Source organism: Arthrobacter sp. DNA4 (assembly GCF_024362385.1).
Classification (GTDB): Bacteria; Actinomycetota; Actinomycetes; order Actinomycetales; family Micrococcaceae; genus Arthrobacter.
In genome coordinates, this window is sequence record NZ_CP101466.1 from 4,041,491 (window position 1) to 4,153,117 (window position 111,627).

The 111,627-nt window shown below is 67.3% G+C and carries 102 protein-coding genes, 4 pseudogenes and 1 riboswitch (1 of these 107 running past the window's edge); of the genes and pseudogenes, 55 read left to right on the forward strand and 51 right to left on the reverse strand.

Annotated features, from left to right (window positions below; translation table 11 throughout):
• Nucleotides 1-41 precede the first annotated feature (41 nt).
• Both NMQ03_RS18725 and NMQ03_RS18730 read left to right on the forward strand, forming a co-directional pair.
• Entirely contained in the window at nt 42-533 is a 492-nt protein-coding gene (locus NMQ03_RS18725; protein ID WP_255173443.1) for a hypothetical protein, read from the forward strand.
• A gap of 245 nt (nt 534-778) precedes the next feature.
• Nucleotides 779-2,314 carry an HNH endonuclease signature motif containing protein gene (locus NMQ03_RS18730; protein WP_255173444.1) on the forward strand — a complete coding sequence of 512 codons (1,536 nt, stop codon included), beginning with the start codon at nt 779-781 and terminating at the stop codon, nt 2,312-2,314.
• Between the two features lie 378 nt (nt 2,315-2,692).
• Here NMQ03_RS18730 and NMQ03_RS18735 read toward each other — a convergent pair whose 3' ends face one another.
• The 3 genes from NMQ03_RS18735 to NMQ03_RS18745 form a co-directional block, all read right to left on the reverse strand.
• Nucleotides 2,693-5,047 (reverse strand): FdhF/YdeP family oxidoreductase, encoded by a 2,355-nt coding sequence (locus NMQ03_RS18735; RefSeq protein ID WP_255173445.1) that lies wholly within the window; start codon nt 5,045-5,047, stop codon nt 2,693-2,695.
• Nucleotides 5,048-5,162: 115 nt separating this feature from the next.
• Complete coding sequence (locus NMQ03_RS18740; protein ID WP_255173446.1) at nt 5,163-5,783, reverse strand: MBL fold metallo-hydrolase; 621 nt, start codon at nt 5,781-5,783, stop codon at nt 5,163-5,165.
• Complete coding sequence (locus tag NMQ03_RS18745) at nt 5,783-6,883, reverse strand: S-(hydroxymethyl)mycothiol dehydrogenase (protein ID WP_255173447.1); 1,101 nt, start codon at nt 6,881-6,883, stop codon at nt 5,783-5,785. Before NMQ03_RS18745 ends, NMQ03_RS18740 begins: the two co-directional genes overlap by 1 nt.
• A 313-nt stretch (nt 6,884-7,196) precedes the next feature.
• Here NMQ03_RS18745 and NMQ03_RS18750 point away from each other — a divergent pair, with 313 nt between their 5' ends.
• Genes NMQ03_RS18750 through purM form a run of 3 tightly spaced genes read left to right on the forward strand, consistent with a single transcriptional unit; the run spans nt 7,197 to nt 10,382 of the window.
• Entirely contained in the window at nt 7,197-7,511 is a 315-nt protein-coding gene (locus NMQ03_RS18750; protein ID WP_255173448.1) for a hypothetical protein, read from the forward strand.
• A 58-nt stretch (nt 7,512-7,569) separates the two neighbouring features.
• Nucleotides 7,570-9,240, forward strand: coding sequence for an amidophosphoribosyltransferase (gene purF, locus NMQ03_RS18755; protein WP_255173449.1), 1,671 nt, complete (start codon nt 7,570-7,572; stop codon nt 9,238-9,240).
• Nucleotides 9,237-10,382, forward strand: coding sequence for a phosphoribosylformylglycinamidine cyclo-ligase (gene purM / locus NMQ03_RS18760; protein ID WP_255173450.1), 1,146 nt, complete (start codon nt 9,237-9,239; stop codon nt 10,380-10,382). The genes purF and purM overlap by 4 nt, the downstream gene beginning before the upstream one ends.
• Before the next feature lie 46 nt (nt 10,383-10,428).
• Here purM and NMQ03_RS18765 read toward each other — a convergent pair whose 3' ends face one another.
• On the reverse strand, nt 10,429-11,205 hold the full coding sequence (locus NMQ03_RS18765; protein WP_255173451.1) for a VOC family protein: 777 nt from the start codon (nt 11,203-11,205) through the stop codon (nt 10,429-10,431).
• Between the two features lie 123 nt (nt 11,206-11,328).
• Between NMQ03_RS18765 and NMQ03_RS18770 the strand changes: the two genes are divergently transcribed.
• Nucleotides 11,329-12,102: an alpha/beta fold hydrolase gene (locus NMQ03_RS18770; RefSeq protein WP_255173452.1), complete on the forward strand. Its 774-nt coding sequence runs from the start codon at nt 11,329-11,331 to the stop codon at nt 12,100-12,102.
• A gap of 167 nt (nt 12,103-12,269) precedes the next feature.
• On the opposite strand, the gene NMQ03_RS18775 is transcribed toward NMQ03_RS18770, so the two are convergent.
• Nucleotides 12,270-12,503, reverse strand: coding sequence for a DUF3073 domain-containing protein (locus NMQ03_RS18775; RefSeq protein ID WP_159635036.1), 234 nt, complete (start codon nt 12,501-12,503; stop codon nt 12,270-12,272).
• 271 nt (nt 12,504-12,774) lie between these two features.
• On the opposite strand from NMQ03_RS18775, the gene NMQ03_RS18780 reads away from it, so the two are divergent.
• The gene (locus NMQ03_RS18780; RefSeq protein WP_255173453.1) at nt 12,775-13,455 is read left to right on the forward strand and encodes a septum formation family protein; all 681 of its coding nucleotides are present in this window, start codon (nt 12,775-12,777) and stop codon (nt 13,453-13,455) included.
• A gap of 43 nt (nt 13,456-13,498) precedes the next feature.
• Here NMQ03_RS18780 and clpB read toward each other — a convergent pair.
• From clpB to NMQ03_RS18805, 5 genes and pseudogenes are all read right to left on the reverse strand, one after another.
• A pseudogene (gene clpB / locus NMQ03_RS18785) lies at nt 13,499-16,141 on the reverse strand (ATP-dependent chaperone ClpB).
• A 158-nt stretch (nt 16,142-16,299) separates the two neighbouring features.
• Complete coding sequence (locus NMQ03_RS18790) at nt 16,300-17,376, reverse strand: sulfate/molybdate ABC transporter ATP-binding protein (RefSeq protein WP_255173454.1); 1,077 nt, start codon at nt 17,374-17,376, stop codon at nt 16,300-16,302.
• Nucleotides 17,373-18,260: an ABC transporter permease gene (locus tag NMQ03_RS18795; protein ID WP_255173455.1), complete on the reverse strand. Its 888-nt coding sequence runs from the start codon at nt 18,258-18,260 to the stop codon at nt 17,373-17,375. The genes NMQ03_RS18790 and NMQ03_RS18795 overlap by 4 nt, the downstream gene beginning before the upstream one ends.
• Nucleotides 18,257-19,156: a molybdate ABC transporter substrate-binding protein gene (gene modA / locus NMQ03_RS18800; protein ID WP_255173456.1), complete on the reverse strand. Its 900-nt coding sequence runs from the start codon at nt 19,154-19,156 to the stop codon at nt 18,257-18,259. Before modA ends, NMQ03_RS18795 begins: the two co-directional genes overlap by 4 nt.
• Nucleotides 19,153-19,563, reverse strand: coding sequence for a molybdopterin-binding protein (locus NMQ03_RS18805; RefSeq protein WP_255173457.1), 411 nt, complete (start codon nt 19,561-19,563; stop codon nt 19,153-19,155). The genes modA and NMQ03_RS18805 overlap by 4 nt, the downstream gene beginning before the upstream one ends.
• Nucleotides 19,564-19,680: 117 nt before the next feature.
• Here NMQ03_RS18805 and NMQ03_RS18810 point away from each other — a divergent pair, with 117 nt between their 5' ends.
• Nucleotides 19,681-20,550, forward strand: coding sequence for a DUF4031 domain-containing protein (locus tag NMQ03_RS18810; protein ID WP_255173458.1), 870 nt, complete (start codon nt 19,681-19,683; stop codon nt 20,548-20,550).
• Entirely contained in the window at nt 20,547-21,356 is an 810-nt protein-coding gene (locus NMQ03_RS18815) for a 2-phosphosulfolactate phosphatase (protein ID WP_255173459.1), read from the forward strand. The genes NMQ03_RS18810 and NMQ03_RS18815 overlap by 4 nt, the downstream gene beginning before the upstream one ends.
• A gap of 106 nt (nt 21,357-21,462) precedes the next feature.
• Here the strand turns inward: NMQ03_RS18815 and NMQ03_RS18820 are convergent, their stop codons facing one another.
• Nucleotides 21,463-21,879 (reverse strand): YccF domain-containing protein, encoded by a 417-nt coding sequence (locus NMQ03_RS18820; protein ID WP_255173460.1) that lies wholly within the window; start codon nt 21,877-21,879, stop codon nt 21,463-21,465.
• 113 nt (nt 21,880-21,992) lie between these two features.
• Nucleotides 21,993-22,604, reverse strand: coding sequence for a phosphoribosylanthranilate isomerase (locus tag NMQ03_RS18825; protein ID WP_255173461.1), 612 nt, complete (start codon nt 22,602-22,604; stop codon nt 21,993-21,995).
• A 105-nt stretch (nt 22,605-22,709) separates the two neighbouring features.
• On the opposite strand from NMQ03_RS18825, the gene NMQ03_RS18830 reads away from it, so the two are divergent.
• The 7 genes from NMQ03_RS18830 (at nt 22,710) to NMQ03_RS18860 (ending at nt 26,839) form a co-directional block, all read left to right on the forward strand.
• On the forward strand, nt 22,710-23,279 hold the full coding sequence (locus tag NMQ03_RS18830) for a HutD family protein (protein WP_255173462.1): 570 nt from the start codon (nt 22,710-22,712) through the stop codon (nt 23,277-23,279).
• A gap of 69 nt (nt 23,280-23,348) precedes the next feature.
• A riboswitch (guanidine-III (ykkC-III) riboswitch) is annotated at nt 23,349-23,414 on the forward strand.
• 9 nt (nt 23,415-23,423) lie between these two features.
• Nucleotides 23,424-23,747, forward strand: coding sequence for a multidrug efflux SMR transporter (locus NMQ03_RS18835; protein WP_255173463.1), 324 nt, complete (start codon nt 23,424-23,426; stop codon nt 23,745-23,747).
• Nucleotides 23,747-24,112 carry a multidrug efflux SMR transporter gene (locus tag NMQ03_RS18840; protein ID WP_255175670.1) on the forward strand — a complete coding sequence of 122 codons (366 nt, stop codon included), beginning with the start codon at nt 23,747-23,749 and terminating at the stop codon, nt 24,110-24,112. The genes NMQ03_RS18835 and NMQ03_RS18840 overlap by 1 nt, the downstream gene beginning before the upstream one ends.
• 9 nt (nt 24,113-24,121) lie before the next feature.
• The gene (locus NMQ03_RS18845) at nt 24,122-24,748 is read left to right on the forward strand and encodes a nucleoside/nucleotide kinase family protein (RefSeq protein ID WP_255173464.1); all 627 of its coding nucleotides are present in this window, start codon (nt 24,122-24,124) and stop codon (nt 24,746-24,748) included.
• Nucleotides 24,749-24,779: 31 nt separating this feature from the next.
• Nucleotides 24,780-25,808: an aldo/keto reductase gene (locus NMQ03_RS18850; RefSeq protein WP_255173465.1), complete on the forward strand. Its 1,029-nt coding sequence runs from the start codon at nt 24,780-24,782 to the stop codon at nt 25,806-25,808.
• Nucleotides 25,809-25,865: 57 nt separating this feature from the next.
• Nucleotides 25,866-26,183 (forward strand): putative quinol monooxygenase, encoded by a 318-nt coding sequence (locus NMQ03_RS18855; protein ID WP_255173466.1) that lies wholly within the window; start codon nt 25,866-25,868, stop codon nt 26,181-26,183.
• A 5-nt stretch (nt 26,184-26,188) separates the two neighbouring features.
• Entirely contained in the window at nt 26,189-26,839 is a 651-nt protein-coding gene (locus tag NMQ03_RS18860) for an MBL fold metallo-hydrolase (protein ID WP_255173467.1), read from the forward strand.
• 58 nt (nt 26,840-26,897) lie between these two features.
• On the opposite strand, the gene NMQ03_RS18865 is transcribed toward NMQ03_RS18860, so the two are convergent.
• Nucleotides 26,898-28,796, reverse strand: a complete 1,899-nt coding sequence (locus NMQ03_RS18865) for a DEAD/DEAH box helicase (RefSeq protein WP_255173468.1) — start codon at nt 28,794-28,796, stop codon at nt 26,898-26,900.
• A 318-nt stretch (nt 28,797-29,114) separates the two neighbouring features.
• Here NMQ03_RS18865 and NMQ03_RS18870 point away from each other — a divergent pair, with 318 nt between their 5' ends.
• Nucleotides 29,115-29,846, forward strand: coding sequence for a cyclopropane-fatty-acyl-phospholipid synthase family protein (locus tag NMQ03_RS18870; protein WP_255173469.1), 732 nt, complete (start codon nt 29,115-29,117; stop codon nt 29,844-29,846).
• Here the strand turns inward: NMQ03_RS18870 and NMQ03_RS18875 are convergent.
• Nucleotides 29,843-31,267 carry an MFS transporter gene (locus NMQ03_RS18875; protein WP_255173470.1) on the reverse strand — a complete coding sequence of 475 codons (1,425 nt, stop codon included), beginning with the start codon at nt 31,265-31,267 and terminating at the stop codon, nt 29,843-29,845. The genes NMQ03_RS18870 and NMQ03_RS18875 overlap by 4 nt on opposite strands.
• 8 nt (nt 31,268-31,275) lie before the next feature.
• Nucleotides 31,276-32,622 carry an MFS transporter gene (locus NMQ03_RS18880; RefSeq protein WP_255173471.1) on the reverse strand — a complete coding sequence of 449 codons (1,347 nt, stop codon included), beginning with the start codon at nt 32,620-32,622 and terminating at the stop codon, nt 31,276-31,278.
• A 137-nt stretch (nt 32,623-32,759) separates the two neighbouring features.
• Here NMQ03_RS18880 and NMQ03_RS18885 point away from each other — a divergent pair, with 137 nt between their 5' ends.
• Both NMQ03_RS18885 and trmB read left to right on the forward strand, forming a co-directional pair.
• Nucleotides 32,760-33,344: a hypothetical protein gene (locus tag NMQ03_RS18885; RefSeq protein WP_255173472.1), complete on the forward strand. Its 585-nt coding sequence runs from the start codon at nt 32,760-32,762 to the stop codon at nt 33,342-33,344.
• 78 nt (nt 33,345-33,422) lie between these two features.
• Nucleotides 33,423-34,346, forward strand: coding sequence for a tRNA (guanosine(46)-N7)-methyltransferase TrmB (gene trmB, locus NMQ03_RS18890; protein ID WP_255173473.1), 924 nt, complete (start codon nt 33,423-33,425; stop codon nt 34,344-34,346).
• 15 nt (nt 34,347-34,361) lie between these two features.
• On the opposite strand, the gene NMQ03_RS18895 is transcribed toward trmB, so the two are convergent.
• Both NMQ03_RS18895 and NMQ03_RS18900 read right to left on the reverse strand, forming a co-directional pair.
• Nucleotides 34,362-34,808, reverse strand: a complete 447-nt coding sequence (locus NMQ03_RS18895) for a hypothetical protein (protein WP_255173474.1) — start codon at nt 34,806-34,808, stop codon at nt 34,362-34,364.
• 5 nt (nt 34,809-34,813) lie between these two features.
• Nucleotides 34,814-36,394, reverse strand: a complete 1,581-nt coding sequence (locus NMQ03_RS18900) for a hypothetical protein (RefSeq protein ID WP_255173475.1) — start codon at nt 36,392-36,394, stop codon at nt 34,814-34,816.
• 215 nt (nt 36,395-36,609) lie between these two features.
• On the opposite strand from NMQ03_RS18900, the gene NMQ03_RS18905 reads away from it, so the two are divergent.
• Both NMQ03_RS18905 and NMQ03_RS18910 read left to right on the forward strand, forming a co-directional pair.
• Nucleotides 36,610-37,428 (forward strand): DUF1206 domain-containing protein, encoded by an 819-nt coding sequence (locus tag NMQ03_RS18905; RefSeq protein ID WP_255175671.1) that lies wholly within the window; start codon nt 36,610-36,612, stop codon nt 37,426-37,428.
• Between the two features lie 27 nt (nt 37,429-37,455).
• Nucleotides 37,456-37,983, forward strand: a complete 528-nt coding sequence (locus NMQ03_RS18910; protein WP_255173476.1) for an SRPBCC family protein — start codon at nt 37,456-37,458, stop codon at nt 37,981-37,983.
• On the opposite strand, the gene NMQ03_RS18915 is transcribed toward NMQ03_RS18910, so the two are convergent.
• Nucleotides 37,970-38,644, reverse strand: coding sequence for an anti-sigma factor (locus NMQ03_RS18915; protein ID WP_255173477.1), 675 nt, complete (start codon nt 38,642-38,644; stop codon nt 37,970-37,972). The genes NMQ03_RS18910 and NMQ03_RS18915 overlap by 14 nt on opposite strands.
• Complete coding sequence (locus NMQ03_RS18920; RefSeq protein WP_255173478.1) at nt 38,641-39,141, reverse strand: sigma-70 family RNA polymerase sigma factor; 501 nt, start codon at nt 39,139-39,141, stop codon at nt 38,641-38,643. Before NMQ03_RS18920 ends, NMQ03_RS18915 begins: the two co-directional genes overlap by 4 nt.
• 305 nt (nt 39,142-39,446) lie before the next feature.
• Between NMQ03_RS18920 and NMQ03_RS18925 the strand changes: the two genes are divergently transcribed.
• Nucleotides 39,447-39,998: a hypothetical protein gene (locus NMQ03_RS18925; protein WP_255173479.1), complete on the forward strand. Its 552-nt coding sequence runs from the start codon at nt 39,447-39,449 to the stop codon at nt 39,996-39,998.
• A gap of 48 nt (nt 39,999-40,046) precedes the next feature.
• Here NMQ03_RS18925 and NMQ03_RS18930 read toward each other — a convergent pair whose 3' ends face one another.
• The 4 genes from NMQ03_RS18930 to NMQ03_RS18945 form a co-directional block, all read right to left on the reverse strand.
• Nucleotides 40,047-40,856 (reverse strand): hypothetical protein, encoded by an 810-nt coding sequence (locus NMQ03_RS18930; protein ID WP_255173480.1) that lies wholly within the window; start codon nt 40,854-40,856, stop codon nt 40,047-40,049.
• Complete coding sequence (locus NMQ03_RS18935) at nt 40,849-41,427, reverse strand: RNA polymerase sigma factor (protein WP_255173481.1); 579 nt, start codon at nt 41,425-41,427, stop codon at nt 40,849-40,851. The genes NMQ03_RS18930 and NMQ03_RS18935 overlap by 8 nt, the downstream gene beginning before the upstream one ends.
• A 171-nt stretch (nt 41,428-41,598) precedes the next feature.
• Entirely contained in the window at nt 41,599-42,309 is a 711-nt protein-coding gene (locus NMQ03_RS18940) for a protein tyrosine phosphatase (protein ID WP_255173482.1), read from the reverse strand.
• A 165-nt stretch (nt 42,310-42,474) separates the two neighbouring features.
• Nucleotides 42,475-43,086 carry a hypothetical protein gene (locus NMQ03_RS18945; RefSeq protein WP_255173483.1) on the reverse strand — a complete coding sequence of 204 codons (612 nt, stop codon included), beginning with the start codon at nt 43,084-43,086 and terminating at the stop codon, nt 42,475-42,477.
• 219 nt (nt 43,087-43,305) lie between these two features.
• On the opposite strand from NMQ03_RS18945, the pseudogene NMQ03_RS18950 reads away from it, so the two are divergent.
• Together NMQ03_RS18950 and NMQ03_RS18955 are read left to right on the forward strand one after the other, a co-directional pair.
• Nucleotides 43,306-46,792, forward strand: a pseudogene (locus tag NMQ03_RS18950) (SNF2-related protein).
• Between the two features lie 65 nt (nt 46,793-46,857).
• Complete coding sequence (locus NMQ03_RS18955) at nt 46,858-47,889, forward strand: family 43 glycosylhydrolase (RefSeq protein ID WP_255173484.1); 1,032 nt, start codon at nt 46,858-46,860, stop codon at nt 47,887-47,889.
• Nucleotides 47,890-48,042: 153 nt separating this feature from the next.
• Here NMQ03_RS18955 and NMQ03_RS18960 read toward each other — a convergent pair whose 3' ends face one another.
• Complete coding sequence (locus NMQ03_RS18960) at nt 48,043-49,335, reverse strand: ammonium transporter (protein WP_255173485.1); 1,293 nt, start codon at nt 49,333-49,335, stop codon at nt 48,043-48,045.
• Between the two features lie 412 nt (nt 49,336-49,747).
• On the opposite strand from NMQ03_RS18960, the gene NMQ03_RS18965 reads away from it, so the two are divergent.
• The 4 genes from NMQ03_RS18965 to NMQ03_RS18980 all read left to right on the forward strand — a co-directional run bounded on the left by NMQ03_RS18965 (nt 49,748) and on the right by NMQ03_RS18980 (nt 53,229).
• Complete coding sequence (locus NMQ03_RS18965) at nt 49,748-50,857, forward strand: Gfo/Idh/MocA family protein (protein WP_255173486.1); 1,110 nt, start codon at nt 49,748-49,750, stop codon at nt 50,855-50,857.
• Entirely contained in the window at nt 50,857-51,615 is a 759-nt protein-coding gene (locus NMQ03_RS18970; RefSeq protein ID WP_255173487.1) for a ThuA domain-containing protein, read from the forward strand. Before NMQ03_RS18965 ends, NMQ03_RS18970 begins: the two co-directional genes overlap by 1 nt.
• A 149-nt stretch (nt 51,616-51,764) precedes the next feature.
• Nucleotides 51,765-52,139: a cupin domain-containing protein gene (locus tag NMQ03_RS18975; protein ID WP_255173488.1), complete on the forward strand. Its 375-nt coding sequence runs from the start codon at nt 51,765-51,767 to the stop codon at nt 52,137-52,139.
• Nucleotides 52,140-52,242: 103 nt separating this feature from the next.
• The gene (locus NMQ03_RS18980; protein ID WP_255173489.1) at nt 52,243-53,229 is read left to right on the forward strand and encodes an NAD(P)-dependent oxidoreductase; all 987 of its coding nucleotides are present in this window, start codon (nt 52,243-52,245) and stop codon (nt 53,227-53,229) included.
• Between the two features lie 11 nt (nt 53,230-53,240).
• Here the strand turns inward: NMQ03_RS18980 and NMQ03_RS18985 are convergent, their stop codons facing one another.
• Together NMQ03_RS18985 and NMQ03_RS18990 are read right to left on the reverse strand one after the other, a co-directional pair.
• Complete coding sequence (locus NMQ03_RS18985; RefSeq protein ID WP_255173490.1) at nt 53,241-53,705, reverse strand: hypothetical protein; 465 nt, start codon at nt 53,703-53,705, stop codon at nt 53,241-53,243.
• Nucleotides 53,692-55,632 (reverse strand): primary-amine oxidase, encoded by a 1,941-nt coding sequence (locus tag NMQ03_RS18990; protein WP_255173491.1) that lies wholly within the window; start codon nt 55,630-55,632, stop codon nt 53,692-53,694. The genes NMQ03_RS18985 and NMQ03_RS18990 overlap by 14 nt, the downstream gene beginning before the upstream one ends.
• 121 nt (nt 55,633-55,753) lie before the next feature.
• Here NMQ03_RS18990 and NMQ03_RS18995 point away from each other — a divergent pair, with 121 nt between their 5' ends.
• Together NMQ03_RS18995 and NMQ03_RS19000 are read left to right on the forward strand one after the other, a co-directional pair.
• Entirely contained in the window at nt 55,754-56,359 is a 606-nt protein-coding gene (locus NMQ03_RS18995; protein WP_255173492.1) for a TetR/AcrR family transcriptional regulator, read from the forward strand.
• Nucleotides 56,360-56,444: 85 nt separating this feature from the next.
• Nucleotides 56,445-56,621 (forward strand): CsbD family protein, encoded by a 177-nt coding sequence (locus NMQ03_RS19000; RefSeq protein ID WP_255173493.1) that lies wholly within the window; start codon nt 56,445-56,447, stop codon nt 56,619-56,621.
• A 54-nt stretch (nt 56,622-56,675) separates the two neighbouring features.
• Here NMQ03_RS19000 and NMQ03_RS19005 read toward each other — a convergent pair whose 3' ends face one another.
• Nucleotides 56,676-57,083: a DUF1003 domain-containing protein gene (locus NMQ03_RS19005; protein WP_255173494.1), complete on the reverse strand. Its 408-nt coding sequence runs from the start codon at nt 57,081-57,083 to the stop codon at nt 56,676-56,678.
• A gap of 19 nt (nt 57,084-57,102) precedes the next feature.
• Nucleotides 57,103-57,777, reverse strand: coding sequence for a DUF1345 domain-containing protein (locus NMQ03_RS19010; protein ID WP_255173495.1), 675 nt, complete (start codon nt 57,775-57,777; stop codon nt 57,103-57,105).
• 163 nt (nt 57,778-57,940) lie between these two features.
• Between NMQ03_RS19010 and NMQ03_RS19015 the strand changes: the two genes are divergently transcribed.
• Nucleotides 57,941-58,909: a helix-turn-helix domain-containing protein gene (locus NMQ03_RS19015; RefSeq protein WP_255173496.1), complete on the forward strand. Its 969-nt coding sequence runs from the start codon at nt 57,941-57,943 to the stop codon at nt 58,907-58,909.
• 53 nt (nt 58,910-58,962) lie between these two features.
• On the opposite strand, the gene gdhA is transcribed toward NMQ03_RS19015, so the two are convergent.
• Nucleotides 58,963-60,300 (reverse strand): NADP-specific glutamate dehydrogenase, encoded by a 1,338-nt coding sequence (gene gdhA / locus NMQ03_RS19020; protein ID WP_255173497.1) that lies wholly within the window; start codon nt 60,298-60,300, stop codon nt 58,963-58,965.
• Nucleotides 60,301-60,501: 201 nt separating this feature from the next.
• On the opposite strand from gdhA, the gene NMQ03_RS19025 reads away from it, so the two are divergent.
• Entirely contained in the window at nt 60,502-61,131 is a 630-nt protein-coding gene (locus NMQ03_RS19025) for an AmiS/UreI family transporter (protein ID WP_255173498.1), read from the forward strand.
• Here the strand turns inward: NMQ03_RS19025 and NMQ03_RS19030 are convergent.
• From NMQ03_RS19030 to NMQ03_RS19040, 3 genes are all read right to left on the reverse strand, one after another.
• Nucleotides 61,124-62,599: an APC family permease gene (locus NMQ03_RS19030; RefSeq protein WP_255173499.1), complete on the reverse strand. Its 1,476-nt coding sequence runs from the start codon at nt 62,597-62,599 to the stop codon at nt 61,124-61,126. The two genes, NMQ03_RS19025 and NMQ03_RS19030, sit on opposite strands and share 8 nt — an antisense overlap.
• A 103-nt stretch (nt 62,600-62,702) precedes the next feature.
• Nucleotides 62,703-64,073 (reverse strand): NAD(P)/FAD-dependent oxidoreductase, encoded by a 1,371-nt coding sequence (locus NMQ03_RS19035; RefSeq protein ID WP_255173500.1) that lies wholly within the window; start codon nt 64,071-64,073, stop codon nt 62,703-62,705.
• A 9-nt stretch (nt 64,074-64,082) separates the two neighbouring features.
• A complete protein-coding gene (locus NMQ03_RS19040) occupies nt 64,083-64,427 on the reverse strand; it encodes a cupin domain-containing protein (protein ID WP_255173501.1) in 345 nt (114 codons plus the stop codon).
• Nucleotides 64,428-64,597: 170 nt separating this feature from the next.
• Here NMQ03_RS19040 and NMQ03_RS19045 point away from each other — a divergent pair, with 170 nt between their 5' ends.
• Nucleotides 64,598-65,188, forward strand: coding sequence for a TetR/AcrR family transcriptional regulator (locus NMQ03_RS19045; RefSeq protein WP_255173502.1), 591 nt, complete (start codon nt 64,598-64,600; stop codon nt 65,186-65,188).
• Nucleotides 65,189-65,265: 77 nt separating this feature from the next.
• On the opposite strand, the gene purU is transcribed toward NMQ03_RS19045, so the two are convergent.
• The 7 genes from purU to glyA are packed head-to-tail and all read right to left on the reverse strand — an operon-like array spanning nt 65,266 to nt 74,154.
• On the reverse strand, nt 65,266-66,162 hold the full coding sequence (purU, locus tag NMQ03_RS19050) for a formyltetrahydrofolate deformylase (protein ID WP_255173503.1): 897 nt from the start codon (nt 66,160-66,162) through the stop codon (nt 65,266-65,268).
• Nucleotides 66,163-66,165: 3 nt separating this feature from the next.
• Nucleotides 66,166-67,581, reverse strand: a complete 1,416-nt coding sequence (locus NMQ03_RS19055; RefSeq protein WP_255173504.1) for an L-serine ammonia-lyase — start codon at nt 67,579-67,581, stop codon at nt 66,166-66,168.
• Nucleotides 67,581-68,231, reverse strand: a complete 651-nt coding sequence (locus NMQ03_RS19060; protein ID WP_255173505.1) for a sarcosine oxidase subunit gamma — start codon at nt 68,229-68,231, stop codon at nt 67,581-67,583. The genes NMQ03_RS19055 and NMQ03_RS19060 overlap by 1 nt, the downstream gene beginning before the upstream one ends.
• The gene (locus tag NMQ03_RS19065; protein WP_255173506.1) at nt 68,224-71,166 is read right to left on the reverse strand and encodes a 2Fe-2S iron-sulfur cluster-binding protein; all 2,943 of its coding nucleotides are present in this window, start codon (nt 71,164-71,166) and stop codon (nt 68,224-68,226) included. Before NMQ03_RS19065 ends, NMQ03_RS19060 begins: the two co-directional genes overlap by 8 nt.
• Complete coding sequence (locus NMQ03_RS19070) at nt 71,163-71,567, reverse strand: sarcosine oxidase subunit delta (RefSeq protein WP_142070553.1); 405 nt, start codon at nt 71,565-71,567, stop codon at nt 71,163-71,165. Before NMQ03_RS19070 ends, NMQ03_RS19065 begins: the two co-directional genes overlap by 4 nt.
• 29 nt (nt 71,568-71,596) lie before the next feature.
• A complete protein-coding gene (locus NMQ03_RS19075) occupies nt 71,597-72,817 on the reverse strand; it encodes a sarcosine oxidase subunit beta family protein (RefSeq protein ID WP_255173507.1) in 1,221 nt (406 codons plus the stop codon).
• Complete coding sequence (gene glyA, locus NMQ03_RS19080) at nt 72,814-74,154, reverse strand: serine hydroxymethyltransferase (protein ID WP_255173508.1); 1,341 nt, start codon at nt 74,152-74,154, stop codon at nt 72,814-72,816. Before glyA ends, NMQ03_RS19075 begins: the two co-directional genes overlap by 4 nt.
• Before the next feature lie 125 nt (nt 74,155-74,279).
• Between glyA and NMQ03_RS19085 the strand changes: the two genes are divergently transcribed.
• Nucleotides 74,280-74,948, forward strand: a complete 669-nt coding sequence (locus NMQ03_RS19085) for a GntR family transcriptional regulator (RefSeq protein WP_159630237.1) — start codon at nt 74,280-74,282, stop codon at nt 74,946-74,948.
• A 19-nt stretch (nt 74,949-74,967) separates the two neighbouring features.
• Here NMQ03_RS19085 and NMQ03_RS19090 read toward each other — a convergent pair whose 3' ends face one another.
• Entirely contained in the window at nt 74,968-76,020 is a 1,053-nt protein-coding gene (locus tag NMQ03_RS19090) for a tartrate dehydrogenase (protein ID WP_255173509.1), read from the reverse strand.
• 209 nt (nt 76,021-76,229) lie between these two features.
• Between NMQ03_RS19090 and NMQ03_RS19095 the strand changes: the two genes are divergently transcribed.
• Both NMQ03_RS19095 and NMQ03_RS19100 read left to right on the forward strand, forming a co-directional pair.
• Complete coding sequence (locus NMQ03_RS19095) at nt 76,230-78,143, forward strand: amylosucrase (RefSeq protein WP_255173510.1); 1,914 nt, start codon at nt 76,230-76,232, stop codon at nt 78,141-78,143.
• Between the two features lie 51 nt (nt 78,144-78,194).
• Nucleotides 78,195-79,049 carry a prephenate dehydratase gene (locus NMQ03_RS19100; RefSeq protein ID WP_255173511.1) on the forward strand — a complete coding sequence of 285 codons (855 nt, stop codon included), beginning with the start codon at nt 78,195-78,197 and terminating at the stop codon, nt 79,047-79,049.
• Here NMQ03_RS19100 and NMQ03_RS19105 read toward each other — a convergent pair.
• Nucleotides 79,022-80,968, reverse strand: a complete 1,947-nt coding sequence (locus NMQ03_RS19105; RefSeq protein WP_255173512.1) for an FAD-binding monooxygenase — start codon at nt 80,966-80,968, stop codon at nt 79,022-79,024. The genes NMQ03_RS19100 and NMQ03_RS19105 overlap by 28 nt on opposite strands.
• Before the next feature lie 234 nt (nt 80,969-81,202).
• Here NMQ03_RS19105 and NMQ03_RS19110 point away from each other — a divergent pair, with 234 nt between their 5' ends.
• The 8 genes from NMQ03_RS19110 to NMQ03_RS19145 all read left to right on the forward strand — a co-directional run bounded on the left by NMQ03_RS19110 (nt 81,203) and on the right by NMQ03_RS19145 (nt 90,710).
• Nucleotides 81,203-82,663, forward strand: coding sequence for a fumarylacetoacetate hydrolase family protein (locus NMQ03_RS19110; protein ID WP_255175672.1), 1,461 nt, complete (start codon nt 81,203-81,205; stop codon nt 82,661-82,663).
• Complete coding sequence (locus NMQ03_RS19115; protein ID WP_255173513.1) at nt 82,656-83,321, forward strand: GntR family transcriptional regulator; 666 nt, start codon at nt 82,656-82,658, stop codon at nt 83,319-83,321. The genes NMQ03_RS19110 and NMQ03_RS19115 overlap by 8 nt, the downstream gene beginning before the upstream one ends.
• 11 nt (nt 83,322-83,332) lie before the next feature.
• Nucleotides 83,333-84,844, forward strand: a complete 1,512-nt coding sequence (hpaE, locus tag NMQ03_RS19120; RefSeq protein ID WP_255173514.1) for a 5-carboxymethyl-2-hydroxymuconate semialdehyde dehydrogenase — start codon at nt 83,333-83,335, stop codon at nt 84,842-84,844.
• 37 nt (nt 84,845-84,881) lie between these two features.
• Complete coding sequence (gene hpaD / locus NMQ03_RS19125; RefSeq protein WP_255173515.1) at nt 84,882-85,961, forward strand: 3,4-dihydroxyphenylacetate 2,3-dioxygenase; 1,080 nt, start codon at nt 84,882-84,884, stop codon at nt 85,959-85,961.
• A gap of 2 nt (nt 85,962-85,963) precedes the next feature.
• Nucleotides 85,964-86,749, forward strand: a complete 786-nt coding sequence (hpaH, locus tag NMQ03_RS19130) for a 2-oxo-hept-4-ene-1,7-dioate hydratase (protein ID WP_255173516.1) — start codon at nt 85,964-85,966, stop codon at nt 86,747-86,749.
• Nucleotides 86,734-87,540, forward strand: a complete 807-nt coding sequence (locus tag NMQ03_RS19135) for an HpcH/HpaI aldolase/citrate lyase family protein (RefSeq protein ID WP_255173517.1) — start codon at nt 86,734-86,736, stop codon at nt 87,538-87,540. The genes hpaH and NMQ03_RS19135 overlap by 16 nt, the downstream gene beginning before the upstream one ends.
• Before the next feature lie 23 nt (nt 87,541-87,563).
• Nucleotides 87,564-89,072, forward strand: coding sequence for an NAD-dependent succinate-semialdehyde dehydrogenase (locus NMQ03_RS19140; RefSeq protein ID WP_255173518.1), 1,509 nt, complete (start codon nt 87,564-87,566; stop codon nt 89,070-89,072).
• Nucleotides 89,073-89,300: 228 nt separating this feature from the next.
• Entirely contained in the window at nt 89,301-90,710 is a 1,410-nt protein-coding gene (locus NMQ03_RS19145) for an aldehyde dehydrogenase family protein (RefSeq protein WP_255173519.1), read from the forward strand.
• A gap of 73 nt (nt 90,711-90,783) precedes the next feature.
• Here the strand turns inward: NMQ03_RS19145 and NMQ03_RS19150 are convergent, their stop codons facing one another.
• The 6 genes from NMQ03_RS19150 to NMQ03_RS19175 all read right to left on the reverse strand — a co-directional run bounded on the left by NMQ03_RS19150 (nt 90,784) and on the right by NMQ03_RS19175 (nt 95,941).
• Entirely contained in the window at nt 90,784-91,170 is a 387-nt protein-coding gene (locus NMQ03_RS19150) for a hypothetical protein (protein WP_255175673.1), read from the reverse strand.
• A gap of 210 nt (nt 91,171-91,380) precedes the next feature.
• Entirely contained in the window at nt 91,381-91,806 is a 426-nt protein-coding gene (locus tag NMQ03_RS19155) for a heat shock protein transcriptional repressor HspR (RefSeq protein WP_141159097.1), read from the reverse strand.
• Between the two features lie 15 nt (nt 91,807-91,821).
• Nucleotides 91,822-92,793: a DnaJ C-terminal domain-containing protein gene (locus NMQ03_RS19160; protein WP_255173520.1), complete on the reverse strand. Its 972-nt coding sequence runs from the start codon at nt 92,791-92,793 to the stop codon at nt 91,822-91,824.
• Between the two features lie 76 nt (nt 92,794-92,869).
• Nucleotides 92,870-93,571 carry a nucleotide exchange factor GrpE gene (locus tag NMQ03_RS19165; RefSeq protein ID WP_255173521.1) on the reverse strand — a complete coding sequence of 234 codons (702 nt, stop codon included), beginning with the start codon at nt 93,569-93,571 and terminating at the stop codon, nt 92,870-92,872.
• A 3-nt stretch (nt 93,572-93,574) separates the two neighbouring features.
• A complete protein-coding gene (gene dnaK, locus NMQ03_RS19170) occupies nt 93,575-95,443 on the reverse strand; it encodes a molecular chaperone DnaK (protein ID WP_142029318.1) in 1,869 nt (622 codons plus the stop codon).
• A gap of 174 nt (nt 95,444-95,617) precedes the next feature.
• Nucleotides 95,618-95,941 (reverse strand): helix-turn-helix transcriptional regulator, encoded by a 324-nt coding sequence (locus tag NMQ03_RS19175; RefSeq protein WP_255173522.1) that lies wholly within the window; start codon nt 95,939-95,941, stop codon nt 95,618-95,620.
• 97 nt (nt 95,942-96,038) lie between these two features.
• Here NMQ03_RS19175 and NMQ03_RS19180 point away from each other — a divergent pair, with 97 nt between their 5' ends.
• Entirely contained in the window at nt 96,039-97,286 is a 1,248-nt protein-coding gene (locus NMQ03_RS19180) for an MFS transporter (RefSeq protein WP_255173523.1), read from the forward strand.
• Nucleotides 97,287-97,304: 18 nt separating this feature from the next.
• Here the strand turns inward: NMQ03_RS19180 and NMQ03_RS19185 are convergent, their stop codons facing one another.
• Nucleotides 97,305-97,601 carry a hypothetical protein gene (locus NMQ03_RS19185; RefSeq protein WP_255173524.1) on the reverse strand — a complete coding sequence of 99 codons (297 nt, stop codon included), beginning with the start codon at nt 97,599-97,601 and terminating at the stop codon, nt 97,305-97,307.
• Between the two features lie 94 nt (nt 97,602-97,695).
• Complete coding sequence (locus NMQ03_RS19190) at nt 97,696-98,442, reverse strand: TetR/AcrR family transcriptional regulator (protein ID WP_255173525.1); 747 nt, start codon at nt 98,440-98,442, stop codon at nt 97,696-97,698.
• Between the two features lie 125 nt (nt 98,443-98,567).
• Between NMQ03_RS19190 and NMQ03_RS19195 the strand changes: the two are divergent.
• Nucleotides 98,568-99,495 (forward strand): annotated as a pseudogene (locus tag NMQ03_RS19195) (NAD-dependent epimerase/dehydratase family protein).
• 19 nt (nt 99,496-99,514) lie between these two features.
• On the opposite strand, the gene NMQ03_RS19200 reads toward NMQ03_RS19195, so the two are convergent.
• On the reverse strand, nt 99,515-101,716 hold the full coding sequence (locus NMQ03_RS19200; protein WP_255173526.1) for an efflux RND transporter permease subunit: 2,202 nt from the start codon (nt 101,714-101,716) through the stop codon (nt 99,515-99,517).
• Between the two features lie 202 nt (nt 101,717-101,918).
• On the opposite strand from NMQ03_RS19200, the gene NMQ03_RS19205 reads away from it, so the two are divergent.
• From NMQ03_RS19205 to NMQ03_RS19235, 7 genes are all read left to right on the forward strand, one after another.
• A complete protein-coding gene (locus NMQ03_RS19205; RefSeq protein ID WP_255173527.1) occupies nt 101,919-102,419 on the forward strand; it encodes a MarR family winged helix-turn-helix transcriptional regulator in 501 nt (166 codons plus the stop codon).
• Nucleotides 102,420-102,448: 29 nt separating this feature from the next.
• A complete protein-coding gene (locus tag NMQ03_RS19210) occupies nt 102,449-103,267 on the forward strand; it encodes a methyltransferase domain-containing protein (RefSeq protein ID WP_255173528.1) in 819 nt (272 codons plus the stop codon).
• Between the two features lie 78 nt (nt 103,268-103,345).
• Nucleotides 103,346-103,969: a LysE family transporter gene (locus NMQ03_RS19215; RefSeq protein WP_255173529.1), complete on the forward strand. Its 624-nt coding sequence runs from the start codon at nt 103,346-103,348 to the stop codon at nt 103,967-103,969.
• A gap of 138 nt (nt 103,970-104,107) precedes the next feature.
• The gene (locus NMQ03_RS19220) at nt 104,108-104,641 is read left to right on the forward strand and encodes a low molecular weight protein-tyrosine-phosphatase (RefSeq protein WP_255173530.1); all 534 of its coding nucleotides are present in this window, start codon (nt 104,108-104,110) and stop codon (nt 104,639-104,641) included.
• Between the two features lie 72 nt (nt 104,642-104,713).
• On the forward strand, nt 104,714-105,265 hold the full coding sequence (locus NMQ03_RS19225) for a DUF2231 domain-containing protein (protein ID WP_255173531.1): 552 nt from the start codon (nt 104,714-104,716) through the stop codon (nt 105,263-105,265).
• A 33-nt stretch (nt 105,266-105,298) separates the two neighbouring features.
• The gene (gene pabB, locus NMQ03_RS19230) at nt 105,299-107,419 is read left to right on the forward strand and encodes an aminodeoxychorismate synthase component I (RefSeq protein ID WP_255173532.1); all 2,121 of its coding nucleotides are present in this window, start codon (nt 105,299-105,301) and stop codon (nt 107,417-107,419) included.
• A gap of 145 nt (nt 107,420-107,564) precedes the next feature.
• On the forward strand, nt 107,565-108,830 hold the full coding sequence (locus tag NMQ03_RS19235; RefSeq protein WP_255173533.1) for a multidrug effflux MFS transporter: 1,266 nt from the start codon (nt 107,565-107,567) through the stop codon (nt 108,828-108,830).
• 48 nt (nt 108,831-108,878) lie between these two features.
• Here the strand turns inward: NMQ03_RS19235 and cls are convergent, their stop codons facing one another.
• Complete coding sequence (gene cls, locus NMQ03_RS19240; protein WP_255175674.1) at nt 108,879-110,351, reverse strand: cardiolipin synthase; 1,473 nt, start codon at nt 110,349-110,351, stop codon at nt 108,879-108,881.
• Between the two features lie 97 nt (nt 110,352-110,448).
• Here cls and NMQ03_RS19245 point away from each other — a divergent pair, with 97 nt between their 5' ends.
• Nucleotides 110,449-111,375 (forward strand): aminodeoxychorismate lyase, encoded by a 927-nt coding sequence (locus NMQ03_RS19245; protein WP_255173534.1) that lies wholly within the window; start codon nt 110,449-110,451, stop codon nt 111,373-111,375.
• Nucleotides 111,376-111,434: 59 nt separating this feature from the next.
• Nucleotides 111,435-111,627, forward strand: a pseudogene (locus NMQ03_RS19250) (pyridoxamine 5'-phosphate oxidase family protein) (it continues 272 nt past the right edge of the window).

The following is a 111,627-nucleotide window of genomic DNA, read 5'->3' on the forward strand; positions in this document are numbered from 1 at the left end:
CCCACGACAGGGAGTGCCCACGACATTCTCGCCTCCCTGCCGTGAATCAGCGGCCTGCCCGCCGCGCCTGGACGTTCGCCGCCGTCTGCGTCATGGTGGCCTCACTGACGCTCCTGATATTCGGCCCGGCCCGCGGGCCGATGATCCAGCTGCTGCCCTGGTATGTGGCGGCGTACCTGCTGATCGGGGCGTGCATCTTCGGCCCGCCCCGGAACGTGGTGGACCTCCGGCAGATTGCGGCGTTCCTGCTGCCCGGGGCCCTGCTGGTGCCCCTGGCACTGCTGAACGCCGGCGTCTGGGCAGGCGGCTGGCTGCTCGGGCTCCCCGCGTGGGGACTGCTGCTGAGCCGGTGGACGCCGGCCAACGCGCTCCGGGCCCTCGATGTGCTGATGTTCCTCGGCCTGCTGGTGCTGGGCATGCTGATCTTCACCTTCAACGTCATCTACCCGGTCTTCAGCCTCGGCTTGTTCCTCCTCCCGGTCATCCCCCTGGTCCGGCTGGCCTACCCTGAGTACCGGGCAAGGCCGCTGTAGGCGGCCATTGAGGTCCTTTTGGCCGTGGCCGCCGTCGTCATCGCTTTTGTCCTTCCCACCCCCGAAGGATCCTGGGCCTCACCGTGGACGTATGCGGGCGGGGCGGCGACGGCAGGACTCATGATCGCGTATTCGGCCCGGGGCCACCCCGCCGTTCACGGCCGGTGCGGCTCAATGACGGAGCCATCGTTTAGCGACCGCACCAGGCTCCTATGAATGTCGTACCCCCTTGTCATGATGGGTTTATGGGGAAGGCAGCGGTGGTGAGGGCTTTTGGGGAGATCCGTGCTGCCCTTGCCGTGCTGACTGCAGAGGTTGGTGCCGTGGTTGATGGGGCCGGTGCAGTGCCTTTTTCTGCGGCTGACCCTCTTGCTGGTTTGGCGGAGGGTTGCCTGGACATTCTGGCCGGGTCCCGGGAGGTGGAGGCCGGGATTGCTGCGGTGAAGGCCAGGGCCGCTGTGAAGTACGCGGAGAGCGCCGCGGCTGTTGCGGGCCCGGATGTTCCGGTGCAGGCACAGGAGATGGCGGTCGCGGCGGAGATCGGGTGTGTGCTGGCTCTGGGTCCGCGGGCGGCGGGTTCGTTCCTGGCCACCTCGCACGCTGTCACGGCGACGTTGCCGCGGACGTTGGAGGCTTTGCAGGCCGGGGTGATCTCCTGGCAGCACGCGGTGGTGATGGCGGACGAGACAGCGTGTCTGGATGCTGTTGGGGCGGCGGCGTTGGAAGCCCATTTCCTGGACCCGGACGCACCGGACCCGGCACGGGGGTGCCCGGTGGGGCAGCTCCCGGCGCACCGGTTCAAAGCCAAGGCCCGCACCTGGCAGGAACGCCACCAGGCCGGGTCCATCGAACAACGCCACGCCAAAGGGGTCGCGGACCGGCGGGTGGAGTTCCGGCCGGACCAGGACGGGATGGCCTGGCTCTCCGCGTACCTGCCCGCGGACCAGGCCCTGGCCGGGTGGAACCGGCTCACGGCGACCGCCCGTGGCATGCAGGGACCGGATGAAGGCCGCACCATGACCCAGCTGCGTGCGGACACCTTCGCCGACGCGATCCTTACCAACGGCACACCAAACGACAGCGACACCCCCGGCAGTGACAGCACCAGCGGCAGCTTTACCGAGGGTGTGAGTGCCGTGGGGGACCGGGTGCAGGCGCCGATCCGGGCGCAGGTGCTGGTCACGGTCCCGGTGTTCTCCCTGCTGGGCCTGACCGACGAGCCGGCGATGCTGGACGGGTACGGTCCCATCCCCCCGTCAATGGCCCGGGCACTCGTCGCCTCCGGTGCGGCGTCGTTCTACCGGGTGCTGGTGGACCCGAGGGACGGGGCACCGCTGGAAATCGGCCGGACAAGCTACCGAGTCACCGGCGCCATGCGGGCCTGGTTGAGGATGCGCGATGGGAAGTGTCCGTTCCCGGGGTGCAGCAACAACTCCCTGGACAACGACGCCGACCACATCCTCGCCTGGCACAAGGGCGGCACCACCGGAATCAGCAACCTGGGACAGCCCTGCCCCAAACACCACAAACTCCGCCACACCACCGGCTGGAAACCCACACCCGCCACGAAAATCGAACCACCCGGCTGGACCTCACCCACCGGCCGCCACTACCAAAGCGAACACCAGGACTGGGAACCACCACGCTGGCCGAATCTCCACAACCGCGTCCAGGCGCAGGAGGAAGGCAGTCCGCTTGGCGCTGTTCCGGATCTCGTGCACTTCCAGCTATCCCCGGCAGAAGATTGGCTGGACCGGGTCCTGCACCCCCCATCCGCCTGAGACGGCGAGGTCAGTGCGGCCCTGTCCAGGCCTTGCATGGTGTCTGGTGCCGGTGCTTGGCTGATGAAGAGGTATCCAAAGACATTCCAGACGACGAGCACCTGCTGGGAGGATGTGGCGCCGGGGTCTGAGGCGACACCGCAGGACACCCAGGATGACCAGTTCACGCCAGGCCAGACGAATGCCGGGCAGCAGGTAGCCGGGCTTGCCTCAGCGAGCGGCTATCGCAAGGACCTGGACCAGGAAGCGGGTCCCCGATGGAAACCACCCGGTGTAAAAGCCTGGTTGGGGGCAACAACGACGGCGACACCCGGCACCTGCCGGACTTGCCGCCGTCGTTATTTCGAGCTCTGGCGCAGCCAACCCACCGCGGTGGGGCTAAGCGTGTGTTCCGGCCAGCGCCCCCGCGGACTCTTCAGCCACGCCCACCCCGCCCTTGTGGGGTTCGAAGCGGACGAACATGGCCTTGAAGCCCGGGGTGTTGGATACGCGGGCGACGTTTTCCTTGTGGACCAGGGCGTTGGCCTCGGGGAAGTAGGCGGCGGCGCAGCCCCTGGCCGTGGGGTAGGCCACCAGGCGGAACTTGTCCGCGCGGCGGTCGACGCCCTGGAAGGTGCTGACCACGTCCACGAGGTCCCAGTCCTGGAAACCGGCTTCGGCGAGGTCATCCGGGTGGATCAGGATCACGCGGCGGCCGCCGGAGATGCCGCGGTAGCGGTCGTCCAGGCCGTAGAACGTGGTGTTGTACTGGTCGTGGCTGCGGATGGTCTGGAGAACCAGGTGCCCCGGCGGCGGGGTGAGGTATTCCAGCGGGCTGACGGTGAACCGGCCCCGGCCGATGTCGGTGGCGAAGGAGCGCGTGTCGCGCGGCGGGTTGGGCAGCACGAACCCGTTCTTCGTCCGCACCCGGGCGTTGAAGTCCTCGAACCCCGGCAGGACGCGGGCGATGTGGTCGCGGATCACGTCGTAATCCTCGGCCATGCCCCGCCAGTCCACCGAGTGGTCCGGGCCGAACGTCGCCTCCGCCATCCGGGCCACGATCACGGGCTCGGCGAGCAGGTGCTCGGAGACCGGGGTCAGCCGCCCCTGGGTGGAGTGGACCACGGACATGGAGTCTTCCACGGACAAGAACTGGGCGCCCTTGGGATGCTTGTCGTCCTTGTCCGTGCGGCCCAGCGTGGGCAGGATCAGCGAGGTGCGGCCGTGCACGATGTGCGAGCGGTTGGGCTTGGTGGAAATGTGCACGGTCAGCCCGATCCGCTGCATCCCCGCCTCCAACGCTTCCGTGTCCGAGCACGCCAGCGAGAAATTGCCGCCCATGGACACGAACACGTCCACCTCGTCGCGTTCGAAGGCCTCCATTGATTCCACGGCGTCGTAGCCATGGTGCCGCGGGGACGTGATCCCGAACTCGGCGTCGATGGCAGAGAGAAGTTTTTCGCTGGGCTTTTCCCAGATTCCCATGGTCCGGTCGCCCTGGACGTTGGAGTGCCCGCGGACGGGGCAGGCGCCGGCACCGGGTTTGCCGAAGTTGCCTTGGAGCAGCAGGACGTTGACCATCTCTTTGATGGTGTCCACCGAGTGCGGCTGCTGCGTCACGCCCAGCGCCCAGCAGAAGATCGAGGCCTTGGACGCCACCAGCATCCCTGCCACCTTCTCGATCTGTGCGCGGGACAGGCCCGTTGCCTTCTCGGTCTCCTCCCAGTCGAGGGTGCGGCGGGCGTCGCGGTAGGCGTCGAACCCGTCCGTCTGCGCGGCAATGAAGGAATGGTCGACGACGGTTCCCGGGTTTTGTTCCTCAGCCGCCAGGAGCAGGTGGCCCAGCGCCTGGAACAGCGCCAGGTCGCCGCCCACCTTGATCTGCAGGTATTCGTCGGCGAGCGGGGTGCCGCCGCCCACCACGCCCGAGATGGTCTGCGGGTCGCGGAAGTTGAACAGTCCGGCCTCGGGCAGCGGGTTCACGGCCACCACCTTCCCGCCCTTGTCCTTGCACTCCTTCAGTGCAGAGAGCATGCGCGGGTGGTTGGTGCCAGGGTTTTGACCGACGACAAAGATCAGTTCGGAGTCGTGGATGTCGTCGAGGGACACGGTGCCCTTGCCGATGCCGATGGTCGGGTTCAGCGCCGATCCGGAGGACTCGTGGCACATGTTGGAGCAGTCCGGCAGGTTGTTGGTGCCCAGTGACCGTGCGAACAGCTGGTACAGGAACGCGGTCTCGTTCGCGGTGCGCCCGGAGGTGTAGAAGACGCTGCGGTCCGGGGTGGTCGCCCGGAGGTGCTCCCCGATCAGCTCGAACGCATCGGCCCAGGAGATCGGTGAATAGTGCGTGTCACCCTGGCGGATTACCATCGGTTCACTGAGCCGTCCCTGGTTCCCCAGCCAGTACTCGGTCTTCCCTGAGAGTTCGGCAATGGAGTGCTTGGCCCAGAACTCCGCGCCCACGGTCCGCACGGTGTTCTCCTCGGCCACGGCCTTGGCACCGTTTTCGCAGAACTCGGCAGTCTTGCGCTTCTTGTCCGACTCCGGCCACGCGCAGCCCGGGCAGTCGAACCCGCCGCGCTGGTTCAGCCGGAGCAGGGAATGTGCCGTCCGGGTCACGCCTGCCTGCGCCACCGCCCGCTCCAGGGCCACTATGACGGCCTTGACGCCGGCGGCCTCGGTCTTGGGCTTGTGGACTTCGAGGTTGTCCTCATTGATGTCCGCGACGGGGGCAGGCTGCTTGCCGAACTTCATTGTCCCAACTTCCTCGCCGGCACCGGGGAACTCCCGGGTCGGCTCTCTTGTTCATTTGCAGTGGAGGCGCGCCGGAATCCCGGCGCGCCTCCAGGGCACTCGTTGCTGATTTCCGCTACTGGGAAACCTTCGCCAGCGTTTCCTGCTCCGCGGCGATGGTGGTGTTGTCGCCGTGGCCGGTGCGGACCACGGTCTGAGCCGGGAGCGTCAGCAGGCGTTCGCGGATGGACTTCAGGATGGTGGGGTAGTCGCTGTAGGACCGGCCAGTGGCACCCGGACCGCCGTTGAACAGCGTGTCCCCGGTGAACACGGTCCCTTCGCTTTCGAGGTAGAAGCAGGTGGACCCCGGGGAATGGCCGGGCGTGTGGATCGCCTTCAACGTTGCCCCGCCCACCTCGAACACGTCCCCGTCGGAGTGGTAGCGGTCCGGCTTAGCGTCAGGGTAGACCTGCTCCCACAGCACCAGGTCCTCCTGGTTCAGGAGGATCGGTGCTCCCAACGCGTCTGCAACCTCCCGGGCGGCACCGATGTGGTCGTTGTGCGCGTGGGTCAGCAGGATGGCCTTGACCTTGCGGCTGCGGACCTGGTTGATGATCGCGGCGGCGTCGTGGGGAGCGTCGATGATGACGCATTCCTCGTCGTTGCCCACGATCCAGACGTTGTTGTCCACATCCCAGGTGCCGCCGTCGAGCGAGAACGTGCCCGAGGTGACCAGGTTCTCAATGGTGACGGCCATCAGATCTGCACCGGGCTGACTTCAACTACGGAACGCAGGACCTTGCCTTCGTGCATTTTGCCGAAGGCTTCCTCCACCTGGTCGATGGTGATGCGTTCGGAGACGAACGCGTCCAGGTCCAGGTTGCCCTGCTTGTAGTGCGAGACGAGCATGGGGAAGTCCCGGGAGGGCAGGCAGTCGCCGTACCAGGAGGACTTCAGCGATCCGCCGCGGCCAAACACGTCCAGCAGCGGCAGTTCCAGCGTCATCTCCGGCGTCGGCACACCCACCAGAACCACGCGGTAAGCAAGATCGCGCGCGTAGAACGCCTGCTTGTACGTTTCCGGACGGCCGACGGCGTCAATCACCACATCCGCCCCGTGGCCCCCGGTCAGGGCACGGATGGCCTCCACCGCGTCCTCCTGCTTGGAGTTCACGCCATGGGTGGCGCCGAGGGACTTGGCCATCCCAATTTTGTTGTCGTCGATGTCAACGGCGATGATCGTCGTCGCACCCGCCAACTTCGCGCCGGCGACCGCGGCGATGCCCACGCCGCCGCAGCCGATCACTGCCACGGACTCGCCGCGCTTGACCTCGCCGGTGTTGATCGCGGCACCGATGCCGGCCATGATGCCGCATCCCAGCAGGCCCACCGCGGCCGCGTCGACGTCGGGGTCCACTTTGGTGCACTGCCCCGCGGCGACCAGCGTCTTTTCAGCGAAGGCACCGATGCCCAGGGCGGGAGAGAGGACCGTGCCGTCCTCAAGGGTCATTTTCTGGGTGGCGTTGTGGGTGTTGAAGCAGTACTGCGGCTGGCCCTTGGCGCACGCCCGGCACTCGCCGCACACGGCGCGCCAGTTCAGGATGACGCGGTCCCCGGGGGCCACGGACGTCACGTCCGGACCAACTGCAGAGACAACGCCGGTGGCCTCATGGCCCAGCAGGTACGGGAAATCATCGCCGATGCCGCCCTGCTTGTAGTGCAGGTCCGTGTGGCAGACACCGCAGGTCAGGATGTCCACCAGGGCCTCCCCCGGGCCCGGATCCGGCACCAGGATGGTCTCCAGCGACACCGGGGCGTTCTTCTCCCGGACAACGACGGCTTGAACTTTATGGACCATGGTTCTTGTGTTCCTTTCCTGGATCCGGCCGGATCCGGTGAGTCGGGGCACCAAGTGCCAATCTAGCCGACATGCCACCTCCGGGGACCATGTCATTGCCGCAAAGCTGTGCATCGGATTGCGCATTACACAACACGGCGCACATCGTGCCCACAGCAAAATATGACAGTGGCCACACTTTGTGTCAATAGATATATCAGTTACAGCCTGGTTGGCTATCAGCTGCCACCCCTTGGTAAGTCGCGCGTCTCCGCTCCGGGACGGCGGCGGACCCGTTACACCCACTGTTTAGTCCGGCAGTAGGCTGGATGCCATGGCTTTTCACGAAACCCCTGCCGAGCGGCGCGAAGTAACCGTCCGCCGCGCACCCAAGTACGTTCCCTTTTTGATTGTGGGTGCACTGGCAGGCATTATCGCCGCCGCAGTGGTGGCTTACGCGCTGCCTGGCGACGCCACCTTCGACCCCGGCGCCGTCTTCGGATTCTTCATGGTGATGTTCGCGGCCGTCGGCGCTCTCCTTGGCGCCCTGCTGGCGCTTGTCCTGGACCGCCGCAGCGTGAAGCGGCAGGAACGGGCCGTCGTGGAGGCCGTCCCGGACTCGGAACCTGACACCGATCCCCAAGGCTAGCCGGGTCACAAACTGAAGCGGGGGAAAGTCATACCCCATAACGTGCGATAATCGATCAGTGGCACGCGGCGATGGCAAACTTTCCCATGATCTTCTTCCCGGCGAAAAAGGACCCCAGGATGCCTGTGGCGTCTTTGGTGTTTGGGCGCCCGGTGAAGAAGTAGCAAAACTTACCTATTACGGGCTGTATGCACTGCAGCACCGCGGTCAGGAGTCGGCTGGTATAGCCACCAGCGACGGCAAGCGGATCAACGTCTACAAGGACATGGGCCTCGTATCCCAGGTCTTCGACGAGACCACGCTGAACACCCTGACCGGGCATCTGGCCGTGGGCCATTGCCGCTACTCCACCACCGGCGCCAGCCACTGGGCCAACGCGCAGCCCACCCTGGGCGCTACCTCCACCGGCACGGTTGCCCTGGCGCACAACGGCAACCTGACGAACACCGCCGAACTCAACGCCATGATCACGGAGCGCAACGGCGGGCAGCTCACCGGCGAGATGAAGCAGGGCAACACCTCGGACACCGCGCTGGTCACCGCCCTGCTGGAAGGCGAGCCGGGCAAAAGCCTGGAAGAGACCGCCACCGAGCTTCTGCCCAAGATCAAGGGCGGCTTCTGCTTCGTCTTCATGGACGAAGGAACCCTCTACGCAGCCCGCGACACCTTCGGCATCCGCCCGCTGGTCCTGGGCCGCCTGGAACGCGGCTGGGTTGTCGCCTCCGAACAGTCCGCACTGGCCACCGTGGGTGCCAGCTTCATCCGCGAGATCGAGCCCGGCGAGTTCATCGCCATTGACGAAGAAGGCGTGCGGTCCAAGAAGTTCGCAGAGCCGACGCCGGCCGGTTGCGTTTTCGAGTACGTCTACCTCGCCCGTCCGGACGCCGCGATCGCCGGCCGTTCCGTCTACGAGTCCCGCGTTGAAATGGGCCGCCAGCTGGCCCGCGAAAACACCCACGAAGCGGACATCGTCATCCCCGTCCCGGAGTCGGGCACCCCTGCAGCCGTGGGTTACGCCGAGGAATCCGGAATTCCGTTCGCGCACGGCTTCGTCAAGAACTCCTACGTGGGCCGTACCTTCATCCAGCCCTCGCAGACCCTCCGCCAGCTGGGCATCCGGCTCAAGCTGAACGCCCTTGAGTCCGTGATCCGCGGCAAGCGCGTCGTGGTGGTGGACGACTCGATCGTCCGCGGCAACACCCAGCGGGCCATCGTCCGGATGCTCCGGGAGGCCGGCGCCGCCGCCGTGCACGTCAAGATCTCCTCCCCGCCCGTGCAGTGGCCCTGCTTCTACGGCATCGACTTCGCCTCCCGCGCCGAGCTGATCGCCAACGGCGCCACCATCGAAGAGATCTCCCAGGCCATCGGCGCCGATTCGCTGGCCTACATCTCCGAGGACGGCATGATCGGCGCCACCCGGCAGCCGCGCGAACGCCTCTGCACCGCCTGCTTCACTGGCAAGTACCCCATCAAGCTTCCGGACGCGGACAAACTGGGCAAGAACCTCCTGGAGCGCACCGACCTGGGCGGCCTCAAGCCCTCCCCCGCGGCCCTTCCCGGCGAAACGGCCGCCCTGGCCGTCGACGCCACCGAGGACCCGGCGGAAAAGGCCGGCGCCACGGGCTGCGATCCCGGCCCCGACTCCGAATTCGAGAACCTGCTGACCGAAGCCGACCTCGTGCCCGACGTACACGCCGCCACCAGCGCCGACAAGAAGGACTCCGTATGACCTCCGCCAGCCCCGCCGCAGACAACGCCGGCATCACCTACGCGTCCGCGGGCGTGGACGTCGAAGCCGGGGACCGCGCCGTCGAGCTCATGAAGGATGCCGTGAAGGCAACCCACAACTCCTCGGTGATCGGCGGGGTGGGCGGCTTCGCCGGCCTCTACGATGTCTCCAAACTGCTGACCTACAAGAAGCCGCTGCTGGCCACCTCCACGGACGGCGTCGGCACCAAGGTAGCCATCGCCCAGGCCATGGACATCCACGACACCATCGGGTTCGACCTGGTGGGCATGGTGGTGGACGACATCGTGGTGGTGGGTGCCGAACCCCTGTACATGACCGATTACATCGCCTGCGGCAAAGTGGTCCCCGAGCGCATCGCCGGCATCGTCCGTGGCATCGCGGCAGCCTGCTCCGTGGCCGGCACCGCCCTGGTGGGCGGCGAGACCGCCGAACACCCCGGCCTGCTGGGTGAACACGAATACGACGTCGCCGGTGCAGCCACCGGCGTCGTGGAAGCCGATGCACTGCTGGGGCCGGACCGCGTCCGCGCCGGCGACGTCGTGATCGGCATGGCCTCCTCCGGCCTCCACTCCAACGGCTACTCCCTGGTCCGCCGCGTCATCAACCACGCCGGCTGGGCCCTGGACCGCCAGGTCTCCGAACTGGGCCGCACCCTGGGCGAGGAACTCCTGGAACCCACGCGCGTCTACGCCGCCGACTGCCTGGACCTGGCCCGCGCCTTCCCGGTCAGCGCCGGCGCGGCCGTCCACGGTTTCAGCCACGTCACCGGCGGTGGCCTTGCTGCCAACCTGGCCCGCGTCCTGCCGCAGGGCCTGGTGGCCACGGTTGACCGTGCCACGTGGGAACTGCCCGCCATCTTCAAACTGGTGTCCGAACTGGGCAACGTTCCGCTGGCCGACCTGGAACGCACGCTGAACCTTGGCGTGGGCATGGTGGCCATCGTGTCCCCCGAAGCCGCGGATGCCGCCGTCGCACGCCTGAACGAACGGGGCCTGCCGTCCTGGATCATGGGCACGGTCACCGAGGACTCAGACTCCATCCTCAAGTCCGGACCTGACTACGTCCAGGGCGCCAAGGGCGTGGACGGCGGCGCTGTCCGCCTGGTGAACGCCTACGCCTAAAGCCTTTTTTGAGTGCTCCCCACCACCGGCGGGGAGCACTCGGCGTTTAAGCGGGGGTTTGGATCAGGTTGAGGACGCCGCCCTGCGGGTCCCTGATGGTGGCCAGTGATCCGTCGGCGGGACGCTCGTCCGGCTCTACGAGGACCTGGCCCCCTGCTGCCTGGGCGGCTGCTGCCGCCACGGCAACGTCTGCCGTGCCGTAGTAGATCTGCCAGCCCGCTTCGCCGCCCTCATCGGCAGGAATGACCCCGGCCACCTCGTTGCCGTCGATGAGCAGCGTGCTGTAACTGCCGCCGTCGTCCTGGGGGTATTCGGTGACCTCATGCCCGAAAAGCTGCTGGAAGAAACCGACGGCGGCCTGGGGCTCGGGCGTGAAGAGTTCGGCCCAGGCCAGCGCGCCCGGCTCGTTGAAAAGTTGGCTGCCGTAGTGGCTTCCTGCCTGCCAGATTCCTGTGGTTCCGCCACCGGGAGGAGCGAGGAAGCCCAGAACACCGGTATCGCCTACCGCCTCCGGCCCGAATTCGGCCGCCCCTCCTGCGTGGGCCGCCTCCTCCAGTACGTCCGCAGCGTCTGCGGCGGCGAAGTAGACGTTCCACTTTGCGGAGGTGCCGGCCTTCAGCTGCAGGGGGCTTTGCGGTGCAAGGGTGGCCACCAACCGCCCACGGACAAAGGCCTGCGCGTAGCTGCGGCCGTCCGGGGTGGGAAAGTCCTGGAAAGTCCAGCCAAAGAGCCTGCCGTAGAAGTCCTTGGCGGCCGCAACATCGGGGGTCTGCAGATCTGCCCAGCAGGGCTCGCCGTGACGGTATCCCTCAACTAATGCCATGCAGGCAAGGCTACACGGACCCCTTGAGCGGCAAAGGGGCAAGAGGCACAATAACATCCACACGACTGGGCTCAGGGATCAGCGGCATCATCGGCAGAACGTCAATCCGGAACGGGAGAACACATGGCCGGCATCGTAGACATTGATGGACACCCGACCTGGTTGGAGGACCGCGGCGGCAATGGCGCTCCACTGCTCCTGCTGCACGGCGGCCTCAGCAACAGTGATGCCCTTCTTGGCACTATTGGCACCGGACTCGCGGAACACTACCGTCTCATCGCATTCGACCGCCGCGGCCATGGATACACCGCCGACACCGATGCCGACTTCCATTACAGCGATATGGCGCGGGAGGCAGTCAGCGTCCTCGAGAGGGTGGCCGCCGGCCCCGCCCACCTCGTCGGCTGGAGCGACGGCGGCATCATCGCCCTCCTCGTGGCACTGGCGCGGCCGGACCTGGTGGCAAAAATGGTCATCATCGGCACCAACTACCACGTGGACGGCATCCATCGAGTGGACATGGACCCGGACTCGCCAGTGTTACAGGAGCTCGCCGGGGCCTACGCCGAGCGTTCTCCTGACGGACCCGGGCATTTTGAGGCGGTGGCCCGGAAAGGGATGCAACTGATCAGCACCGAGCCTTCGCTCACTACGTCCCAGGTCTCGCGGATACAGCAGCAAGTACTGGTGGCAGTGGGGGACGACGACATTGTGACCCTGCCTCATACCGTCTCCTTGTATGAGGCATTGCCCAATGGGCAGCTGGCGGTGATTCCCGGGGCGTCCCACGGCCTGCCGTTTGAGCAGCCCGCAATACTCACCAGCCTTATGCTTCCGTTCCTGGCGGCCGATGGGCCTCCCATGACCCTCATGCCCGTCAGGCGCCGCGCACGTTAGCCGGGAACGGCAAAAGGTCCGTTGGGGGCACACCGGAAACAGGTGTGGTCCCAACGGACCTTTTTGACTGCGGTCAGCACCGATAGCGCTGCAGAAAAAGCAGCGAGGCGAAGATTATTGAGACTGGCGTGCAAACTGCCTAAAGGGGCAGTGGCTGCTTACGACAACTAGCCGATGCGACGGTTGTCTACCTCGTCGTCATCGTCATCCAAATCATCCGCGTACTTATCCACATAAGCCGAATAGTCCGGTTCAACCGGCTCATTCGAGTAACGGCTCGTCGAACGACTGCCCGGACCCGTCAGCTCACGCTGAAGTGCCGAGTAGTCAGTGTTCGGGGAGTAGTACTTAATGTCCCGAGCCTGCTTGGTAGCTTTTGCCTTTTGACGGCCGCGCCCCATGGCGTGACCCCCTTTTGTACTTGGACCGGAGGTGGTCACCTTGGCGATCGGTGAGGCCCCGGAATGTTTGGTCAATTTGTCGTACACCTAGATTACATGCTTTCGGCGGGCCCTGCTTGCCGCCTCATGGCCCGGGCGCCCGCGTGGGGTACCATCACGCACCTGCGCCCGCGGGATTCCGGGATTTTTCTTCGGTAGAGTCACTTAAGAACTGCCGATTTTGTGTGGCCTTTGGCGAGCCGCGGTACCAAACCCAGGAGGATGCGCACCCGTGAACCACCAGGACATCCCGCCGAAACCAGCCTTGCCACCCCGGACCGGGAGCCTGCCAACAGTCCAGGGCGGGGACGCCGGTTCAGCACCCGCTCCGGAGTCTGTGACCTGGTCCCAGCCGCGGCAGGATCCCGGGCCCGAAAAGCGGGCCAACAGGAGGCCGGCGTTCTGGAAAGCGTTCCTCATCGTCGTCATCCTCGCCGTTGCCGGCTCGCTGGTGTGGCTCGCCGTGTGGCTGAACTCTGCTCCCGGCACCGACACAGCGAAAAGTGCAGCGCCGGGCGTGCTGCAGACCGCTGTGACCCCGCTTACCACTCCCCAGCCGCTGCCCCGGGACGGCGTTGCGCCGGCAGACTACGCGGTAGGTGACTGCTTCAAGGACTTCGATCCCCAGGCCTTGGCGTCCACGGTGGTGCCATGCGACACGGGCCATTCCGCACAGCTGGTGGCCACCCTCCACTACCCGGACAGCGCCAAGTATCCGGGGGCAGACCCGCTCAAGGCCAAGGCCCTGGAAGTGTGCCAGGCAGCAAAACTCGGCCCGGCGGCCAAGCAGTTCCAGCTGAACTACCAGCGCAGCTATCCCAGCAACACCAGCTGGGAGTCCGGGGACCGCAGGGTGGACTGCTACGTCACTGCCGACGGCGGCAACGTGATCAACGCGAGCGTGCTGCCCTGACGGCTAAACCGCCAGGGCAGCACTCCCATATCCAATCGGCCGGCTAGTCCTTCCGCCGCACTGAGAGGCCGGAGCTCGGGGCACCCGTCAGCGCGTCGACGTTGCCCTCGGTGAGTTCGCCCAGGTCAGCGGCGGTATCAACCACCACGGTGTCGCCGTCGCTGATCCCACCGGCAAGGATGGCCTTGGCCAGCCGGTCGCCGATCTCACGCTGCACCAGGCGCCGCAGCGGCCGGGCGCCGTAGGCGGGGTCGTAGCCGGACAATGCCAGCCATGCCTTGGCGCCGTCGGTGACTTCCAGGGTGAGGCGCCGTTCGCGCAGCCGCCGCCCCAGCTCCTCCACGTGCAGCTCCACGATGTGGGCCAGCTCGTCCACCGTGAGGGCGTCGAACAGCACCACTTCGTCGAGCCGGTTGAGGAATTCCGGCTTGAAGGACGCGTTCACCGTGGCCATGACCGCGTTGCGCTTGGCCGTGGCGTCCAGGGACTGGTCCACCAGGAACTGGCTGCCCAGGTTGGAGGTCAGCACCAGGATCACGTTGCGGAAGTCCACGGTGCGGCCCTGCCCGTCGGTGAGGCGGCCGTCGTCGAGCACCTGCAGGAGGATGTCGAACACCTCCGGGTGCGCCTTCTCCACCTCGTCCAGCAGCACCACGGAGTACGGACGGCGGCGGACGGCCTCGGTCAGCTGGCCGCCTTCCTCGTAGCCCACGTATCCCGGAGGGGCCCCCACCAGGCGGGCGACGCTGTGCTTCTCGCCGTACTCGGACATGTCGATACGCACCATGGCGCGTTCGTCGTCGAACAGGAAGTCCGCCAGCGCCTTGGCCAGCTCGGTCTTGCCGACGCCCGTGGGGCCCAGGAACAAGAAGGAGCCGGTGGGGCGGTTGGGGTCGCTGATGCCGGCCCGCGCGCGTCGGACGGCGTCGGACACTGCGGTCACGGCCTTGGACTGGCCGATCAGGCGCCGGCCCAGCTCCTCTTCCATGTGGAGGAGCTTCTGGCTTTCACCCTGCAGCATGCGGCCGTCCGGGATACCAGTCCAGGCGGAGATGACCTCGGCGATATCCTCCGCGGTGACTTCCTCCGCCACCATCTGCGCGGACTTGTCCGTCACGGCGGCCTCGGCTTCGGCAGCGGCGTTCACCTCGCGCTCAAGGGCCGGGATTTCCCCGTAGAGGATCCGGGACGCAGCCTCCAGGTCGCCCTCGCGCTGGGCCTTGTCAGCGGCGGAGCGCAGTTCGTCCAGCTTGGCCTTCAGGTCACCCACCCGGTTAAGGCCGGCCTTCTCCGCTTCCCAGCGGGCGTTCAGGGCCGAGAGCTCCTCTTCCTTGTCCGCCTTGTCGGCGCGAAGTGCCGCGAGCCGCTCCACGGATGCGGGATCCGATTCTCCGGACAGTGCCAGTTCCTCCATGGTGAGGCGGTCCACCTGGCGCCGCAGCTGGTCGATCTCCTCCGGAGCGGAGTCGATTTCCATGCGGAGGCGTGACGCGGCCTCGTCCACGAGGTCGATGGCCTTGTCCGGCAGTTGACGGCCCGAGATGTAGCGGTTGGACAGGGTGGCGGCGGCCACCAGGGCGGAGTCGGCGATGGATACCTTGTGGTGTGCTTCGTACCGTTCCTTCAGGCCGCGAAGGATGCCGATGGTGTCCTCCACGCTGGGCTCGCCCACGTACACCTGCTGGAAGCGGCGTTCCAGGGCCGCGTCCTTCTCGATGTTTTCGCGGTACTCATCCAGGGTGGTGGCACCGATCAGGCGGAGCTCACCGCGGGCCAGCATGGGCTTGAGCATGTTGCCGGCGTCCATGGAGGAATCACCGGTGGCCCCGGCACCCACCACGGTGTGGATCTCGTCGATAAACGTGACCACCTGCCCCTCGGAGCCCTTGATCTCCTCAAGGACCGCCTTCAGCCGCTCCTCGAACTCGCCGCGGTACTTGGCGCCGGTCACCATCGACCCAAGGTCCAGGGAGATGAGCGTCTTGCCGCGCAGGCTTTCGGGGACGTCGCCGGCCACCATCCGCTGGGCCAGGCCCTCGACGACGGCGGTCTTGCCCACGCCCGGTTCGCCGATCAGCACCGGATTGTTCTTGGTGCGCCGGGACAGCACCTGCACCACGCGGCGGATCTCGGAGTCGCGCCCGATCACAGGGTCCAGTTTGCCGGCGCGGGCCATGGCAGTAAGGTCCGTGCCGTACTTCTCCAGGGCCTGGAAGGTGTTTTCGGGGTCGGGGCTGTCCACCTTGCGGTCGCCGCGAACGCCGGGGAGGGCCGCGAGCAGCGCCTCCCGTGAGGCACCGGCTTCACGCAGCAGGCGTGCAGCAGCATCATTGCCGGCGGAGAGGCCCACCAGGAGCACCTCGGTGGAAACGAAGGAATCGCCCAGCCGGTCCGCTTCCTCCTTGGCGTGCTGGATAGCCTGCAGGGCCGGGCGGGACAGCTGCGCCTGCTGGCTGGAGCCGCCGGAGGTGGCGGGCAGGGCCTTGATGGCGCTGCTGGCCTGGACGCTGACGGCGTCCGGGTCCGTGCCGGTGGCGCGGAGGAGCGCAACGGCGACGCCCTCACGCTGGTCCATCAGCGCTTTGAGGAGGTGGGCTTACTCAACCTGCGGGTTGCTTACCGTCGAGGCGTTCATTGCCGCCGCGGAAAGAGCCTCCTGGCTCTTGGTGGTGAATTTGACGTCCAAAGAGAGCTCCTTTCGGGGGCTTGTTGACTAAGTTGAGTGTACTACGCTCAACTTTGCACGGCGAGGTTCCCCTGCCATGTTTGCCCACGGCGAAACGGCTGTCCAGAGCCGGAAGTCCTTCCGGCCCACCGGCCGGTCCGCACCGGCCGGTCCTGGCGCTATGTGCCGTACACCGACACGGCGGCGGCCTTGACTACGAAGTGCACCGTCATCCCGGGAGCAAGGCCCAGGTCCGCAGAGGCAGCCGGCGTGATGTCGGCGGCCAGGCTGCCGGCGCGGACGCGGATCTGGTCTCCATGGGGCTCGAGGTCGGTGATGGTCACGGCAAAAGAGTTCCGCGGGCTTCCGTGGGCGTCGTCGAGGAACACGGACACGGCCGACGGCGGGAACACGGCCACGCCCGGACCGCCCGGCCCGGGCAGCCGGCCGGGTTCCCCGGAGTCGTCCAGTTCTTCGTCGCGCCCCGCGATCCGCAGGCCCTGGCTGGTGCGCACGCCAGCGCCGTCGAGGGCGCCGGGGATGAAGTTCAGTCCGGCAAGTCCGGCAGCAAAGGAGCTGCGCGGTCGTTCCAGCACGGCACGCGTGGGCCCCTCCTCTGCAACCTTCCCGTCTTCCAGGATGACCACGCGGTCCGCGAGCACCAGCGCATCCAGGACATCGTGCGTGACGATGATGGCTTGCCGCCCCGCAAGGACCCGTTTGAAGAGGCGACGCAGCAGCGGTGCGGAATGGATATCCAGGGCGGCCAGCGGTTCATCCAGCAGCAGGAGTGCGGGGTCGGCGGCGAGCGCGCGGGCCACGGCAACACGCTGGGCCTGGCCGCCGGAGAGTTCGGCGGGACGGCGCCCGGCGAGATGCTCCGCTTCCACATCCGCCAGCCAGCGCAGGGCACGCGCCTTCGCATCCCGCTGGGGGACGCCGGCGCTGCGCGGCCCGAACGAGACGTTGTCCACCGCGCTCAGGTGGGGAAAGAGCAGGGGTTCCTGGGCGAGCAGGGCGGTGCCGCGGTGATGGGGAGGCAGCCAGACGGGCTTTCCGCCGTCGAGGTCAAAGAGCGTCCTGCCGTTGAGTTCGGCCCGGCCGCTGTCCGGCCGCAGCAGGCCCGCGATGCTGGCCAGCAGGGTCGATTTGCCTGCGCCGTTGGGGCCCATGACGGCCACCGTTTCGCCCGGCCGGACGGCAAGGTCCACGTCGAAACCCCGCCCGGCCACGGCTGCGTGGAAGGACAGCGTCACCGGACGCCCCCTCCGGCCGGTGCGGCCGCCGTCGTCCGTTGTCCTGCTCCGGCACGTGCCGCTGCCGGCTGCCGGTACGCGAGCGCCACCACCGCGACGGCGACGGCCACCAGCACCAGGGACAGCGCGACGGCGGCGTCCGGGTCCGTTTCCCGCTGCAGGTAGATCTCCAGCGGCAGGGTCCGGGTGACCCCCTGGAGGCTGCCCGCGAAGGTCAGCGTGGCGCCGAACTCGCCCAGGCTGCGGGCGAAGGACAGGACCGCGCCGGAGGCCAGTCCTGGCAGGACCAGCGGGAGCGTGACGCGCCGGAAGACGGTGCCCGGGCGCGCGCCCAGCGTTGCGGCCACGGCCTCGTAGCGGGAGCCGGAGGTGCGAAGCGCCCCTTCCAGGCTGACTACCAGGAAAGGGAGCGCCACGAAGGTCTGTGCCAGGACCACCGCCGTCGTGGAGAAGGCGATGCGCAGCCCGAGCACCTCCAGGGTATGCCCCAGCAGCCCTTGGCGGCCGAACGTGTAGAGCAGGGCGATCCCGCCCACCACCGGGGGAAGCACCAGGGGCAGGAGCACCAGGGAGCGCAGCAGCCCCTGCAGCCGGAAGGAGTCCCTGGCGAGGACCAGGGCCAGGGGGACCCCCAGCAGGATGCACAGGAGGGTGCTCGCCGCCGAGGTCCGCAGGCTCAGCCCCAGCGCCGTCAGGGACGGCTCCGACGTCACCAGCGGGATGAACTGCGCCCAGTCAATGCGCAGCACCATCGCCAGCAGGGGAAGCACGACGACGACGGCCGCCAGGACTGCGAGCGCACGGACCCACGCGGGGATGCCGGAGTAGGCGGCGGCCTGGGTGCGCGGCCGCGCCCGGGGCGGCCTCCCTGGCGGCTGTATCACTTGCTGCCCGGGCTGGGATTGGCCGGGCCGGAACTGCCCGGGTCGGAATTGCCCGGGCCCGAGCCGCCCGGACCGAACCCCGCCGCGGCGAGGACCTTCTGGCCCTCGGGACCGGTGACCAGGTCCACGAACGCCTGGGCGGTGGCCCTGTTCCGGCCGTTGGCGACGCCCGCAATCGGGTAGGTGTTGACTGCACTCCCCGCCTCCGGGAACTGGACGCCCGCCACTTTGGTCCCGGCAGCCTTGATGTCCGTGCCGTAGACCAGCCCCGCATCCGCCTCCCCGGAGGTGACCTTGCCCAGGACGTCAGTGACAGCGTTTTCCTCGCTAACCGGGCTCAGCGCGACCCGCGCCGCTTCCGCCACTTTGGCTGTGGCAGCACCGCACGGGACCTGGCGGGCGCAGGTCACCAGCTTGATGCCCGGCCGGGCCAGGTCCTGCAGGGATGCGACTTTCGCCGGGTTGCCCGGCGGCACGGCGATGGCCAGGGTGTTGGTGGCGAAGTCCTCCGGCGTGCCGTCGGTGAGGCCGGCGCCCTGCACCTTTTGCATGTTGGCCGTGTCCGCGGAGGCGAAGACGTCAACGGGCGCGCCCTGGTTGATCTGGCTGGCAAGGTCCGAGGACCCGGCGAAGCTCAAGGTGACCGTGGTGCCCGGATGTTCCGCTTCGAAAGTGTGCGCCAGTTCGGTGAAGGTCTGTTTGAGTGAGGCGGCCGCGAAAATCGTGATGGCGCCTGCCGGTTTAGTGCCGGAACCGGTGGCGGTGCCGGAACGTGTTCCCGCGTCCGGGCTGCCCGCCGGGGCGCAGCCGGACAGGACGACCGGCAGCAGCACAGCCAGTGCGGGGACGGCGGCCCGGAGGGTGGAAGCCGCGGACCGGACGGGTCGCCGACTCATGCGGTGGCCCGGCCCTTCGGCGACTCGATGATGACGGTCGTTGCCTTGACCACGGCGGTGGCCACGGCACCAGGCTCCAGCCCCAGCTCACGCACGGCTTCGCTGCTCATCAGCGAGACCACCCGGAAGGGCCCGCATTGCAGTTCCACCTGCGCCATGACCTTGTCCGTGATGACATTGGTAACCAGGCCCACGAACCGGTTCCGCGCCGAACTGCTGCCGCTCTTCGGGTCATCGGGGAGCTGGGCGAGCTTCTGCGCGTGCGTTGCCAGTTCCAGCCCGTCCACCGCCAGGCGGCCGGAGGGGTCCCGGAGCGCGGTGAGGGTTCCCTGCTCCGTCCACCGGCGGACGGTATCGTCGCTTACCCCCAGGAAACGGGCGGCCTCTGAAACGCGGATAAGTGCCATTCGGCGATTCTAGTCCGCACATGAGGGGTGCGGGCACGTTTTAAGACGCAGCAGCGGTCATGAACGTGCCACGCGGCTGAACGGCGTCCGCCGGAAGGGCAGCACTAGACTCCTTCCATGGCCATCTACATCGACCCGCCGCTGTGGCCTGCACACGGAACACACTTTTCGCACCTGGTCTCGGACGCGTCCCTGGACGAGCTGCACGCCTTCGCTGCCGCCGCGGGGATTCCGGAGCGGGCGTTCGACGGCGACCACTACGACGTGCCGGAACGCCGCTTTGATGACCTGGTGGCGGCTGGCGCGGTGTCGGTAGAGGGCCGGGTGCTGGTCCGCAGGCTCATTGCCAGCGGACTGCGGATCCCGGCACGCCGGCGGAACAAGTCATTGAAGGTCCCCCTCCTGAACCGCTGGGAAGCCATCATGCCGGGCCACGACGCCCTGTTCCTGGACCTGCTGGACCGGTGGAGCGAACCGCACCGCCACTACCACGGCTGCACCCACCTGCTGTCCGTGCTGGAGGCGCTGGACCTGCTCACCGAACCGGCTGAAGCACCGCGGACCGTGCTGCTGGCTGCCTGGTTCCACGACGCCGTGTACCGCGGCGCAGCGGGCATGGATGAGGAGGAGTCGGCACGGCTGGCAGAGGAACGGCTTGCCGACGCCTGCCTTCCGGAGGCAGAGGTGGCTGAAGTGGCACGCCTGGTCCGGCTGACCTCGGACCACCGGCCGGAACCGGGTGACGACGACGGCGCCCTCCTTTGCGACGCCGACCTCTCAATTCTCGGCGGCGAACCGGAGGAGTACGCCCGCTATGTTGCTGCCGTGCGGAAAGACTACGCGCACATCGGCGACGCCGACTTCGCAGCCGGCAGGGCCGCCGTCGTCCGCCACCTGCTGGAACTGGACCCGCTCTTCCGCCACCAGCGGGCCAAAGAACTGTGGCAGGACGCCGCGCACCGCAACCTGAACGGCGAATTGAAGTGAACGCGCCCGGCAGCAGCGAACGGCACACGTACTCCGCCAACGCGGCGCACCGGCAGCTGCCCTTCACGGTCCGGCTGGACTGGGGTCTGGATGGGGCCAGGACGGTGGTCTCCGGGGCCGACATAGCCGTGGTGGTGGACGTCCTGTCCTTCGGCACCTGCGTCAGCGTGGCATTGGACCGGGGCGCCGACGTCTTCCCCTACCGCTGGCGGGACACCACTGCAGAGGACTTCGCCGCCCACCACCAGGCCCAGCTGGCAGGCCCCCGGAACGGCGGCGGACTGAGCCTGTCCCCCGCCAGCCTCCGCGCGGCCGCCTCGCTGGAGCGGGTGGTCCTGCCCTCCCCCAACGGTTCTGAACTCTGCCATGCCCTGGCGGCGGAGGTGCCACTGGTGGCCGCAGTATGCCTCCGGAACGCCGCGGCCACGGCAGACTGGGTGGCCGCCAACCTTCCCGGCGATGCAGTGGTGGCGGTGATCGCCGCGGGCGAACGCTGGCCGGACGGCACCCTCCGCCCTGCCGTGGAGGACCAGATCGGAGCCGGAGCTTTCATCGCAGGGCTGGTGGCCTCCGGCAAGGGCGGCTATGAGGCCGGGGACGGCAGGCACGGCTATGCTCCGGAGGCAGTGGCGGCCATGGCTGTCTTCGAAGCGGCCGAGCCGCGCCTGCGCGAAACGCTCCAGCAGTGCGCCAGCGGCCGGGAACTGTCCGGAGCTGGCTACGCGGAGGACGTGGACATCGCCGCTGAGTTGGACGACAGCGACTCGGCAGCCATCCTGCGGGACGGGACATTCCGCCCGCTGTGACGGGACGGCACCTTTGACGGGAAGCCACCGCCCGGCAGTAAGCGGCGGTCCTGCGGGATGGGAGTCCTGCCTGGCGGTACTTCCTACCTGACGCGGTACGTCCCGCCTAGCGGTAGGTCCTGAGGGGATAGGTGCTCGCAAAAGGCGTGGTGCTGGGCACGATCTGCTTCCCCAGCGGCATCAGGGACACCGGAATGAGCTTGAGGTTGGCGATGGCCAGCGGGATGCCAACGATGGTCACAGCCATGGCGAACGCGGTCACCACATGTCCAATGGCAATCCAGATCCCGGCCACCAGCAGCCAGATCACGTTGCCCAGCAGCGGGAAGACACCTGTGCCGCCGGGCTTGTCCACCACCATCCGGCCAAACGGCCACAGCGTGTAGGCAGCGATCCGGAATGAGGCAATGCCCCACGGGATGGTGACGATCAGCAGGCAGCAGACCACACCCGCCAGGAAGTAGCCCAGGGCCAGCCAGAAGCCGCCAAAAACCAGCCAGATGATGTTCAAAAGTGTCTTCATGCCCCCATTGTGCCCTTGACCCCCTGACAAAAAGGCCTTCGGCCCAAAAGATCGGGGACATCCCTGATCCTCCCCTGACCCTGATCCGCCCGGGCCACCAGAGGCTTGGGCGGCTAAACCGTGGCAGCCGCTTTCGCAGCCTGGACGAACGCCCGGACCTTGGCCAGGTCCTTCACGCCGCGGGTCGCTTCAACGCCGGAGGAAACGTCCACGCCCCAGGCGTGCGCGGCGGCTGCTGCCTGGCCGACGTTCGCCGCCTCAAGGCCGCCGGCGAGCAGCCAGTTCCGTCCCTGAAGCACGGGCAGGGCCGCCACGGAGGCGTAGTCCCAGGACTCACCGGAGCCCGGTACGGCGGCATCGATCAGGAGCAGGTCCTCACCCCAGTCTTCGAACTCGTCCTGGCCCGCACCCATGGTGATGGCCCTGACCAGCTTCATGCCGGCGTCGTGCACTGTTGCCACGTCTGCGCGTGACCGGCCGCCATGCAACTGGATCCATTCCAGGCCCGCGGCCCGGGCGATGGCAATGGCATCGGCGGTGGGCTCGTCGCGGAAGACTCCGATCGGGGTGACGCTCTCCGGAACCCCGGCCAGCAGGGAGGCTGCCTGCGACGGTGAGACAACGCGGGGGCTGGCGGTGAGGACAAACCCCACGGCGTCTGCGCCGGCGTCCACTGCTTCGCGGACAGATTCGGGCGTGCTGAGACCACACACTTTGACGAACATTCCCGGGCTCCTTCAGGCTGTTTTCGTGTTGACCCCCCGGAGGAGATTAGCAGGGACCGGACACAACTGCGATGAGCGGTCCTGGCGGGGAACTAGGCTGGGCTGATGCAGATCATCCGCTTCGCTGACCTCAAGGCCGAACCATGGCGCAACGGCGGCGGGGTGACCAGGGAAATTGCCCGCCAGGCTTCACCCGACGGCGGGTGGGACTGGAGGTTGAGTATCGCGGACGTGGCCAAGGCAGGCGACTTTTCGCCTTTTCCGGGCATGGAGCGCGTCCTGACGGTCATCGAGGGCGAACTGCTGCTCCTCACCGTGGACGGCGCGGAACAGCCCCTGGAGAAGTACCGTCCGTTCCGGTTCGACGGCGGCGCCGCCACCGGGGCCAAGCTGCCCACGGGTGACATCCGCGACCTCAACGTCATCACCCGGACCGGGGCGTTCAAGGGCTTTACCTCCATCATTGAGCTGTCCAAAAAGCGCGCCCACCCCGTGTTCGAGGGGCAGTTGGGGGTTCTGCTGCAGGGACAGGCGAAGGTCAGCGAAAGCGCTGGGGAACCACTGGAGCTTGGTCGATACGACACAGTCGTGGGGTCGGACAGCGATTCCCCGGAAATCCTGGGCCGCGGCTTCCTGGCCGTGGTGTCCATCGACCCGAACGGCCCCACGGTCTGACTCCCGGCGCAGCTGGTGGGATTGGGCACCAACGGTGGAACCCGCCGTCGTGCCTTGCTACCTTGGAATTCAAGGCTCCGCACCGGAGCCTCCGGACGACGGTTCAGTACCCGGCACGCGACAAGACTGGCCAAAGGAACTGTCATGTCGTGGATAATCCTCATCATTTCCGGGGCGCTGGAGGCCGTCTGGGCCGCCGCCCTGCACCGCGCTTCCCAGGTTTCCGGAACCCGGCGGGTTGCCCCCACCGCCCTGTTCCTGGTGGCCGTGGCCGCCAGCACCGGCGGGCTTGCCGTGGCCATGCAATCCATCCCCACAGGAACGGCCTACGCCGTGTGGGTGGGCGTGGGCGTGGTCCTGACATCCGCCTACGCGATGGCCAGCAAGGTTGAACGGCCGACGGCGGCGCGCCTGCTGCTGCTCTCCGGAATCGCCGCGTGCGTGGTCGGCCTCAAGGTGGTGGCGTGATGTTGAAACGCAGCCTTCCGTGGCTGGTGCTGCTGGCCTCCGCCGTCCTGGAGGCGGTCTGGGCCACCGCGCTCGGCCTGTCCGACGGGTTCACCCGGCCCGTGCCCACCATCGTCTTCGCCGTCACCGCAACGCTCAGCATGCTGGGCCTCGGCATGGCCATCCGGAACATCCCGCTGGGCACCGCCTACGCCATCTGGGTGGGCATCGGCGCCGCGCTGACGGTGGGCTGGGCGATGGCCACGGGCGTTGAGCCCTTCAGCGTGGTGAAGCTGCTGTTCATTGCGGGGATCGTGGGCTGCGCCGCTGGCCTGAAAGTGTTGCCGGCCCAAAAAGATGCGCCGCGGGTGCGCAGCGGTGACTAGGCTTTTGCCATGCACTCCCCCGAGATCGCCATGGCCGTGGATGCGCTGCGGCGCCGGCTGCTGCCCGGAACGCGCACCATCCTGGGCATCGCCGGGGCGCCGGGGTCCGGCAAGTCCACCTTTGCCGCCTGGCTGCAGGAGCAGTTCAGCCCCGGAACCTCGGAAGTGGTGCCGATGGACGGCTTCCACCTAGGCAACGCGATCATCGAAGGGACCCCGCTCCGGCAGCGCAAGGGAGCCATTGATACATTCGACGCCGCCGGCTACCTTTCGCTGCTGCGCCGCCTGGCGCAGCGGGACGAGGCAGTGGTGTACGCACCAGAGTTCCGCCGCACCCTGGACGAGCCGGTGGCCGCCTCCATCGCCGTCCCGGCCGAAGTCCCGCTGGTGATCACGGAGGGCAACTACCTGCTGGCGGACCAGGAGCCGTGGAAGGAGGTGCGGGCGCAGCTGGACGAAGTGTGGTTCCTCGAAACGCCGCCCCCGCTCCGGCTGCAGCGGCTGGTGGACCGGCACATCTCGTTCGGCATGGAACGGGACGCAGCGGTTGCCTGGGCCACCGGGCCCGATGAAGCCAATGCCCGGCTGATCCAGGCCACCCGCCCGGCGGCTGACCGTGTCCTCCCTTGGCTGTAATTTTCAAAAGCAGGAAACGAACAGGAGAACCATGGCAAACGCACCCACTGAACCCGGCACCCCTGAAGCCGCGGGAACTGTCCAGCTCGGCGACGGACTGACCGTCAGCCGCCTGGGCTTCGGCGGCATGGCCCTCACGCCGGTCTACGGCGAGGTGGACCCTGCTGAGGCACTGCAGACCCTGCACCACGCCGTCGACGCCGGGGTCAGCTTCATCGACACCGCTGACATCTACGGCGGCGGCACCAACGAGGAGCTCATTTCACAGCTGCTCAAGGACCGCCGGCACGAAGTGCAGCTGGCCACCAAGTTTGCGCTGGTGGGAACCCCCACTGACGGCTACACGGATATCCGCGGCGACGCCCGGTATGTGCGCGAGGCCGTGGACCGGAGCCTGCAGCGGCTGGGAACCGACGTCATCGACCTCTATTACATGCACCGCCGCGATGTCCGCGTCCCCATCGAGGAAACCGTTGGAGCCATGGCCGAGCTGGTCAACCAGGGAAAGGTCAAGCACCTGGGCCTCTCCGAAGTGACGGCACAGGAACTGCAGGACGCATCGGCGGTCCACCCGATCTCGGCGGTCCAAAGCGAATGGTCCATCTGGAGCCGGGACGTGGAACGCAACGTGGTTCCAGCCGCCGCCGCCCTGGGCGTCGGCTTCGTCCCGTACTCCCCGCTGGGCCGCGGCTTCCTCACCGGAACCGTGGACACGTCAAGCCTGGGCGCCAAGGACTTCCGGCGGAACATCCCCCGTTTCGCTCCGGACGCCGCAGGCGCCAACCAGGCCGTGGTGGACGCCGTCCGGTCCGTGGCCGACCAGCTGCAGGCCACCCCGGCACAGGTGGCCCTGGCCTGGCTGTTGGCCCAGGGCAAGCGGCTCGGCCTGCCGGTCGTTCCCATCCCCGGTACCCGCAAGGCCGCCCGGATCGACGAAAACCTCGGCGCACTTGCCCTGGAGCTCACCCCGGCGCACCTGGAGGCGCTGGACGCAGCGTCTGACGCCGTCGTCGGCTCCCGTTCCGCGGACCCGACGTGGGTGTCCGAAGGGCGGGAATAGGGCGCGTTTCCCAAAGCCATCACACTGTACCTTTTGACCGATACCCCAAGGAGACCCATGACTGCCATCGTCCACTTTGAAGTCCAAATCGATCCCGCCCGCCGGGAGGACGCCGCCAAGTACCTCTCCGAAACCCTGGCCGCCACCCGGGAGTGGCCCGGCAACCAGGGGATCGAGGCTCTCGTTGACGACGCGGACCCGTGCCACATCCTGGTGGTGGAAACCTGGGCCACCACGCAGGACCACGACGACTACGCCGCCTGGCGGAACACGCCGGAAGGCAAGAGCGAGCTGCACGAGATCCTGGCCGTCCCGCCGTCCAAGCAGGTCTACTCCACCACTATGCATCTTGACCTGCAGCCGTCCGCGGGCTGACGAGCATGGACTCACTTCGATATGACCTGCCGGCCCTGACCATCCGCAGCATCTCCGTCAGCGGGATGGACAACAACGTGTACCTGCTGACCGCCAAGGAGAGCGGCGCGCAGGTGCTGATTGATGCCGCTGACGACCTCCCGGCCATCCGGCAACTGCTGGCGGACGGGGCTGCGGACACCTCTGCAGCTCCGCGGCTTGCCCTGGTGGCCACCACGCACCAGCATTGGGACCATGTGCGGGCCCTGAAGGAACTGGTGAAAGCCACGGGGGCGCGTACGGCAGCAGGGGCGGACGACGCCGATGCGCTGCCAATTGCCGCCGACCGGCGGCTCGGGCACGGGGACACGGTGGCCGTGGATGGCTTCGAGCTCACGGCGGTGCACCTGCGCGGCCATACGCCCGGCTCCATCGCGTTTGTCTATGAGGACCCGGAAGGACCTGCGCATATCTTCTCCGGCGACTCGCTGTTCCCGGGCGGTGTGGGCAACACGGAGAAGGACCCAGAACGGTTCAACCAGCTCCTGTCCGACGTCACGGAACGGCTGTTCGGCGCCTACCCGGACACCGCCGTCGTCCATCCCGGGCACGGCAAGCCAACCACGCTGGGTGCCGAGCGGCCGCACCTCGATGAGTGGCGCGCCCGCGGCTGGTAAATCCCCTTAAATGGCTGAGCGGGCCCACCTAAAAGGCGGGCCCGCTCAAAAGGCACTTCTAGCGGCCGCGGCGCTCGTTCGACGCAGGGGCGGACGCGCGGCGGGGGCCGCTGCGGGCGGGACGGCCCGAGCCGCCGTTGCCTGAACTGCCGCTGCCGGAACCGTAGGAGCCTCCCGAGGTTCCGCCGGTGTTGGAGGACCAGACTGCCTTGCTTCCGCCGGTTGCGCCGGAGCGCTGGCCGGAGGCACCCGCTGCGGCGCGCTGGCCGGTTGCGGGGCGTCCGCTGCGCTGGCCACCGCCCGAGGCAGGGCGTCCGCCGGTGGGGCGTCCGGTGCCGCCACGGGGAGCGTCACTGCGGGTGATTCGCGAATCGCTGCGGCCCTCGGCTGCACGCCCGTCCGATCCGCGGCCGGCCGATGAGCGGCCACCTGCTGCGGGAACGTCGTTGCGGTGGGTCGAAGCGGTGCCGCGGCCGCGGGCGTTGCGGCGGGCAGCGGCTGCTGCCACTGCGCGGTCCTCGTTCTGCTCGGCATTGCGGTCGAACGCGGCACGGGCTTCCGTGCGGCCCTCGAAGGCGACAGCCCGGCGCTCGGCGCGGGTGGCGTCGCTGCGGGCGGGTTCGGCCGAAACCTTGCCGCGTCCACCACGTCCGCCACGCCCACCGGTGGTGGGAGCAGCCTGGCGGCGTGCACGCTTGCGCTCCGCGTTGGCGCCGGTGGAGGTGCCGCCGCCCTGCTTGGGTGCCTTGGCTGCCAGCAGCGCGGCACGGGTGCGGGGGTCGACCTTCTCCGCAAGATCGCCAACCAGTTCAGCCACGATGGGTGAGCTGGCCGTGACGCGCTCAAAGCTGACGTCCACGCCGGCGGCCTTCATCAGCTTCTTCACGTCGGCCTGCTGCTCGGGCAGGGTCAGCGTGACCACGGTGCCGTCGGAACCGGCACGCGCGGTGCGGCCTGAACGGTGCAGGTATGCCTTGTGCTCGGTGGGCGGGTCCACGTGGATGACCAGTTCGACGTCGTCGACGTGCACACCGCGGGCGGCGACGTCGGTGGCCACCAGGACGCGGACGTCACCGTTGGAGAACTCGGCCAGGTTGCGGTCACGCGCATTCTGGGAGAGGTTGCCGTGCAGGTCCACGGCGGGGATCCCGGCGTCGGTCAGGGTCTTGGCCAGCTTGCGGGCGTGGTGCTTGGTCCGCATGAACAGGACGCGGCGGCCGGCGCCGGAGGCGAGCTCCACGATCAGCTGCTTCTTGACGGTCTGGTCGTTGACCACCAGCACGTGGTGCTCCATGGTGGTCACCGCTGCCTGCGGATCGTCCACGGAGTGGGTGAGCGGGTTGGACAGGTAGCGCTGGACGATCTTGTCCACGCCGTTGTCCAGGGTGGCGGAGAAGAGCAGGCGCTGGCCCTGGCTGGGGGTCATGTCCATGAGCTTCTTGACCACCGGCAGGAAGCCGAGGTCGGCCATGTGGTCGGCCTCGTCCAGGACGGTGATCTCCACCGCTTCAAGGGTCAGGATGCGCTGGCGGATCAGGTCCTCCAGGCGGCCGGGGCAGGCGATGACGATGTCGACGCCGGCGCGCAGCGCCTTTTCCTGCCGGGCCTGGGAGATGCCGCCGTAGATCACGGTGGTGTTTAGGCCGGCGGCCTTGGCCAGCGGCTCGATGGTGGCGTTGATCTGGGTTGCCAGTTCACGGGTGGGTGCCAGGACCAGGCCCATGGGGCGTCCGGGCTTGCGGAAGTACTTGGCTTCCCGCTCAGCGAGTCTTGCTACAAGCGGGATAGCGAAAGCAATGGTTTTACCGGATCCGGTCCGGCCCCGGCCCAGGACGTCACGGCCGGACAGCGTGTCCGGAAGCGTCTTCACCTGAATGGGGAACGGTTCAACGATTCCCTGGGCGGTAAGGGTGTCTGCAAGGGCCTTGGGAGTACCGAGGGCAGCAAAAGTAGTCATGTAGTTTTTTACGGTCTTTCTGGCGGTATCCAGGCGGATATCGGCCCCCGATGCCGGTTGGACCAGGGGTTTCGCCGAAGAAAAGTCAGGTGATCAACCGGGCGCTGTAAATAAGGACAGCCGGTCGGGACCAAATGGAACGCGTTCATCGACGCAGGATGTGCCTCTCACATGAAGAAAGCCCACTCCCTGGAAAGGAACCTCCAGATCCGGAGCAGGCGGCATCACTGCACATCAAGTTCCCCCAGTCTATCATCCCCGCGCCGGGAACCCGTCGTCGGCGTTGCCTTCGGGGGCACGGCGGGGCAGTGTTGAGGCATGAGCGAGCACCAGGACACCCAGCACGAAGGGCACGCGCACGACGGCGGCACGTCGCCGGAAGGGGGCGGCGGCGGCAGTGACGCGGCTTCCGCCTGGGACGAGAGGTATCGCAGCAAAGCAAGGCTGTGGAGCGGGAAGCCGAACCCGCAGCTGGTCCGGGAGGCCGGTGGCCTGCGGCCCGGGAAGGCACTGGAACTGGGATGCGGCGAGGGCGCCGACGCCATCTGGCTGGCTCAGCAAGGCTGGTCCGTGACCGCGGTCGACGTCTCCGCCGTTGCCCTGGAACGGGCCCGCTCCCACGAACTGGCCGAACTGGCGCGGGAAAGCGTGCACGCCTCGAACGGCAATATGGAAAGCCGGATCACGTGGCAGCTGGCGGACCTGACGCAGTGGCAGGCGGAAGATTCCTATGACCTGGTGACGTCGCAGTTCCTGCATTCCCAGGAGCTGGACTGGCGGATCCCGCTGCGCACCGCGGCCTCGGCCGTCAAACCGGGCGGAACGCTGCTGGTGGTGGGCCACCACCCGGACCGGCTGCCGCCGTGGGGTCCGGGGCACCACCATGAAGGCATGTTCTACACCGGGAACCAGCTGGTGCGGGAACTGGGACTGGATCAGCCCGGATGGCAGCTGGAGGTCCTCACCAGCCGGGAGCGCCCAGTGACCGGGCCGGAAGGGCAGGAGGCCACCATCGCCGACGTCATCGTGCGCGCCACCCGCCTTTCCTAGCCGCCCACGCGCCCCCCGGCGGTGACGCGCGGTGCCACCAGGACCGCGGCGACCCCGATGGCGGCGGTGAAGGCGAAGACCCCTGCGAAGGACTGGACCGGCGTCGTGAATGCCGCGAACACAATCCCGGTGGTGGCCAGGGACAGCGCGCCGCCCAGCGAGTCTGAGATGGACATGGCGGAGCTGTTGAAGCCTTCGTTCTCCTTAGTGGACAGGGCCAGGGTCATCACGCTCAGGCGGGGGTAGAGCAGGCCCATGCCGCCCCCTGCCAGCACCCAGCCTGCGATGGCGGTGGCGGGCGGCCAGTGCAGCGCGGTGGTGGCCAGGGCCAGGGTTATTGCGGCCAGGACCATGAGCGAACCGGACTGGACGGCGCGGCGGTGCGGCAGCCGTGTGCCCATCCGGCCCTGCACAGCGGCGGCCCCCGCCCATGCCAGCGCGCCGCCGGTGAGGGTCAGGCCGGCCAGTGTGGGCGGGAACGAATACTGGTCGATCAGGAGATACGGAAGGTAGACCTCGGCGCCGAAGAACGAGGCCGATGCAAGCCCCCGGGCAAGGATGACGCTGGGCAGGCCGCGGCGGGCGGCGAGGGTGCCGGAGGGCACCAAAGGGCGCACAGCCACCAGGGCAAGGACGACGGCGGCGAGCGCCAGGAGTGCCGTGGCTGCCGGGAAGCCGGGGATGCTGGCGTCCGCGGAGAGATTGAGCCCCAGCACGGCGAGCGCGGCCAGTGCCGCCCATCCCAGCCGGCCCAGGGCCCACGGCTGTGCGGTTTCGTCGGGTTGGCCCGTCCCGGCCGGCCGCCCCTCCGCGTCGGGTCCGTCCAGTCCGCGCAGCACGGGCACGATCATCGCGAGCGCCGGAATGACCAGGCCCACCACCCCCAGGAACACCCAGTGCCAGCTGAAGACCTGCGCCACCACACCTGCGGCGAAGGGTCCCACCAGGGACGGGACCACCCAGGCGGCCGAAAACGCAGCGAAGATCCGAGGGTGGAGGGGGCCCGGGAAGAACCGCGCCACCAGCACGTACAGCGCGACCGTGAGGGCGCCGCCGCCCAGCCCCTGCACCAGGCGCCCCGCCACGAGCATGGGCATGGACGCCGAGCTGCCCGCGATGAGCAGGCCCAGCACGAACAGCGCCACCGAGGCATACAGCGGCGCGGCCGGCCCTCGGCGGTCTGACCAGTTTCCGGCTCCCACCATGCCGATCACGCCCGTGGCCATGGGCCCCGCAAAGGCCAGCGCGTAGAGGCTTCCGCCGTTCAACTCCCGGCTGACCAGGGGCATGATGGTGGTCACGGCAAGGGATTCGAAGGCGGCCAGGAACACCAGGGCGCAGGTTCCCACGGTCACCCAAAGGTATGGTGGCCGGAAGATCCCGGCGGCGTCGCGGGTTCCCGGGAGCGTGGAGTCCTGCACACCGGTTCCTACTCCACGAACCGGTTCCGGCCGGACCGGTAGCCAAAGACCGCCGCGAGCAGGCCCACCACCATGAACAGGACCCCGGCGGGAACGAAGGACCCCGTTGCCTGGTGGAGCTGGCCCACCATGAGGGTGCCCGTGGAGCCAACTCCGTAGCCCACACCCTGCATCATGCCGGAGAGGTGGGCGGCGGTGTGCCCGTCACGGGTGCGGAGCATGATCAGGGTCAATGCGGCGGCGGTGAGGCTTCCCTGCCCCAGTCCCAGCAGGCCGGCCCACACCCAGATGAGGTTGAGCGGGCCGAGGATGCTCAGCACGAATCCCCCGCCGGTCATCAGTGCCACCACCGTGTTGATGGCGCGCTGGTCGCGGAACCTCGCAGCAAGGGCCGGCGCGAACAGGGAGCCCAGCATCTGCAGCACGATACACACGGCAACGATCAGCCCTGCGGTGGCCCCGTCCACGCCCCTTTCGCGGAGGATCGGCGCCAGCCAGGCGAAGCCACTGAAGGACATCATGGCCTGCAGCACCATGAAAATAGTGACCTGCCAGGCGACCGGTGAGCGCCACACATTCACGCCGTCCTTGACGGCCTGGTGCCGGACACTTCCCTGCCGCACGGCAACGGGAAGGAACAACAAGAGGACGACGGCGGCGGGCAGCGCCCAGACCCACAGCGCCTTGGTCCACTCCCCCGTCGCCGTGTAGACCGGGTAGGTGAAGCCGGCCCCGAGGGCGGCTGATGCGCAGATCGCGGTGGTGTAGAGGCCGCCCATGAGCCCCAGCCGGTGCGGGAAGTCGCGCTTCACCAGCCCGGGGAGGAGCACGTTGCACAGGGCGATTGCCGCCCCGCAGGCTGCCGTTCCAACGAGGAGGGCCGGCAGGTGGCCCGAACCGCCGGCGGCTGCCCCGGTGTCCACCGGCCGCAGCAGCAGTCCAGCGGTCAGCAGTGCCATGGCGCCCAGCAGCACACGCTCCGCGCCGAACCGCCGGGCCAGGACCGGGGCGACGGGTGCGAACACGCCCAGCAGTGTCACGGGAACCGTGGTCAGCACCACCACGGACCAGCCGGGCAGCCCGGCCTGCGATGTCACTTCCGGCAGGACGGCGGAGAGGCTGGAAAAGACGCTGCGCAGGTTCAGGCCGATCAGGACCAGGCACACACCCAGATATGCCAGGGCGCGCCGGCTGCCCACGCGGGTGGGTTCAGCAGGCGGCAGCTCATCAATTTCTGCATCCACCAGGGTGCTGAGGTCCACCAGGCTGCTGCCCGTCCTGGTCCGGTCATGGGCTTCCCCGGAGTCAGCCCTTCGCTGCTGCATCCCCGGTTCGGCATTCGTTGCGTCGGTCATCCGCCCATTCTTGCAGGCGGGCACCGGCGTGGAGTTTTCCACATACGGACGTGCGCACCTTCCGGCGCTCCAGGCAGATTCGTAGGTTGTTACCAGCCGCGGCCACGTACCTGGCCGCACCTAGCAACGGGAGCACCATGGAAACGACACCGCAGCCGGGATCACGCCCCGCCCCGCCCGAGAGCCGGACGCTGAAGGGTGGACCACTGGAGGGCACGGAGTTGGAGGGCACGGAGTTGGAGGGCACAGCGTCGGAAAGCGCAAGGCTGGAGGGCACGGAGTTGGAGGGCACAGCGTCGGAAAGTGCAGGGCTGGAGGGCGCATCGCCGGAGAACGCACCGGCGGACGGGACGGGGCCGCCTCCCTTCCACGGCGGCCCTGGTCAGCCGCCGGGAGCGCCCGGTCATAAAGCGACGAACAGCCTGGTCCTGGCGATCCTTGCCCCGGTCAGCATGCTCCTGACGGGACCGTTCGCCGGGCTGGCCATGCTCCTGACCTATTCGGACAACGGCTACTCCCGCACTCCCTGGGTAGCTCCCTTCGTGCTGCTCAGCCTGCCTCTCCTCTTCGCCTTCCTCGGTCTCCGGCTGGCACTCCCGGCACTGAAACAGTTGCCACGGGGATCAGGAAGCCGGTCCGTGGCGGCAGTTGCCCTCTGCATCTGCGGCGTGGTCTTCGCCCTGGCACTCGGTCCCGCACTCGACCTCATAGGCGTGTTCTGAGCATCGGAGTGCTCCGGGCACAGGCGTATCCAGGGCGTTCCGATCGTCCATCGTCGCCGCGGCGCTATTCTGGAAGGGATGAGCGAATCCCCTGAAAACCCCCAGCAGCCGCATGTCCCCAGGCCCGTGACGCCCGGCACCCAGGCCTCCTTCGGCACGTACGGCGGCCGCCCCGTCAGTTTCGTGCGCCGCGGCACCAGGCTTCAGGGGCGCCGGCAGGCCGCCTGGGCCGAGCACGCCGAGCGGTGGGCAGTCAACGTGCCACGGCATGTAGCCAACACTTCCGTCCACCCCGACTACACCTTTGACGCAGCCACAGAATTCGGCCGTGAAGCCCCGCTCATCGTCGAGATCGGATCCGGACTCGGCGACGCCATCTGCCATGCGGCGGAACAGAACCCGGACACCAATTTCCTGGCCGTGGAGGTCTACACGCCGGGGCTGGCCAACACGATTATCAAGATCAACAGCAGGGGCTTGAACAACGTCCGCGTGGTGGAAGCAAACGCACCCGAGGTCCTGGCCACCATGCTGCCCGAAGGCTCGGTCAGCGAACTGTGGGTCTTCTTCCCGGACCCCTGGCACAAGTCGCGGCACCATAAGCGCCGCCTCATCCAGCCCGAGTTCGCCGGGCTTGCGGCACGGGCGCTGAAGCCGGGAGGCCTGTTCCGGATCGCCACCGACTGGTCAAACTACGCTGTCCACGTCCGGGACGTCATGGCGGGTTCGGGAGACTTCGAAAACCTGCACACCGGCGAGCGCCGCGGCCCCGAAAGCCCCCTGACGCAGGTGTGGCAGTCCGGCGTCGAATCGGTAGTCGGCGGGGCGCCGGTACGTGAGGGGCGCGCCCCGGTCAGCACGGAACACACCGGGCCCAACGAGGGCGTGGACGAAACAGGCGGCTGGGCTCCCCGCTTCGAGGGCAGGATCCGGACCAGCTTCGAGGCAAAGGCCCACGAGGCCGGGCGGCTGATCTTCGATCTCTGCTACCGGCGCCGCTGACGCCCGGGGACGCCCCTAGCCGACGTTGATGGCGGCCACGATCTCCTTGAGCATGGCCAGGCGCGGTTCCGCTTCCGGGTTCAGGTAGGGCCAGACGACCACGACACCGATGAACCGGCCGCTTTCCCACACGCCCACTGTGGCCGCCACCTTGGCGGGGCCGCCGTCGTCGTCATATCCCACCACCACGGCGTAGGCCGCCTTGCCGGGCAGGTTCAACTCGCCCTCCGCCAGGAGGGTGCCGCCGCGGTCCTCAAGGTAGAAGTCAGCCATCAGGTGCGCCCAGCCGTTGGCCTGCGGCGCATCCTGCACGGAGGTGTCATCCTTGATGACGGTGACCAGGACGCCGCCCAGCAGGCCGTACTGTTCGCTGTTGGGCCCGGCCGTGGAATCCTCCAGGACCTGGGTGTGCTCGGGAAAATCTGCGGTGAAGCCCAGCGGGGATTCGATGTGCACTGACATTGGTTTCAGAGCCTCTCGAGCTTGGTGTCGTTGGGGACTTTATAGTACGTGGACACATTGGTGGTGGCCTGGTTCTCGGTCTTGACGTCCACTTCACCCACCTTGACGTCGAACCCGGCCTCGTTGGTGGCCGTCACGACGGAGTTCACCTGCACGGTGGCGGAGCCGGCCTCGTACAGCCGGGCGGCATCTCGGGCGGCACCCGCATCATTCCCCAGGGCCACGTTGCGCAGGTAGCTGTCGATGACCGGGCGGTTCTCGGGCGAGTAATCGACATCGATCCTGACGCTGCCCTGGGTACCGGCCGTCACGGTGGAATCGAACTTCGCAGCCTCGGTCTTCACACCGGACGTGACGCCCTGGGCCACGGTCCCGTCCATGGAGACGGACACGGAATCGATGTTGTTGTCCTTGTCCATGTTGACCTGCAGGCCGCCCTTGCCGGAGGCCTCGAAGACCCGGCCGTCCAGCTTGAGCTGGCCCTGGGCGGAAACCTCCCCGCTGGCTGTGGAAGTACCGTCCGTCAGGTTCCGCTCATACGCAAGATCGAGCTTCGCCCCGCCGGACGCCGTGCCGGACTCGCCGCTGGCATCGAGCGAGAACGTGCCCTTGGCCTTGTCCGTCTGTCCGGTGGAGCCGTTGTCCTTCGCCGCATCATTGATGGTGTCCAGAATGTATCCGGGCGGGTTGCCGGTCACATCCTTGATTTCACCGATGCTGTCCGGCGGAAGGTCGCGGTACATCTGCCCGCGGGCAGCCATGGCTTCCTCCACGCTGCCGAACGTGTACTCGCGGGACACCTCGCCGGTGAGCGTCGCCCCCGCCGTGCCGCTGGCGTCGTTGACGCCCAGGCCCATGTTTCCGTACACCTTCATGGTGGCGGAGCCGTCGGCGTTCTCCACCACTTCGGTCCCCACCTCGGCGCCGCCGTGGACCCAGGCAACCCGGGCTTCGATGGAGGCCTTGCCCGTTTCCGTGTAGACCGGGATGTCTGCTTTGGCCAGGTCCTGCAGGTGCTGTTTTGCCAGCTCCTGCGCGGACGCCGGAATGCCGCCATCCATGCGCATGAGGTCCTCGGCGAACGGGCCATCGCTGCCCTCGCCCTGGATCAGGTACGCCCGGTCGGCATCGGACAGGCCGGCCCACCACTTCGCCTGCTCTTCCGGGCTGGCGTTGAGCATCCGGTCCAGTCCCGTTTCGAGCTCCCGGCGGTGTTCGGCAGCCGCCCTGGCTTCTTCGGCCCTTTCCTTGAACCACTCCTTCGCCTGGGCGGCCATCGAGGTGAGCCGGTCCCAGGTGCTGCTGCCGGAGCCGCCGGTTCCGGCCGTTGACGCTTTTTCCTGCTCGTCGGCATGCTTCATCAGGATTTTCGAGTTTTCCCGCAGGCTTGCCACCACTTTGTCCAGGCTGGGACGGTGGCTGGCACTCCACTCCTGGCGGAACCGTTCACCGTCCCGGCCCTTCCACGGCGCGGACTGGATCTGGCTGTGCAGGGACCCTGTGCGGCTGCTCAACAGTGAGGCTGCCTGGTCCGCGGCCTTGGCCAGCGCCCGCAACTGGCTGATGTCTGCGCCGTAAAAAGTCATGGTTTCCCCCGGAAAAGAGTGCGGTACTTGTCGATCGCTGGTCCTTATGGTTGCACAGGTGCCGGAACCGGGCGATGGGGATCCCTCCCCATCGCCCGGGCGTGCCCGCCCGACTGTTCCGCGCCCCGGCGGCGTGGGACGATTGGCCTTGTAAGAAGGGCACGCACACCGGCGCACTACCGCGCCTGTCCAAAGGAAAGACGATCAAAGAAGAACTGAAGCAGGTCGTTGACAAGGCCGAGGACGTCACCAATTCGCGGGTCCTCGAGTTCCTGGCCCGGACCGGGTTCGCGGCCAGCGGCATCCTGCACCTGCTGGTGGGTGCCATCGCCATCCGCCTGTCCATGGGCGGCACCGGGCACGCCGATTTCAGCGGCGCCGTGGCTGAGCTCGCCACCATGCCTGTGGGGCCGTTCCTGCTGTGGGGAAGCTTTGCCGCCTGCGCAGCCTTGTCACTCTGGCAGGCCGGTGACGCGATCTTCGACTTCAACCACCAGGCCACCAAGAAAAAGGTCAAGAACAAAGCCAAGGCCGCGCTGCAGGCAATCGTGTATGCGGTGCTGGCGCTGACTCTCTGGCATTTCGCCACGGGTACGGGCACCGGCGATGACAACCGCAAGGCCACCAGCGACTTCACCATTTCCATGATGGCTGCCCCCGGCGGCGTGGCACTGCTGGTGGTGATCGGCGTGGCAGTCGCTGTTACGGGGGTGGCCTACGGTATGCGGGGCCCCAAGAGAAGCTTCGAGAAGCAGCTGCGGATGCCTGCCGCCGGCGCGGCCCGGACCGCTGTGCTGTCCCTGGGCATTGCTTACTACCTGGCCAAGGGTCTGGTACTGCTGCTGACGGGGCTGCTCATCGTCATCGCCACCATCAAGGAACACCCGGAGGACTCCACCGGCCTGGACGGCGGCCTGCGTGCACTCCGGGACCAGCCCATGGGCCCCTATCTCCTGGCCGCGGTGGGAGCCGGGCTGGTCTGCTACGGCGCGTATATGATCATGCGCGCCCGGCTGGCGAAAATGACCAAGTAACACCCTGCGGCGTGGTTAGGTGGGGCCATGCCCCAGGTACGCGCTGAACGCCTTATCCGTATCGATCCGGAGACTGCGTTCGCCCTCTCCCAGACCACGGGAGACTTCCGGCTCAAGTGGGACCCCTTTATTTCCGCCCAGGGCTTCCTTGACGGGGCGCGTGCGGCGGGAAAGGGCGTCCGCACCCGGACCAGGTCCCGGCTGGGCCTGGTGATGGTGAGCCAGTACGTCTCCTACGCACCGCCACGGAACGTCGGAATGACCATGGTGGCCGGGCCGTGGTTCTTCACGAACTTTGGCGGTGGCTGGCGGTTCACGGCGGACGACGTCGGCACCCGGGCGGTCTGGAAATACACCTTCTCATGCCGTCCGGCTTTGCTCCGGCCCCTCTTGGAAGGGATCGGCAGCCGGCTGCTGGGCTACGAGATCGAACGCCGGATCGAGGCCTTCGCCCGCGCCTGCGAGGACCCCGCCCTGGTGGCGGAATTCCGGGCACTGGGAATGCCGGTGAAGCAGCCAACCAGGCCAGGAACCCGCAGCCCTAGGGAACGGTGATGACCGCCACGGCCCGCTGGGCGCCGTCGCGCAGTTCAACGCTCGAGATGCTGCCCAGCTGGATGGGCGTCGCCCCGGTGACCTTGACCTTTCCGCTGGGGGTTGCAGTCCAGGCGCAGGCCCGGTCCTCCGTGCCTGCCCGGTCCCGCACCCACAGCGAGAGGGTCCCTTCCGCCGGCAGGCTGCTGCCGCTGACCGCAAGTTCGGTCCCCCAAGTCTTCCGGGCCATGTCGATGTTCACCTGGAGCCCTCCGCCGGACGCCACGGAATAGGTGGCATCCGGCTGCGGCGGCCTGACGAGCAGGGGCCCCACGGCCAGGCCCACAGCCAGGCACGCGGCGGCAACAGCCCCGGCCAAAGCCGCCCACCGCCGTCGTAAGGTCCGACGGCGGTGCGCCAGTTCGTTGAACAGGCGCGCCGGGGTGTTGGCATCAGTTCCCTCGCTGCCGCCGGGCACGGCGCTGCTGCCTGGAATGCCGCTGAGCGCCACTGCGTCAGGAACGGGAAGGGAATCAAGGAGCATGCGCACTTTCTCCAGTACCGCCAGTTCCTTGCGGCAGGCGGCGCAGTCCTGGAGATGCGCCTCGAACAGGGTGAGGTCGGCGGGGTCAAGGCCGCCCAGAACGTAGGCGCCCAGCAGGTGGTGCGGGTTGGTGTTCACCGTTCCACCCCCATTTCGTCCAGGATGGTGCGCAGGGCCCGGAGGGCGTAATAGGCGCGGGACTTGACGGTACCGCTGGGGATGTTGAGCTGGACCGCGGCCTCGTTGACGGTGAACCTGCGGTAATGAAGGGCCACCAGGACGTCCCGGTGTTCCTTGCTCAGCCGCAGCAGCGCTTCCTCCATCAGGACCCGGTTGAGCAGCTCGTCAACGCGGCCCATCACCTCGGCGGGGTCGGTAAGGCTGCTTTCCAGCGCCTCGTGCGGACGGCGCTGGCTCCGGCGGTAGTTGTCGATCATGATGTTCCTGGCTGTGCGGTACAAGTAACTGCGGAAGCTGCCGTTGATTTCCGGGGCATGCTGCCAGACGCGGAGCACGGTTTCCTGGACCACGTCCTCCGCGAGCTGCGGATCCCGGGTGGCGCTGAGCACGAACCGGCGCAGGGCGCTGCCGTGTTCACGGTAGATGGCCTCCACCACGTTGTCGTCGAGCGGCATCCCGCTCCTCCCGTCACTGCCCGTTCCCGCCACTGTCCCGTCCAGACACTGCCCCGCCCAGATCACTGCCCTGCGCACATCGATGCCCTGGGCACATCAATGCCCGCGGGGAACGCCACGGCATCTGCGCTCCCGGCTGTTACCACGACAGGGAACAGGAATCGGTTCAATCGGACAGCGCCACAGCGTACCTGTGAACCATTCTTTACCCGGAGGCGTCGTAGGGGTTAGCGCCCCATGATCCAGAACCGGGCGCCCGGCCGAAGAGGCACCAGCCAAGAAAGTACACAGCCAAGGAGCACACCATGAAACAGCATCTCGGGGCAGGCCTTGCCATCCTGGCCCTGGCGGCAGCCCTCACCGGTTGCGGCAGCAACGCCGACACCACCCCGGCGGCCACGGCCCCGGCCACCACCGGCGCGTCCTCCTCCAGTGCCTCCTCCACGGCACCGTCGGGCTCTGCACACTCATCGAAGGCAAGTGCCGCCGTCGAGCTTAAGACAGCTTCCTCTCCGGACGGCAGCATCGTCGTGGACGCGAAGGGCATGAGCCTCTACTTCTTCACCAAGGACACCAAGGACTCCGGCAGCAGCGCCTGCACCGGTTCCTGCCTGGTCCAGTGGCCGCCGCTGACCACCACGTCGGGATCCCCCACCGCAGAGGGCGTGACCGGGAAGCTGGGCACCATCACCACGCCTGACGGCAAGAAACAGGTGACCTTGAACGGCATGCCTCTTTACTACTTCGCAAAGGACACCAAGCCGGGCGACGTCCTGGGCCAGGGCGTGGGCGGAGTCTGGTACCTGTCCGACCCGTCGGGCGCCACGGTCAAGGCAGCGCCGGCCCAGGGCTACTAGGCAAAGCTCCGCGATCCGGGAGAGCTGCAGGACCTGCCAGGGCCTGCCCTACTTCAGGGGAACGTCCGGGGTTTTGCCCGGGAGCGGGATCTCGGTAGGCAACGGAACGGGCAGCTTGGGGCCCTGTTCCAGGCCCTTCCTGACGTCCCCCGACACGTCGGTGGGCAGTGCAGGCTCCGCGGGAACTTCGGCAGGCTTCTGCGTAGCCGTCCCGTGAGTGGGGGTGTTTCCCTGCCGTGCCGGAACGCCCGACGGCGCCGCGGCGGCAGGTGCAGAGGCGGGCGCGGGTGCCGGTGGGACGGCATCCGCGCTGCTGGTTGCCGACGGCCGGGGTCCCGCCGGACCGGGTACCGGAGCCGGTTTGGTGTCGTTGCCGGAAGGTGCCGCCGCGGATCCAGTTACGAACGAGGTGACGGCATGGTTCAGCTGGGAGATGGAGTCGCGGAAGCCCTGGTCGGAGGCGGCAGCCACTGCGCCGCGGGCAGCGAGCGAGGCAGCCACCGAGAGTGTAGTGAGCGTGATGCGGCGCTTGGCCCTGCGGCGGGCTGCGAGTTCATCAGCCGGTTTCAGTGGGTTGGGTTGAGCTGGGCTCGGTTGAGCTGCCCCGGCGTCCGCGGCGGCCCCGGCGGTGGGAAGCACGGTGGTGGCGGTAAGCACACCAACGGGCAGCACGGTGGTGGCGGCAGTTGACGTGCCTGCCATCAGCGCTGCGATGTCGGCGGAGGGTGCCGGGGCCTCTGCCGCCAGTGCACGCAGGTTGAGCAGGGCGTCACGGAGCTGGCCGTCGTCGTCCATGCCTGCCTCCAGCAAAAGCTGGTCGACAGCCCCCTGGTTGCGGGATCCTGCGGTGTCACTCATGATGTGCCTGGTTTCTCTTGAGCGTTTGTGCCTTGAGGTTTTGCAGTGCCCGGCGCTGGAGCTGCTTGATGGCTCCGGCGCTCTTGCCCATGATGGCGGCCACTTGGTCGATGGACAGGTCCGCCACGACGCGAAGGGCCAGGACCTCCTGGTGTTCTTCGCTGAGCCCTTCCAGCATGGCTTCGGCGCCGGCCGTCAGTTCCACGGCGTGGTCCTCCGCGGACGGCGTGGTCCGGCCGTCATGCTGGGGGTCGTACGGTGTGAGCTGCGGCCTGCGCTCCACCCGTCGGTAGTGGTCCACCATGCGCGCGTGGGCAATTGAGAAGATCAGCGATTTGGCGCCCTGCAGGCCGCCCGTGAGCGTGCCGATCCTGGAGTGGAAGGCCAGAAAGACGTCCTGGGTAACGGCCTCGGGGTCATCGAGTCCGCGCGCCTTGAGGTACCCGTGGACCGGGCCCGCGAAGGTTCGATAGGCAGCAGCGAACAACACGGCCGGATCAGTTCCGGCTGCGTTGTCGAATATGTCGATCTCTTCTTGGGCCAAAGTGTCCAGCACCAGCGGCTCCTCCATCCCGGGGCCCGGGCTTGCGCCTGGTCCCGGTTTCCGGTTCGGACTGCCAGTTCCCGTGGTATTCCGGCTGCCTTTTTGCGGGTTTGCCAGGGGCGCTCTTCCAAAGGTGCGCGCCCCCGCCCGGCTGCCCGGACTGCGGCCGCAACCGCAGTCCAGACTAGCCAATGAGCCTTAGCGGGCCGAAACCGACGGCGTGTGGATGGTGTTGCCACCCACGGCGGGAACGGCAGGAACAGCAGGAACGGTGTTGGCGCCGTCGACGCCCGGGACGGCCGGAACGGCGGGCACTGCAGGAGCGGACGGAACGGCGGGGATCTCCGGCTTTGCGGCGTCAACGGACACGGAACCCTTGGTTCCGGCACTGGCCTTGGCTGCGGCGTCGGCCTTGGCCACGACGTCGGTGCAGTAGCTCTTGATGTTCGCCTCACCCTGTGCCGCGATGGACAGCGAGGAGAACGCCTTGGAGGAAGCGTCCAGGCCGCCGTGGGTGAAGGCGGTGCACAGGCCCAGGGCGGCGGGACCGGCTGCATCAACGGCGGTGTTGGCCGTGGCGGACCCGGTTGCGTCGGCGCCGGCCTTTTCGTCAGATGCCTCAGCGGACGCGGAAGCCTTGGCTGTGGCCTCTGCGGTGGCGTCGGCGCTCTTCACGGCGTCGATGACTGCAGCGGTGGCGGAGGGGGCAGGGGTGGCCTGCGCGTCAGCCGCTGCTTCGGCGGCGAGCTTGGGGGCGGGTGCACCGAAAAGTTCGTGGGCGGTCTGCTGGGCCTGGGCGGGAAGGACACCGGAGACGGCGGCGGCACCGGTTCCTCCTACTGCCAGGGTTCCGGCGGCCAGGACTCCGGCGGCGACTTTGCTGGTGGCGAGAACGGTGAACACAGACATTTACTTCTCCAAAACCTAGACAACACATCGGACTGGGCCCGCCGGGCGGACCCATCACTGACTACATCGCCTGCGGTTGCGGAAAGGTTACGGGTGTTTGGAAATTTCTTTTTCTGCCTTCAAATCGCTGGAAGCGTTCCGGATCGCCGGTCCGCTCCGGCTGTTTCACGGCGCTCCGGCGATCCGCAGAGCTGAGGCACCGGCTGCTTTACGTTCGGCCAAGTCAGGAACCATGGCAGCGAGCCGCTGGATGTAGGGGCCCACTTCCTCGTCGTCCAGCACCAGCAGGTCCGGCTGGCCACGCAGCCACCGGGCATTGAGGGCTGTGATGTTCTCGTGCTCCAGCAGTTCCTCGAACTCGCCGTCAAGCTCCCCGACCCGGAGGAGGGCGCCGGCACTGGACCCGCTGTCACCGGCACCGCCGGCCAGGTAGGACGCTTCGGTTCCGGCGGTCAGCACGCCGTAGGCCTCCGCGGCCCGGTTAAACAGGTCCAGGTGCGCGGTGGCCCCCATCCCTGCCATGCCTTCGCGGACCAGCGGGTCGGTGGCGATCCGGCCGCCCGCCATGACGGCGTACTGCGCGAAGCCGCCCTCCAGCGCCTGCGACAGGTAGAAGTCCACCAGGCAGCTTCGGACGGCCACCGGAGACATGTCTTCCAGCCGCAGCGTGGCCCTGCGCATCGCATCGATGATGGCCGCGTTGGCCTCCACCACCTCCTCGTCCCTGCCTCCGATACTGCTGCTGGTCAGGACGACGGGCTGGGGCGTGATGGTCATGGCAATCCTTGCTCGGCGGGGGCGGTGCTCCGGACGCTTTCACGCTACGACGGCCGGTTCACGCCAGCATCGGGAAGGAAATGAACGTCGAGCGAAGTTTTCGGGACCACCAGGGCAGGCAGCCGGCGGCATGGGGGTGCCGCCCGTCGAACTAAGATGGATCAGATAACCACCCACCGGACCCGGCTCCGCCGTGGCCTGCCGAAAGTAGCGCTCACCATGCCATCCCAACCGGACGAAAGTGCGGACCTGGCAATACAGACACCCGCCATCAACGACCGCTCGCTGGCGGCCGGGCTGGCGTATGCCATGGCAAGCAGGGTCTCCGGCATATCGTTCGACGGCGGCACGGGGCTCATGCTGGGAAAGGTCCGGGGCGGCGCGGAAGTTCCCTACTCCACCACGGCCAAGCTGGTCCGGAAGGCCGGCGGCTGGAGCTGCACCGTGGGCGTCTGCAGCTGCCCCGTCCGCAAGGACTGCAAGCACGTCGCGGCCCTGCTGTTCGCGGCCGAGGACAACCCCTCCATCCGGATGCAGCTGCTGGCACCGTCCACCTCCACGCAGGTATCCCGTGCACCGTCCGCGGCCCTCCCGGACTGGGAGCAGGCCCTCAGTCCGCTGATCTCCCAGCCCGGTTCCGCCCCCTCCACCAGCGGGGTTCCCCTGGCCCTGCAGTTCGAGGTGGAGGAACCACCGCCGCACTTTTCCTACACAGGCCGCCGGGACCCGGTTCGCGGCGTCCGGCAGCTCAAGGTCCGCCCCGTCATCATGGGCGCCAAGGGCAAGTGGATCCGCGGTGACGTTTCCTGGAACACCCTGAGTTACCTGAACTTCCGGCGCGAATCGAACCAGGCGCACGTGGAATGGCTGCAGGAGTTCCTGGTAAGCCATTCCTCCTCCGCCAGCCGGATGCACAACTCCGCCGGCCTGTGGCTGGGCCTGAACTCCTACGCCGGCAAGAACCTGTGGAGCCTGCTGTCCGATGCCCGGAAGATCGGGCTCGCCCTGGTCCACTCGCGCGGCACCGAGCCGGTACGGGTGGCCGAGTCCCCTGCCGCCGTCGGACTTTCCCTCAGCCGGTACGGCACCCCCGTGGCTGAGCCGTCCAGCGTGAAAGGCGGCGCCGCCCGGCGCCAATGCAGAGGCGTCCGACGGCGGCCTGGAGCTTTCGCCCACCATCACCGTTGACGGGGCCGAGGTTGATCCGGCGGCGGTGGGCACCATCGGCAGGCCCGCGCACGGCCTCTTCTTCACGGCCGGGGAAGCCGCCCTGCCCGGCGTCCCCGACCCAGACGGCATCATTACGCTGGCGCCGCTGGAAAACGGGCTGAGCGAGGAGCTGCTGGCGTTCGTCACCGCGGGAAGCATGCTGCACATCCCGGCCCGGGACGAGTCGCGGTTCCTGACGGGCTTCTACCCCAAGCTCAAGCAGACCGCCCGGGTGACAACCCGCGATGAGTCCGTGGAACTGCCCGAACTGGCCGTCCCCACCCTCTCTCTGCTGGCCAACTACGGCGCGGACCATCGGGTGCGGCTGCACTGGGAGTGGCACTACAAAACCGGCAAGCTGGTCACCGCGCAGCCACTGTGGCGCCACCCCGGCGACCACGGCTACCGCGACGACACCGCCGAGGCCCGCATCCTGGAAGGGATCGGCCACCCCTGGGATGTGGTGGCCGCCCTGGGCGAATCGGCGACGGGCGGCTGGGGCACTCCCCGGCTGGCGGCGTCCGCCGAGCTGACCGGCCTGGACACGCTGGCCTTCACCGAGGACGTGCTGCCGCGGCTGCGGGAAGCCCTGGACGTGGACGTGGAGACAGTGGGCGACATCGCCGACTACCGCGAGGCCGAGGAAGCGCCGGTGGTGTCGATCTCCACCAAGGCCACCGAACAGCGTGACTGGTTCGACCTGGGCATCCAGATATCACTGGAGGGCCAGCCCGTGTCCTTCGCCGCTGTCTTCTCGGCCCTCGCCGCCGGTCAGACCAAGATGCTGCTGCCCAGCGGCGCCTACTTCTCCCTGGACCTGCCGGAGCTGCACCAGCTGCGGGCTTTGATCGAGGAAGCCAGGTCGCTGCAGGACAACAAGGACGCGCCGCTGCAGATCAGCAGGTTCCAGGCCGGGCTGTGGGATGAACTGGCGCAGCTGGGGATCGTTGACGAACAGGCCGCCGCCTGGCGGTCCGCGGTGGGCGGACTCCTGGAGGGCGGCACGGACGGGCTGCCGCTGCCGTCGTCCCTGAACGCCGAGCTGCGACCGTACCAGCTGGAGGGCTATAACTGGCTCAGCTTCCTGTACAAGCACGGACTGGGCGGCATCCTGGCCGACGACATGGGCCTGGGCAAGACCGTGCAGGCGCTGGCCCTGATGTGCGCGGCGAAGGAGCTGGCCGTCGCGGCTGCTGCGTCCCTGGAGACGCCCGACGCCGGTGCCGCCGCGGACCCTGGAAACCGGCCCGCCGCCGTCGCACCCTTCCTGGTGGTGGCCCCCACCAGCGTGGTGGGCAACTGGGCCCTCGAAGCCGCCCGCTTTGCCCCCGGGCTGACCGTGCGGACGGTCGGCGAGACCTTCGCCAAGAGCGGCCAGGGCGTGGCGGAGGCCCTGGGCGGGGCAGATATCGTGATCACGTCCTACGCCCTGTTCCGGATTGACTATGACGCCTACGCCTCGCGTACCTGGAACGGGCTGGTGCTGGACGAGGCGCAGTTCGTGAAGAACCACCAGTCCAAGGCCTACCAGTGCGCGCGCAAGCTGCCGGCCGCGTTCAAGCTTGCCATCACGGGCACGCCGCTGGAGAACAACCTGATGGAGTTCTGGGCGCTGACGTCCATCGTGGCGCCGGGCCTGTTCTCCAGCCCCAAGCGCTTCGCCGAGTACTACCAGAAGCCGGTGGAGAAGAACGGCGACAAGGGGCAACTGGAGAAGCTCCGGCGCCGGGTCCGGCCGCTGATGATGCGCCGCACCAAGGACCAGGTGATCAAGGACCTGCCGCCCAAACAGGAACAGATCCTGGAAGTGGTGCTGAATCCGCGGCACCAGAAGGTTTACCAGACGCACCTGCAGCGCGAACGGCAGAAGATCCTCGGGCTGATCGAGGACGTCAACAAGAACCGGTTCACCATTTTCCAGTCGCTGACCCTGCTGCGGCAGCTCAGCCTGGACGTGTCGCTGGTGGACCCTTCCCTGTCCGCGGTGCGGTCCTCCAAGCTGGATGTGCTGTTCGAGCAGCTCGAAGACCTGGTGGCCGAGGGGCACCGGGCACTGATCTTCAGCCAGTTCACCGGCTTCCTGGGCAAGGTGCGGGAGCGGCTGGACGAGGAAGAGATCGAGTACTGCTACCTCGACGGCGGCACCAGGAACCGCGCCGACGTGGTCAGCGAGTTCAAGAACGGCAGCGCGCCCGTGTTCCTGATTTCGCTCAAGGCCGGCGGGTTCGGCCTGAACCTCACCGAGGCCGACTACGTCTTCCTGCTCGATCCATGGTGGAACCCGGCGTCCGAAGCCCAGGCCGTGGACCGGACCCACCGCATTGGGCAGGCCCGGAACGTGATGGTGTACCGGCTCGTGGCCAAGGACACCATCGAGGAGAAGGTCATGGCGCTGAAGACCCGGAAGTCGCAGCTGTTCGCTGACGTCATGGAAGGCGACGCCCTGGCCGGCGGAGCCATCACGGCGGAAGACCTGGCGGGGCTGTTCAAGGAGTAGGGCCCTCCGCCGGGGCTCAACGTCTAAGCTGGTGCCCAACGCAAAACTACAACGTTGGAGAAACATTGCCGCACCAGCTGCCCGTCACGGAAAATCCTGCAGCACCGCCCCTGGTGCCGCTGCGCCCGGACGCATTCGCCACCCCGTACCGGGACCCCGTGTGGGACGGCCCCACCGACCCCGTCCTGGTGGCTGACCACCTCACAGGCGGCTGGGTGCTCTTCTACACCCAGCGCCGCGCCACCCTTCCGGGGCTGACGGGGGTGGAATGGGTGCACGGGACCGGCATCGGCGTCGCCAAATCGTCCGACGGCGGCACCACCTGGCGCTACCACGGCACCGCGAACGGACTCGTCCCGCCCGGAACGGAACTTCCGGCAACCCTCTGGGCGCCCGACGTCGTCCGTATTGGCGACCGATGGATCATGTACGTGACCGTCCTGGGCGGCAGGCGCACGGACTGGACCGGGACGGCGGAAATCGTCCAGTTCGCCAGCACGGATTTGGAGAAGTGGGAGTACCTGGGCCGGATCGACCTGGACTCCCCCCGGGTCATCGACGCCGCAGTAGCCCGGTGCGGTGACGGCCGGTACCGCCTCTGGTACAAGGACGAGGCCCGCGGCTCCAACACCTGCAGCGCGGTCAGCGACACTCCGGAGGACCCGTCGTCGTGGAAGCCCGAAGGTGTGGCAATCCCCGGGCGCCCGCACGAGGGACCCAAGGTCTTCCGGCTGGGCGGCAGCTACTGGATGATCGTGGACGAGTGGCGGGGCCAGGCGGTCTACCGTTCCGAAGACGCAACGGGCCGTTGGGTCCGGCAGGAGCACCGTGGCGGCCTGATCCTCACGGCACCGGAATCGGTGGACGGAAGGCCCGTCGTCGGACGCCACGCGGACGTGGTGCCCCTGACGGAACGGGCGCCCGGCGAAATGTCCGACGGCGACGCGAGGCGTGCGCTGCTGGTCTACTTCACGCACCCGTACTGGGACGGCGAGGACATCGACACGATGGCACCGGACCCGCGCACCCGCCTCAGCCACGTCCGGGCGGCAGTACTGGAAGTGCGGGACGGCGTCCTGGTGTGCGTGGAACACTGACCACTGCACAGAGCAGCTGCCGGCACGGAGAAGGGCCAAACCCTGGAACTATAAGCCGGCGGCTGCCGGCACCGGTCCAAGGTTTGGCCCTGACTCGTGCATTCGGGGCGGGCCCAGCGTGTGCTGGGGCCGCCGGAAGGGGACCTGCCGAAGCTAGACCCGCTGCGGCGACCCCAGCTCCACCGGATCCTCATCCATCAGGTAGGCCAGCTCCGAGTGGGCCGCGAGGTCGATGCCGCGCAGTTCGTCCTCGGGCTTGATGCGCAGGCCGCCCATGGTCTTGTCCAGGATCTTCGCCAGGATCCAGGTGACGCCGAAGGAGTAGGCCAGCACCGTGATGGTGGCGAGGGCCTGGATGCCCAGCTGCTCAAAGCCGCCGCCGTAAAACAGTCCGCTGACGCCGTTCGGGGCCTTGTCCGTGGCAAAGAGTCCGATCAGCAGCGTGCCCAGGATGCCGCCCACCAGGTGGACGCCGACGACGTCGAGGGAATCGTCGAAGCCCAGGCGGAACTTCCATTCGATGGCCAGCGAGCAGACAGCCCCGGCGATCGCGCCGATGGCCAGCGCGCCGAGCGGGCTGACTGCGCCACAGGCGGGAGTGATGGCTACCAGCGCCGCGATGAGGCCTGACGCGGCCCCCATGCTGGTGGCCGCACCGTGCCGGACCCGCTCAACAAGGGCCCAGGCAAGCAGTCCGGCGGAAGCAGCCACGGCGGTGTTCAGGAACACCACCGACGCCGACTGGCCGGCAGCCAGTGCGGAGCCGGCGTTGAAGCCGAACCAGCCAACCCACAGCAGGCCCGCGCCCACCAGCACCAATGGCCGGCTGTGCGGCTTGGCGTGTTCCACCTTGGGCCAGCCGGAGCTCTTGCCCAGGACCAGTGCCAGTGCCAGTGCTGCGGCGCCGGCGTTCATGTGGACCGCAGTGCCGCCGGCGAAGTCGATGGCCTTGATGCCGTTGGCGATCCAACCGCCGACGGTGCTGCCGTCCGCCGAGTCGAACGCGAACACCCAGTGCGCGATGGGGAAGTAGACCACCGTGGCCCAGATGCCGGCGAACAGCATCCAGGCGCCAAACTTCATCCGGCCTGCGGCGGCACCGGCAACGAGTGCGGTGGTGACGCAGGCGAAGAACAGCTGGAACGCTGCGAACAGGATGACCGGAATGGACGCGGAATCATCCTTGGCCAGCAGCTGCCCCATGCCCGGGAACTCGGTGACGTCACCGATGAGCCCCAGTCCGCCCACGGAGTTTCCGAAGGCCATCGAGTAACCGAACAGTGCCCAGAGCACGGCCACCAGGCTGGCGCCGCCGAAGCACATCATCATCATGTTCAGGATCCGGCGGGACCCCACCATGCCCCCGTAAAACAGGGCCAGGGCGGGAATCATCATGCATACCAGCGCCGAGCTGGCCAAAATCCAAGCGACATTTCCCGAGTCCATGGGAAACCCCTTTCAAGATGCGAAAAGAACGGTACGTTGCCGTCAGAGCCGTTCGCCAAGTGGGACGCGGGAGGAGAAACCGCGGCCGGCGGAGGGGCGGCTTTTGCCGTCTGATACCAATGTATGGCGGCTATTTTTGGGTAGGTTTCGGGTGTGTTAAATAGTGGTTTCAGCCAATTGCACGCGAGTTTCACAGGTCCCGTTGAGCGCAGGGCGTCACGCTGGGCACGCTTTTGGCCAGGGCACGACGCCGGCGCCCCGGGTTTCCAGGGTGCGGGGCACCTGGGTGCGCCGAAAGCGTGCCGTGCGTGACGCCGCGTCGAACAGTGCAGGCATGCACCTCCAGGACCAGGCAGTGCAGGGCTAGGCTGGAAAGCGTCCGGGCAGCCAGCCACGCCGAAGGAGCCAGCCCTTGAACAGCCAGCAATCCCCTCCTGTACCGCCGAGTGACCTGCGGGTGGGGGTGGTGGGCATCGGCTGGGCTTACCAGCAGCACCTCAAGGCCTACTCAGCGCTGGACGGAGTAAGCATCGTCTCGGTGGCAGGGATGGAGCAGGACCTCCGGGACTCCCTGCAGGCCGAATATGCCATTCCGAACGCCTTCGCCGACTGGCAGGACATGCTGGACCACGGCGGCCTTGACGCAGTCAGCGTGGCAGTACCCACCTTCCTGCACGCCCCGATCTCCATCGCGGCCCTGGAACGGGGTATCCATGTGCTGAGCGAGAAGCCCATCGCCCGCAACGCAGCCGAAGGCCAGGCCATGGTGGACGCGGCCCGGAAGGCCGGACGCGTCCTGGACGTCGCCTTCAACCACCGCCGGCGCGGCGACATCAAGGCGCTCAAGGAGGTCATCGACCACGGCGGCCTGGGCCGGCCCTACTACGCGAAGGCGTCATGGCTGCGGCGCGCCGGCATTCCCACGCTGGGCAGCTGGTTCACCAACCCGGAGCTCGCCGGCGGCGGGCCGCTGGCGGACATCGGCGTCCATGTGCTCGACTTCGCCCTCTACCTCCTCGGCGAGCCCAAGGTGGTGGCGGTCTCCGCAGCCACCCACGCCGAACTGGGGCCGCAGGGGCGGGGCGGCGGCAGCCGGTTCTCCGCCCACGCCACCAGCCATGCCTTCGAAGTGGAGGACTTCGCGACGGCATTCCTCCGGCTGGACGGCGGCGCAACCCTGCTGGTCGAGGCGAGCTGGGCGGCCTATCGGGAAACCGATGACCAGCTGGACTTCACGGTGTACGGTACCGACGGCGGCGCCGAGCTCAGGGTGCACGGGGCACCGTTCCCGCCGGTGGGCCGGCTGCGGGTGTTCACGGACAAGGACGGCGGGTCCGCGGACTACCTGCCCCCGGTCCTGCCGGGCCGCGCGCACGATGCAGTGGTGGAGGATTTCGTCACCGCCGTGCGCGGCGGCGCCCAGGTCTGGGCCAACCATGACGGATCCCTGGCACTGTACCGCGCCCAGGTCATCGACGCGTGCTACCAGTCCGCCCGCGAGCAGAGGGAGGTTCGGCTCTGATGGACGGCAACCTGCGGATCCTGGTGTGGAACGAAGGCGTCCACGAAGCCAACAACGAGCCGTCCCACATCGGGGAAATGTACCCGGACGGCATCCATGGCGCCATCGCCACGGGCCTGCGCTCCCACCTTCCGGACGCGGACATCACGACGGCGGTCCTGGCCACGGATCCCGAACACGGCCTTGCCGAGGAGGTGCTCGCGGAGACGGACGTCCTGTTGTGGTGGGGCCACATCGCGCACGCCGAGGTGGGGGACGCCGTCGTCGAACGCGTCCACCGGCATGTGCTGGGCGGTATGGGGCTGATCGTGCTCCACTCGGGGCACTTCGCGAAGATCTTCACCAAACTGCTCGGCACCAGCTGCTCCCTGGCCTGGCGGAACGACGGCGGCCGCGAGCTGGTGTGGACCGTCAAGCCCTCCCATCCCATCGCGGACGGCGTGGAGAGCCCCATCGTCATTCCGGAGCAGGAGATGTACGGCGAATTGTTCGACATCCCGGACCCGGACGACCTGATCTTCATCAGCTCCTTTGCCGGCGGCGAGGTGTTCCGCTCCGGCGTGACCTTCACCCGCGGCAAGGGCCGCATCTTCTACTTCAGCCCCGGCGACCAGGAGTACCCGGTGTACCACCACCCGCAGGTCCAGCGGGTCCTGGCCAACGGGGTGAAGTGGGCCGCGCAGCCCGGCCTGGACCGCTCGGCCCCAAGCGTCAGCAACCCCGGCCGGGAGTGGTTCGAGGCAGAAAAGCGTCATTGACATCAGGTACGCATAAGAGCAGATTGGGATCGTCGCACACGAGGTCAGGCAGGTTCTGGACGGGGCACATCCCGCCCTGCCGGGCCCTATTTCCCGGTGCTCCCGGCGCCGGACGAACTCAATAACCACTCCTTACCAAGGAGCCAGAAATGCCCGCAGTAACGGTGAAGGACCTGGAGTCCAAATCCTTTGACCAACCCGATGAAAAGCGCCGTCCGCCCAAGACCCAAGTAGACGTGGTGAACATTGGTGGCGCCACCCTGGGCCGGTTCACGTTTGAGCCCGGCTGGCGCTGGTCAGAAACCGTCAAGACGGTTGTCCATACGGACAGCTGCCAGAACAATCACCTTGGTTTTTGCACCTCCGGCACCCTGACCGTCCAGCTGGACAACGGAACCGGCATGACCATCCAGGCCGGCGACGCGTACTCCATCCCGGCAGGCCACGACGCCTGGGTGGAGGGCGATGAGACGTTTGTTGGCTACGAGGTCATGAGCGCGGCAGAGTACGCCAAGCCTGCCTGACCCTTGGGTTCCACCCCTGTCGCCAGGAAAGGGAGGTCCGGCAGGGCCTCCCTTTCCTGCTGCCGCGGCCCTACCGTGGAGGGTACGCAACGATCGGAGAGCAATGAAAGTCACCGTCATCGGCGGCAGCGGCCACATCGGTTCGTTCCTGGTCCCCCGGCTGGTCCAGGCTTACCACGAGGTCACCAACATCAGCCGCGGCACCAGCAAGCCCTACACGGACGCGCCTGCCTGGCAGCAGGTGCAGCATGTCACCGCAGACCGGCAGGCGGAGGACCAGGACGGAACCTTCCCTGACCGGGTGGCTGCCCTCAAGCCGGACGTCGTGGTGGACCTGGTCTGCTTCACCCTCGAATCGGCGGCAGCGTTGGTGCAGCGGCTGCGGGGCGAAGTGGGGCACCTGCTGCATTGCGGCTCCGTCTGGCGGTACGGGCAGAGCCTGAAGCTGCCCATCAGGGAGGGATCGGATTCAGCCGCACCTCCCTTTGGCGAGTACGGCATCCAGAAAAACAGGATTGCCCTGATGCTGCAGGAGGAAACCGCCGGCGGCGGGCTGGCCACCACCTCCCTGCATCCCGGCCACATTGTGGGACCGGGCTGGCAGCCCGTTGGTCCGCTGGGAAACCTCGATCCCACCGTCTGGCAGACGATCTCCGCAGGGCAGCCCCTCCGGATTCCCGGCAGCGGCTCGGAGCTGATGCACCATGTGCACGCCGATGACGTCGCCCAGGCCTTCGAGAAGGCCATTGCCCGGCGGGAGGCGGCCACCGGTGAGGACTTCAACATCGTTGCCCCCACGGCGCTCACGGTCCGCGGTTACGCGGACATCGCCGCCGCCTGGTTCGGGCACGCTGCGGTACTGGAGACGGTTCCCTGGGACCGCTTCCGGGAGAACACCTCCCGCGAGCACGCAGATGCGAGCTGGAACCACCTTTACCGCAGCCAGTGCTTCAGCATCGAAAAAGCGGCCTCCATGCTTGGCTACGCGCCGCGGTACGAACCGGAGCAGGCCATCTTCGAATCCATCCAGTGGCTTGTTGACCACGAACAGCTGCACGTCGCCCGCCCGCTCGGCGTCGCCGCCGGCTGAGCCCCGAAGGCCTACCGGTGCAACCGCCGCAGCCGGGCCACCAGGGTTGCGGCGAGCAGCGCCGTCCCCAGTTCCAGGGTGACAACCAGCAGCAGCTGCGTGCTGCCCGAATCAACCACAGCGGACGACGACGGCTGGCCGCCATGGGCGTGCCCGGCACCCCCGGCGGCCAGCAGCAGGACGGCGTGCAGGGCGGCCATCACCACGGCAGCAGCGGTGACCTGCTGCAGTGCGGCCACCCGGCTCTGCCGCCAGATGTGGACCGTGCAGGGAACGCAGACGGCGGCGAGCGCCAGCATGAGGACGCTCAGCCACGCGCCGTGGCGTCCCGACGCCGCCAGCCACACGTGGGCAAGGCAGGAACCGGCGGTGGCCACCGCTACGACGCGGGGATGCAGGACGGGACCGTTGGCACGCACCCGTCCCGCCGCCGTCGTACTCCCTGCCGTGGCGGGGGCGAGGCTAGTGGCAGCCACCGCTGCCGCCCTCGCTGTGGCAGGAGGATTCCTGCTTGTTGGGGTTGGCGGGAACGTCCAGGACCGGGCTGCGGTCGAAGAAGCCCTCCGGCCGCAGCTTGAAGCCGACGGTGTCCACGGGCATGATGGGCCAGTCCTCCACCCGGGGGAAGTGGGTCAGGCCGAAGGTATGCCAGACGACGATGTCCTGGCCATCGATGTCCCGGTCCTGTGCGACGTAGGCGGGCAGGCCCGCTCCGCCGGCATGCTGGTTCACGAAGTCGCCCGTGGGGTACTTCTCGTCCTCGGCGTACCGGGTGACCCACAGGTCCTTGGTGGCAAAGGCGGCGCGGCGGGCGATGGAGGAGTCCGGGTCTGCCAGCAGCGTGGGCTGGTTGTGGGAGTGCAGTTTGTAGCCCACGGGCTCCCCCAGCCGGTTGCGGGATTCCGGGTTGGAGATGATCCAGGTCCGGCCGGCCCGGGCGTCGGCTTCCCGGACGCCTTCGGATTCACGCGCCAGGACGGTGCGCTTCCGGGAGAAGGCGTTGCCGCGTTCGTTGCCCGGCCCCATGGCCTGGCGGATGACATCCTCCTCCTCCACCCGGTTGGTGAACCCGTCGATGGCCATGTCCAGCCGGGCACTGAAGAGGTGCTGGTGGAAGGGTGCACCCAGGCCGGGCGCCAGCTGGGAGATGTTGTCTGAGCCGCCTTGCGGGAACGCCGAGGTAAACACGATGCCGGTGGCTTTGGCCTCGAATTCGATGGTGCCGTCCAGGTAGAGGTACCAGTAGAAGCCGTAGTCGTAGTTGCCGATCGTGGTGAAGAAGGAGATCACCAGGCGGCGGTTGCGGCGGGTGTAGGTGACGCCGCTCCAGAGGTCGGAGTGCTTGGAGAGGATGCTCCAGTCCTCCTCGTGCATGCAGATGCCGTTGCTGATTTCCCGCGGGTTGCCGAACGCGTCGCTGATGACCGGGCTGAGGTAGGTGATCTCGCCCAGGCAGTCGCAGCCAAGTTCCAGCGAGTTGGCGTACTGGCCCACCAGGTATTCGCCGGTGTCAAAGTAGTTCTGCCAGGACCGGATGGGTGAGGGATCCCCGTACGGCACCACCATTTCGGCAATGGACGCCCGGTTGATGATCTGCCGCTTCCGGCCGCTGTCCTGGAAGGCCAGGTTATGCAGGACCACCCCTTCCCGGACATCGAAGCCGACGTCCACGCTCCACTTTTCCCATTCCACGTGGTTGCCGCCGGTGACGGTGAAGCTGGGCCCTTCCGGCTGGGTGATGCTGATGGGCTTCTGGGTGTCGCGGACAGGCCCGGTCAGTTCCGGATCGGTGTAGTTGCCATGCTCAGCCGGGATGGGGATCACGCCGAGGTCGATGACCTGGGTGACTTCCTTGCTGACCACGTCCACGTAGGCCACCAGTCCGTCCACCGGGTGCGCCCAGGCGCTGTCCCCGGGGAATTCCTGCACGAACGCCAGGCCGCGGAGGATGCGGCGGCCCTTCTCCTCGCCGTATTCGAAAACACCGGCAGACAGCGGGGCAACGCGGACCTTTTCGACCTCGAGGCCCCTGTCGGCGAGCGCATTCAGCCAGCGGTCATCGGTGGCCAGCAGGGATTCCACCACTTCGAATTCCTCCTCCAGGACCGGCAGTTCGCCGGTCACCGCGGTGTCGAGTTCGACGGCGGAGAGCACCTTTTGCTGGGTAATGGAGACCACGACGTCGCGCGGCGCAGCCCCCGAGACGTCGTGGATGAAGACCCGGAATCGGCGGTCCACAGCCTGTGGTTGCGCTCCCCGGGCCGGATCCAGCAGGCCGAGGTAGGCGATGCGGTGCCGGGCGTCCAGGTGGCCTTCAGACTGCAGGATGGCGCGGACGTCCAGGATTTCCTCCGCCGTTGCCAGGTGGAAGGCCGATGCGGTTTCGGTTGGTGCAAGAGTCATGGGAAGAGCCTTTGTCCGGGCCGTCGCCGGTCACTGGTTTATTTTCTATAGTTGTAGAGAATAAACGTCCGTAACATGGCTCACAAGAGTCTGAGCGAAATATTTCCGGGGAGTGGCCGCGGTGCCGAAGATAGTTGACCATGATGAGCGCCGCCTGGAACTCGTGGATGCCACCTGGCGGATCATTGCCCGTCAGGGCCTTGAGAGCGCCACCATGCGGGAGATCGCCACGGAGGCAGGCTTCGCGAACGGCGCCCTGAAACCCTACTTCCCCACCAAGGACACCCTGCTCGAATTCGCCTTCAGCCATGTGTTCAACAGGACCAACCTGCGCATCGCGGAGGTCACGGCCGGACGGACGGGCCTGGACGCGCTGCGGGCCTTTTGCCTCGAGGTCCTCCCCCTCGATGACGAGCGCGTCAACGAGGCACGAATCGTGGTCCCGTTCTGGCAAAGGGCCATCAACGACCCCCGGAAGGCGGCGATCCACCAGCAGTCGATGAATGAATGGCTGGTGGCGATCCGCCGTTTCCTGGCAGAGGCGAGGGGCAGCGGCGACGTCCGTGCCGCCGTCGACGATCCCATCCTTGCCGGGCAGCTGCTGAACATGCTGCTGGGGGCCCAGATCGAGGCAGCCCTGGCGCCCGCCGGTCAAACAGACTTTGGCCACGCGGCCCAACTCGAGGGGTACCTTTCCCTCCTGGGCAAAATTCCCGGCCGGAAATGAGTGCCAAACTCGAAAGTATGCTTACTATTGAGGGGTCAGGTTCTGGCGAATGCCGGAGCGAGCACGAACTGTAAGGAGCATCTCCATGGGTTTGGATGACAAGATCGGCAACGCTGCAGAGAAGCTCGGCGGCAAGGGCAAGGAAGCTGCCGGAAACGCCACGGGCGACGAAAGCCTGAAGGCTGAAGGCCAGACGGACCAGGCAAAGTCGGACCTCAAGCAGGCTTACGAGCACGTCAAGGATGCCTTTAAGAAGGACTAGACAACGCTCGCATAATGGGTGCAACTCCAGCCGGAGTTGCACTCATTGGCGTTTTCAGGGCATGTCCCGCATGTCCCGCAGTTCCTGCAGCAGCTTCAACTGTTCGGCGTTGATGTTCATGAGCATCTCAATCTGCGCCGCGGCCCGGACGTCAGTTTCGTAATCATGCTGCGCCATGGCCGAGGCAATGGCATCCTGGCGCTTGGCTGCAATGAGCAGGATGGCGCCCTGCAGGCCGGTCAGCATGGACAGGAAAAGGTTCAGCAGAATGTAGGGGTAGGGGTCCCATGCGCTGTTGGCGAGGACGTAGGAATTCACCAGGGCCCACAGTCCCATGAAACCCAAGAACATCCCCACGAAAGGCCAGCTGCCCATGCCGTTTCGAAGGGCGTCGGCGGCTTTGTCGCCCGTACTGAGGCCCTCTTTGTGCCGCCGGTGCCAGTTAACTCTTATCTCAGCCATGGGCCCAGAATAGGCCCGCTTAGTGGATCAGCCCCGAAACCAGGTTGATGGTGGTGGCGAGGACGATGGCACCGAGCAGATAGGACAGCAGCGCCTGGCGCAGGACGGTGGAACGGATGGCAGTGGTCTTCAGGTCGGTGTCCGATACCTGGAACGTCATGCCCACAGTGAAGGCCAGGTAGGCGAAATCCGAATACCGGGGCTGGCTCCCTTCGTTGAAATCCACACCCGTGCCGTCGCGGTAGTAGATCGCTGCGTAGCGGAGGGTGAACAGGGTGTGGACCAGGAACCATGAGAGGGCAATGCTGCCCAGCGCCATGGCCACCGTTGCGTCCTTGGCGCCACCCTGCTCGCTGGAGGCATCAAGCAAAATCAGGGCGACCCCGGCAAAGCTGGCCACGGTGGCGCCCAGGACCAGCGTGTCCGAGAAGATCCTGCCGGGATCCTCCCTCCGCGCATGCGCAGCGGTGGCTGCAGGACCCAGGCGTCCGATGACGCTCCAGACCCAGATGAGGTAGGTGGCCGACGCAGCGGCCCAGCCGAGTGCCGGGGCATACGTCCAGGTGCCAAAGGTGCCAACCGCCAGCGCCGCGACAAGGCCGACGGCAAGCATCACCAGCAAGCGGAGCCGGGAATGGTGGGCGCGGGAGTTGAAGTTCCGGTGGTGGTCGCCGGGAGCCGTCATGGACTTCATGGCCCGATCATGGCACGCGAGGCTGGGCTGCGGCTGGAAAGACAATTCGCCTTATTTTCGCCAACCGTTGAAAAAAGATTGGCGTGCCGCTAACCTGAATGGACTGTGTCGCAGGACACAACCCGGGGGGAACGTGAAGTGGCCATCCGTCGCGAGGAACATCATGCCAGCAGCTGCAGCAAGCGGGGCAACAGCCCTGACCCCACGCCAGGACCTCAGCTCCAGCGTTGCCACATCATTTGACCACTGGAAACACCTGGTGGCCGAATCCTTCGTGCCCCTCACCGCTCGGACGGCGGACGTGGAGGGTTTCCAGGGCCGGATGCGTTCCCGGGTACTGGACCGGATGTCCATCGTGGAAGTGACCGCCACCTCCCACGAGGTCCACCGCACCCCCGCGCTGATCGCCCAGGCCCATGAGCGCTATTTCAAGCTGAATCTGCAGCTGGAAGGCACGGGCCTGCTGATCCAGGACAACCGCGAAGCCGTCCTCCAGCCCGGCGACCTGGCAATCTACGACACCAACCGGCCCTACACCCTTGCCTTCGAGGACAGCACCAGGATCATGGTCCTGATGTTCCCCTGCGACGCCCTCTCCCTGCCGGTGGACTACGTGGGGCAGCTCGCCGCGGTGCGCATGGGCAGCGGGGGCCTCAGCGGAATCGTGGGCCAGTTCATTCGCGAACTGTCGGCGAACTTGGACGTCCTGAACGGCCCCAGCGGCTCGCGGCTCGCCACCAACGCCCTGGACCTGGTGTCCACCATGCTGCACGCGGAAATGGACATCACGCCGGACCGCATGAAGCCGCAGGCACTGCTGGCGGTCTCGGTCCGCGAGTACATCGAGGCGAACCTGGCCGACCCCCTGCTGTCACCGGCAAGCATCGCCGCCGCGCACTTCATCTCCACCCGGCACCTGCACAACGTCTTCCACGAGTCGGGGACCACCGTTGCCAGCTGGATCCGGACACAGCGGCTCGAAGGTGCACGCCGTGACCTCCGCGACCCGCTGCACGCCGGGCAATCCGTCGGCACGGTGGCTGCCCGCTGGGGGTTCCTGGATGCCGCCCATTTCAGCCGCACGTTCCGGGATGCTTTTGGCGTCTCACCCACCGAATGGCGCCGGGGCTGATTCAGGACCTGGTTCCCGCCCCAGGCACCCCTACTTGAAGCAGGCTCCGTTTCCTATATCAACCCCTGCGCCAGCATGGCGTCGGCGACCTTGACGAACCCGCCGATGTTGGCGCCGAGCACGTAGTTGCCGGGTTCGCCGTACTCCTCGGCGGTGGCGGCGCAACGGTCGTGGATGCCCACCATGATCTCGGTCAGCCGCTCTTCGGTGTGCTCGAAGGACCACGAATCACGGCTTGCGTTCTGCTGCATTTCCAGGGCCGAAGTTGCCACGCCGCCGGCGTTGGCAGCCTTGCCGGGCCCGAACAGGACGCCCGCCTCCTGGAACACCGCAACAGCGTCACGCGTGGAGGGCATGTTGGCACCTTCGCCGACGGCAACCAGGCCGTTGCGCACCAGGCGGGCGGCAGCAGCGCCGTCGAGCTCGTTCTGCGTGGCGCAGGGAAGTACCACTGTGGCGTCAACGTCCCACACCGAGCCGCCGTCCACGTAGGTAACGCCGCCCCGGCGTTCGGCGTAATCCTTCAGGCGGCCGCGCTGCACTTCCTTCACCTCGCGGAGGAGCGCGACGTCGATGCCTGCCTCGTCCACCACGTAGCCTGACGAGTCGGAGCAGGCCACCACTGCGGCACCGAGGGACTGGGCTTTGGCGATGGCGTTGATGGCCACGTTGCCGGAGCCGGACACCACCACGCGCTGGCCGTCAAAGGACGTGCCGCGTGTTTTGAGCATTTCCTGGGCGAAGATGACGGTGCCGAAGCCGGTGGCCTCCGGCCGGACCAGGGAGCCGCCCCATGAGATGCCCTTGCCGGTGAGCACGCCCGACTCGTAGCGGTTGGTGATGCGTTTGTACTGGCCGAAGAGATAGCCGATCTCGCGGCCGCCCACGCCAATGTCGCCGGTCGGGACGTCCGTGTATTCGCCGATGTGGCGGTAGAGCTCGGTCATGAAGGACTGACAGAACCGCATCACTTCTGCGTCGCTGCGGCCGCGGGGATCAAAGTCGGAGCCGCCCTTGCCGCCGCCGATGGGCATGCCGGTCAGGGCATTCTTGAAGATCTGCTCGAAGCCGAGGAATTTGACGATGCCCAGGTAGACGGACGGGTGGAAGCGCAGTCCGCCCTTGTACGGGCCCAGCGCGGAGTTGAACTCCACCCGGAAGCCGCGGTTGATCTGGACGCGTCCGGAGTCATCGGTCCACGGCACGCGGAAGATGATCTGGCGTTCGGGCTCGCAAAGGCGTTCCAGGATGGCAGCCTCGAGGAATTCCGGGTGCCTGTCGTGGACCGGGCCAAGGCTTTCGAAGACCTCCACCACTGCCTGGTGGAACTCCGCTTCACCAGGATTCCGCATGAGGACGGTGTCCTTGATGGCTTCGAGCCGTGCGTCCATGAACTGTTCCTTACCCCTGAGCCGAAACGAGGGACAGCGCAAAAGCAACGTCGCCCCATAGGTTTACTCTTCAACTTATCGGATTACGACCGGGGATCAGTAGGCGGGCGGGTATGGTTCGGCTAATCTCCGTAATGTGACACAGATATTCCATATTGTGAGAGAGAAGTTGCATCCATCCTGCACAGGGGAGCTGCGCTGATGCCCTTCATTTGCCTTCTCCTCTCCGGGGCCGCGCTGCTGGTCAACGGGCTCGCCACGCTGGGGCGTCTCCCCCGCCGCGACTCCGCCACCTTCAGCCTGCTGCTCGGCGGCACCCAGCTGGTACTCGGCGTCGTCCATCTTTCCACTGGCAGTACCGGCACTGAACACCTCCTGACGGCCGCCGGCATGTTCCTGTTCGGGCTGACGTACGCCTATGCCGGGCTGGATGTTTTGTTGGCCCTGGGTTCGAAGGGCCTGGGCTGGTTCTGCGGCATGGTGGCGTTCTTCGGCCTGCTGGTGGCGGGCGCGTGGATCGGGACGGATCCGCTGCTCGCGGCGCTCTGGGTGGGCTGGTCGGTGCTGTGGGGGCTGTTGTTCGCCTCGGCTGCATTCGGCGCCGCGCGGCTGGACCTGTTCACGGGCTGGGCGCTGGTGCTCGCCAGCCAGGTTACTGCCACTGTTCCCGCGTTCCTGGGCCTGTCCGGCGTGTGGCCCCGCAGCGACTGGGCGGCCTGGCTCGCAGCAGCCTTCCTGGCCGGGCTTTTCGTTGCAGCACGCGTTCTGGCCCGGCGCGGACATTGCGGTCCGCGCCGGGCCAGTAAGGGAGAAGCCGTCAGCGTCAGGTAAGTGCGTGGCCCAGGCTGGCCGCATGGTGGCGGCGCTCGATGGCGGATTCCACCAGCACCCCGGCCAGGAAGACCACGGGCACCGCGGCGAGCAGGGCGATTGCTGTTTCGGCGCTGCCGCCGATGAGGGCCGTGAAATTGCTGACCACCAGGAACAGGACCCAGGCGAGCAGCGCCGTTGCCAGGACGGGGGCGATCCGGGTCTGCCACAGCTGTGCCCCCGCGCGTTCGCGGCGGAAGAAGCTGACCACCGCCACCGAGCACAGCATGTAGAGCACCAGCAGCGCCGCCACGGCCAGGCCGCTGAACCAGGAAAAGAGGGTCAGGACCGGGTCCAGGGCAAGGATCGCGAAGGGAAGCACCAGGACGACGGCGGCTGCGGTCTGGATCCAGGCGGCGACGGCAGGGGCGCGGTGCCGGTTGGTCCGGGCCAGCACGGCGGGCATGGAACCGCGCAGGGCCAGGGAGTGCAGGTAGCGGTTGATGCCGTTGTGGAAGGCGATGATGCCGGCGAGCAATGAGGTGACCAGCAGGATGCCTGCCACCACGCCCGCCCACGGCCCGAACAGCTCCACCAGGGGCCCGAGCACGAAGGACGTGGCATCGCCGGATTCGAGTGCTGCCCCGGCCGCGTCCATGACCTGGGACGGGCCGTAGTAGCTGACCAGCATCCAGGAAATGAAGGAGAAGAAGACGGAAATGACACCCACGGACAGGTAGGTGGCCCGGGCGACAGTCCTGTGCGGGTCCTTGGCCTCGGCCGAATAGATGGCCGTGGACTCGAAGCCGAACATGGAAGCCACGGCGAACATGATGGCTACGCCCGGCGCTCCGGCCCCGATGGCCTCGGGCGAGAAGGACGCGGCCACGCTGATGCCTTCCGGGCCACCGCCGTGGAGCAGGACGGTGAAGCCGAACAGCAGCAGGATGGCCACCTCGAGTCCCACCAGCAGGGCCAGCACGCGGGCACCGAGTTCGATGTTCAGGGAGCCGAGCACCTGGACGCCGGCCATGGTGGCCAGGGCGAGCAGCCACCACGGAACATCCAGTCCGATGGACGCCAGCAGCCCGGAGAACGCCGCACCATAGAGCCCGTACATGGCGGCCTGGACGGTGTTGTAGGCCAGGAGGGCCAGCCAGGCCGCGCCGGCACCGGTCTTCCTGCCGAACGCTGCGGTGACGTAGGCGTAGAAGGCGCCGTTGGCCTGGATTCTGCGGCTCATCGCCACGAATCCCACGGCGAAGATCACGATGACGATGCCCACGATCAGGTAGGCGCCGGGCGCGCCGGCACCGTTGCCGAGCGCTGCGGCAAGCGGTGAGGCGCCCACGATCCCCGTGAGGGGCGCCTGTGCCGACAAGACGAAGAAGAGGATGCCCAGGACGCCGATGCTGCCGGCCCGCAGTGCCGTTGAATGCTCCTTGGCCGGAGCGTCAGTGGTCCGGGGCTCGGAATTCGAAATACTCATTTGATCCTTCTTAACGGTCATGAGTTCGGGAAAATTGCTGTGGAATCCAGCTTGGCAGCGGGGCGCCGAAGCCCTTTGTCCACCAGCGACGAGTTGTTGTTTGTCAGCGCAGTGCAGGATTTTGCGGCACTGGTTCCTGGGCGGCCGGACGGGCGGAGCGGGGGCCGGGCCGCGACGCGGCGGCCAGCGCCGCTTCCATGCCGCTCTCAATGGCGCCGTCGATGAAGCCGCCCCAGCCGTTGGCAATGTCTGACCCGGCAAAAAACACATTGCCGTGCCCGGACTGCATCGCGGCGAGGTGGTTGCCGAGGAAACCCGTCCGGTGCATCGGCCAGGTCTCCCCCGCCAGCGGGTCCGCCACCCAGTCGTGGGTTGCAACGTCCAGCACGTCGACGCCGGGCACCAGCCGGGTCAGCTGATCCTGGACTGCCGCTGCGTCTGACGCGTCAATTTTTGTTGCATCGGGGCCGAAGCCGACGACGATTGTGTCGCCGTCGAGCATGTACTCAGCCTGGAAGAAGTTCAGGGGCCAGTCCGCTTGTCCCAGCGCCACGAAGGGGGCATGTTCTCCCCGCATCCGGATCCACACCTTGACGCCCCTGGACACCTGCCCCGACCGCGCGCCTTCGTCTTTGGCCGGCGGCAGCGGCGGCTGGAAGTCGATGGTTCCCAGGACGGGAAGGGGGACCGTGACAATGGCGGCCCTGGCGCTGATGGTCCGGCCGTCCGCGCTCCGCAGGGTGACACTCCCGCCGTCGTCCGTCATGCCCTCCACGGCGAAACCAAAGTCGACGGCGGCACGGGAGTCCTCAAGGATGGCCTCGGCCAGAGCGGCGGTTCCGCCCTGGATCTTGTACGTGGCGCAGGCTTCGAAGTTGACGGCCCAGTCACCGTTGGTCAAGGCCACCCAACGGAGGGCCTGGGTCAGTGCCGCGTCCTCCAAGGGGCCGTTGAAGTTCAGGGTCCAGAAGGATTCGAGGATGTCCCGGGCGTTGCCGGCGGGAAACTGCTCCCGGATCCGGTCCTGCACCGAGATGTGGTCGATGTCCTTGAAGGCATCCGTAGCCAGCGGCCTGAACGGTTCAGGGAAGTAGGTCCGGGACTCCTTGGTGAATTCGCCGTTGTGGCGGCCTATCAGGTCAAGCAAGGTACCGGGGGCACCTTCCCGGCGGCCGCCGTCGGCCCACCAGAAAGCCCGCTGGGGCTCCGGACTCGCTACGGTTCCGATGCCGTACCGCTTCAACTCCGCCCAAATGTACGGCTGGGTCCAGTGGACCCACGTGCCGCCGATTTCCAGGTCGCGGCCCAGCCGGTGGTCCAGCCAGGTCCGGCCGCCGATGCGGTCCCGCGCTTCGACGATCCGCACCTTCAGGCCCTGACGGGTGAGTTCGCGGGCGGCGGTGAGGCCGGCAAACCCGGCACCCACGATGACAACGTCCAGGTCCTGCTCCATGGCGCTGTTGTGCTGTGCCATCCCGGACCCCTATGAGTAGACGAAGAATTCGACGGTGGGGGCCAGCACGGCCCACCTCGTGCGGGCGCCCTTATTGAAGGAGGCGGCGCCACCGGCGGTGAGGTCATAGGTGCCGCCGCCCTCCACCTCGATCCGGAGGTGGCCTTCGATGATGTGGATGGCCTCGTCGGCTTCCATGACGAGATTGAAGGGTTCGGGGGCTTCTGCGGGATTGACGTGCCAGTAGCCGCAGGCCAGCCCAGGCCTGTCTCCTTCGCCGAAGCGGCGGACCCACTGCACCTGGCCGAGCTCGAAGGGCTCATTCCTGCCGGGGTCAAGGGAAGCGGACGTGGTGAAGGAAGGGGTGGTGGTCATGGGTACTCCAGAGGGGAAGGGGCGGCGGGGAACGGTCTCGCCGCGGGAGATGTGTGGAATGGCGGCGGGCCCTGTGACGGGCATCACCGTGTGGAAAGCAATCTAAGCAATTGCTTAGTTTTAAGTCAAGGGCTGCTTTTTGTCCGGCGGCGGCTGGCTAGAATCGGGCTATGACCGCTTTCCCTGACCGTCCCGCCGCGCCCAGATATGGCAAGGGCCGCGAAGCCCTGCTTCGGGCCGCGGTGGATGTGGTGGCGCAGAAGGGCCTGCGCGGACTCACATACCGTGCGGTGGCGGAGGCGGCGGGCGTCAACAACAGCCTGGTCGCCCACCATTTCGGGACCCGGGACGCCCTGATCGAGGCAGCGCTCCTGTGGTCATCGGAGCAGTCCATCGGCGCGTCACGGCTGCGGGAAGCAGCCGAAAACGGCGGGACTTTCACGGAGGCGCTGCTGGAACTGCTGCTTGAAGATCCGGGGCTGCAGGAGTTCCAGTACGAGATGATCCTCGAGGCCCGGCGCCGCCCGGAGCTGGCGGGGCCGGTAGCCAGGCTGTACGAGAGCTACGTTGGCGCGCTGTCGGAGGGGCTTGAGGCTTTCGGCGTCCAGGGTGACGTCCACGTGGTGGCCCGCTCACTGTTCGCCGCGCTGGATGGACTGGTGCTGCAGTACCTCGCGGGCGTGGGGCGGGAGGAGATCGCTGGCGCCCTGGAGGAAGTGCACCAGGCGGTTCTCCTGCGGCGGGGAGCACAGAGCGGCTAGGACTTCCGGGCAAACGAAAGCGCGGCCAGCTGCCCGGAAGGCAGCCAGCCGCGCTGACAGTGTTTAGCTGAGAACCGCTAGCGGAGCACCACGGTGCGGTTGCCCTGCAGGATGACCCGTCCTTCGCAGTGCCACTTCACCGCGTTGGAGAGGGCCTTGCATTCAGTGTCGCGGCCGTCGGCCACCAGGTCCTCGGGCCCGTACGTGTGGTCCACGTCCACCACCTGCTGGGAGATGATGGGTCCCTCATCCAGCTCCGCGTTGACGTAGTGCGCGGTGGCACCCACAGTCTTGACACCGCGGGCGTAGGCCTGGTGGTAAGGCTTGGCACCCTTGAAGCTGGGCAGGAACGAGTGGTGGATGTTGATGGCCCGGCCGTCGAGCTGGCGGGTCAGGTCATCGCTGAGCACCTGCATGTAGCGGGCCAGCACCACCAGTTCGACGTCGAGCCCGTCCACCAGTTCCATCAGCGCAGCTTCCGCTGAGGGCTTGGTCTCCGCCGTGACCGGGATGTGGTGGAACGGGATGCCGTGCCACTCCACCAGCGCCTGGTGGTCCCGGTGGTTGGACACCACGGCCACCACGTCCACGGGCAATTCGCCGATGCGGGCGCGGAAGAGCAGGTCGTTGAGGCAGTGCCCGAACTTGGACACCATGATCAGCACCTTGCGCTTGGACCCGTGGCGTTCCAGCTGCCAGCGCATGCCGAACTTTTCGGCCACCGGGGCGAACGAAGACCGCAAAACGTCCAGCGTGGACTCATCGCCTTCGGAGACGAAGTGCACGCGCATGAAGAAGTGGCCTTCGGAGCGCTCACCGAACTGCTTGTTGTCGATGATGTCGCAGCCGTGCTCCAGCAGGAACCCGGAGACGGCGTGCACAATGCCAGGCCCCTCGGGGCAGTCCAGGGTCAGGACGTGTTCCACGGTGGTGGGCGCTTTTGATGCGGGGATATGGGTTTCAGTAACAGTCATGGCTCAGCACTCGATCACATTCACGGCGAGGCCTCCTCGGGAGGTTTCCTTGTACTTGGTTTTCATGTCGGCTCCGGTGTCACGCATGGTCTTGATGGCCTTGTCCAGCGAGACCTTGTGGCTGCCGTCCCCGTGCAGGGCCAGCCGGGCCGCGTTGATCGCCTTCACGCTGGCGATCGCGTTCCGCTCGATGCAGGGGATCTGCACCAGGCCGCCCACGGGGTCACAGGTCAGGCCCAGGTTGTGCTCGATGCCCACCTCGGCGGCGTTTTCCACCTGCGCGGGGGTTCCACCGAGCACTTCGCAGAGCCCGGCCGCAGCCATCGAGCAGGCGGAGCCCACCTCGCCTTGGCAGCCCACTTCGGCGCCGGAGATGGAGGCGTTGGTTTTGAACAGGATTCCGACGGCGGCCGCCGCCAGCAGGAAGCGGACCACACCGTCGTCGTCGGCTCCCGGAACAAACTTCACGTAGTAGTGCAGGACGGCAGGCACGATGCCCGCGGCTCCGTTGGTGGGGGCGGTGACGATCCGCCCGCCGGCGGCGTTCTCCTCGTTCACGGCCAGCGCGAAGAGGTTCACCCATTCCATCGCCAGCAGCGGGTCCGCCGGTGCCTGGACGGGCGACGGCGACGCTGCCGCGGCTTCGGCGGTGGCGGCCGAGGCCGTCAGGGTGCGGAACAGGGCGGGCGCCCGGCGGGTGACGTTCAGGCCTCCGGGCAGGATGCCTTCGGCGTTGCAGCCGTTCTCCACGCATTCGCGCATAACGGCCCACAGCCCCAGCAGCTGCTCGCGGAGTTCCGCTTCGCTGCGCCAGGTGAGTTCGTTGGCCAGCATGACGTCGGAGATGGACATGCCTTCGCGGCTGCAGATCTGCAGGAGTTCGTCCGCCGTGGAGAACGGGTAGGGCAGCACGGTGTCATCCGGCACCACTTTGTCCCCGCCCTCGGCGTCGCCGTCCACCACGAAGCCGCCGCCGATCGAGTAGAAGCTCCGCTCGCTCAGGACGGCACCTGTGTGGTCCAGGGCCCGGAAGGTCATGCCGTTGGGGTGCGCGGGAAGGGACTTGCGCCGGTGGAGCACCACGTCCTCTTCCCAGTTGAAGTCCACCCGGTGCGCCCCCGCGATGTGGAGTTCGGCGTCCAGCGCGGCGGCTGCCACCTGGTCGTCGGCGGTGAAGGTATCCACGGTTTCCGGGTCCAGGCCCTTCAGCCCCAGGACCACTGCCTTGTCCGAGCCGTGCCCGCGGCCGGTGGCGCCGAGGGAGCCAAACAGTTCGGTCTGCACCCGGGCGGTGGCGGCCAGCTGGCCGTCGCCCTTCAGCCCGTCGGCGAACAGCTTGGCCGCCCGCATCGGGCCCACCGTGTGTGACGACGAGGGCCCGATGCCGACGGAAAAGAGGTCAAGGACGCTGAGCGCCATCAGGGGACCTCTGGCGAGGCGTACTCCCGCATGGCGTCCAGCAGCCACCGGCCCAGGAACTCGGCGAAGGAAGCGCGGGGGAAGATCCGGAAGGACTCGTCACCGGTCTTCCACAGGATGGCAGGGATGTTCGCGATTTCCGTGGAGAAGGCGGTGCCGGCCTTGAAGACCCGCGGGTGCAGGTCCAGCGAGCAGCCCTTTTCCAGGACGGCGCGCGCCCGGGGGCCCGTCAGTTCGAACGTGGTCCGGTTGGCGGACAGGTCCACCACCTGGCCCGCGTCGCCGCCCAGCGCGTCCCGGAGCGCGGGGATGAGGTCCCCTCCCAGGGATTCGTGCGCCTCGGTAGGTGCAACCACCAGGAACTCGGCGGGGCCGAGCCACAGGACGGACACGTCGCCGCTGCCTGCCACGGCGCCTGAGCCGGCGGGGAGTCCGCCGGTGACACCGGCCAGGCGCTCCGCCGCGGCGGATCCTGCGAGGGCCCGGAGGCCCACCATGGTCAGGAAGGGCACCTCGGCGATTTCAACGGTGCCTGCCAGGGAGCCGGCCGCGAATTCTTCCGCCAGCTGACGCGCCGGGCTGACGCGGGCGGCGAGGTTCTTCTCGGCGTTGGTCTTAGCGGAGGTCGGGGATGCTGCTGTTTCAGCCATCTTTACGGGTCCCTTCAGAGTCAAAAAGCACTGTTTCTGCGACAACCACGTCCACCAGCTGGTCGCCGGCGGCTGCCACCAGCGTTTCGCCGATGCGGTTGCGTCCGTTCTTGATCAGGGCCAGGCCGAACGACCTGCCCAGCGCTGCGCTGTGGTAGCTGGAGGTGACGAACCCTTCCATCGGCACGGGGCCGTAGGCGGGGTTGGTCGAGCGTCCCTTTTCCACCAGCTGGGTGCCTTCGGGCAGCCGCAGCGTGCCGTCCACGGGGAGGACGCTGACCAGGTGCTTGCGGTCCTCACGCTGGGCGTCCGACCGGGTGTAGGAGCGCTTGCCGATGAAGTCCTTGGCCTTGGAGACGATCCATTCCATGCCGGCGTCCTGTGGGGTGACGGTGCCGTCGGTGTCCTGCCCGACGATCGGGTAGCCCTTTTCGGCGCGCAGCACGTGCATGGTTTCCGTGCCGTAGGGGGTGATGTTGAACTCGGCCCCGGCGGCAGCAACGGATTCCCACGTATTCAGCCCGTACCAGGCCGGCACATTGATCTCGTAGGCAAGTTCACCGGAGAACGAGATCCTGCAGATCCGGGCGCGTACGCCGGAGGCGAGGGTGGTTTCACGGAAGGTCATGAACGGGAAGGCTTCCGCGTCCAGGCCGCCGTTGGCAGCCAGTTCGGGTGCCACCTTGGCGATGACCTCACGGGACTTGGGCCCGACGACGGCGATGGTGCTCCACTGTTCCGTCACGGAGGTGCACTGCACGTCCAGTTCCGGCCACTCGGTCTGCAGCCATTCCTCCAGCCAGTCCAGCACCTTGGCGGCACCGCCGGTGGTGGTGGTCATGAAGTAGGTCTCGTCGTCGACGCGGAGGGTCACGCCGTCGTCGAAGATCATTCCGTCCGGGGTGCACATGACGCCGTAGCGTGCCGAACCCGGGGAGAGCTTCTTGAACGCGTTGGTGTACATCCGGTTCAGGAACTCCCCCGCGTCCTTGCCGCGGATTTCGATCTTGCCCAGCGTGGTGGCGTCCATGAAGCCCACGGATTCGCGGACGGCGGCGCATTCGCGCAGCACGGCAGCATCCATGTCCTCCCCGGCCTGCGGGTAGTACCAGGGCCGCTTCCACTGTCCAACGTCCTCGAACAGCGCGCCCTTGGCCACGTGCCAAGGGTGGATCGATGTGACGCGGGCGGGGTCGAACAGTTCCCCGCGCTGGCGTCCGGCCAGTGCCGCGAAGGCCACCGGGGTGAAGGGGGCGCGGTAGGTGGTGGTGCCGATGTCGCCGATGCCGCGGGAGGCTTCGCCGGCGGTGCGCAGGGCCGCGGCGATGACGCCGATGGCGTTGACGCCGGAGGTCTTGCCCTGGTCGTTGGCGGTGCTGATGGAGGTGTACCGCTTGATGTGTTCCACGGAGCGCATGCCGGCTCCGGTGGAGCGGAGGACGTCCGCCACGGACTGGTCGCGCTGGAAGTCCACGAAGTGGTGGTGCCAGTCGTCCGGGGTGCCGTTCTCGCCCGGCACCAGCCACAGCTGGCGGGTGGGGGCGGAGGCCTTCGGGTCGCCGAACACGGAGGGTTCGACGGCGGATTCGAAGCCTGCGGCGATGGCCGCCTTCGCGCCGGCGGAGATGCCCTCCGCGACGCAGTCTTCGGTGGCGAAGGAGCCGCGGCCGTCGCCAATGGTCTGCTGGGCGGGGACCTCGGTGCTGGGCACGAAGGCTGCCAGCTCCTCGTCCCAGCGCAGCTTGCCCTGGCGCTGGGAGTGCAGGTGGACCAGCGGGCTCCAGCCGCCGGACACAGCCAGCAGGTCTGCTGCGATCTGCTCGACGCCGGAGGTGAGCTCGCCGTCGTCGTTGATGCTGCGGACGGTCACGCCGTCCAAGCGGCCGTCGGCGCCGGCGGAGGTGTTGGCCACCGCGCTGCCGATCAGCACCCGGATCCCGGATTCGACGGCGGCAGTCGCCGCTGCGGTCAGGGCCGGACGGGCGTCCACCACGGCGGCGACCTTGACGCCGGCGGCGGCGAGGTCGGCCGCGACGGCGTAGGCGCTGTCATTGGTGGTGCTGATGACCACCCGCTTGCCGGCGGCCACGCCGTAGCGGTTCAGGTAGCTGCGCACGGCGGAGGCGAGCATGATGCCGGGGCGGTCGTTGTTCTCGAACACCAGGGGGCGTTCATGGGCGCCCGGGGCGACGACCACCTGGCTGGCACGGATGTGCCAAATCCGCTGGCGGGAGACACCGGGGGCGGCGGGGCTCGTGAGGTGGTCGGTGCGGTTCTGGACGGCGATGACGTAGTTCGCGTCGTAGGCGCCGAACGCGGTGGTGCGGTTCAGGACCGTGGACTCGGCGCCGGATACCAGCTCGGCTTCGACGTCGGCCACCCATTCCAGGGCGGGCTTTCCTTCGATGGTCTCGGCAAGGCCCCGAGCCGTGGAACCGGAGAGCAGCGAGCCGCCGAGTTCGGGCTGGTCATCGAGCAGCATGACCCTGGCGCCGGTGCGGACAGCCTCGCGGGCTGCGGCGAGCCCGGCGGGGCCGCCGCCGATGACCAGGACGTCGGTGTGGACGTACTTCTTGTCGTACTCGGCGCGGTCGTCCTCCGGGTCCAGCTTGCCCAGGCCGTTGAGCAGGGTGGCCTGGAGTCCGTCCACCAGGGAAACGGTGGTGGCGGGGAGCATGGATTCGGCCACGTGGCCGGGGAAGCGGGCTTCCACGCGGACCAGGGCGTTGGCCTCCTCCACCCCGGCGGACATTATGCCGCGGGGACGGTCCTCGTAGAGGGAGTTGCCGGCGGCGATGCGGCCGTTGGCCAGCAGCGCCGAGGCCAGGGTGTCACCCGGGTGGCCGGTGAACTCCTCGCCGTCCACGGTGAAGCGCCAGGAGATGGTGCGGTCGATGCGGCCGCCGGTAGCCAGGCGGGCGTTCTGGGAAGTCACTTGGTCGCTCCTTCCGGGGCGGTGGTGCTGAGGATGCTCGTGGTGGAGGTGCTGGGTGCGGCACTTCCCGTGGTGGTGCTGTCAGGGCCGGTGCTGGCGGTCCCGGTTTCGGGTGCGCCGTCCGGGGAGCGGTCGGGCCGCTTCGCCCCCATCGGGTAGACAGCCTTGATGTCGTAGCTCACGGTGTCGCGGAGCATGTTGAACCACTGGCGGCAGCCGGTGCTGTGGACCCAGCGCTCGGCGAAGATGCCTTTGGGGTTCTCGCGGTAGAAGAGGTAGCGGGACCACTCCGTGTCGCTCAGCTCGTTGGGGTTCTCGGGGTACGGGACGTGGGCCTGTCCCCCGTAGTGGAATTCGGTTTCGTCCCGCGGGCCGCAGTTGGGGCATGGGATCAGCAGCATGTGCGTTAGTCCTTTTCTGGTGGCGGCGGCTAGTGGGCCACGGCGGCGGCGCCGTGTTCGTCGATGAGGGCGCCGGTTTCGAAGCGTTCCAGCGAGAACGGCGCGTTCAGCTTGTGCGGGGCGCCCGTGGCGATGGTGTGCGCGAAGGTCATGCCTGCGGCGGGGGTGCCCTTGAATCCGCCGGTTCCCCAGCCGCAGTTCACGAACATGTTCTCCACCGGAGTGGTGCCCACGATCGGCGAGGCGTCCAGGGTCGTGTCCACGATGCCGCCCCAGGTCCGGAGCACGTGAGCCCTGGCGAAGATGGGGAAGAGTTCGACGGCGGCCGCCATCTGCTGCTCGATCACGTGGAAGGAGCCGCGCTGGCCGTAGCCGTTGTAGGAGTCCACGCCGGCGCCCATGACCAGTTCGCCCTTGTGCGCCTGGGAGACGTAGACGTGCACGTGGTTGGACATGACCACCGTGGGGTGGACGGGCTCGTGCAGTTCGGAGACCAGGGCCTGCAGCGGGTGGGACTGGATGGGGAGCTGGAAGCCCGCCATTTCAGCCAGGACCGAGCTGTGGCCTGCGGCGCAGAGGCCCACCTTTTCGGTGTTGATGGTGCCGCGGTTGGTCTTGACGCCCACCACGCGGTCGCCGTCCTTGAGGAAGCCGGTCACCTCGCAGTTCTGGATGATGTCCACGCCCATTTCGTCGCACTTGCGGGCGAAGGCCCACGCCACGTGGTCGTGCTTGGCGATGCCGGCGCGGGGCTGGTAGGTGGCGCCCATCACGGGGTAGCGGATGTTGTCGCGGATGTTCAGGATGGGGCAGAGTTCCTTGACCTGCTGCGGGTCAAGCCATTCGGCGTCCACGCCGTTGAGCTTGTTGGCACCCACGCGGCGCATGCTTTCGCGCACGTCGCCCAGGGTGTGGGCCAGGTTCATCACGCCGCGCTGGCTGAAAAGGAAGTCGTACTCGAGTTCCTCGGGCAGGATTTCCCAGAGCTTGAGGGCGTGCTCGTAGATGGCCGCGCTCTCATCCCAGAGGTAGTTGGAGCGGATGATGGTGGTGTTGCGGGCCATGTTGCCACCGGCGAGCCAGCCCTTTTCCAGGACGGCGATGTTGGTCATCCCGTGGTTCTTGGCCAGGAAGTAGGCGGTGGCCAGGCCGTGCCCGCCGCCGCCGACGATCACGGCGTCGTAGGAGGACTTGGGTTCCGGGTTCCGCCAGAGGAAGTCCGGGTGCTCCGGAAGGTGCTGGGTGCTCACTGGGCGGCTCCAATCAGGTCTGCCTCGATGCCGGCCAGGTTGGCGTCGGCGGAAAGGTGCGGGTAGAGGGGGAACTTGCCGGCCAGGGCCGTTACGCGTTCCCGGAGTTCGACGGCGGTGTCCCCGGGGAGGGTGCCCGTGCCGGCGGAGGCAATCAGCGCCGTCGCGATGATGTCCGCAACCTCGGTGAACTCGGCGGCGCCAAAGCCGCGGGCGGCCAGGGCGGGGGTGCCGATCCGGAGGCCGGAGGAGACCATCGGCGGGCGGGGGTCGAAGGGGACGGCGTTGCGGTTGACCGTGATGCCGATCTGGTGGAGCGCGTCCTCACCCTGCTGGCCGTCGAGTTCGGAGTTGCGGAGGTCAACCAGGACCAGGTGGACGTCGGTGCCGCCGTTGACCACGGAAATGCCCGCGGCTGCGACGTCGTCCTTGAGGAGGCGCTCGGCCAGCAGCTTGGCGCCCTGCAGCACCCGCTCCTGGCGTTCCTTGAATTCGGGGGCGGCAGCGAGCTTGAACGCCACGGCCTTTGCTGCCACAACGTGCTCCAGCGGACCACCCTGCTGGCCCGGGAACACCGCGCTGTTGATCTTCTTGGCGTATTCCTCCTTGGCCAGGATGACGCCGCCGCGCGGACCGCCCAGGGTCTTGTGGGTGGTGGTGGTGACCACGTCCGCGTACGGGACGGGGTTGGGGTGCAGGCCGGCGGCGACGAGTCCGGCGAAGTGCGCCATGTCCACCATGAGGTAGGCACCCACGAGGTCGGCGATGCGGCGGAATTCGGCGAAGTCCAGCTGGCGGGAGTAGGCGGACCAGCTTACCACGATCAGCTTGGGCTTGTGCTCCAGGGCCAGGGCTTCCACCTCGGCCATATCGATCCGGAGGTCTTCCTCGCGGACGTGGTAGGGAACCACGTTGTAGAGCTTGCCGGAGAAGTTGATCTTCATGCCGTGCGTGAGGTGTCCGCCGTGCGCCAGGGAGAGCCCCAGGATGGTGTCGCCCGGGTTCAGCAGGGCGAACATGGCGGCGGCATTGGCCTGGGCGCCTGAGTGCGGCTGCACGTTGGCGAACTCGGCGCCGAAGAGTGCCTTCACGCGGTCGATGGCCAGCTGCTCGATGACGTCCACGTGCTCGCAGCCACCGTAGTAGCGCTTGCCCGGGTATCCCTCGGCGTACTTGTTGGTGAGCACCGAGCCCTGGGCCTCCATGACGGAGGTCGGAGCGAAATTCTCCGACGCAATCATTTCCAGGGTGGACTGCTGGCGGTGCAGTTCCTGTGCCACAGCGGCGGCGACGTCGGCGTCGACCGTGGCAAGCGAGGCGTTCAGTACGTCCTGCATTGTTCTCCTTATGAACCCTTGGAAGTTACTGACCTATAACTGATCTGTAACTGATATATTAGAACTGTCGTAATAGTATGTTCCAGATCACTTGGACGTCAATAGCACTCCTGGGAAGGCTCGAAATGAGCGTCACATTAGAGAACCACCTGGCCGGCGACGGGGACCTCTCACTCTCCGAACAGGCCTACCGGCACCTGCGGGACCGGCTCATCATGCTGGACATCCGGCCGGGCGAGGCGATCAACGACGGCAAGCTGGCCGCCGAGCTCGGGATCGGCCGGACGCCGGTCCGGGAAGCCCTCAAGCGGCTGGAAAGTGACCACCTGGTGGTGTCCTATCCCCGGCGCGGAACCTTCGCCACCATCGTCGACATCACTGAACTGGCAGACGTCTCAGAGCTGCGCGAATCCCTGGAACCCTTGGCCGCACGCCGCGCCGCCAAGCTGGCAACGCCCGCGCTGCGGGCGGAAATCCGGGAGACCGCGGCAGCGATTTCCACCATGGGCGATGACGATGATCCCTACGACCTCATGCGGTACGACATCAAGGTCCACCGGCTGATCTACCGGGCCGCAGCCAACGCGCACCTCGAGGACGTCCTGATCCGCTACGACAACCTGGCCACGCGCATCTGGTGCATGGTGCTGGAAAAGGTACCGTCCGTTGCATCCCACATTGCCGAGCACGTTGAACTGCTGGAGGCAGTGGCCGACGGCGACGCGGACCGGGCCGGCAAGCTCGCCCTGGAGCACGTCACCAGTTTCGAGCAGGCCATCCGGAACGTGCTCTAGCCGTCGTGTCCAGGAGCGGCTAGCGCAGCCGGGCCCGCACCTCCTGCGCGAATTCCAGCGTGGTGGCCGAACCGCCCAGGTCCGGTGTGGCGATGCCGCCTGCCAGCGCTGATTCGAAAGCACCGGTAAGGGACTGGGCGGCCGCCGCCTCGCCCAAATGGTCCAGCATCATGGCCGCAGCCCAGAGGGCGCCGACGGGGTTGGCGATGCCCTTGCCGGCGATGTCCGGGGCGGAACCGTGGACGGGCTCGAACATCGACGGGTGCCGGCGCTCGGGGTTCAGGTTTGCACTCGGGGCGATGCCGATGGAACCGGCCACTCCGGCCACGAGGTCGGACAGGATATCTCCGAACAGGTTGGATGCGACGATGGTCCGGACGCTGGTGGGCTTCATGACCAGCCGGGCCGCGAGCGCATCGATGAGCACCTTGTCCACCGTGACGCCGGGGAACTGTTCCACCGTCCGGGCCACCACTTCGTCCCAGAACGGCATGGTGTGGATGATGCCGTTGGATTTGGTGGCCGAGACCAGGATGCCGCCGCGTTTCGTTGCGGCCTCTGCCGCGTAGCGGGCCACCCTGCTGATGCCGGCTTTGGTGAAGACGCTCTCCTGGACGGCGAATTCAGCGTCCGTCCCCGCACCGAAGCGGCCGCCGATCTGCGAGTACTCGCCTTCAACGTTTTCCCGGACCACCACGATGTCCAGGTCCTCGAGGCCCGGCATCGCTCCCTTGACCCCGGGCAGCAGCTTCATGGGGCGAAGGTTGACGTACTGGTCGAACTCCCGGCGGATGGGAATCAGCAGTCCCCACAACGTCACGTCGTCGGGGACGTCGGGGGTGCCCACCGCTCCCAAGTAGATCCCGTCGCCGCTGCCGAGCTGCTCGATGCCGTCAACGGGCATCATCCGGCCGGTTTTGACGTAGAGGTCGCTGTTCCAGTCACGGACACGCCAGTTGACGGCGAAGCCATGCAGCCCGGCCACAGCATCCACGCACCCCATGGCCACCTCGGTGACGTCCACGCCGATGCCATCACCGGGAATCGAATCGATGGTGTAGGTACGGGTCATGGCTGTCCAATCATTCGTTGGTTGCTGCGGTGCGTAAAGCTTAAAGATAGTGGTTGGGTTCCGGGAGGAACCGCACCCGACCATCGGCCTCCCCACTCCGGGGAAGCAACGGGTGCGCCGCCGTCGAACGCCCCGGGCATGTGACGTGGAATACTTCCGTACAAGCGCGCCGGACGTTCCGGCGGGATGTTCTGAAGGGGCAGGTGGCCATGCAGGAATTCGTCAACGAGGACGAAGAGGCCCGGCGGCATGTCCTGGCCGTGCTGGCGGCTGAGCGCAGCCGGGGGCTGCGCCCCGACCCTGATTTCGACCGGCGCCTCGACGGGCACTTTCCCACCCTCCGCAGCCTCTTCCATTCCCTTTACGGTGACCGGACGGACTGGCTGGAGCAGCTCTCCGCGCTGGTGGTGCAGAGCGCGGCTTCCTGGCAGGAACGCCCGCAGGAGCTGAAGGCCCTGGACGCCGAACGGGAGGCGGACCCGGACTGGTTCCAGTCCAACCGGATGCTGGGCGGCGTCTGCTACGTGGACCGCTACGCCGAAAGCCTCGAAGGGGTCCGCGCCCGCATCCCGTACTTCAAGGAACTGGGCCTCACCTACCTGCACCTCATGCCGCTGTTCCTGGCGCCGGAACCACACTCAGATGGCGGGTATGCGGTCTCAAGCTATCGTCAGGTCAACCCACAGCTGGGCACCATGGAGCAACTGCGCTCCCTGGCAGCGGAACTGAGGGACAACGGCATCAGCCTGGTGGTGGACTTCATCTTCAACCACACCTCGGACGAGCACGAGTGGGCCCGGAAGGCAGCCGCCGGGGACCCGGACTACAGCGACTACTACTGGATCTTCCCGGACCGGACGCTGCCGGACGCCTTCGAGGCGGACGTGCGGGAGATCTTCCCCGAGAACCATCCCGGGTCCTTCATCCAGATGGCGGACGGCCGGTGGGTCTGGGCCACGTTCCACACCTACCAATGGGACCTGAACTACTCCAATCCCGAGGTCTTCCGGGCCATGGCGGGCGAAATGCTGTTCCTGGCCAACCAGGGGGTGGACATCCTGCGCATGGACGCGGTGGCGTTCATCTGGAAGCAGTTGGGCACCCCCTGCGAGAACCTGCCGCAGGCGCACACACTGCTCCGGGCGTTCAACGCGGTGTGCCGGCTGGCGGCGCCGGCGCTGCTGTTCAAATCCGAGGCCATCGTGCACCCGGACGAGGTAGCGCTCTATATCGACCGCAGGGAATGCCAGCTTTCCTACAACCCGCTGCAGATGGCACTCATCTGGGAATCTCTGGCCACCAGGGATGTCTCGCTCCTGGCCCAGGCACTGCACCGGCGGCACAACATCCCGGACGGCACGGCGTGGGTGAACTACGTCCGCAGCCATGACGATATCGGCTGGACGTTCGCCGACGAGGACGCCGGCGAACTGGGCATCAACGGCCTTGACCACCGCCGCTTCCTGAACTCCTTCTACGTCAACCGTTTCCCGGGCAGCTTTGCCCGCGGCGTCCCGTTCCAGGACAACCCCAAGACCGGCGACTGCAGGATTTCAGGAACGACGGCGTCCCTGTGCGGCATGGAGGTGGACCCGGCTGAGGCGGTGGAACGGATCCTCCTGGCCCATTCGGTGCCGTTCAGCACCGGCGGCGTCCCGCTGCTGTACCTGGGCGACGAGGTGGGGCAGGTCAACGACTATGGGTACGCGTCCGAGCCCGGCCACGAGGAGGACAGCCGCTGGGTGCACCGGCCGCATTTCCCCGCGGAGCAGTACGCCCGCCGCCTGGACCCGGCCACGCCGGAAGGAGCCGTGTACGCCGGGCTGAAGCGGATGATTGAGGTCCGGACCAGCACCCCCGAACTGGCGGGGACCACGCTGATTGATTTCGGCACCAACAACCGCGCAGTGCTCGGCTACCAGCGGCCGGGCTCGACGGAGGACGGTCCCACCATCCTGGCCCTGGCAAACTTCAGCGACTCCGCCCAGACCCTCCCGGCGGAAACGTTCGGCGGATTCTCCCCTGCCGCCGTCGACCTTCTCTCCGAAGCAGCAATGCAGCTGGACGACGGCGTCACCCTCCTCCCCCGGCAATACCTCTGGCTGCGCGTCACGCCGCAGTAACCGGGGGCCTGAGATTGGGACCTGGCACCGGGGCGTGAAACCATACGGATCATGGCCTCCAAGATTGCGTACCAGGGTGAGCCCGGCGCCAACTCCAATATCGCGTGTCAGCAGATGTTCCCGGACATGGAAAGCGTGCCGTGCGCCAGTTTCGAGGATGCCTTTGAGCTGGTGACCAGCGGCGAGGCGGAGCTGGCCATGATCCCCATCGAGAACTCGATCGCCGGCCGGGTGGCGGACATCCACATCCTGCTGCCGCAGTCCAACCTGCAGATCGTGGGCGAGTACTTCCTGCCCATCCATTTCGACCTGCTGGGCATCCCGGGCAGCACCATTGAAGGCGCCACGGAGGTCCACAGCCACATCCACGCGCTGGGCCAGTGCCGGAAGCTGATCCGCGAGCACGGCCTCAAGCCCGTCATCGCCGGCGACACCGCAGGCTCGGCCAGGGAGGTGGCGGAATGGAACGATCCCCGCAAGCTCTCCCTCGCTCCCCCGCTGGCCGCCGACATCTACGGCCTGAAGGTCCTGGCCTCCCGGGTGGAGGACGACCCCTCCAACACCACCCGCTTCGTGGTCCTGGCGCGCGAAAAGGCACTGCCGGCCCGGGACGAACTTCCCGGACCGGCAGTCACCAGCTTTGTGTTCCGCGTGCGCAACGTCCCGTCCGCCCTGTACAAGGCACTGGGCGGCTTCGCCACCAACGGCGTGAACATGACCCGGCTGGAAAGCTACATGGTGGGCAACGAGTTTGCCGCCACCATGTTCATGGCTGACGTCGAAGGCCACCCCGAGGACCTGCCGCTGAAGCTGGCCCTCGAGGAACTGGACTTCTTCACCACCGAGGTGCGGATCCTCGGCGTGTACGCCGCGGCCGACTACCGGCTCGCCGCCGCCACGGCCTGACGCGGTGCCGCGGGGGCGGCCTGACGCGGTGCCGCGGGGGCGGCCTTCAGCAGCGGCGTGAAGAACGCGCCCAGCTCCGCGGTTGCCGTCAGCGGCAGGACATTGGCCACGTACTGGTCCGGGCGGACCACCACCACCACGCCGCTGCGGTCCAGGCCGCGGAGGTCGAAAATGTCCGCCTTGGGATCCGTCGCGTACACCTTCTCGTAGTCGGTCAGCTTGAACGGGCCCACCAGCGGCTTGAAGACGGCGGGAACCGCATTGATGTCGACGGCGGTGTGCGGCTGCTGGTAGATGACCTTCAGGTCGAACCACGCGTCCGGGTCGGCGCCGGCAGGGGTGGCGGCCAGCGGGGACTCCGGCGAGTTCGCGAACCACTCGGCGAGCATGTCCGTTGCCGAGTTGGTGCCCGGCAGGGCGGAGTCGGCGAAGACGTAGATCCGCCAGCGGCCGTCGGCGGTGGCGTGGTGGCCAAGATGGAGGGGGTTGGTGTCCCCCACCCGGACCACGGGTGCGGACTTGAAGCGCTTGCCCACCGGGAACCCGGTGGCCAGGTCCTGGTGGTCGGTGCTGCCAACGATCAGGGACGGCGTGTACTGCGTCATGAAGCCGGCAGGGAATTCGGCGGTCTGCACGTAGAAGTCTTCAAGGTCGGAGGGGTGTTCGAACTCCTCCGGCTTCTTGGCCATCATGGTGGACCATTCCTTGTCGAAGTCGATCAGGTTCTTCGCCACTACCTGGCGCTCCTCGGAGTAGGTGCTCAGCAGGCTCTCCGGGCTGCGGCCCTCCAGGACATGCCCCAGCTTCCAGGCGATGTTGAACCCGTCCTGCATGGAGACGTTCATGCCCTGGCCGTCCTTGGCGCTGTGGGTGTGGCAGGCGTCCCCGGTGATGAACACCCGCGGGGTGCGGGTGCCGCGCTCGGCCGGCAGGACGTCGTCGAACCTGTCCGTGAGCCGGTGGCCCACCTCGTAGACGCTGTGCCACGCGACGTTCCGGACGTCCAGCGTGTAGGGGTGCAGGATCGCGTTGGCCTTGGCGATGATCTCCTCGATGGTGGTGTTGCGGACCGAGTGCTGGCTGTTCGGGTCCACTTCGCCCAGGTCCACGTACATACGGAACAGGTGGCCGCCTTCGCGCGGGATCAGCAGGATGCTGCCCTCGGCGCCCTGGATGGCGCACTTGGTCCGGATGTCCGGGAAGTCGGTGACGGCCAGCGTGTCCATGACGCCCCAGGCGTGGTTCGCCTGGTCGCCGGCAAGGGTGCAGCCGATGGCCTGGCGCACCTTGCTGCGCGCGCCATCCGCGCCCACCACATACTTGGCGCGGACAATCCGCTCCTGGCCTTCGTTGGGTCCGGCGGTGTGGCGGAGGGTCACCGTGACGGGGTAGTCGCCCTCACCGGTTACCGTCAGGCCCTCGAAGTCGTAGCCGTAGTCAGGCTTGAGGCGGGTGGGCGAGTTCGCGGCAAATTCCGCGAAATAATCCAGCACGCGGGCCTGGTTGACGATCAGGTGCGGGAACTCGCTGATGCCCATCTCGTCATCCACGGCCCGGGCAGTCCGGATGATGTTCGCGTGGTTGGCCGGATCCGGCTTCCAGAATGCCATTTCGGTGATGCGGTACGCCTCGGCGATGATCCGCTCCGCGAAACCGAAAGCCTGGAACGTCTCCACGCTGCGCGCCTGGATGCCGTCGGCCTGCCCGATGGCGAGCCTGCCGGGGCGGCGTTCGATGATGCGGGTGGTCACGTTGGGGAACATGGACAGCTGGGCCGCGGCGAGCATGCCGGCAGGCCCGGTGCCCACGATGAGGACGTCCACTTCGTCGGGAAGTTCCTCGGGGCGGTTAAGGCCGACGCCTGCGGCCGGCTGGACACGCGGGTCACCGGATACGTATCCGTGGTGGTGGAACTGCACGGGCTTTCCTCACTTCGTTGTGGATGACTATCGGGGCTAAAGCGTGTTCTATATCAGAACACACGATTCGATAATCGAAACTGTAAATCTGGCTTCCACTGTACGCCCGATGTGATCCGGGCGACAAGTGCCCTCGGCCCGCTCGCCAAAAGCCCGGAAAACCAGGGGTTGACGGACCGCGCCGGATGGGTGATAGTGATCGTATACGATTTCGTACCTGATGAGGAGAAGGCTTTGGAGCAGGTCAACGGCGACACCCTGGCGGCAGCACGCAAGGTGATCGCAGTGCACATCAACTACCCCAGTCGGGCCGCCCAGCGGGGCCGCACCCCGGCGCAGCCGTCCTACTTCCTCAAGCCTTCCAGCTCGCTGGCACTGGGCGGAAGCCCCGTTGAGCGGCCCGCCGGCTGCGAACTGCTCGGTTACGAGGGTGAGATCGCCCTGGTGATCGGCAAGGCCGCCCGCCGTGTTTCGATTGAGGACGCCTGGAACCACGTCGCGGCCGTCACCGCCAGCAACGACCTCGGCGTGTACGACCTCCGCTACGCGGACAAGGGCTCCAACCTCCGGTCCAAGGGCGGCGACGGGTTCACCCCCGTGGGCCCGGCACTGATCCCGGCAGACGCCGTCGACCCCGCCAAGCTGCGCATCCGCACCTGGCACAACGGGGACCTGGTCCAGGACGACACCACCGGGGACCTGCTCTTCCCGTTCGCCCGGCTCGTCGCGGACCTGTCCCAGCTGCTCACGCTCGAGGAAGGTGACATCATCCTTACCGGCACCCCGGCCGGCGCCTCGGTCGCCAAGCCGGGCGACGTGCTGGAAGTGGAAGTGGGGACGATCGACGGCGGCCTGTCCACCGGCCGGCTGGTCACCACCGTTGAGGAAGGCACGACGGCGTTCGCGGACTTTGGTGCCCGGCCCAAGGTCGATGACCTGCAGCGGGAGGAAGCCTACGGTTCCCGTGAAGCCGCGGGGCTTGCCGCCGTCGGGCCTGTCCTGACCCCGGAGCTGAAAGCCAAGCTGGAGTCCGTCGCCACCGCCACCCTGTCCTCCCAGATGCGCAAGCGGGGCCTTAACAACGTCAGCATCGACGGACTGCAGGCCACCCGCCCGGACCGCCGCGTGGTGGGCCTGGCCCGCACTCTCCGCTACGTCCCCAACCGCGAGGACTTGTTCAAGACCCACGGCGGCGGCTTCAACGCCCAGAAGAAGGCCATCGACTCCGTGAACGAAGGCGAAATCCTGGTCATGGAAGCCCGCGGTGAAAAGGGAACCGGCACTGTGGGCGACATCCTGGCCCTCCGTGCCCAGGTCCGCGGTGCCGCGGCCATCATCACCGACGGCGGCGTCCGCGACTACTCCGCCGTGGCGGACCTGGAGATGCCCACCTACTTCGCCAATCCGCATCCGGCCGTGCTGGGCCGCCGCCACATCCCGTGGGACACGGACATCACCATCGCGTGCGGCGGAGCCACCGTCCAGCCCGGCGACATCATCGTGGCCGATTCCGACGGCATCCTGGTGATCCCCCCGGCCATCGCCGACGAACTGGTGGAGGACTGCATCCAGCAGGAGAAGGAAGAAACCTTCATCTTCGAGATGGTCAAGCAGGGCAACAGCGTGGACGGCCTCTACCCCATGAACTCCGAATGGCAGGCAAAGTACAACGAATGGGCAGGCACCAATGAGTGAGGCCACCATGGTTGCCGGCAGCAAGTCCGAGCAGGCCTACCAAGCCGTCAAGGCCCGGATCGTGGAAGGCACCTACACCCCCGGCTACCGGCTGGTCCTGGGCTCCATCGCCAAGGACCTGGGGTTCAGCGTGGTCCCCGTCCGCGAAGCCATCCGCCGGCTGGAAGCCGAAGGCCTGGTGACGTTCGAACGCAACGTGGGCGCCACCGTGGCCGGCATTGATCCCACCGAATACCTCTACACCATGCAGACCCTCAGCATCGTGGAAGGCGCCGCCACAGCGCTGTCCGCCCCGCTGATCGATCCCGCAGCCGTGGCCAGGGCCCGCGCCGTGAACGAAGAGATGCGCGCGTGCCTGGACCACTTCGACCCCGTGCGGTTCACGCAGCTCAACCAGGACTTCCACAGCGTCCTGTTCGAGCACTGCCCCAACCCCCACATCCTGGACCTGGTGCACCGCGGCTGGAACCGGCTCGCAGCCATCCGGTCCTCCACGTTCCGCTTCGTCCCGGGCCGCGCCCGCGAGTCCGTGGATGAACACGAAAACCTGCTGAAGCTCATCGAAACGGGAGCCGACGCAGAGCAGATCGAAAAAGCCGCCAGGCTCCACCGCTCGGCAACCCTTGACGCATATCTCGCCCAAGCAAAGCACCAGTAAGGACTTCAACGATGACGACCTCAGTAGAAACTTCCAAGCACTACGTCCCTGAGGACCTGCCCACCCACATCCAGCACTACATCAACGGCCAGTTCGTTGACTCCGTGGGCGGCAAGACCTTCGATGTCCTGGACCCGGTGTCCAACCGGAACTACGCCACCGCCGCGGCCGGTCAAAAGGAAGACATCGACCTCGCCGTCGCCGCAGCCCGCGAAGCGTTCGTGAATGGCCCTTGGCCGAAGATGAAGCCCCGCGAACGGGCCCGGATCCTGAACAAGATCGCCGACGCCGTCGAGGCCCAGGAAGCCCGCCTCGCCGAACTCGAAACCTTCGATACCGGCCTGCCCATTACGCAGGCCAAGGGCCAGGCCCTCCGCGCCGCCGAGAACTTCCGCTTCTTCGCTGACCTGATCGTGGCCCAGTTTGATGACGCCATGAAGGTCCCGGGCTCGCAGATCAACTATGTGAACCGCAAACCGATCGGCGTCGCGGGCCTCATCACCCCGTGGAACACCCCGTTCATGCTCGAGTCCTGGAAGCTGGCCCCCGCGCTGGCCACCGGCAACACCGTGGTCCTCAAGCCGGCCGAGTTCACGCCGCTCTCCGCGTCGCTGTGGGCCACCATCTTCAAGGACGCCGGCCTTCCCGACGGCGTCTTCAACCTGGTCAACGGCCTGGGCGAGGAAGCCGGCGACGCGCTGGTGAAGCACCCGGACGTCCCGCTGATCTCCTTCACCGGCGAGACCACCACCGGCCAGACGATCTTCCGGAACGCCGCCGCCAACCTCAAGGGCCTCTCCATGGAGCTTGGTGGCAAGTCCCCGTGCGTCGTTTTCGCGGACGCCGACCTGGACGCCGCCATCGATTCCGCCCTGTTCGGCGTCTTCTCCCTCAACGGCGAACGCTGCACCGCCGGCTCCCGCATCCTGGTTGAGCGCGCCATCTATGACGAGTTCTGCGGGAAGTACGCCGCCCGCGCAAAGAACATCGTGGTGGGCGATCCGCACGACCCCAAGACCCAGGTGGGCGCCCTGGTCCACCCCGAGCACTACGAGAAGGTGGCATCCTACGTGGAGATCGGCAAGTCCGAAGGCCGGCTCCTGGCCGGCGGCGGCCGCCCCGACCACCTGCCCGAAGGCAACTACATCGCACCCACGGTGTTTGCCGACGTCGCCCCCGACGCCCGGATCTTCCAGGAGGAAATCTTCGGACCCGTCGTGGCCATCACCCCGTTCGAGAACGACGACGAGGCCCTCGCCCTGGCGAACAACACCAAGTACGGCCTGGCCGCCTACATCTGGACCCAGAACCTCACCCGGGCCCACAACTTCTCGCAGAACGTCGAGGCCGGCATGGTGTGGCTGAACAGCCACAACGTCCGGGACCTGCGCACCCCGTTCGGCGGCGTCAAGGCCTCCGGGCTGGGCCACGAGGGCGGCTACCGCTCCATCGACTTCTACACCGACCAGCAGGCCGTGCACATCACGCTCGGTACCGTCCACACCCCCAAATTCGGCGCCTAAGCGCTCCCACCCACCTTTTCAAAGAAGAGAGAATCCAATGACCAACTTCGTCCCCACCCCCACCGTCCCGGCACCGGACATCGTCCGCTGCGCCTACATGGAAATCGTGGTCACGGACCTCGCCAGGTCCCGTGAGTTCTACGTGGACGTCCTGGGCCTGCACGTCACCGAGGAAGACGAGAACAACATCTACCTGCGCTCCCTGGAGGAGTTCATCCACCACAACCTGGTGCTGCGCAAGGGTCCCATCGCCGCCGTCGCGGCCTTCGCCTACCGCGTGAAGTCCCCCGCCGAGGTGGACGCCGCCGAGGCCTACTACAAGGAGCTCGGCTGCCGGGTGGAGCGCCGCAAGGAAGGCTTCACCAAGGGCATCGGCGACTCCGTCCGCGTGGAGGACCCGCTGGGCTTCCCCTACGAGTTCTTCCACGAGGTGGAGCACGTGGAGCGCCTCACCCAGCGCTACGACCTCTACTCCGCCGGTGAACTGGTCCGTTTGGACCACTTCAACCAGGTGACCCCGGACGTCCCCAAGGGCCGCAAGTACCTGGAGGACCTGGGCTTCCGCGTCTCCGAGGACATCAAGGATTCCGACGGCGTCACCTACGCCGCGTGGATGCACCGCAAGCAGACCGTCCACGATACCGCCCTCACCGGCGGCAACGGCCCGCGCATGCACCACGTCGCGTTCGCCACCCACGAGAAGCACAACATCATCCAGATATGCGACAAGATGGGCGCCCTGCGCATCAGCGACCGGATCGAACGCGGCCCCGGCCGGCACGGCGTCTCCAACGCCTTCTACCTCTACATCCTGGACCCGGACGGCCACCGCATCGAGATCTACACCCAGGACTACTACACCGGCGACCCGGACAACCCCACCATCACCTGGGACGTCCACGACAACCAGCGCCGCGACTGGTGGGGCAACCCCGTGGTCCCGTCCTGGTACACCGAGGCTTCCCTGGTCCTGGACCTGGACGGCAACCCGCAGCCGGTCATCGTCCGCGAGGAAAAGTCCGAGATGGCCGTGACCGTGGGCGCCGACGGCTTCTCCTACACCCGCAAGCCGGAGGGTGAAGCTGCCGAGGGCTTCAAGCTGGGAGTCCAGGTCTAACCATGCTGGAGCCGACGACGATTGAGGCCATCGCGGACGAACTGGTGCAAGCCGGCCGGACCCGCACCCCTGTCCCCCGCCTGACCGCCCGCTACCCGGAGATGACGGTGGAGGACTCCTACGCGGTGCAGCAGCTGTGGCGCCGCCGGAATGAGGACGCCGGCCGGACCCTGGTGGGGCGCAAGATCGGCCTCACGTCCAAGGCCATGCAGGCCGCCACCGGCATCACCGAACCGGACTACGGCGCCATCTTCGACGACATGGTGCTGGAAACCGGCTGCTCCGTGGAGTGGGACCGGTACACGCATCCGCGGGTGGAGGTGGAACTGGCGTTCGTCCTGAAAGACGGGCTGAAGGGCCCGGGCGTCACCATCTTCGATGTCCTGAAGGCCACCGACTACGTGGTTCCGGCCCTCGAAATCCTGGACTCCAGGATCGAGATGGAGGGCCGGACCATCGTGGACACCATCTCGGACAACGCCGCGATGGGTGCCATGGTGATCGGCGGCAACCCGGTCAAGCCGGACGCGGTGGACCTCCGCTGGGTCTCCGCCATCCTCTACAAGAACCAGACCGTGGAGGAAACCGGTGTGGCCGCCGGAGTCCTGGACCACCCTGCCAACGGGGTCCACTGGCTGGCCAACAAGATCGCCGCCCATGGTGACTCTTTGAAGGCCGGGGATATCATCCTGGCGGGGTCCTTCACCCGTCCCCTGTGGGTCTACAAGGGCGACACCGTGCACGCTGACTACGGCCCCCTGGGAGTTGTGACATGCCGTTTCGAGTAGAGGACACTTTCCGCTCCGCCTTGGCTGAAGCGGGCCGTCCGCTCGCCGGGATGTGGGTCTGCTCCGGCAGCCCGCTGATCGCCGAACTCTGCGCCGGCCTGGACTGGCTCCTGGTGGACGCCGAGCACAGCCCCAACGGACTCGAATCCATCCTCGCCCAGCTGCAGGCCGTCCACGGCTACCCGGTCCACACCCTGGTCCGGCCGCCGGTCAACGACACCGTGGTGATCAAGCAGTACCTGGACCTTGGGGTGCAGAACCTGCTGATCCCCATGGTCAACTCCGTGGCCGAGGCTGAAGCCGCGGTGGCCGCGACCCGCTACCCCCCGCAGGGTGTCCGCGGAGTGGGCTCCGCACTGGCCCGCGCCGCCCGCTGGAACCGGGTACCCGATTACCTGGCCCGGGCCAACGAGACCATCAGCGTCACGGTCCAGATTGAATCCACCGCCGCCGTGGCAGCGGTGGAGGACATCCTGAAGGTGGACGGGGTGGACGCCGTCTTTATTGGGCCGTCCGACCTCGCCGCCTCCATGGGCCTGCTGGGACAGCAGGAACACCCCGAGGTGCGCGCCGCCGTCGAACACTGCCTGTCATCTGCCGCAGCGGCCGGGAAGCCCGCCGGTGTGAACGCCTTCAACCCGGACACGGCCCAGCATTACCTCACGAACGGCGCCGGCTTCATCCTGGTGGGCGCCGACGTCGCCATACTGGCCCGCGGCTCCGAAGCCCTCGCCGCAAAATACATACCGCACCCGGCGGCTGGCCCTGACGAAACCCGTCCCAGCTACTGACCCTCCCTTCCTAAGGACTTCCCATGACAGTTACTGCTGCGCTGCCCCCTGCCCTCACACCGGAGCGCGAAGCCGCGCTCCTTGCTTCCGTGCCCACAGGTCTTTTGATTAACGGTGAGTGGGTGGAGGCGTCCGACGGCGGCACGTTCGATGTGCACGACCCCGCCACCGGGAAGGTCCTCGCCACCCTCGCCTCCGCCACGAGCGCCGACGCGATCGCTGCGCTGGACGCGGCCGACGCCGCCCAGGCCTCCTGGGCCCGCACCGCACCCCGGGTACGGGCCGAGATCCTCCGGAAGGCGTTCGACCTCGTGACTGAGCGGGCGGAGGACTTCGCGCTGCTGATGACCCTGGAAATGGGCAAGCCACTGGCCGAGGCCCGCGGCGAAGTAACCTACGGGGCGGAGTTCCTGCGCTGGTTCTCCGAGGAAACCGTCCGCGACTACGGCCGCTACCTCACCACGCCCGAAGGCAAAAACAAGATCCTGGTCCAGCACAAACCCGTCGGGCCCTGCCTGCTCATCACGCCCTGGAACTTCCCGCTGGCGATGGCCACCCGCAAGGTCGCCCCCGCCGTCGCTGCCGGCTGCACCATGGTCCTCAAGCCCGCCAAGCTCACGCCGTTGACGGCGCAGTACTTCGCGCAGACCATGCTCGACGCCGGCCTGCCCGCGGGCGTGCTGAACGTCGTCGCCTCGTCCTCGGCCTCGGGGATTTCCGGGCCGCTGCTGAAGGACTCCCGGCTGCGGAAGGTCTCGTTCACCGGGTCCACCCCGGTCGGCAAGCGCCTGATGTCCGACGCCGCGCAGAACGTCCTGCGCACCTCGATGGAGCTGGGCGGGAACGCTCCGTTCATCGTGTTCGCGGACGCGGACCTGGACGCCGCGGTTGAAGGGGCGATGGCGGCGAAGATGCGGAACATGGGCGAGGCCTGCACCGCGGCCAACCGCTTCCTCGTCCACGAAGCCGTGGCGCAGGAATTTACCCGGAAGTTCGCCGCCGCCATGGCAGCCCTGACCACCGGCCGCGGCACCGACCCGGACAGTAAAGTCGGGCCGCTGATCGACGCCGGCGCCCGCGACGACGTCCACACCCTCGTCACCGACGCCGTCCAGTCCGGGGCCGTAGCCGTCACCGGCGGCGCCCCCGTGGACGGGCCCGGCTACTTCTACCAGCCCACCGTCCTGGCCAACGTGCCCAACGATGCAGCCATCCTGGGCCAGGAAATCTTCGGGCCCGTCGCCCCCGTCACCACCTTCAGCAGCGAGCAGCAAGCCATCGAACTGGCCAACAACACCGAGTACGGTCTCGCGTCCTACCTCTACAGCCGGGACTTCAACCGACTCCTGCGGGTGGCGGAGCAGATCGAATTCGGGATGGTCGGGTTCAACGCCGGCGTCATTTCCAACGCCGCAGCACCCTTCGGCGGCGTCAAACAATCAGGCCTCGGACGTGAGGGCGGCTCCGAAGGCCTCGCCGAATACACCACCACCCAGTACATCGGCATCGCCGACCCCCGCGCGGCCCAATAAGACCGCCCAAACTGGCCCAGTTATCACTGCGGGACTCCGGAAACCCGGGGTCCCGCAGTCGTTAATCGCCCAAAAGTGGGCCAGTGTGACACACACCCGCCGGCGTTCGCTCCAGCACAACAGTCCTGCGCACAAAGACAAGAGCCTGGAACGGGGTGCAACCCACACTGGGAGTAACCCGCTACGCCGACCGGCTGGCGTCCTTGCCTACTCGAAGTGGAGTATCCCTTGGAAACCTATGATGCGCTTCTCGCGTCCATCGCCCCCGCCACCGGCACCGGCCGGACCATCTTTGACCCTGCCACCGGTGAAGCCGTGGGCGAAGCCCCCATCCACGGCCTCGACTACCTGGAAAACGCCGTCTCCGCCGCCGTCGCCGCCCAGCCGGCCTGGGCTGCCCTGGGCCACGACGCAAGGTCCGCCGCGCTCCTCAAAGCAGCCGACGCCGTCGAACGCTCCGCCGAGGAACTCGCCCAACTGCTCTCCCGCGAGCAGGGCAAACCCCTCAACGGCCCCAACGCCCGTTTCGAAGTCGGCGCCTGCGTCGCGTGGCTCCGCGCCACCGCCGGCCTGCCGCTGGAACCGGAAACCATCGTGGACGACGGCGAGACCCGTGCCGAGCTGCACTACCGGCCCATCGGCGTCGTCGGCGCGATCGGCCCCTGGAACTGGCCCATGATGATCGCCGTCTGGCAGCTCGCCCCGGCCCTGCGCATGGGCAACGCCGTGGTGGTCAAGCCCTCGGGCAACACGCCGCTGTCCGTCCTGGCCCTGGTCAAGGTCCTCAACGAGGAACTCCCTGACGGCATCCTCTCGGTGGTTTCCTGCGGCCGCGAAGTGGGCGCGCGGCTCACCGACCACCCCGCCATCGGCAAGATCATGTTCACCGGTTCCACCGCCGGCGGCCGCGCCATCATCAAGTCCTCCGCGGACACCGTCAAGCGGCTCACCCTGGAACTGGGCGGCAACGACGCCGGCATCGTCCTGCCCGACGCCGACCCCAAAGCCATCGCCCAGGACATCTTCTGGGGCGCGTTCCTGAACACCGGCCAGACCTGCGCCGCGCTCAAGCGCCTCTACGTCCACGACAGCATCTACGACGCTGTCTGCGAGGAACTTGTAGCGGTTGCGAAGGCGATGCCCATGGGCAACGGCCTGGACGAGAACAACGTCCTGGGCCCGCTGCAGAACAAGGCCCAGTACGACGTCGTGGCGAACCTCGTGGAGGCAGCGAAGGCTTCCGGAGCACGCGTCCTGCTGGGCGGCGACCCGGATACCAGCCAGCCCGGCTACTTCTACCCCACCACCCTGGTAGCCGACATCGACAACGACAACCCGCTGGTGGCCGAGGAACAGTTCGGCCCGGCCCTGCCGATCATCCGCTACAGCACCATCGACGAAGCAGTGGAGAAGGCGAACGGACTCGACGTCGGACTGGGCGCCTCCGTGTGGTCCCCGGACCTGAAGGCCGCCCGCGACGTCGCAGCCCGGATCCAGGCCGGCACGGTGTGGATCAACCGGCACGGCGCCGTTGATCCGCGCATCCCCTTCGGCGGCGCGAAGCAGTCCGGTTACGGCGTGGAGTTCGGCGTCGAAGGCCTCAAAGCGCTCGGCGTCCCCCAGGTCATCAACGGCTGATCGGGACTTCAACGGCGGGGGTCCTGCATGCAACCCGCATGCAGGACCCCCGCTGTACTGTTGGCCGGTGTTGCTAGCCCATGGCCGGTGCGGCGGACGTCCGGCCGGCGAACTGCCGGCGGGCCCAGCGGGCGAGCTTCTTGCCCTTGCCCTTCCACCAGTTGTCCTCGTCCTTGTTGTAGTGGAAGCGGAAGACGATGGCCACCAGCACGAACATGCCCATCACCACGTCAACCCAGGACGACATCACCAGGGCGATGAAGACGGTCAAGGCGTTGGCCATGACCGACGGAATGGCCAAGGTCCGGAACACGGTGCTGGCCACGAAGCGCCGGTGCGACCTCGGGACGGACAACTCGCGGACCATGTCGAAGCAGACGCAGACCACCACGATGGTCTGGCCGATGGCCAGCAGGACCTGTCCTGGCACGGAGCCGCTGAAGGCAGCCACGGCTTCCATTCCCGGGCTCACGGCCGGGCCTTGCTGCTAAGAGCTTTGCTGAGAACTTTAAACACGGAAAACCCCCAGAACTTGCGGAACCATCGCCGCTGATCCGGCGATGGTTCCATTCAAGTTTCAGGGGGCTTTTCCGTCACGAGTAGTGGGTACTCTAATTTCGCGGAACGCCGGAATGCGGTACCTGCCGGCCTGGGTCCTACTGGCTTGGTTCTACTGCCCGATGGCCCGCGGCCGCCATACCACCATGGCCTGGGACCTCGGCCGGGGCCGCTGCCCACGCGCCAGGCTCACCACGTCACCGGCGGCGCCGGCAGCAAAGATCCGGGAGTCCACCGCCCGCGGACGGCGGCCCAGTTCCTCGGTGAGTTCCGAGATCCGGCTTTGGAGCGCGGCCACCTGGTTTTCGAGTTCCAGGATGCGCTTGATCCCCTCCAGCGACACACCCTCGTGGGACAGCCGCTGCACTTCGCGCAGCATGTTCACGTCACGCTGCGAGTAGCGCCGGGACTTGCCCGGGGCACGGCTGGGCTTCACGATGCCGAGCCGGTCGTACTGCCGCAGGGTCTGCGGGTGCATGTCCGCCAGCTCGGCAGCCACGGAGATCACGAAGATCGGCTGGTCAGCACTGATGTCCACGGCTCACCTCCGCTCCTAGAGCCGGGCCTTGGCTGCCAGGCCCTCACGGACATCCGCCGACGACGTGGCTTCGGCGAATGCCTTGACCGCAGCTTCGGCATCCTTGTTGAGATTCTTGGGAACCGCGACGTCGATGGTCACCAGGAGGTCGCCCGTGGCCTTGGACGTCTTCACGCCTTTGCCCTTGACCCGCAGGGTACGGCCCGACGGCGTGCCCGCCGGGACGCGCACCTTCACCTTTTCGCCGTCGATGGTGGGAACCTCGATGTCCGCTCCCAAAGCAGCCTCCGGGAAGGTGACGGGTACGTGGATGCGGAGGTTGTCGCCGTCGCGCGTGTAGAAGGCATGGGGCTGGACGGAGACGGAGACCACCAGGTCGCCGTTGCCTGCAGCACCGGGCTGGCCCTTGCCGCGCACACGGACCTTCTGGCCGTCCTTGATGCCGGCCGGAACGCGGACGTCGATGACCTCGCCGCTGGGCTCGCGCAGGCCGATGGTGGTCCCGCGGATGGACCCGGCGAAGGAAATGCTGGTGGTCGCGGTACGGTCGGCACCCTTCTGCGGGGTGCGCTGGAAACCGGGTGCGCCGCCGAAGCCGCCGAAGAGGTCTGCGAACTCGGGCGGGATCCCGCCGCCGGCGGGGTTGAACCCTCCGGCGTGACGCCCGGTGTTGCCGGTGAACAGGCCACCGAACATGTCCTCGAAACCGCCGTTCGTGGCGCCGGCGCCGCCGGGAGCAAAACGTGCACCGCTGCCCATGGCCCGGATCGCGTCATACTGCTGGCGCTCATCGGGATCCGAAAGCACCGAATAGGCCTCGGAGATGTCCTTGAACTTCTTTTCGGAAGCAGCGTTCCCCGCGTTCGTATCAGGGTGGTGCTGCCGCGCAAGCTTCCGGTAGGCCTTCTTGATATCGGCTTCGGAAGCGTCCTTGGCAACACCAAGGATCTTGTAAAAGTCCTTGTCCACCCAATCCTGGCTAGCCAATGGCGTTTCCTTTCAAAAGTTATGGGTCGGTGGTTGAGCCAGCCGGAACCGGCCGGCTTAACCACCGAAGGTAATGCTACGCAGGGACCGCGACGATGACCTGGGCTGCGCGGAGGACGCGTTCTCCTGATTTGTAGCCTGAGCGGAGGACCTGGCTGACGGTGTCAACCTCAATGTCCTCGCCGGGCTGCTGGATCAGGGCCTCGTGGATCGTGGGATCGAACTCCACGCCGGTCTCGTTGATGCGGACCAGGCCGTAGGTCTTCAGCGCGTTCTCCAGTTTCGTGGCGATCGCGGCGAAGGGACCGTCGGTCAGGTCGCCGTGCTGCCGTGCGGCGTCGACGTCGTCCAGGACCGGGAGCAGGGAGTTCAGGACGCCGATGACGGCCATCTCCCCTGCCACGGCGCGGTCGCGTTCAACGCGTTTGCGGTAGTTGACGTACTCAGCCTGGAGGCGGAGCAGGTCGTTGCGCAGTTCGGCTGCCTCGGCGTTGCCAGCGGACCCTGCGGGCGCACCCTGGGCCACGGATTCCTCGGCCGGCACGTCCACGCCGTTGAGAATCTCCTCGGCCTGGGCCAGCGCGTCGCCGTCGGAATCCGCTGCTCCGGCCTGGGAACCGGCCCCGGGGGCGGACTGGCCGCCCTCCGGGTGCCGGGCCTGCCCGGTCACCGGGTCAACCTTGCGGTTGTCCCGGATGACCGGCTCCTGGCCGTTGCCCTGCGTGTTCTGCTGGCTTGCGGATGTGTTGTGCTCTTCCTCGTTACCGTGGTGCGGCATGGGTTACTTCTTCGCTTCGTCTTCGTCGATGATCTCGGCGTCGACGATGTCTTCGTCGGAGGAACCTGCCGATGCGCCGGGGGCACCCTCGGCACCTGCAGCGCCTGCGCCGTCCGGCGAACCGGGCTGGGCGTAGATGGCTTCGCCGAGCTTGGTCTGCGAAGCCTGCAGCTTCTCGAACGCGGACTTCACGGCGGCGTCGTCGGTGCCTTCGAGGGCCTTCTTGAGGCTGTCGACATCGCCCTGGACCTCGGTCTTGACCTCTTCGGGCAGCTTGTCCGCGTTGTCGGCGATCAGCTTGTCCACGGAGTAAGCCAGCTGTTCGGCGGTGTTGCGGGTGTCGGTTGCCTCGCGGCGGGCCTTGTCCTCGGCTGCGTGCTCCTCGGCGTCACGGACCATGCGGTCAATGTCTTCCTTGGAGAGGCTGGAGCCACCCGTGATGGTCATGGACTGTTCCTTGCCGGTGCCCTTGTCCTTCGCGGAGACGTGGACGATGCCGTTGGCGTCGATGTCGAAGGTGACCTCGATCTGCGGGATGCCGCGCGGAGCCGGGGCGATGCCGGTCAGCTCGAATGTGCCCAGCGGCTTGTTGTCCCGGGTGAACTCGCGCTCGCCCTGGAAGACCTGGATGGCCACGGACGGCTGGTTGTCATCAGCCGTGGTGAAGGTCTCGGACCGCTTGGTGGGGATGGCGGTGTTGCGCTCGATCAGGTGCGTCATCACGCCACCCTTGGTTTCGATGCCGAGGGACAGCGGGGTGACGTCGATCAGGAGGACGTCCTTGCGCTCACCCTTCAGCACACCGGCCTGCAGGGCTGCACCAACGGCCACAACCTCATCCGGGTTCACGCCCTTGTTCGGCTCCTTGCCGCCGGCGAGTTCCTTGACCAGGTCGTACACGGCGGGCATACGGGTGGAACCACCAACGAGGACGATGTGGTTGATGTCGGAGAGCTTAATGCCGGCTTCCTTGATGACATCGTGGAACGGCTTCTTGGTGCGCTCCAGCAGGTCCTTGGTGAGGTCCTGGAACTTGGCGCGGGTCAGCTGCTCGTCCAGGTGGACCGGGCCATCGGGGGTGACGGACAGGTACTGGAGCGAGACGTTGGTGCTGGTGGAGGAAGAGAGTTCCTTCTTGGCCTGCTCAGCGGCTTCGCGGAGGCGCTGCAGGGCGATCTTGTCCTTGGACAGGTCGATGCCCTTGACCTTGAGCTGGTTCAGCAGGTAGTCGACGACGCGCTGGTCCCAGTCGTCGCCGCCCAGGCGGTTGTCACCGGCGGTGGCGCGGACCTGGATGGTGGAGAAGTTGTCTTCGTCCTTGCCGACTTCCAGCAGGGAGACGTCGAAGGTACCGCCACCGAGGTCGAAGACCAGGATGAGTTCGTCTTCCTTGCCCTTGTCCAGGCCGTAGGCGAGGGCTGCGGCGGTGGGCTCGTTGACGATGCGCAGGACGTTCAGGCCTGCGATTTCGCCGGCTTCCTTGGTGGCCTGGCGCTCGGCGTCGTTGAAGTAGGCCGGGACGGTGATGACGGCGTCGGTGACCTTTTCACCCAGGTAGGACTCGGCGTCGTTCTTCAGCTTCATGAGGATACGCGCGGAGATTTCCTGCGGGGTGTACTTCTTGGCGTCGATGTCCACCTTCCAGTCGGTGCCCATGTGGCGCTTGACCGACGCGATGGTGCGCTCGATGTTGTTGACGGCCTGGCGCTTGGCGATCTCGCCAACCAGGACCTCGCCGGACTTGGAGAATGCAACGACCGACGGCGTGGTGCGGCCACCCTCGGCGTTGGCAATAACGGTGGGCTCGCCACCTTCGAGAACGGAGACGACGGAGTTGGTGGTTCCGAGGTCGATACCTACTGCACGTGACATGTGTTGCTTCCTTCTTTCCTTGGAAACTGGTTGGCGCCCTAAGCATTGAGCGTTCTGCACTCAACTCTACTCAGCCGTCAAAGGATGTCAACACAAGTTGAGTGAACTACGCTCAACTTTGCTCAGGGCGTACAACAGCGCACGACGGCGGCACGCGCCGGCGGCGCGGAGGCGTCAGTCCGCGCCGGGCGCATCCAGGACCGCGGCGAGCAATCCGGGGAACCGGGCATCAAGGTCCTCGGCGCGCAGGGTCAGCCTGCGGCCGCGCCCGTTGGCCTCATTGCGGATCACCCCGGCCTCGCGCAACACCTTCATCAGGTGGGACTTGGTGGACTTGGGCATGTCCGGGTTGCTCAGGGCGCATTCGGCCATGTCGAGGGGGCCGGCACGGAGCTGGCGTGCGATTTCCAGCCGGTCGGGATCGCTCAGGGCGAAGAGCACACTGGGCAAGTGGAGGTCCGCGCGTTCGGGATGGGTGAGGTTCGCCGGTGTAGCCACGGTTCGACTTTAGTTGAACCATCGCGGAGATGCCAGTAGTCTGAGGTTTCGATTATTTTCGAACCAACCACACCCCCAATGCAGAAGGCGGCATGTTGTGACGCACTCACCCGCAGTCCGGCCCCAAGAGGCACGCCGGCGGCTGGGCTTTGCCCTGATCGCGGCTGCCACGGCAGCGATGATGGCCGGAGCCAGCGCGCCGTCCCCGTTCTACCCCACCCTGCAGGAGCAGCTGCACCTGCTGCCGGTGGCCACCACCGGGATCTTCGCCGTCTACGCCGTGGCCCTCCTGGCGGCCCTGCTGGTCTTCGGTTCCATCTCCGACCACCTCGGCCGCCGCCCGGTCATCAGCGCGGCATTCCTCCTGCTCGCCGGCAGCGTCGTGACCTTCCTGGCAGCCGATTCGCTGGCGATGCTGCTGGCGGCCCGCGTCCTCCAGGGGGTGGCCAGCGGCATCCTCCTCACCACGCTCTCCGCGGCCATCGCCGATCTGGAACCGGAGGATGACCCGGGCTCCAGCGCCGCCTGGAACACGGTGGCACCCTTGGGCGGCCTGGCCCTGGGCGCGCTGGCATCGGGCCTGCTGCTGGACCTCCTCGCGGAGCCCCGCGTGCTGGTGTTCGTCTCGCTCTCGGTCCTGTACGTGGCGTTCGCCGCACTGGTGTGGGCCTGCCCGGAAACCTCACCCCGCACGGCCGGGGCGGCGGCTTCACTCAAGCCGCACCTGACCCTGCCGCCGGTCGCACGCCGCGCATTCCTCACCGGCGCCCCGGCCGTTTTTGCCGGCTGGGCCACGGGCGGGCTGTACCTCTCCCTTGGCGCCGCGATCGTGCACACCACTTTCGGCATCCGGGAGCATCTGTGGCAGGGCATGGTGATCACCATCCTGGCGGGGACAGGAGCCGCGTCGGCGGCCTTCCTGCACCGCTTTGGAGCCCGCACCATCACCATTTTCGGCACCACGGCGCTGGCCGTGGGGACCGCACTGTCGCTGCTGGCCCTCGGCCTGGATTCGTTTGGCCTGTTCCTGGCCGCTGTGGTGGTGGCAGGCGCCGGTTTCGGCACTGCCTTCATGGGCGTCATCCGGTCCATCAGCCCCCTGGTGGAGGATCATGAACGCGCCGGGACTTTTGCCTCGCTCTTCGTCGTGGCCTACACGGCCTTCGGCGTTCCGGCAGTGCTGGCAGGCCTGCTTGCCCCCATCCTGTCCCTCCCGGTCACCACCTACGCCTATGGCAGCCTGGTGACGGTCCTGGCTGCGGTGGCAGCCATCAGCCGCGCCCGCAGCAAGGACGCCCAACCCACCAACGAGGACGGCCTGGTAGCGGCGGACGCCGTCGGGTAAGGGGACCCTTGCGGGTGCCTACCGGCTGGAGTCGGGGCGCCCATGGAGCGGTCCGCGCTCCTCATCGGTCGCCTGGACCTGGCCGTCGGTGAGGCCCTCGCGGACGGCGCGCTCCGTCCGGGCGCCTCCGGTGGTGCCGGCGTCGCCGTAGTCGCCTTCCTCGTATTCGCCATCCGAAACGTCACGGTCGGGCTCGTTGAGAGTGCCGGCGTCGCCATAGTCGCCGTCCACGTACTGGCCGCCTTCCCCCTCCAGACCGGGTGCGCTGCCGCCCTTGCGGGGCTCCTCGGCTGCAACTTCAGGATTCTCAGTCATGGTGCATCTCTCCTTTGAGGCTCCGCGTCCGTCCGGGCGCACTGGCAGTCTATCGACGGGGCGGGCGCACCAACAGGCCTTGAACCGCCCCCCGTCAGGAGGGCTGCACCGGCAGCCCCGCGGTCCCTGCCAGGACGGCGAGGTGATGGTCGAAGAGTTCATGCGGTGCCCGGAAGGTGTCCGGCCCGTACTGGTTGAACACTTCGAAGCTGACGGCACCAAACAGGGAGCTCCACACCAAAACGCCCCGCGCCACCAGCTCGTCCGGAATGGCCAGCCCGAATTCCCGGCGGATGGCCTCCAGGTCCGCGGCCAGGGTGGGCGGAAGCTGCGGGGATGGTCCCGCAACCGCCAACTGCCCCGCCCGGGAGGCGGCGTCCAGGATGCCGATGAGGCTGACGATGACGCGCGTGCCGGGGCCCGTGGTGCGCTCGGCCGGGGCGTTGTAGCCGGGAACCGGGCTGCCGAACAGAAGCGCATAGCTGGCAGGCTCGCGCAGCGCCCACGCCCTGACGGCTCCCCCCAGGGCCAGGAACCGGCCAAGATGGTCGCCCTCCGGCGCCGCCGCAACGGCCGCGTCCACCTCATCCCCCAGTTCGCCGAAGGCATCGATAAGCAGCAGCGTGAGCAGTTCGTCCCGGCTCTCCACATAGCGGTAAACGGCGGAGGACACCACTCCCAGATCCCTTGCCACGGCCCGCAGGGAGAGGGCGGCCGCGCCGTCGGTGGCCAGGTGCCGCCTGCCCAGCCGGATAATGTCCGCCACGGTCTGCGACCGCGCGCGCTGCCGGGGCGTCAGGGGCCGGGCCTGGTTGGCGGTTGTTCCGCGGGCATCATCCATGACCCCAGCATGCCACAAACGAGAGCGCGGGGAGCTAAAGAGAGCACCGCTCTTGACTTTGCCATCCTGGACGCGCATTCTTGCTTTCGAGAGCACTGCTCTCATTTACTGAAAGGGAGACAGACGTGCCTGACGTATTTGTTGTGACCGGGGCGGGACCCGTGGGCTGGACGGTAGCGGAACAATTGGCTGACCGGGGACGGCAGGTGCGCGTCCTGACCCGGTCGGGCAGCGGACCGGACCACCCGCTCATCGAGCGGATCCAGGGGGACGCGAAGGATCCTGCGGTCCTGGGGGACACTCTTGCCGGCGCCAACGCCGTCTTTCATTGCATCCACGGATCGGCGTACACCGCGGCGGCCTGGCGGGCAGAGCTGCCTGCCGCCGAGCAGGCAGTGCTCAGCGCCGCGCAGGAGGTGGGCGCCGTCGTCGTCTTCCCTGAAAGCCTCTACTCCTACAGCGAGCCGGACCGCGTGATCACCGAGGCCGCCCGCGCCGGGCCACCGGGGGCAAGCGCGGCGTCCGGACGGCACTGCTGCAGGCCCGCGAGGCCTCAGCCACGCCCACGGTAAGCGTGGTGGTAGCGACTTCTTTGGACCGCGCGTCCGGATGGCGCACGCCGGCGAGCGCATGGTGGCGCCGGTCCTTGCCGGAAGGAACGTCAGCGTGATGGGAAGCGCCAGCCAGCCGCACTCATTCACCTACGTACCCGACCTGGTAAGCGCCATGATCGCGGCCGCTGACCAACCGTCCGCCTGGAACGCCGTCTGGCATGCCCCGACGGGGCCGGCGCGCACGCAAAAGGAACTTGCTGCGGCCTTCGCTGCGGCGGCGGGACGGCCCGCCCCGAAGGTGCGCGCCCTTCCCGGCTGGACACTCCGGGCGGCGGCACTGGTTTCAGCCGGAGCCCGCGAGCTGGCGGAGATGCTGTACCAGTTTGAGCAGCCCTTCATCATGGACTCCGCAGCTTCCGAGGCAGCGCTTGGAGTCAGCCACACGCCGCTGGAAACGGCTGCTGCCGCCACCGTGGAGTGGTGGCGGCAGCAGCGTTAGGCCGGGCGGAACGCGGGGGCTAGCGGGCGGGAACCTCTTCCCGGGGCTCGACGCCGGGCTCCCGGGGCTGCACGGCGTCCCGGCCATCGGTCCGCCCCAGCTTGCTGGGCCACCAGATCTTCGGCCCGATGTCGTAGGCCAGGGCCGGCACCAGCAGCGAGCGCACCAGCACGGTATCGAGCAGGACACCGAACGCCACGATGAAGGCCAGCTGCACCAGGAACATGATGGGGATGACGCCAAGGGCGGCGAACGTTGCGGCCAGCACCACGCCGGCCGAGGTAATGACGCCGCCGGTCACCACCAGGCCGCGCAGGATGCCGGGCCGGGTGGTGTGCTTGAGCGATTCCTCGCGGACGCGGCTCATCAGGAAGATGTTGTAGTCCACGCCCAGGGCCACCAGGAAGACGAAGCCGAACAGTGGAACGGTGGCGTCGGCTCCCGGGAAACCGAAGAGGTTGTTGAACACGAAGGCCGAGACTCCCAGTGCGGCCGCGTAGGAGAGCACCACGGAGAGCACCAGCAGGACCGGGGCCACGATGGAGCGCAGCAGCAGCATCAGGATGAAGAGGATCACCAACAGGACCACCGGGATGATGACCAGCAGGTCGCGCTGGGCGGTGGTGTTGGTGTCCAGGGCGGTGGCAGTCACGCCACCTACCAGGGCGCCGGGATCAACGGCCTTCACCTCGGTGCGCAGGGCCTTGATGGTCTCCTCCGCTTCCAGCGAGTCCGCGGCGTTCTTCAGCGTGGCGTTGATGAGGACCTTCCCGTCCCGGACGTCCGGTGCGGTGGGAGCGCCCGGGGCTCCGGTGACGGGCACGCTGCCGCGGCCCAGCAGGTAAGCCTCGCCCACGCCGTCGTCGGCTTTCACCTTGTCCAGCACCTCCGCGGCTTTGCCCTGGTCGGCAACCACGACGGCGGGGCTGCCGCTGCCGGCGTCGAAGTGGCGCGCCAACGCGTCCTGGCCGTCCACAGCGTTGGACGCGGTGAGGATGACGTCCGTCTGCGGCACGCCGTTGGCTTTCAGCTGGAACAGTCCGCCCGCGGCCACGAGGAGCAGGAGGACCGAGGCGACCCAGACGGTCCTGGGTCGCCGCGAAACGAGCGACCCGGTGGCCCGCCACAGGCCCTTCTGGCCCTCCAGTCCGGTGACCAGTTCGGGTTCACGCTGGTCTGCGGGGAGGAGCTTGGGGCGGAACGGCCAGAACGCGGCGCGGCCGAGCAGTGCCATCAGGGCGGGCAGCAGGGTCAGTGCGGCGAACAGGGCACAGAGGATGCCTGCGGCGGCCACCGGGCCCAGGGCCTTGTTGGAGTTCAGGTCGGAGAAGAGCAGGCACAGGAGCGCGATGATTACGGTGGCGCCGGAAGCCAGGATGGGCTCGAAGGACGCCTTCCAGGCGGTCAGGACGGCGGCCGTGCGGTTGGTGGTGTGGGTAAGGGCCTCGCGGAAGCGGGCCACGAAGAGCAGGGCGTAGTCGGTGGCGGCACCGATCACCAGGATGGAGAGGATGCCCTGGCTTTGTCCGTTGAGCTGGATCCAGCCCGCCTTCGCCATGCCGAAGACCAGCAGGATGGCCGCACACAGGGCAAACACGGATGTCAGCAGCACCATGATGGGCAGCAGCAGGGACCGGTAGACGATCAGGAGGATCACAAACACGGCGGAGAGGGCCACGAGCAGGAGAATGCCGTCAATGCCGCCGAAGGCCGCCGTCAGGTCTGCCGCGAGGCCTGCCGGACCGGTCACGAAGGTCCGGGCACCGTCCGGCGCCGCCTCTTCCACCGTACTGCGGAGTTCCTTGACGGCGTCCTTGATTTCGTCCGAGGACCCAATGGGAACCACGAACTGGACGGCCTTGGCGTCCTTGGACGGAATCGGGCCAATGACAGTGCTGCCCAGCTTGAGGTTCTCCAGGCCGGTCTTCAGGGTGGCCAGCTCCCCGAGCTGCTGGGGCGTGAAGGCCCCGTCCTGCTCGATGACGATGATGCCGGGAACCTCATCGGAGTCGCGGAACTTCGCCTGCCAGTCCTGCGCCTCCGTGGCTTCGGCGCTGGCGGGCAGGAAGGATGCCTGGTCGTTGGAGGAGACCTCCTCCAGGCGGCCGAAGGTGGGTCCGCCGACCCCGGCCAGTCCCAGCCACGTCAGCACCAGGACAACGGGTACCAGCCAGCGCAGCCAGAACGGAACGCGTTCCCTGCCAACTTTTGTGCGTTTCATGATGCCTTCCATGGTGAGCGTGGGGAGTAGTATTTGTTCCAGCATAGATTATCTCCATAACAGAGATAAGTGCCAGTCAAGCTTTTTTGGTGATTGGCCCCGACTGGCAGCGGCGGCAGCCGTCGATGCCCGCCGCTGGAGTAATATCCGTCAGGACGCCGGCGCAGGAAATGGGCCGGGAGCAAAGACAAGGGAGGTGGAGATGGCAGAAACAGACGCCCCCCAGCCATCCCCCTTCGAACAGGCGGGCCCGCAGTTCGGCCACCCGCTGCTCCGGATCCTGCAGGAGTTCACCATCGAGGCGAACCGGTACGTGGATGCCGCCGGGGACCGCAAGGACATGCACCGTACGGACATGAACGCACTCGCCGTGATCATGCGCCACACCGCCAGGGGCAACGTGGTCACGCCCGGGCTGCTGCGGAAGGAACTCAACCTGAGCTCCCCCGCCACCACGGCACTGATCGACCGGCTGGACAACTCCGGGCACGTGGTCAGGGAGCGGCACAGCACGGACCGGCGGCAGGTCCAGCTGAAGATGACCCCCAAGGCCTTCCAGGAGGGCGGCGCCATCTTCGCCCCGCTGGCGCAGCGCATGGGCAGTGCCATGGCCGGGTTTACTGAAGAGGAACTGGATACCGTCACCCGCTTCATGACGGCGATGATCGATGCCACCGTGGCGGCAAGGACAGAATCCGGGTAGCCTCCGCTCCCAAGGGGTAGCGTTTGGTTATGAGCGACCAGCAGCCTGAAGACGACGTCTACACGCATGGCCACCACGAGTCCGTAGTCCGCGCCCACGCCGCCAGGACTGCCGAAAATTCGGCCGCGTTCGTCCTCCCCCACCTCACACCGGGATCCACCCTACTCGACGTCGGGTGTGGGCCGGGCACCATCACCTGCGACTTCGCAGCCCTGGTCAACCCCGGCAAAGTCACCGGCCTGGACCGTTCGCCGGACATCGTGGCACAGGCCCAGGCCCTCGCCGTCGAGCGGGAAGTGCCCAACATCGAATTTGTGGCAGGCAACATCTACGACGTGGACTTCGCCGACGAAACGTTCGACGTCGTCCACGCCCACCAGGTGCTCCAGCACCTCACAGACCCCGTCGAGGCATTGCGCGAGATGCGCCGCGTCGCCAAACCCGGCGGCATCGTGGCCGTCCGGGACGCAGACTTTCACGGCATGAGCTGGTACCCGGAGATCCCGGAACTGGACGAGTGGATGGACCTTTACCAGCGGATTGCCCGGCGCAATGGAGCAGAGCCCGACGCCGGGCGGCGGCTGGTCAGCTGGGCCCAGTCTGCGGGATTCACCGACGTCGCCCCCACCAGCAGCAACTGGCTTTACGCCACGGCGCAGCAGCGCCGCTGGCAGGCACGCGTCTGGGGTGAGCGGGTGCTCCATTCCGCCTTCGCCGAGCAGGCGCTGGAGTACGGATTCGCCAACGCGGCCGACCTCGCCCGGATCTCAGCGGGCTGGCACCGCTGGGGCTCCACGGACGACGGCTGGTTCCTGATCCCGAACGGTGAGGTCATCGCGCGGGCCTAGGTTGCATTGCCCCAGCCCTGGCCCGCCGGCCCCTGCGGCTGACGGAAAGACAGGCCTTTGCCCCCGTAAGATTGTGTAGTGCAATTTTCCCTGTGGCTGGCCCTTGCGGGTGCCGGCGCCCTGATCAGCTTCACCCCGGGCGCCGGGGCCATCAACACCATGAGCAACTCGCTGAATGCGGGGTTCCGCCGGTCCATTTGGGGAATTCTGGGCCAGCAGGCGGCGCTGGTCGTGCATGTCCTGATTGTCGCCCTCGGCGTTGGCGTGCTGGTGGCCAGCTCTCCCCTTGCCTTCAACGTGATCCGCTACGCGGGCGCGGCCTACCTGGTGTACCTGGGCATCCGCCAGTTCCTCAGCAAGCCCACGATGGCACAGGAGCAGGCCGCTGCCCTCCGGAACGAACCCGCCTGGTCCATCTTCAGGCGCGGCTTTTGGGTCAACCTGCTGAACCCGAAGGCCATCGTGTTCTTCCTGGCCTTCACCCCCCAGTTCATCCGGCCGGAACAGCCTTTGTTCACCCAGTACGCGGTGCTGACGGCCACCATTGTGGTCATCGATATTTTGGTGATGTGGTTCTTCTTTGCCGCCGCCGCCAGGTCATTCCAGCGCTTCACCAGCACGGAACGGGGCCAGCTGGTCCTCAGCAGGGTGTTCGGCGCCCTGTTCGTGGGGGTGGGCATCCTGCTGGCCCTGATCCACTGACGGGACTGGTTCGCGACGGCGCTTTACGCCAATGTGCAGGTACCCTTTTCAAGCCCAGTAATGCTTCTTTACAAGCCCGTAAATCTTTGTGAACAGGCGGCTAGCCAAAGGTGATGGGAAGCGCGCATGCTTAGTTCCATGACCTCAACGTCGAGCGCATACCGCGTCATCACTGTCTGCACGGGTAACATCTGCCGGTCCCCCATGGCCGAGCTCATGCTCCAGGCAGCGCTCGAACGCGAGGGCCTGGAGGGGCTGGTGGAGGTGGATTCCGCAGGCACCACCGGATACGAGGCCGGCCGGCCCATCGATCCCCGCGCCGCACGCCGCCTCGCCGTGACGCAACTGGCATCGGAACGCCACGTGGCCCGGGAGTGGGCGCCGGAGTGGTTCCGCGAGCGCGACCTGATCCTGGCCCTGGACATTGACCACTACGCCTGGCTCAGCGAAGCCGCACCGGACCAGGAGTCCGTGGACAAGATCCGGATGCTCCGCAGCTTCGATCCCGCCATGGCCGGGAGGGACCGGCTGGAGCAGGGCATCGAGGACCCCTGGTACGGCGGGCATGCGGATTTCGACGCCGTCTGGCACCAGATCCACACGGCGCTGCCGGGCCTGGTCCAGCACATCAAGGCAGCGGTCCTGCAGAACACGCAGCTTCAGCCGCACTAGCAGCTTCCAGGCGCAATAACGGCGCAGGAAAACATGGTGCAATCCGGCAGCGCCTGGAGTATTTTGTGCTGCATGCACGCCGCACCCAGCACCGGCAGGTACACCCGGCTCCTTGGCACCCTTGAGGAAGCAAAACCCCTGGACGCTGCCGTCAGGGCCGCAGAACCGCTGGCGTCCCGCCTCATGGCGCAGCCCAACATCGCCAGCCTGGTCCGCGGCGACACCACGGGCATTCCGCTGCACACCATCCTTACCGACGCCCCCTTTGGCGCCTGGTGGTCGGCGGTGTTCCTGGATTTCTTTGATGACCAGGCGTCCCGCCGCTCCGCCCAGCGGCTGGTGGCCCTCGGCGTCATCACCGCCGTTCCCACCGCCCTGTCCGGCTGGGCAACCTGGTCCGGCAAGGACCGCGCCCTGAAGCGCGTCGGGATTGTGCACGCCGCCGCCAACGCGGCAGCCACCCTGGTGTTCGTCGCCTCCTGGCGGGCCCGGTCCCGCGGCAACCACCGGCGGGGTGTGCGGCTGGCGCGGGCGGGGGCCGTCCTGCTGCTGGTGAGCGGGTTCCTGGGCGGCCACCTCAGCAGCGGCCGTCACGCCTCACGGCAGCGCGTCATTCATGGATGAAAGCGGCCAACGGAAAACGGTACGCTCTAGTCCATGAGCCCAGCCCCCGTCATCATCGCCGTCGACGGGCGCTCCGGCGCAGGGAAGACCACCCTCGCCGTCGAACTCGCGGCCCGGCTCCGCGCCCATCACAAGGTGTCCCTTTTCCACCTTGAGGACATCTACCCGGGGTGGGATGGGCTGGCGGCAGGCGTGGAGCGCTATGTCAGCACGGTCCTCGCGCCGCTGAGCCGTGGCGAGGCCGCCACCTGGACCAGCTGGGACTGGGAGAACCATTACGACGGCGACGCCCGGGTCACGCTGCCCGCGGAGATCGTCATCGTGGAGGGAGTGGGGGCCGCCGCGGAGGCTGCCCGGCCCATGCTTGGCGCCGTCATCTGGGCCGAGTCTCCGGACGACGTCCGCCGGACCCGGGCTTTGGGCCGCGACGGTGAAACCTACGAGCCGTACTGGGACCAGTGGGCCGCGCAGGAAGAAGAGTGGCTGGGCCGGGACGACGTCCCCGCCCACGCAGACCTTCGCGTCCAGAACCTCGCTGACGGGTCAGCTCCGGCGGACCTCCTGAAGCTCCTCCCCTGCCTGCCGGCCCTGGCGCCTGCCTTGGCCCCGGAACTGTCCGCACGCCGCGGCCTGCGGCTCCATGCCGAGCGACTTGACGCCCTCCCGGACGCACCGGCACTGTTTCAGTCGCTGTACGGACGGTCGGCCAATGCCGTTTGGCTGGATTCCTCCAACGCTGACACCGCCCTGGGCGGCACCGGACAGGCCGGCCCTGGAGAAAACAGCGAAGACCCGGCGGCCCGGACTGCTGCGGAGCGCAGCAGGTTCAGCATCATGGCGGACGACGCCGGCACCTTCGGACAGTTCGTGACGCACCGTTCGGGGGTGAGCCTGATCAGCACGGGCTCCTCCACTGCCAAGGTCCCCGGCCCCTTCTTCCGTTGGCTGGACACCGTCTGGGGCCGCCGTGCCGTACGCACCCCGGACGGCTATCCCTGTGATTTCACCCTGGGCTGGCTCGGCTGCCTGGGTTACGAGCTGAAGCGTGAAACGGGCGGCAGCGACCTGTCCGCGCCCACCCCGGACGCTGCCCTGATCTTCGCCGGTCGGGCCGTGGTCCTGGACCATGCCGAAGGCGCCGCCTGGCTCCTGGCTCTGGAGGCCCCCGACTCCGTGGAGTGGCTGGCGCAGGCCAGGGCAGCAGTGGAAGCCGCCAACAGCGGGGCACGGCCGCCGGCGGATAGCCGGGCAGCGCAAGCCGGCGGCAGCACCGGCGTCGCGCCTTCCACAGCCCCGTCCTTCCGCAGCCGGGACACGGGTGCGCGGTACCGGGAGAAGATCACCGCGGCCCAGCACCAGATCGCCCAGGGAAACACGTATGAGGTTTGCCTGACCACCACGCTCGAAGCCAGGGTGCAGGCAACGTCGGTGGATCCATGGACCACCTACCTGGCGCTGCGCCGGAGGAACCCGGCCCCGTTTGCCAGCTACCTCCGGCTGGGAAACCTTGCCGTGGCCAGCACCTCGCCCGAGCGGTTCCTGAAGATCGCGTCCGACGGCGGCATGCGCGCCGAACCGATCAAGGGAACCCGGCGCCGTGCTGCTGACGCTCAGGAGGACAAGCGGTTGCGCGAGGACCTGGCCACGTCCCTGAAGGACAGGGCCGAGAACATCATGATCGTGGACCTGCTGCGCAACGACCTCAGCCATTTCGCGGAGCCCGGTTCCGTGACGGTCAGCCGGCTCTGCGCGATCGAGAGCTATGCCACCGTCCACCAGATGGTCAGCACCATTGACGCCCGACTCCTCCCGGGCGCACCGCGGGCCGAGGCAGTCGCTGCGTGCTTCCCGGCAGGCTCCATGACCGGCGCCCCCAAGATCAGCACCATGGCCATCCTGGACCAGCTGGAGGCAGGGCCGCGCGGGCTGTACTCGGGGGCCATCGGCTACTTCTCACTCAACGCGGCGGCCGACCTCGCCGTCGCCATCAGGACATTGGTGATCAGCACAGCCGGCGACGGAACGGCTGAACTCTCGCTCGGCGTCGGCGGTGCCATCACTTCGGATTCCGTTCCGGACGACGAATACGACGAAATCCGGACCAAGGCCTACGGGGTGCTCTCCACCTTGGGCGCCGCTTTCCCCGAAGACTGACGCTGAACCCGGGCGGTGGGGCATCCACTCCGCGGACGCCCGTTTAGGAAGACGCCCCCGGGGGTACGCCCCTGACCTAGCTGAACCGCCCAAGCCAGGCGGCGGACCCATCCCTGGGTGCTTCAACACAAGTTAGGTATGCCGCGTGACGGAACCGTCCCCTCCCCAGAACAGCAAGGCACCGCGCAGCGTCAAGTACGTTCTCATGCTTGGCGCCCTGGCCGCGCTCCCCGCCCTCACCACGGACATGTACCTGCCCTCGCTGCCCGCCGTCGAGGCCGACCTCCACACCACCCAGACCGCTGTCCAGCTGACGTTGTCCGGAACCCTGGTGGGCGGCGGAATCGGCCAGCTGGTGATCGGTCCGTTCTCGGACCGGTTCGGCCGGCGGCTTCCGCTGCTCATCGGCATCTCGCTGCACGTAGCCATCTCGCTGCTGTGTTCCCTGACGCCGAACATCGAAACGCTGACAGGGCTGCGAGTGCTGCAGGGCTTCTTCAACGCCGCCGCTGCCGTGGTGGCACTCGCGGTGATCCGCGACCGCTTCGTCGGCTCCGCCGCCGCCCGGCTGCTGTCGCGGCTGATGCTGGTCATCGGTGTGGCTCCGCTCCTGGCCCCCACTGTGGGCCAGGCCATCGCCGGGCTCTGGAACTGGCGCGCCGTCTTCTATGCACTGGCGCTCATCGGCGTGGTCCTGGTGGCAATTGTCTGGAAGTTCATGCCGGAAACGCTGCCCGGGGACAGCCGCAGCCCGGGCCACCCGCGGCACGTGGCGGCCGCCTACTGGGTGCTGCTGCGGGACAGGCACTTCATGGCGCTGGCCGTCATCCCCGGACTGGGGCTGGCCCTGATCATGAGTTACGTGGTGGGTTCGCCCTTCGTCTTCCAAAACGAGTACGGCCTCACCGCCCAGCAGTTCGCCCTCGTGTTCGCCCTGAACGGCGCCGCGCTTGTCCTTTCGGCCCAGCTCAACGCCGCCCTGGTCCGGAAGTTCCCGCCCGTCCGCCTCCTGCGCACCGCCCTCCTGGTCCAGTTGAGCCTGGCCCTGGTGCTGCTCGGCGTGGTGGCCACGGGTGCCGGCGGCGCGGTGGGCCTGGTGGCCGGCCTGTGGCTGGTCCTGTCAGCCCAGGGCATGATCCCGGCCAACGCCTCAGTGCTCGCGCTGCACAACTACGGCCACATGGCGGGAACGGCGGCGGCTGTCATCGGAGCCCTGCAGTCCGGGGTCGCCGGACTGGTGAGCCCCCTGGTTGGACTCCTGGGCGGGAATTCCCTGTCGATGGTCAGCGTCATGATTGGCAGCTGCACCGTGGCGGTGCTCGTGCTGGCCCTGGGAACCCCTGCCTACCGCAAGGGCGGCTGGCCTGAGCACGCCGGGCACGACGACGGGCAGCGGGTCAGTGCGGACTGACTGATTCGCTGGGCCAGCGAAGTGCGGAGCCCGCCGCTGTTGGCAGGGTTACTGAACAGTGGCCGTCAGCCGGGCAACGTTGTCCACGTACCGGGCAGCGAGCGGCCGGTTGAGCCAGTCCGCCAGCTTGAGCTCATGGGAGATGTCCCGGTAGGTATCCTCCACCGCCCGCATCTTGTTCACGATGTCCTCACCCAGCAGCATCACTGACACCTCCAGGTTCAGCGAGAAGGACCGCATGTCCATGTTGCTGGACCCCAGGACGGCTACCTCATCGTCGATGGTGAAGTGCTTGGCGTGGAGCACGAACGGGGCCTTGTACAGGTAGATCCGGACCCCGGCTTCCAGGAGCGCCTCATAGTAGGACCGCTGGGCATGGTGGACCAGGAACTGGTCCCCCTTCTCCGAGACGAACAGTTCCACGTCCACGCCTCGCTGGGCCGCGGTGGTGATGGCGTAGAGCAGGGAGTCGTCCGGAACGAAGTAGGGGCTGCAAATGGAGATGCGGTGTTGGGCCGAATAGATGAGCGTGTTGAAGAGCCGGAGGTTGTTCTCCGTGATGAAGCCGGGGCCGCTGGGCACCACCTGGGCCGTGACGTGGCCGGGTTCGGGGTTCGACGGGAGCTGCAGCTGGTGTTCCAGGGATTCGTCGGTCTCGGTCAGCCAGTCGGTGGCGAAGACGACGTTCAGGGTGGTCACGATGGGGCCGCGCAGGCACGCCATCAGTTCCACCCATTCGCGGCCTGCCTTGCGGTGCCGCGGGTTGTTGTAGGAGGGTTCGATCAGGTTCTGCGAGCCCGTGAAGGCGACTTCGCCGTCCACCACCAGGATTTTGCGGTGGTTGCGCAGGTCCGGGCGGCGCCACTGACCGTGGATGGGCAGCAGCGGCAGCATGCGCTTCCACTGGATCTTGCCAGCGCGGAGACGGTTGAGCAGCTTCCTGTACCCCTTGATGCGCAGCGTTCCGATGTGGTCGAACAGGAGCCGCACCTCCACTCCCCGTTCGGCGGCCTCTTCCATGGCGGTGAGCAGGTCGTTGGTGACGTGGTCCGAACTCATGATGTAGAACTCGGCGTTGACGAACTTTTTCGCCTTCCGCACGGCCTTGGTCATTTCCAGGATGGAATCCGGATAGCCAGGGATCAGGTCAACAGAGTTTCCGTCCACCATGGGCAGCGAGCCCAGGGTGCGGTTGAGCTCAGCGGCGGACTTCACCCACTCAGGGCCGGGGTAGTCACTTTCCACATCCGAGAGTGCGGTGATGCCTGCCTGCACGCGTTCGTTGACCAGCTGCTGCTGTGCCCACCGGCGGCTGGACAAGCGGAAATTGCCGAACAGCAGGAACAGGACGATGCCCACGAACGGAATGAAGAAGATACCCAGCAGCCAGGCCATGGCGGTGGTGGGGCGCCGGTTGCCGGGGATGATGCCCAGCGCAAGGATCCTGATGGCCAGGTCGGCGAAGCCCAGGAGCACCACCACCCATGTGGGCGCGGTGCCGGCAAGCGAAAAAGGCCACAACACGTCTAAAACCCCCGGGGAGATTGGGCTCCGGAGGACGGCTTCCGGCCGGTGCACTCTGCCCAGCTTATCCGCGGTCCAGCACTAAGCTGGTGCCATGACCTCTCCAGCACCCGTGGTTCTCGCCTTCCTCGATCCTGCTTTCCCCGACGGCAGGGTGGCCGATGCCGCCAAACCCCAGTTGCTGGTCACGGATCTGGGGGTCACGCGGGGCGACGGCGTCTTCGAAACCATGCTGGCCGTGGGTGGAACGGTGCGGAAGATGCAGGCGCACCTGGACCGGCTTGCGGGCTCCGCCGCGGCGCTGGACCTGGCCATCCCGGAGCAGGACGCGTGGCGGCGCGTTATTGCCGCTGCGGTGGGCCGGCACCGGTCCGAGAACCCGCCGGCTGACCCGGCCGCCGATGAACTGGTGGTCAAACTGGTGGTCACCCGCGGCGTTGAAGGCGAGGCGCCCACGGCCTGGGTGCAGGCGTCGCCGGCCGGGGCTGCCGGCCGCAGGCAGCGTGAAACGGGCATCGACGTCATCCTCCTTGACCGGGGTTACGACAGTGACGTGGCCGAACGGGCACCCTGGCTGCTCCTCGGCGCCAAGACCCTTTCCTACGCCGTCAACATGGCAGCGTTGCGCCATGCCCACAAACAGGGCGCCGACGACGTCATCTTCCTGTCCTCCGACGGCCGCGTGCTGGAGGGCCCCACGTCCACGGTGCTGCTTGCGCATGTGGAGCAGTCCGACGACGGCACAACAGTGAAGCGCCTCATCACTCCCCAGCTGGACAGCGGCATCCTGGCCGGGACCTCCCAGGGTGCCCTCTTCGCAGCCGCCAAGGCGGCGGGCTGGGAACTGGGCTATGGTCCGCTGGAGCCCAGGGACCTCATGGACGCGGATGCGGTCTGGCTGATCTCCAGTGTCCGCCTGCTGGCGCCCGTGAACCGGATCGACGGCAAGGAAATCGGCACCCCGTCGGTCCAGAAGGAACTGACCGCCGAGTTGAGCGGACTTTTCGCCGGCATCCACTAGGCCGCAACAAGCGGCGCAATCCCTTTTCCCACTCCCGCATCACCCGTAAGGTGTGGACCATGGACTCGCGAAACCTGCCGATTGAAAACCTGTCCTTCGACGACTGCTGGGAACTCCTCGACAATGACGCGGTGGGCAGGCTGGCCATCGTGGTGGACGAACATCCCGAGATCTTCCCCGTGAACTACGCTGTCCACCTGCGCAGCATCGTCTTCCGCACCGCACCCGGTTCAAAGCTTTGGGGCGCCCGGA

What these genes read in the sequence shown, in the direction of transcription:
- NMQ03_RS18730 (WP_255173444.1), top strand. Translation starts at nt 779, where the DNA reads ATGGGGAAGGCAGCGGTGGTGAGGGCTTTTGGGGAGATCCGTGCTGCC.
- NMQ03_RS18735 (WP_255173445.1), bottom strand. Translation starts at nt 5,047, where the DNA reads ATGAAGTTCGGCAAGCAGCCTGCCCCCGTCGCGGACATCAATGAGGAC.
- NMQ03_RS18740 (WP_255173446.1), bottom strand. Translation starts at nt 5,783, where the DNA reads ATGGCCGTCACCATTGAGAACCTGGTCACCTCGGGCACGTTCTCGCTC.
- NMQ03_RS18745 (WP_255173447.1), bottom strand. Translation starts at nt 6,883, where the DNA reads ATGGTCCATAAAGTTCAAGCCGTCGTTGTCCGGGAGAAGAACGCCCCG.
- NMQ03_RS18750 (WP_255173448.1), top strand. Translation starts at nt 7,197, where the DNA reads ATGGCTTTTCACGAAACCCCTGCCGAGCGGCGCGAAGTAACCGTCCGC.
- purM (WP_255173450.1), top strand. Translation starts at nt 9,237, where the DNA reads ATGACCTCCGCCAGCCCCGCCGCAGACAACGCCGGCATCACCTACGCG.
- NMQ03_RS18765 (WP_255173451.1), bottom strand. Translation starts at nt 11,205, where the DNA reads ATGGCATTAGTTGAGGGATACCGTCACGGCGAGCCCTGCTGGGCAGAT.
- NMQ03_RS18770 (WP_255173452.1), top strand. Translation starts at nt 11,329, where the DNA reads ATGGCCGGCATCGTAGACATTGATGGACACCCGACCTGGTTGGAGGAC.
- NMQ03_RS18775 (WP_159635036.1), bottom strand. Translation starts at nt 12,503, where the DNA reads ATGGGGCGCGGCCGTCAAAAGGCAAAAGCTACCAAGCAGGCTCGGGAC.
- modA (WP_255173456.1), bottom strand. Translation starts at nt 19,156, where the DNA reads ATGAGTCGGCGACCCGTCCGGTCCGCGGCTTCCACCCTCCGGGCCGCC.
- NMQ03_RS18805 (WP_255173457.1), bottom strand. Translation starts at nt 19,563, where the DNA reads ATGGCACTTATCCGCGTTTCAGAGGCCGCCCGTTTCCTGGGGGTAAGC.
- NMQ03_RS18810 (WP_255173458.1), top strand. Translation starts at nt 19,681, where the DNA reads ATGGCCATCTACATCGACCCGCCGCTGTGGCCTGCACACGGAACACAC.
- NMQ03_RS18820 (WP_255173460.1), bottom strand. Translation starts at nt 21,879, where the DNA reads ATGAAGACACTTTTGAACATCATCTGGCTGGTTTTTGGCGGCTTCTGG.
- NMQ03_RS18825 (WP_255173461.1), bottom strand. Translation starts at nt 22,604, where the DNA reads ATGTTCGTCAAAGTGTGTGGTCTCAGCACGCCCGAATCTGTCCGCGAA.
- NMQ03_RS18830 (WP_255173462.1), top strand. Translation starts at nt 22,710, where the DNA reads ATGCAGATCATCCGCTTCGCTGACCTCAAGGCCGAACCATGGCGCAAC.
- NMQ03_RS18835 (WP_255173463.1), top strand. Translation starts at nt 23,424, where the DNA reads ATGTCGTGGATAATCCTCATCATTTCCGGGGCGCTGGAGGCCGTCTGG.
- NMQ03_RS18840 (WP_255175670.1), top strand. Translation starts at nt 23,747, where the DNA reads ATGTTGAAACGCAGCCTTCCGTGGCTGGTGCTGCTGGCCTCCGCCGTC.
- NMQ03_RS18845 (WP_255173464.1), top strand. Translation starts at nt 24,122, where the DNA reads ATGCACTCCCCCGAGATCGCCATGGCCGTGGATGCGCTGCGGCGCCGG.
- NMQ03_RS18850 (WP_255173465.1), top strand. Translation starts at nt 24,780, where the DNA reads ATGGCAAACGCACCCACTGAACCCGGCACCCCTGAAGCCGCGGGAACT.
- NMQ03_RS18855 (WP_255173466.1), top strand. Translation starts at nt 25,866, where the DNA reads ATGACTGCCATCGTCCACTTTGAAGTCCAAATCGATCCCGCCCGCCGG.
- NMQ03_RS18860 (WP_255173467.1), top strand. Translation starts at nt 26,189, where the DNA reads ATGGACTCACTTCGATATGACCTGCCGGCCCTGACCATCCGCAGCATC.
- NMQ03_RS18865 (WP_255173468.1), bottom strand. Translation starts at nt 28,796, where the DNA reads ATGACTACTTTTGCTGCCCTCGGTACTCCCAAGGCCCTTGCAGACACC.
- NMQ03_RS18870 (WP_255173469.1), top strand. Translation starts at nt 29,115, where the DNA reads ATGAGCGAGCACCAGGACACCCAGCACGAAGGGCACGCGCACGACGGC.
- NMQ03_RS18880 (WP_255173471.1), bottom strand. Translation starts at nt 32,622, where the DNA reads ATGACCGACGCAACGAATGCCGAACCGGGGATGCAGCAGCGAAGGGCT.
- NMQ03_RS18885 (WP_255173472.1), top strand. Translation starts at nt 32,760, where the DNA reads ATGGAAACGACACCGCAGCCGGGATCACGCCCCGCCCCGCCCGAGAGC.
- trmB (WP_255173473.1), top strand. Translation starts at nt 33,423, where the DNA reads ATGAGCGAATCCCCTGAAAACCCCCAGCAGCCGCATGTCCCCAGGCCC.
- NMQ03_RS18895 (WP_255173474.1), bottom strand. Translation starts at nt 34,808, where the DNA reads ATGTCAGTGCACATCGAATCCCCGCTGGGCTTCACCGCAGATTTTCCC.
- NMQ03_RS18900 (WP_255173475.1), bottom strand. Translation starts at nt 36,394, where the DNA reads ATGACTTTTTACGGCGCAGACATCAGCCAGTTGCGGGCGCTGGCCAAG.
- NMQ03_RS18910 (WP_255173476.1), top strand. Translation starts at nt 37,456, where the DNA reads ATGCCCCAGGTACGCGCTGAACGCCTTATCCGTATCGATCCGGAGACT.
- NMQ03_RS18920 (WP_255173478.1), bottom strand. Translation starts at nt 39,141, where the DNA reads ATGCCGCTCGACGACAACGTGGTGGAGGCCATCTACCGTGAACACGGC.
- NMQ03_RS18925 (WP_255173479.1), top strand. Translation starts at nt 39,447, where the DNA reads ATGAAACAGCATCTCGGGGCAGGCCTTGCCATCCTGGCCCTGGCGGCA.
- NMQ03_RS18930 (WP_255173480.1), bottom strand. Translation starts at nt 40,856, where the DNA reads ATGAGTGACACCGCAGGATCCCGCAACCAGGGGGCTGTCGACCAGCTT.
- NMQ03_RS18935 (WP_255173481.1), bottom strand. Translation starts at nt 41,427, where the DNA reads ATGGAGGAGCCGCTGGTGCTGGACACTTTGGCCCAAGAAGAGATCGAC.
- NMQ03_RS18940 (WP_255173482.1), bottom strand. Translation starts at nt 42,309, where the DNA reads ATGTCTGTGTTCACCGTTCTCGCCACCAGCAAAGTCGCCGCCGGAGTC.
- NMQ03_RS18945 (WP_255173483.1), bottom strand. Translation starts at nt 43,086, where the DNA reads ATGACCATCACGCCCCAGCCCGTCGTCCTGACCAGCAGCAGTATCGGA.
- NMQ03_RS18960 (WP_255173485.1), bottom strand. Translation starts at nt 49,335, where the DNA reads ATGGACTCGGGAAATGTCGCTTGGATTTTGGCCAGCTCGGCGCTGGTA.
- NMQ03_RS18970 (WP_255173487.1), top strand. Translation starts at nt 50,857, where the DNA reads ATGGACGGCAACCTGCGGATCCTGGTGTGGAACGAAGGCGTCCACGAA.
- NMQ03_RS18975 (WP_255173488.1), top strand. Translation starts at nt 51,765, where the DNA reads ATGCCCGCAGTAACGGTGAAGGACCTGGAGTCCAAATCCTTTGACCAA.
- NMQ03_RS18980 (WP_255173489.1), top strand. Translation starts at nt 52,243, where the DNA reads ATGAAAGTCACCGTCATCGGCGGCAGCGGCCACATCGGTTCGTTCCTG.
- NMQ03_RS18990 (WP_255173491.1), bottom strand. Translation starts at nt 55,632, where the DNA reads ATGACTCTTGCACCAACCGAAACCGCATCGGCCTTCCACCTGGCAACG.
- NMQ03_RS19000 (WP_255173493.1), top strand. Translation starts at nt 56,445, where the DNA reads ATGGGTTTGGATGACAAGATCGGCAACGCTGCAGAGAAGCTCGGCGGC.
- NMQ03_RS19005 (WP_255173494.1), bottom strand. Translation starts at nt 57,083, where the DNA reads ATGGCTGAGATAAGAGTTAACTGGCACCGGCGGCACAAAGAGGGCCTC.
- NMQ03_RS19010 (WP_255173495.1), bottom strand. Translation starts at nt 57,777, where the DNA reads ATGAAGTCCATGACGGCTCCCGGCGACCACCACCGGAACTTCAACTCC.
- NMQ03_RS19015 (WP_255173496.1), top strand. Translation starts at nt 57,941, where the DNA reads ATGCCAGCAGCTGCAGCAAGCGGGGCAACAGCCCTGACCCCACGCCAG.
- gdhA (WP_255173497.1), bottom strand. Translation starts at nt 60,300, where the DNA reads ATGGACGCACGGCTCGAAGCCATCAAGGACACCGTCCTCATGCGGAAT.
- NMQ03_RS19025 (WP_255173498.1), top strand. Translation starts at nt 60,502, where the DNA reads ATGCCCTTCATTTGCCTTCTCCTCTCCGGGGCCGCGCTGCTGGTCAAC.
- NMQ03_RS19030 (WP_255173499.1), bottom strand. Translation starts at nt 62,599, where the DNA reads ATGAGTATTTCGAATTCCGAGCCCCGGACCACTGACGCTCCGGCCAAG.
- NMQ03_RS19035 (WP_255173500.1), bottom strand. Translation starts at nt 64,073, where the DNA reads ATGGCACAGCACAACAGCGCCATGGAGCAGGACCTGGACGTTGTCATC.
- NMQ03_RS19040 (WP_255173501.1), bottom strand. Translation starts at nt 64,427, where the DNA reads ATGACCACCACCCCTTCCTTCACCACGTCCGCTTCCCTTGACCCCGGC.
- NMQ03_RS19045 (WP_255173502.1), top strand. Translation starts at nt 64,598, where the DNA reads ATGACCGCTTTCCCTGACCGTCCCGCCGCGCCCAGATATGGCAAGGGC.
- purU (WP_255173503.1), bottom strand. Translation starts at nt 66,162, where the DNA reads ATGACTGTTACTGAAACCCATATCCCCGCATCAAAAGCGCCCACCACC.
- NMQ03_RS19055 (WP_255173504.1), bottom strand. Translation starts at nt 67,581, where the DNA reads ATGGCGCTCAGCGTCCTTGACCTCTTTTCCGTCGGCATCGGGCCCTCG.
- NMQ03_RS19060 (WP_255173505.1), bottom strand. Translation starts at nt 68,231, where the DNA reads ATGGCTGAAACAGCAGCATCCCCGACCTCCGCTAAGACCAACGCCGAG.
- NMQ03_RS19070 (WP_142070553.1), bottom strand. Translation starts at nt 71,567, where the DNA reads ATGCTGCTGATCCCATGCCCCAACTGCGGCCCGCGGGACGAAACCGAA.
- glyA (WP_255173508.1), bottom strand. Translation starts at nt 74,154, where the DNA reads ATGCAGGACGTACTGAACGCCTCGCTTGCCACGGTCGACGCCGACGTC.
- NMQ03_RS19085 (WP_159630237.1), top strand. Translation starts at nt 74,280, where the DNA reads ATGAGCGTCACATTAGAGAACCACCTGGCCGGCGACGGGGACCTCTCA.
- NMQ03_RS19090 (WP_255173509.1), bottom strand. Translation starts at nt 76,020, where the DNA reads ATGACCCGTACCTACACCATCGATTCGATTCCCGGTGATGGCATCGGC.
- NMQ03_RS19095 (WP_255173510.1), top strand. Translation starts at nt 76,230, where the DNA reads ATGCAGGAATTCGTCAACGAGGACGAAGAGGCCCGGCGGCATGTCCTG.
- NMQ03_RS19100 (WP_255173511.1), top strand. Translation starts at nt 78,195, where the DNA reads ATGGCCTCCAAGATTGCGTACCAGGGTGAGCCCGGCGCCAACTCCAAT.
- NMQ03_RS19115 (WP_255173513.1), top strand. Translation starts at nt 82,656, where the DNA reads ATGAGTGAGGCCACCATGGTTGCCGGCAGCAAGTCCGAGCAGGCCTAC.
- hpaE (WP_255173514.1), top strand. Translation starts at nt 83,333, where the DNA reads ATGACGACCTCAGTAGAAACTTCCAAGCACTACGTCCCTGAGGACCTG.
- hpaD (WP_255173515.1), top strand. Translation starts at nt 84,882, where the DNA reads ATGACCAACTTCGTCCCCACCCCCACCGTCCCGGCACCGGACATCGTC.
- hpaH (WP_255173516.1), top strand. Translation starts at nt 85,964, where the DNA reads ATGCTGGAGCCGACGACGATTGAGGCCATCGCGGACGAACTGGTGCAA.
- NMQ03_RS19135 (WP_255173517.1), top strand. Translation starts at nt 86,734, where the DNA reads ATGCCGTTTCGAGTAGAGGACACTTTCCGCTCCGCCTTGGCTGAAGCG.
- NMQ03_RS19140 (WP_255173518.1), top strand. Translation starts at nt 87,564, where the DNA reads ATGACAGTTACTGCTGCGCTGCCCCCTGCCCTCACACCGGAGCGCGAA.
- NMQ03_RS19150 (WP_255175673.1), bottom strand. Translation starts at nt 91,170, where the DNA reads ATGGAAGCCGTGGCTGCCTTCAGCGGCTCCGTGCCAGGACAGGTCCTG.
- NMQ03_RS19165 (WP_255173521.1), bottom strand. Translation starts at nt 93,571, where the DNA reads ATGCCGCACCACGGTAACGAGGAAGAGCACAACACATCCGCAAGCCAG.
- dnaK (WP_142029318.1), bottom strand. Translation starts at nt 95,443, where the DNA reads ATGTCACGTGCAGTAGGTATCGACCTCGGAACCACCAACTCCGTCGTC.
- NMQ03_RS19185 (WP_255173524.1), bottom strand. Translation starts at nt 97,601, where the DNA reads ATGACTGAGAATCCTGAAGTTGCAGCCGAGGAGCCCCGCAAGGGCGGC.
- NMQ03_RS19190 (WP_255173525.1), bottom strand. Translation starts at nt 98,442, where the DNA reads ATGGATGATGCCCGCGGAACAACCGCCAACCAGGCCCGGCCCCTGACG.
- NMQ03_RS19200 (WP_255173526.1), bottom strand. Translation starts at nt 101,716, where the DNA reads ATGAAACGCACAAAAGTTGGCAGGGAACGCGTTCCGTTCTGGCTGCGC.
- NMQ03_RS19205 (WP_255173527.1), top strand. Translation starts at nt 101,919, where the DNA reads ATGGCAGAAACAGACGCCCCCCAGCCATCCCCCTTCGAACAGGCGGGC.
- NMQ03_RS19210 (WP_255173528.1), top strand. Translation starts at nt 102,449, where the DNA reads ATGAGCGACCAGCAGCCTGAAGACGACGTCTACACGCATGGCCACCAC.
- NMQ03_RS19220 (WP_255173530.1), top strand. Translation starts at nt 104,108, where the DNA reads ATGACCTCAACGTCGAGCGCATACCGCGTCATCACTGTCTGCACGGGT.
- NMQ03_RS19225 (WP_255173531.1), top strand. Translation starts at nt 104,714, where the DNA reads ATGCACGCCGCACCCAGCACCGGCAGGTACACCCGGCTCCTTGGCACC.
- pabB (WP_255173532.1), top strand. Translation starts at nt 105,299, where the DNA reads ATGAGCCCAGCCCCCGTCATCATCGCCGTCGACGGGCGCTCCGGCGCA.
- NMQ03_RS19245 (WP_255173534.1), top strand. Translation starts at nt 110,449, where the DNA reads ATGACCTCTCCAGCACCCGTGGTTCTCGCCTTCCTCGATCCTGCTTTC.